We start from the raw sequence: 97,842 nt of genomic DNA, 5'->3' as shown, positions 1-97,842 counted from the left end.
ATCACTAAGAACATCAATTGCAATGTTCTTAGATTACATCTTATGCTGACTTTTTGCTTAAGTTGACACCAATGAGCATTGCTGTGCCCCTACGAAAGATATGGTTTTTAACCTTATTCGTATTTGGTATTTCTTGTCAATGCGTAAGTCCTATAATACAGCGCATTTCAAGGAAAGTGAGGTACACAACCAAAGTCTCAAACCCTTGTGTAAAAGCTGTTTTACTTCTGAATTCTGACCCCTGAATTCTGAATTCTGCTGTATTTCTTTAGCGATCGCTTCTGTAGTCGCACGTAAACATTTTGGATTTTGGAGAAAGCGATTTTGGATTAACCTCGCCCACAAGGGGACAAGGCTTGAAGATTTTGGATTTTGAATTTATTCCGCTTGACTTCGGGCGGGGCATGAACCGAAACAATCTAAAATCTAAAATCTAAAATCTAAAATCGCTAGGTCAAGGTTTCGGACTAGCCGCTTCATCAGGTGCAGGAGTGATGGGAGCGCCATTGGTGAGGCTGAGAATACCGGAAACAACAATTTTGTCCCCAGCTTTTAGTCCTTCGATAACTTGATAATTATTGCCCTCAATCACTCCCAATTTCACCGGCTTTTGTTGAGCTACTAAAGATGGCGCTCCAGTTTTAGGGTTTTGTGCGGGTGCTTCAGCTTTAGGCTTTTCCTGCGGTGCTTCAGATTTAGGCTTTTCCTGCGGCGCTTCAGCTACAAACACAAAAGTCTCCCCACCCAAGCGAGTTATTGCTGTAACTGGAATTAAGATTCCTGGACGTTCATTCCAGATTACTTTGGTTTGCACTGACTGAAGATTACGCAGTCGATTTCTCAAATTGCCAAAGTTGGCTTTCACCAAAACTGTCTGCGAATCTGAACTGGCATTTGGGGAGATAAAACTCACCTTACCCGTTGCTGTGGGTTGGCCTTGGGCATCCAACATTTGCACAGGTAATCCCACGCGCAACTGTCTGGCTTGATTTAGTGGAATGGATATATTCAGCTCTAAAGAGTCGTTTTTGGTCAATGTGGTCAACTGATCCCCTTGTCCGACATACTGTCCGACTCTGACTGGGATATCACCAACAATACCTGTGAAAGGAGCTAGGACTTTTGTGTATTGTAGTTGGACTTGAGCCGACTGGACTTGAGCGGCGGCTTGGCTGACTTGCGATCGCCCTTGGGCAATATCTTCGGGGCGGTTGCCGTTCACCTGCTGCCTATAGAATTGTTTCTGTTGTTCTAAGGCAGCACCTAGCTGCTGGATATTAGCAGTTCTGCTTTTGCGGAGTTGCTCTAAATTTTTCTGGGCTGCAACCAGCGCCGCTTCAGCACTACTTTTGTTTTTGACGTATTCATCTAGGGTATCTTTGGAAGTTGCCCCTTCTTTTGTTAATTGTTGGTATCGCGTTGCTCGTGCTTGTGCTAACACTAGATCGGATTGGGCGGAATTAACTTGAGCTTCAGCCTGTTGAATTTGCTGTGGTAGCGATCCAGATACGGCGTCTTGATATTTTGCTTGGGCTTGATCTAGCTGGGCTTTGGCTTGGAAAACTATTTCTCTTCGAGTCCCGGCTTTGAGTTCGGCAAGATTTGCCTGTGCTTGTTCTAGTGCTGCTTGTTTTTCTCGTAGCAGGGCTTGGGCATCATCAATTTGTAGGCTAAGAATGACTTGCCCTTGTTGAACACGGGTGCCCTCTTTGATGTAAATCTGGGTAATTCGCCCTCCAACCTGCGGCTTGATTGGTACAGAAAGTGGTGCTTCTAAGGAGCCAATAAACACCGAACTATCCTGCACAGTTTCAGTTTTCACAGTTGCTAGCTTGACCGAAACTGCGCGTTGAGGAGCCGCAGCTCCAGCAGCCGATTGTGCATTGTTAGCATGACTAGTTTGCCACCAGCGCCAACCTAAACCAACACCTGCAATTAACAGAAAGATTCCTAACACCAAAGGCCAACGCCGCTTTCGAGGTGACTTAGGCGATCGCTGTGGCAATGGTTGCAACTCTTGACTAGAATCAGTAACACTAGGCTGTTCTATTTCAACGGGAACGCGAGAGTCAGGGAACTCAGAATGGGTCATCGTTTTTTCGTTTTGTGGATTTAAACTTGGGCAATCTACTTTTTCGCTAAAAAAGCATTGTTTGAATAGTTTTTTAGCCTTTTTTCTCTATGTTGGTGACAAATATGTTTGGGTATTTGGGTATTTGGGCGATCGCTCACAATGTCTAGCACCTAAAACGCACAAATATCTTTTACCACCTGATGGTTAACTTGTACATTACTTAACTCCAATCAATTTTTTTATTGTAATTTATAAAACATTTTTAGTCAGTATAAACCCAGTGCCTTAGCTCCGAGAGAAAGCACGGTTCATCTTGTTGTTACAAAGGAATCAACTGAACCTGCTGCATCCTGCGTTGCAAACACCTTAGTTGCTGACTTTATCAAGCGGGGACAAGTTTGTGCCGTCCTTGATCCTAAGTTTTCCATGAGCGTTTGCAAGCGCTTGCTTGCAGATGTAAGTGCTTGCTTGCATTATAACCACATAGAACAAAATATTCATATAACACATGAGTTTATCGTTCTTAAGTGGTAGTGAATAGTGATCTTAGGGAAGAAAAGTCTCTGGAGGAATGGCACGCTTGTAAAGCCCAAAGGCTTATGTCGCCTCGTTCGCCTCGTTAAGAGTCTCCGACTGGGAATGCATTCCGAGAGGGCTGCTGCCTCAAAACTTGCGGTAGCAGCCCAATGAGGTGCATTTCCAGCTTCTTGCTGGAAATGAGGTTTTAAAAGGGTTTTGGCTTAAGTTGACACCAATGAGCATTGCTGTACCTCTACCATGTGTTGCATCCATAGACACCTACGCGCTACTCTACGAGTTGTCCAACAGAGTACCCGCAGAGTACGAGAACTGCTTTATTAATCAAGGTTGCGAGTTTCATCAAGTTATCCTCACAAAAAACTACGTGCAATCATCAATCAGTGTTTTCTAGAATCCTATTTTTGAGCAGTCTCAACTTCCTACACTTAGTTCACCCAATCGGTTGATTTTTAAATCACCCATTTGGGTGATTTAATTTATCCTAATTAGGGTTTTGTTATCGTAAATTAAAGGGTTTAAGAACCTGCAATCTACAGAAAGCACCCATTTCAGTCGGGGTTTGTCTTGAGAAATCGCTCCACTTGGGGCTTTGCCCAAGACCGCGTTTCTCGCTAAATCCCCCGAAGTTGCCACAAACTCCTCCACCCCCGCAAGGCACTTCTCTTCTCTACGAGACGCTACGCGAACGTCTGAAATATCTAAAATGTTTGAATTTTGAATTTTGAATTTTGAATTGTTATATGCCCCATGCCCTTCAACCATCGACAACTGATTTTTTAGAATCCAATTTTGCTAAAATACCCACAGTTGATTTTCGGTTAGCAACAATATTAGAAAACAGCCACTCATACCGATCAAGTGCTTGCTCTAAGGAATAGTTTTCTTCGGCAAACTGTCTTCCTGTCTTACCTAGCTTCGCTCCTAGAGCCGGATTAGCATATAAATCATACACCGCAGAGGCCATTGCATCGGGTGATTCTGGCTCAACAATTATCCCACCACCACTGAGTTCGATTGCTTTAGCAGCAGTACCAGTGGCGGGAACTGAACCCACAATCGGGCGACCACTCGCCAACAGCAGTGGTATTTTTGAAGGCATATTGAACGAAATCACATTGCGCTTTTGCACAATTAGCCCGACATCAGATGCTGCTAGCATTTCGGGTATGTTTTCTCGCGGCTGCAACGGTAGCAGCAAAACATTATCGGCTCCATTTAATAGACAATATTCCTGCAACCTCTGCAATGCTATTGATTCGCCAACAATCACAAAAACAATCTCCCTAATCTGACGTAAGCAAACTGCTGCGTCTATTACTGTCTCTAAACCTTGGGTTAGAGCAATGTTACCCGAATAAAGTACTACAAATTTCCCATCCAGTTGATGGCTAGATATCCAGGAGTTGCCCTCTTTCGGTAAAGGGCGGATGAAATTTACATTCACCCAATTGGGAATACAAACGATTTTATTAACAGGTACTCCCTTATTCACTAAATTCTCACGAAACCCATCGGTGATCACACTAATAGTGTGTGCAGTCCGATATGCAAATTTCTCTAGGGCTGCAAGAGTTCGGATCATCCACTTATTTTTCAATAGCCCAATATTCACGGCAGCTTCTGGGAGAATATCTTGCACATTCAGAACTACTGGGCAGTTGTATAACCAACCAAATATTGTTGCTGGTAATGTAGCTAGTAGAGGTGGAATTGTTAAGATAATCACATCGGGACGTCTGCCTTTGAAGGCTTGAGGTAAGCTCGTGAAAACAAAGCTCAACTCCAATAAAAGCCGATCCACGAGGTTGGGTTTAGACTGAATCCGCAGGTAACTTCGTTGAATGGTTACGCCATTTTTTTGTTCAGTAACGTACCATTTACCCCGATATCCATCGTAAATCTCACGCTGAGGATAGTTGGGCATTCCGGTAATCACCCGTACTTGATGACCTCGCTTTACTAGTCCTTCTGCCAATTCAGTCATTAAGGGAGCAATTCCAATCGGCTCTGGATGATAGTTGTAGGAATAGATCAGAATGTGCATGAGCTATTTATAATTATAAATTTTGTGAATACAGCCTGAAATGAGCGGATTTACTGCTAATTTCAGTAGGCGCTCTACTTTTATTGTTTAATTTAGGTTGTGAGCAGGTGATGATTTTTTAAATCACAATTGCAAGCAAGACTGTTTAAGACTTTTATCGGTGGATTTTAATAGTTATTAGTTATTAATTATTAGTTATCAATTACCAATTATCAGTGAATACTGATAATTGGTAATTGATTTAAGTTTCTTATCATACGCCTGATAAGTTTTCACTAATTTAAAAGGGAATGTAATGCTTAAATTTACACTTAGGAGATTGTAGCATTATATTTCATCTCGTGTATCAAACCTACATTCCAGCTTGTAAAGTGGCACATGAAGTATTTTTAACCGAGTCATTAGTATTGTATTGAATATTATTACTGAAACAACCTATTTTGGGAAAAAATGCATACATGATTAATTTGTACAGTGCGTAAGTCCGATGATTGCGATCGCTCGAATACTTTTTGTCAATAAGTATTCGAGCGATCGCAAACTGATATGGTTGAACGATCAGCTCACCAGTTCAGTGAACTATTGGGGCTAGAATAGAGATTCATTAAACTAAATTTGGCAACCTCTGACTAGGAAGCCCTACTTTCTAGCAAGAGGCTTGCTTTTTTTTCAAAGTTGAACCTAAACCCAACATCCCAAATGCCAGTAAACCCAAGATAGAAGCAGGTTCAGGGACTTTGGATACCTGAATAGAGCCAGAATTCTGATCTAGTGTTATTGACGTTCCCTTTTGATTGAGATCCTGACGTAATGCCAAAGAGTCGCCAATCTTTCCTTGGAGGAAATATTCTCCAATTACACCTGTTCCTCCTGCTATATCAAAGGGGCCAAACAATTTCTGACTGGAAGTATCAAAGTTGAAATTGAAGTACTGAGATTGTGACACCCCACCAGCAACGGTGTTATAGGTTCCCAGAAGATTTTTAGATGGGTCTAAGAAGGAGACATTCAAGGATTGTAAAAATTTGGTTGCTCCACTACCACTTTCTGAAATAATTGTCGGTGCTGTAGCCTCGTCGTAGCTGAATGAACCTACTGCTGAATAACCAGCATTACCTAGCCAGTTAAAGTTTAAATCAACAGCTTGGGCTGGGTTGTTAGCACCCGCAGCGATCGCTACACTAACAACTGTACTAGTTGCTGCGATCGTCGCAATTTTGGCGAAAATATTTGTCATTGTGATCACTCCAAAGTTGATTGATGCCATGCAGATATCAATCTATAAACAAGACTAACTTTATGATAGAAATATGTATAAGTAAATACTGCATTAAACTACGGAAGTAACTGTAAAAAATCAATGAAGAGAAACACTTTTTTGTGAAGTTTTAGATAAAATGTCAAATCTATCTAACAAACCTCAGCTCGACTTTATTCATAAAGATGTATCTGGCAAGGCTGACTAAAAATCACGAGCGATCGCTAGATAATAACTGATAAAGTTGAGCTACGCAAAGTTGAAAACAGTATCCTATGCCTGGGTTTTTATTAGAAGTTGGTACAGAAGAATTACCTGCAAGTTTTCTCAGTGATGCTTTAGTGCAATGGCAAAAGCGCATTCCCCAAAGCCTGGAAGCAAACAGTCTCAAAGGCGAAAGTGTCCAAGTGTACGGTACTCCCCGGCGGCTGGCGGTAGTAATTAAAGGTCTACCATCTCAGCAACCAGACCGAGAAGAAGAAATTAAAGGCCCACCCGCCCAAGCCGCCTTTAAAGATGGTCAGCCGACAGCCGCCGCCGCAGGCTTTGCCAAAAAGCAAGGCGTGGAAATAGATGCGCTGTTTCTTCGCCCCACTGACAAAGGGGAATTTGTATTTGTGCAAAAAAGAATTCCCGGTCGTCCTGTGGCGGAAATTTTGACAGAACTTGTTCCCCAGTGGATTTGGGGTTTGGAAGGTAAGCGGTTGATGCGTTGGGGAAATGGGGATGCGAGGTTTTCCCGACCAATTCGTTGGCTGGTAGCTTTGTTAGATCAGACGGTGCTACCTCTAGAATTAGTGAATGGTTCTAAAACGATTAACAGCGATCGCATTTCTCAAGGTCATCGTGTTTTGCATCCTAAACCTGTGACAATTGCCCAAGCTACTGATTATGTTACCGCCCTCAAGTCTGCTTATGTCACCGTTGACCCAGAAGAACGGGCAAATCTGATCAAAAAGCAAGTAAATGCAGTAGCAGGTAATTTAGGCGGGTATACAGTAATTTATCCCGATTTGTTAGCGGAAGTAACCAACCTTGTAGAATATCCTTCCACAGTTGTCGGCAAATTTGAACCAGAATTTTTGGAATTACCAACTGAGGTAATTACTGAAGTTATGGTTACTCATCAACGTTATTTCCCTGTATTTAAAACAGGTAGTTTTGAGCAAGAATTATTGCCCAATTTCATCACCATTTCTAACGCTGATCCGAAGAAATCAGATATTGTTGCTGTCGGTAATGAAAGGGTAATTCGTGCCAGATTAGCTGATGGGAGATTTTTCTATGAAGCTGATTTAACTAAGCCAATAGATAGCTTTTTACCCCAGTTAGAAAAAGTCACTTTCCAAGAAGAATTAGGTTCGGTGCGTGCCAAGGTCGATAGAATAGTTAAGATTGCCGAACAAATTAGCCGCCAATTAGAATTAGAGGAAAATCAAAGCCAAAGAATCCAACGTGCTGCTTTATTATGTAAAGCAGATTTGGTAACTCAAATGGTGTACGAATTCCCCGAATTACAAGGCATTATGGGAGAAAAATATGCCTTAGCCAGTGGTGAAGATCCCGAAGTAGCAAAAGCTATTTTTCAACATTATTTGCCAACGGGAGCCGGTGACAATTTACCCGAAACACTCACGGGTCAAATTGTCGGTTTGGCAGATAGATTAGATACTTTGGTGAGTATCTTTGGTTTAGGTTTAATTCCCTCTGGCTCCTCCGATCCTTTTGCCTTGCGACGTGCTGCTAATGCTGTAGTTAAAATTGTTTGGTTTGATAATTTGCCGATAAATTTAGATGATTTATTGACGCAAATAGCAACAGATTTTGCAACAAAATATCACAAAGATCAGGCAGCATTAACCGCAGCATTACAAGAGTTTTTCTTGCAACGTATCCGCACCTTACTGCAAGAAGAAAAGCAGATTGATTACGATTTGGTAAATGCAGTTTTGGGAGAAAATGACCCAGAATACACAGAACGGACGTTAAAGGATTTATTGGATGTACGCGATCGCGCCTTATACTTACAACAAATTCGCAACGACGGTACCTTAGATAACATCTACGAAACTGTTAACCGTTCCACACGATTAGCCGCCCAAGGTGATTTGGATACAAAACAGCTAGAACCAACAACCGTAGTACGTCAAGAACTATTCCAAAAGTCCTCTGAAGTCGCTTTGTATAATGCCCTAATCGAATCAGTACCCCAAACTCAAGCAGCACAGCAGACACGAAATTATCAACTATTAGTAGCAGCACTAACAAAAATTGCTCCGACAGTTAGTAACTTCTTTGATGGACCAGATAGCGTTTTAGTTATGGACTCCGATCCAGAAATCAAGCGTAATCGATTACACTTACTGGGACTAGTTCGCAATCATGCCCGTGTTTTAGCTGATTTTGGGGCGATCGTCAAAAATCTGTAGCGTAGGTTAACAAAAACCTGTGTAATTTTTGCCAATAAACGCTAATATAGGGACTGCTTAACCAGGGACACTCTGCTGCAATCTATGCCTAGAGCTTCTGTGATTGGATTGGGAAAGTCCGGTGTTGCTGCGGCGAGATTGTTGAAACGGGAAGGTTGGGAGGTAGAGCTGAACGACCGCAACACCTCCGAAACCCTCCTGCAACAACAACAAGAACTCGCTGCCGAGCAAATAACCGTTAAACTAGGCCAATCCCTAGAATTGAATGGTGCTAATTTACCGCAATTAATAGTAGTTAGTCCGGGCGTACCTTGGGATATTCCCGTATTAGTTGAGGCACGCCAATTAGGTATTGAAACCATTGGGGAAATGGAACTCGCTTGGCGAAATTTGCGCTCGCTACCTTGGGTAGGAATTACTGGCACTAACGGCAAAACAACTACCACAGCTTTAATTGCTGCCATTTTCCAAGCAGCAGAATTAAATGCACCCGCCTGCGGTAATATTGGCTACGCCGCTTGTGATGTTGCCCTATCTCAGGTGGGGAGGGGAGATGAGGGAGATAAGGGAGATAAGGGAGATAAGGGAGATGAGGGAGATAAGGGAGATGAGGGAGATGGGGGAGACAAGGGCGAAAATTTTACTTCATTATCCTCCTCATCCTCCTCATCCCCCTCATCCTCTTTACTCGATTGGGTAATTGCCGAAGTTAGCAGTTATCAAATAGAATCTTCAAGCTCTCTTGCTCCCCGTATTGGTGTTTGGACGACTTTCACACCAGATCACCTTAGTCGCCATCAGACTTTAGAGAACTATTACAACATTAAAGCTAAGTTATTACGTCAGTCCGAATTGCAAGTGTTCAATGGCGATGATGCTTTCTTGAGGCAGCAAGGTTTAAGTAATTGGCCTGATGCTTATTGGACAAGTGTGAAAGGAAAAGATTTTCTGATTAGTGAAAAAGGCTTTTACATCGAAGACGACTGGGTTGTGGAAAAATTGACTGCAACCTGTACACCAGAACCGATTGTGAAAGTATCTACTTTGCGGATGGTGGGAGAACATAACCAACAAAATCTCTTGATGGCAGTAGCAACAGCACGATTAGCGGGAATTAATCGTGATGCGATCGCGCGTGCTATTCTTGAATTCCCCGGCGTTGCCCATCGTTTGGAACATATCTGCACTTGGGAAGGTATTGATTTCATTAACGACAGCAAAGCTACCAATTATGATGCTGCCGAAGTTGGTTTAGCATCTGTGAAAAGTCCAGCGATTTTAATTGCTGGTGGAGAAGCCAAAGCAGGCGATGATACTGGCTGGCTAGCAAAAATTCACTCCCAAGCTGCTGCTGTGTTATTGATTGGCTCTGCTGCACCCGCATTTGCTAAACGTCTCCAAGAGGTAGGGTATTATTCTTACGAAATTGTGGAAACTATGGAAAGGGCAGTCCCTAGAGCAGCAGAATTAGCCAAGCAGTATCAAGCGGCTGTGGTGTTGCTATCTCCGGCTTGTGCGAGTTTCGACCAGTACCCGAATTTTGAGGTGCGGGGCGATCGCTTCCGTCAGTTGTGCCTTGCTTGGCAGAAAGACTGGAAATTTGAAGAAGAATTCAGAAGTCAGAATTCAGGAGTCAGAATCAATCAGTCGGGGATTGGGACTCGCACAACGACCGCGCTCAGTGACCACGACTGAATTGTTGCACCACCAAAAATTCTAGTTTTGTGGGGGTGCAAAAACTCCGATTATTCATCCGCTTTTTCGTACAGAATACCCAACTGAATTTTGACGACTGGCGCCAATATTGCTGTTCGATAACACAAGAGCAATGTTTACCAATACCGCACGGGAATGCCGAGTGTCTGTGAAATCGCGTCGGCGATCTCGTTGTAGTTCATCTCGACTAGACCGTAGAGCGGGTAGATCTGGCGATCGTGCGGCTCCAGGTTTTCCAGGATGGCAGCGATGACATAGGACTGGTCTTTTCCAGCGATCGGTGCGTGGTTTGAGAAGTCGAGTGGGAGTCGGTATGGATTAGCGCTGGCCTCCGGTAGCGAGCAGTTGTTCGCCGGTGAGCCAGCCAGCATCGTCTGATGCCAGGAAAACGGCAATGGAGGCAATGTCTCCGGGTCGTCCCGTGCGACCAAGCGGTGTCTGAGCAATGAATGCCTTCTCGAAGTCAGAGCCGATGTAGCCAGCACTTACTGATCCCTCGGTTTCGACGATGCCGGGGTTAAGAGAGTTAACGCGGATCTGCCTCGGTCCGAGTTCCCTTGCGAGTACACCCGTGATGGCATCAACAGCGCCCTTGGTGCCGCTATAAACCGCGCTGTTTGGAGGTGTAATACGGCTGACACCAGAGCCGATGTTGATGATGCTGGCACCTTCGCCGAGGTGCTTGACGGCTGCCTGCGTTATCAGCAGAAGACCGAGTACGTTGATGTTGAATATCTTATGGAACTGGTCTTCGGTGATGTCCTCGATCGGAGCGAACTCGTAGACGCCAGAGTTGTTGACGAGGATATCGAGATGTCCGTAGTGCTTGATGGCGGCGTCAATGATGCCCTGTGCCTCAGCAGCCTTGGAGACATCACCACCCACGGCGACAGCCTTGCCACCGGCTGAGGTGATCTCACTGACCGTTTTATCTGCACCAGATTTGCTGGAAGCGTAGTTGACGACGACGGCCGCGCCTTCGGCGGCGAGTGATTTGGCGATCGCAGCACCGATGCCCTTAGATGCACCTGTAACGACTGCTACCTTACCTGTAAGCTTGCTCATAGTCTTAATATCCTCAAATTAGTGAACTACTCCGCCGTAACACGACGCAGCTTCCCAATTGATCGGGAATAGCCTCCAGAACTCCGTAGTACCAGAAAGTCTGACATTCCCTCCTCTTGTCAGGAGTCCTGGTTCCCAAGACCCAAATCTTTCTCTTGCAACATATACCTCCACCGCTTGGTTTTCGCTTCTGGCATTGATGGTCAAGACTTTAAGTATCTTACCAGAAAATACTGGCGATTCGTCATACATCTGGAATCGATTTTTTACAACGTAAAAAATCAATATTACAGCCGTTTTCATGTATTTGAACCATATCTGTCGTAAGGGCACAGCATTGCTGTGCCCTTACCGCGTGGTCTATTTACCTGAAAATAGCTAGCTGTAAGTAATGCATAGGGGATTTAGCTTAGACATCAAAACTTGCTGCCTGTCTTGCTGGGAATTAAACAAAACACATACTTTGTTAATATCCTCACTCTTTTTTTGGCGAAGGAAGGTATTGAAGAGAAATTCTAGATGCGGAAAATTCTACTTCGGCAGGTAGTAGCGGTTCAAGACTCAGGAGTGAGGACTATAGAAAGAGCTAGTTGATAGAGTTGACGACGGGGAAGGAAAGTAAATTTTGCTAACTGACGACTAGCTTGCGATCGCGATATTCCCTGACTAATTAACTGTTTCAATTCGGCTTTCAATTCCTCTTCTGTCAGTTGGGGCTGACTGGCTGGAATTCCCGCTACTACTAGTGTGTATTCACCTTGGGGTTCTCGTTGGCTGTAGTGAGCGATCGCTTCGGCAATTGTCCCCCGCCAAAATTCCTCATACAATTTAGTTAACTCCCGTCCTAGCACAATTTGGCGATCGCTTCCCCAAACAAGAGCTAAGTCTTGCAAAGTATCTCGCAAGCGGTGGGGCGATTCATAGAAAATCAATGTGCGAGATTCTGTTTGCAGAGATTCTAAATGTTGTTGTCTCTGTTGAGTTTTAGATGGGAGAAAGCCTTCAAAAACAAACCGATCCGTTGGTAGTCCAGCTGCACTCAATGCAGTAATTGCGGCACTAGCGCCAGGAATGGGAACTACGGGAATTCCCGCCTCAATACAGGCTTTCACCAGTTCATATCCCGGATCGGAAATTCCTGGCATTCCAGCATCACTCACAAGAGCGATCGCTTTATCGTTAACTAAATGCTCTAATAATTCTGGAATGCGGCTGGTACGATTATGTTCGTGGTAACTCACCTGGGGTGTCTTAACTTGAAAATGCTGTAGCAGTTTCCCTGTGTGACGCGTGTCTTCCGCAGCAATGATATCAACAGTCTGCAAAATTCGCACCGCTCGAAAAGTCATATCTTCCAGGTTGCCAATTGGTGTGCCGACAACGTAAAGTGTTCCTGGTTTTGGATCGGTTTGCATGAGTCACACAATTTTGGGATTTAACTATTCCACCGTAAGTCCCCCATCTGAATTCTGTACCCAGAATCAGTGGCGGGATATAAGGTGGGCAATGAGGAATTGACCAACAATCGACGATAACCTTTAAGTTAATTCAGAAACGTTGGTCGATGACGAATTGCCAATCATGGTATTTGGTAACGAGTCGATATATTCTTCTATCAGTTGAGTCAATGTCTTGTCCTGATTCGCTGCATAGTTTCGGAATTTATTCATCCTTCGTGTCGATACTCGCAAACTTATTCTGCATTCTTTCATTTTGTCCACCCAGTAGCCACACATTCATGTTATCCTAATATTAGGAGGGGAAACAAATGAGAACTTCGTACCAGTACAAATTACGTCCAACAAAACAGCAAGCAGCACAATTTGATAAATGGCTGGATATGCTTCGTTGCCAATATAATTATTTGTTGGCCGACAGATTTCGCTGGTACGAAGAGAACCGATGCTCAATCAATTCTTGTTCTTTAGTTGTTTGTCATCTACCAGAGTTGCGAAACAACCCTAGTTACAATAGTCAGCAAGATTCATTACCTCAACTGAAAAAAGACCGCCCCTGGTACAAAGAATTGCATTCTCAAGTATTGCAAAATGCAGCCAAGCGTGTAGAGTTAGCCTTTGACAGATTTCTAAAAGGAGATTGCAACGGAAAACGAAGCGGAAAACCAAGGTTCAAGGGAGCTAATCAGTACAAAACTTTCACTTATCCCACTGTTAAAAGCGATTGTATTGACAAGGGTTTGATAACCCTTCCGAAGTTTGGGAAAGTCAAGCTGATACAACACCGCACAATCCCCGACTCTTTCAAGATAAAGACTTGCTCTGTCACCAAAAAAGCTGACGGGTATTATGTGACTCTTAGCTTGGAAGATAAAACTGTTCCAACCATTAAGCCTGACTTTGATTCTGATTCTATAGCTGGTATTGATGTTGGCTTAAAAGAATTCTTGACTACTTCCGATAACGAAGTAGTCACAATTGGGCAGTATTATCGCAAGGCTCAGAAACGTTTGCGAGTTATTCAAAAACAGGTATCTCGTAGAAAGAATGGGAGTATTGGTAGACAAAAAGCGATTAAAAAGCTAGCTACGCAACACAAGAAAGTTGCTAACAAAAGAAAAGACTTTCATTTCAAAACTGCTAACAATCTATTGAAAAAATATGATGTTATAGCAGTAGAAGATTTGAACGTAAAAGGACTTGCACGAACCCGATTAGCTAAATCTATACTCGATGCTGGATGGTCAAGCTTTCTGTCGATACTGACAAACAAAGCCGAAAATGCTGGTTTGTTAGTTATCCAAGTTATTGCGTCCGGTACAAGTCAAGATTGTTCTAGTTGTGGTGTAAAAGTACCTAAGAAGCTGCATGAAAGATGGCACAGATGCTCTAATTGTGGGTGTAGTCTTGATCGTGATCACAATGCAGCGATAAATATAAAAAATAGAGCGGTAGGGCATTCCGTTCTTAAAGCCAAGAGTCTCCTAAGCGATAGCCGGATTGTCTTGGAAGCCTACACCGAACCGCTTCGGTCGGTGTAAAAGATGTCACGACGAACGAACACTGTTAGAAGCAAGTCTGATTAATTCTTCAACATTATTTGAGATTGTATTGCAAATCGCATTTAAAGGTAAGTCATTGGGATCAAACCCGAAAGGTTCTTCGATTTCTGAGCCAATTTGTTCAATACTTAATAATGTAAAACTTACAAAAGCCATTACTATACCAGTCCACCAATTCAAAAAGCTCACAATTTCCAAAGGTAATATCAGACAAAAAATTAATAACAGTTGTCTGAGTTTAATAGTATATATCAAAGGCAGTGGCGTTTTTAAAATGCGTTCACAACCACCTAAAATATCAACTAAATCATCTACGCAGTTATGTAGAGTCGTCAGTTGATAGACATTTAGAGAATTCTGGTCATGCTGATCCTGTAAATAATCTCCTATCCAGTAAGCAATTTGTAGCGCGGGATGATTAGTATTTTGGAGTTGTAAATATTGTTCTTCAGACATTAAGGATGCTAACTGAGTGTCTAAAGGTGCCGATCTTAGATGTAACTTCATTGCAACTGCAAAAGCAGTTACTAACCGAACTATTGCTTCTTTTTGTAGTCTATCTTGCGGTGTCTTCTCTTTAACTATTATCCAAATTCCCCTAGTTAAGTTCCGAGATGTATTAACTAAAGATCCCCATAGTTGACGACCTTCCCAAAATCTATCATGGGCTGTATTCGTCCGAAAAACTAATAGTAATGTAAAACCAATATTAAAACTTAAAACAGCATTAGTAACAATACTGTTAGGATTTGAAAATGCTATTGGTACTCCTAAATGATATAAAACCGATATTAAAACTCCATAGGCAGTACAAAAAAGTACCCAAGGAAAAATCAGAGAAAGAATTGACCTTTCAAGCCGAAGAGTTACTTGAAGCCAGTTCAATTTTTCGCCTTTGTAAAGGTGATACTTTTCTATTAAAGAGTTTTTGGAATTATTTTGAAAATAGTTAGGTCGTTTCATATTGGTAAGATTTGACGATTACATCAATTAGGAAACTAGCTTTTTTAGCTAAAGTTATCTTGCTGAAACCAGATATATACAAGATGTAGGTTTCCAGATAGCGACTTTCGTGCAACTATAATCAACATAAATTGTAACGTTAACATTAAAATTTCTTTATGTGAATCCTCTTTAGGTAGGAAAATTCATGACTATCTTCCCATTCTTTACCATTAACTTGATTTTCTGCTTATATTGGTTAAACTTCGTGGTATTTCCCGATTTATAAGATAATTAGCCAAAATTTAGATTTATTTACCGTAAATACTCAGTTTTTCTTACCGACAGAGCGATGTCTAGCACGGGCTACACCTACGCATTTGGGTTAATAATTAATACAGTGTAATTAGATAACGCTTATCTCTCAAGCTATAAAAAGGAAATCAACTCTATGAAATTTGGGATTGATATTGGACACAATGGGAGCATCTCAGTGAAAGCAAATTACCAAATGAGAAAGAAGATTCTTGCTCAATACTGCTCGGTTTTTGGTGCATAGTCATTTGAGATCCCCCTTAGTCCCCCGATAAATTGGGGGAAAAATAAGGCATTTTTAGCCCCCCTTTTTAAGGGGGGTTGGGGGGATCGACTCAAAACCTACGCAGTATTGGATTCTTGCTCCCTCTCCTTACCAAGGAGAGGGTTGGGGTGAGGTTTTACAAGGCTTTTTACACTCATTGAGATGCTCCCGGACACAATTGCCCTCCAGATACAGGAGCAACAGGTTAACTCTATCTAAATCATTTGTCAACAACAAGATTCCCAGCTTCTGAGATAAGTCGGGAATCTCAGCAGATTTTAAAATTCCTATTCCAAGACTTTTTCAGAGGACAAAGTGATGTCATTACTAGATGATTTGGTTAATAATTATCTTCATCAAGATTTAGCAGTAATCTTTATCAAAGTTGGCATTGAAGCTGAGAAAATTTCTGAGATAAATCGGCAGATTTTAAAAGAAGTTAATCTCGCTCAGTGGTTGCTAGAATCTGCTAGAGGCGAAAGTTATCTGGCTGTGAATGCTAATAATTTTGCTGGATTGAAATGGCGAGAGCCTGAGATGAAGGGGTTTGCCGAGCCTTTGAAAATGAAAGTTCCTTCCGAGCCAGAAGAAGTTGAGTTCTGTAAATTCGCAGATGTTAATGCTTTTATTATTGGTTATTGGAAGTTTTTAACTCGTTCTCCTTATAAAGGCTTAGAAGAACATACAAATACGCCAGAAAACTTCCTTGGCTTTCTGAAAGGTAAAGGCTATTCAACTGATCCTAACTATGTCAGTAAAGTTGTAAACTTGCTTCCAGAAGCTCAGAAATTGCTGGCTAATGCAGAGAGAGTTGTCATTCCCACATTAGTGGAAAAACTTCAGCTAATTCGTGCAACTCAAGAAGTGGAAGTAGGGCAAAGTGTCAGAATTGAAGGTATAGCACGTTTAGCCGATAGTGGTAAAGTTTTGTCGGTAATGATTGATGATAAATTTCCAGCCCCCAATGTACCAATCAGAGAAGATGGCAAGTGGAAATTTGATTTCGTCTTTAAACAAGAAGGCGATCGCCGGATGATAATTGCGATCGCTGATCAAACTCTCAAGCTCCAGATTAAAGTGATTGTTCCTTACGATCATCAGGATGATGAGAAGACTCAACAACCTACAGCATCCAGTTTATCAGGAGCGAAAGTAATTAAACTCAGTGGTAGTGTGGGAATTGGCGCAGTAAATAAAGCTGATGACGTGAAGGCAATTAAAGCGCGATTGCATGAACTAGGCTACACATGGGTAGGCGATCCTAAAAGTGCAGACAGGGACAGAGGACTATTTGACGCAATTAAACTATTTCAGTCAATCATTGCAGGTCGCAGTACTGTTAATGGTGATGGTCGAGTTGATGTTAGTGAAATGACTCATCGATGGTTGCAAGCAGCTAACGCCCCACGCTGGGTATTAATGCCAAACAGCGACCCTGACAATGGTTTGATTAACGGTGAACTAGCAGAAATCCAAGATAACCACGATTATGGGACACACTGGTTAGCTGATGTGATCAAAGAAATTGCCCAAGACTATCAAAATAGTTATCGCAAGACTCATCCGAAAGCTGCCTTATTTGCAATTAATGATGTTAGCCTTCCTCATGGAGGCGATACTCCCGACCATCATGGACATGAAACTGGGATGATGTGCGATGTTTTTTTGCCCAAAAATAATGGCGATTTTGGCGGCATTTTTTGGTCGAGTTCTGAATATGATCAAGAGACTACGCGAGCTATTCTCAACTCTATTCGCAAACAAAAGCTGGTACAGACGGGGGCGGTTTTCTTCAACGATAAAAAGCTAATTAAAGAGGGGCTTTGTACCCCGATGATTGGTCACGATCATCATATTCACTTTGAAATTAACCCACCAATAAAAAGCTAGACGAAGCCCGATTTTAGCAGAATGACTCGCCAAGAGAGTCCCTAGTAGATCACCTCAATTCATCCCTCTAAGCTAAAACACATCTAAGAAAGCATATTGCAATTTTCTAAATATCTTGTGGGGTGGGCAACATGAGCGCCCTAACTATGCAGCTTCAATGCCGATTAGCTTATTATGCAAGACCAGTTTTTTCATTGCCTAAGAATCTTAGCTGTAACTTGCGGTGTTCTGATAGCCTTCTTAGTTAACTTCTGGCTCCTGACTCTTGCCCAAACCGTGAGCGGCTGTCCAACTTGCTTATACAGCAAGCTTTCTAAAATCACACCATTATTATTGGCCGTGAGAGTTTTATTCGGTTGATGCAAAGACTCATAAAAGCCATTGTACCAGCCATCTTTTGACTTGAGATTAGCTTGGACAAAATCAAATAACTGGCGAGTATAAGCAGTGTTATAAAGCACATGCCAGCCGATCGCAGCTTTGGTACTCAAAAATCGCAAATCGTTGTGCTGTTGTCGGGTATCTGTAATGGTTGCCCAAGGTTTTCCGTTGACAAACAAGCTGCTGTAAACAAAGTATGGAGGGCGATCTAAGTTGTCTTCGGTGACGGCAGTTAATTGCTTTGTGGCTTGATAACGCGCTACTTGAGCAGCTAAAATCCGATCAGCATAAGTTTTAGGCAAAGCTTGAAACCCAGTTTCGATGCCATCTAAAATATAGGGTTCGCTAAGAACGTAGTTATTAGCTCCAGAGTTTTTATAGTCGCGGCGATCGTAAGGAATTCCCTGTCCGTAAAGATTAACAAAGGCAGCATGGGACTGATAATCTAAGGCTTGCTTAACATCCAAGCCCCAAAGCTTCAGACCATAGGCAGCATAATTCTCATAGCCCAAGCGACCTTCTTGGTTATACTGTTCTTTGCCTTTGATCACGGCAGTACCGTACATTTGGCCATTTTTAGTCAGACGCTTGACTTGCCAATGTTTCCAAACTGCTGTCGTTGGCGATCGCATTTGTGGATACTTTGCCCCGACAATCTTCAGCCAGATTGCCATCCTTCCCAAATCGATGGCTGACCAACCAATTTCTTCGCGTTTTTCTAGTTGACCATAATTAACGGGTACAAGGGTTTTTGCATTGTAGACCTTGTTAGGTAGTTCGCCTTTGTATAAGGGCATAGATGCCAGTGTTTTCAACATTTTGCTCATTTTGGCTTCAAATTCAGCCGCAGGCACGATATTGAGTTCTCTAGCACTGACCAAAGCTGCGATCGCAGCTGTCTGATCCCACATACTTACAGAGGTAAAGCCATCAACGGAATTCACCAAGCCAGTTTTATCGTTCCAGTTGCGCTGGAAATATGACCAAGCCAGACGAGCAGTTGTTGTTTCCTCAGGGGTCAGTTTTCCAACTCCAGGAGCAAGATAGGGAATTATCGCTACTGTTAGTTGCTTCTTAGGAATGGGTTTACCTGGGAAAACTACAGATTTCGCATCCAGGCTGGCAATTATTTCAGCTTTTTTAGCACCAGAGACAGGGCGTTGGGGTTTCTTTGGTTGTAGCAACTGCCGTGAAGCAGTTTGGGATGCTGATATTTCCGGTTTTTTTATAGAAGTCTGGGAAAGTTGCTTAGACCAAACATTTAAAATTGCGATTGCGATCGCAGCCGTAACTACTCCTCCTACAGAAGCTAGTATAGACAAGCTCTTAGGCGGCGGTTGAAAATCAGAACTCATGCTTTCTTAAAGCCTCATCTGTAAATCACTGTTGCTTGCGTAATTTCACCAAATACATTCTTCCCAACTTTCATATCTAACTAACACCCAGAAGTTCACCTGAATTCTGACTCCTGAATTCTGACTCCTGAATTCTGTTTTGTTAAAATTTACATTCCGCCCACGACGATAATTATTTACCGGAATTAATGGGTTTAAAGCCGCGTCCTAAAGGAGCGGCTTTTCTTCCTGTAGTCTATCAATCCAGTCTTCAATCAACTGAGTCATCGTCTTGCGTTTCTGTTTGGCAACTCTTCTTAATTTTTCAAGCCTTTCAGGGTCAAACCGTATACTCAGCCTGTCTTTCATATTGCTATCCAATGGCTACCCATTCATGGTATCATGGGTAATATGAAAACACTGAAGTTTAAGCTCTATCAACACAAACGGAATAGATACCTCAAGCGAATTATCAATGCATCTGGGGTGATTTATAACCATTGTATTGCTCTCCATAAACGCTACTACCGAATATGGGGGAAGCATTTAAGTTGTGCAAAACTTGGCTATCGCCACGCTACGCGAACAGTCTCATATTGCTAAATTGAGGAAGCGTAAAGATTTTTGGCAATCCGTAGGTTCTCAGGCGGTACAGGATATCTGTCAACGCATAGAGAAAGCCTACCAATTGTTTTTTAAGCACAATAAGAAAGGAGCTAGACCACCAGGATTTAAGAAAGTAAAAAAATACAAATCATTCACCCTCAAGCAAGCGGGTTATAAGTTTTTGGGTGGCAACAGAATAAAAATTGGTAGTCGTGTTTATCAGTTTTGGAAGTCTAGAGAGATAGAAGGAACAGTCAAAACACTAACCATTAAGCGCACACCGTTGGGTGAGTTGTTTATGGTTGTGGTTGTTGACAATTGCGCTGAACCAGAATTTGAAGTTAAGACAAGTAAAATTGCTGGCTTTGACTTTGGTCTGAAAGCATTTCTCACTTGCTCAGATGGGACAACAATTGAGTCTCCCCAATTTTTCAAACAGTCGCTAACCCTGATAAAAAAAGCCAGTAGACATCACTCCAAAAAGTTAAAAGGTTCGGCTAATCGTGAAAGAGCTAGAAAGAATCTGGTACGTAGATACGAAGATATTTCTAACAAAAGACGCGATGGCGCGTGGAAATTAGCCCATGAGTTAACTGACAGGTTTGATGTGCTGTGTTTTGAAACCCTAAGCCTCAAAGGGATGCAACGTCTTTGGGGAAGAAAGATATCAGATTTGGCTTTTGGTGAATTTCTACAAATACTGGAATGGATTGCCAAAAAGAAAAACAAACTTGTTGTATTTATTAATAGGTGGTATCCCAGCAGTAAAACTTGTTCTAACTGTGGACACGTTTTAGACAGAATAGAATTGTCGGTCAGAGAGTGGCGTTGTCCGTCTTGTCAATCAGTTAATGGACGTGATGAAAACGCCGCTAAAAACATTCAAGCAGTTGGGGCATCGACTGTTGAGTTAGGTGGTGTAAGTCGGTATGAAACTGCAATTGCTGTTTGACCTCAGAATCCCTGCCCTTACAGGGCGGGGAGTATGTCAAAATAAAATAGTCACGCACCCGATCTCTGGAGTTCTAGCAGTGGGCTTATTTGATGATTTGAGTCGGTTTTTAGAAAATCGTTTAGAAGAATTCTTGCGTAACAATCCCCATTTGGAGTTAGAGGCGCTGCTAGAACAGCTGCGTGAGCAAGAAGAAGACACATTAAAGCTGATCGCAGATTTACAAGTACAAGAGAAGCGATCGCAAGAAGAAATTCTCTCCACCGCTCAAGAAATTCAGCGTTGGCATATCCGGGTTCAAAAAGCCGAAAACGCTGGCAGAGAGGATTTAGCGACTGCTGCGGGTGAGCGAGAAGCAGCCCTATTGCGGGAAGGAAATCAGCGCTGGGGACAGATGCAAGGGTTGAAAGAACGCATTAACCAATCTCAGGAACTACTGCGAAAAATTCAGCAGCGCCGACAAGAGGTGCAAGCCAAAGCAGCCGAAGCACAGACAGCCCGTGCTAAAGCCCAAACTCAGCAGCGTTTGGAAACAAATGGCTGGTCGAATCAAACTAGCACTTATTCTGGTGGGTTTGATGACTTAGAAGAAAAGTTTCAGCGCTGGGAAACCCAAGATGAGTTAGAACAAATGAAGCGGAATCTGGGGAAATGAAGAAGAATTCAGAAGTCAGAATTCAGAAGTCAGAAGTCAGAATCAAGAACTGCCGCGATGCCGATGTGGGGTAAACCATACTAGCGAACTTGTGGTTTAAAACCCCCACTGAACGAGAGTTCAGTGGCTCTAAATCAGGAGAGGCCGAATCCCTTGGAGTCAGGGCTATTTCATTTTCATCTAGTCCGCCTCAGAATTCATTCTGAGTCTAATAGCACTCATTCGTCTTTAGACGAGTGAGAAAAGATTATAGTCCGTTTTAGAGGTTGTTTGAAAAGTTTTTCGCTGTGACTTTAGGCACTTTTAGATCCCCCCTAACCCCCCTTAAAAAAGGGGGAACCGGAATCAAAGTCTCCCAATTTATCGGGAGATTTAGAGGGATCTAAAACTTTTGATACCGACAACAGGACTTTTCAAACATCCTCTTAACAGACTTTAGCTATAAGAGAGGAACTTCATTTCTGGGCGGTTTCTGTATAGAACGCAATAGCCCTGCCTTGGAGTTTCCTCCTCCTACCTCCTGTCTTCTTAAATTATTATAGGACTCGTATTTGATTTTTGAAAAAAATCAGTACACCCCGAAAAGGCTTCTTCCCCACTCCCTAGTAGAGACGCGATTAATCGCGTCTCTACTCCCTGTCTACGCAAATAATTATGGCTATGCCACGCTGCGCGAACACAAATCAACGCAGACTGCTATATCTGTATTGCTAATCACAATTTAGGCGATTTATTTAGTATTAAAAGTTTGAGATATTTATACTTAAATACAATCATCAATCAACTAAATTCTGGAAATTGTATTTAATTTGCTAATCAGGATTTATTTTTCTGATAAAGTTTAGTAAAGCCAAGTTTTACCTCTTCTTTGTACTACTGCTAACACATCGTAATAATACCTAAGTTTTTTTGATTAACCGTTAACGAGGAGAAGATATAAAAAATATTGTAGTAATCAAAGAGTAAGTAGAATTAAATTCACTTTTTTGGTGTTATTGCCGCAGTATTTCCCAGATGTTTTCCATGAGAACTGAGGCAGAGAGAATAATATGTTTTTAGACATTTTAGCTAGCCTACAACGGTTATTTGTGGGTTACATTCCAGCCGTTGTATTGGGTAGTTTTATCGGATATTTAATCGGCATGAATAACATGATTTATCAGCTATTTAGGCTGATATTTCAGATACCACATAGTATCCCTCCTATAGCTTTGCTACCTATTGCCCTAATAGCGTTTCAAGAGAGTGATTCGGCTGCTATTATAGTAGTTTTCCTGGGAACTCTCTGGACAATGATTATCAATATGGCAATAGGTATGCGACATTTTCAGAGACAGAATAATAACTTTCGAGTAGCTATATTTCATATATTTCATGCCTTGAAAGTTAGCATTTGGGTAGCCTGGTTTATAGTTATTGCTACAGAAATGTTAACAGGGCCAAAAGGACTTGGCTTTACCCTCTGGGATGCCTATAAAGCTGGCAATACCGATTACGTAATCCAGGTGATCCTCTACATCGGCATCATTGGCTTTTTGCTGGATCAGTTACTAGATTTCGCAGCCTATATTCTCTCGCAAATGGTTTCAGATGGTAAAAAATCTTCCTAAATTTTATAAGAAGAATTCAGAACTCAGGAGTCAGAATTCAGTATTAATTCTGTACGAGTGGGTGATGAATAAGCTGTTGCGTATTTAATTTATATATTGGACGCGCTCATGTTGCCCGCACTACAATATTTTTGGGTTTTCGTGTTATACAATTTAGCTGCACATCAACTTATTGGTCAAAACCTCGCCCCTGGCGATGCCCTGAGCGTGGCCGAAGAGTGGGCGAAAAAAATTAAAATATTCTCGCCTTAAAACTCTATCCCTTTATGGGTAGAGTATTCTGAATTCTGAATTCTGAATTCTGAATTCTGAATTCTGACTCCTGTTTTATTTGCTATTCATCCCCACCCTATGAGTACATTGAGGTGGGGACTTTCGCGGCGTGTTAAACAACCACAAAATTGTTTGCGGTTAGTGACAATCCAGCAGATAGTTGTGCAAATTTTACCTGAGTAAATGCACCTGCACTGCCATCTTGGTCAAAATACAGTCCACCTGTAATATTGTCATAAATAAATCGTTGAGCGATCGCTGTTGCAGATGTTCCGATGGTAAACTGACTTGTCTTAAGTGAAGGTGTTGATAATCCGCCACCAAAACCAGCAGCCGATACCTGAATCAGTTCATTAGTCGCGTTGAAGTCATAAAGACGATCAACACCTTCCTTGTAACTATTGAAAGCAAAGGTATCAGTACCATTTCCTCCATAAAGCGTATCATTACCTTTGCCACCTGTGAGGATGTCATTGCCATTGCCACCATAAAGGGTGTTATTGCCTAATGCGCCATAGGCAGAGAGAGTATCATTGCCATCACCCCCAGAGAGTAGGTTCTTCCCTGTTGAATAATCAACAATCAACTTATCGTCACCAGCACCACCATTGAGGGTGTTATTGCCTGACTCCCTGCGATAAACTCCTTGGCCGTCATCAGCGTACACGTCGTACTTGTAGCCAGAGGCGGAGAGAGTATCATTGCCATTGTCTCCAGAGAGCAGATTATCGCCTGATGAATAGTCAACATTCAAGTTATCATCACCAGCGCCACCGTTAAGGGTATTATTGCCACTGGTATTATAAAAAGATCCTCCAAAGCCGTAGCCGTAGCTAGAGGCAGAGAGAGAATCATTGCCATCGCCACCAGAGAGCAGATTAGCGCCTCGTGAATAGTCAACATTCAAGTAATCGGCACCAGCACCACCGTTGAGGGTGTTATTGCCTGAGCAGTTATCAAACCTGTAGCCCTCGAAGTCAGAGGCAAATAGAGAATCATTGCCATCGCCTCCAGAGAGCAGATTATTGCCTGTTGAAATGTTAGCACTCAAGTAATCGTCACCAGTGCCACCATTGAGAGTGTTACTGCCAAGGGCAAAATCGACGGAAAGATGATCGTTGCCATCGCCACCAGAGAGTAAGTTATTGCCTCTTGAAAGTGAAGTAGTCAAGTAATCGTCACCAGCACCACCGTTGAGGGTGTTATTACCAGAGGGCACAGGGTTGTAGTAGTCATTAGAGACGGAGAGAGAATCATTGCCATTGCCCCCAGAGAGTAGGTTATCGCCTATTGAAATGTCAGCATTCAAGCTATCGTTACCAGCGCCACCGTTGAGGGTGTTATTACCAGACACCACATTGCCGGAGTCGTCAGTTAAAGCCGAGAGTGAATCATTGCCATCGCCACCATTCAGGAGATTATTGCCTGCTGAAGAGTCAACATTCAACTTATCGTTACCAGTGCCACCGTTGAGGGTATTGTTCCCCGCATCACCCCGCAGCCAGTCGTTACCAATACCACCGTTGAGGGAATCATTGCCCGTATCACCAATGAGGGTGTCATTCCCCACACCACCAATGAGAGTATCATTACCAGCTTTACCGTTAATCGTGTCCGCCCTGTAACCGCCCACGAGAGTATCATTACCCTTGGTTCCAATGATATTTACCATAACTTTTACCTTCTAAATTGATTTTTTCAGTAACTTTAAGTTCTCAACTTTGAGTTAGTGCTGTTTTAGAGCATAAGAACTCGCCAAGAGCTAACGCTTTCGGCATACTTTATATGTAATCCTTGAGGGACAGTAATTTCTCTCGAAAATCCACTCTGTTGACAACTTGCAACCAGCTTGCAAGTAGCAGCTATTTAAATATCAGGTTCTTCAGTACCTTTTATGCAAAATTATTAGTTGAATATCAAAACTAGGCTTAAAAATAAAGGTCAAAAACCCAAATCAGTGCCAAACCCCTAAAATGTTAGTAAATGATGTTCATTTCCCTTGCATATTCAGGCTTTTGTCGCTTTTGTAAAGGTAATTTAGCATAATAATATGTAATGAAGATCCAAATATCAAAGTGTCACACGCTGTACAAATTCATGACCCTGTAGATTCACTCAAATAGGTCGCTTCAGGTTTTTATATAACCATTCTTATATAGAATGGCGTAGGTTTAGCCCAACCCAGATATCGCGGAAAAAGCGTCGCTAAATCAAGCTTAAATTCCTGAAACTCCCACCTCATACTTTAATTTTTTTTGTCAATGCGTAAGTCCTAGTATCTTGAAAATAGGGAACAGTTAACTCTTGATCGGCAAAGGGGTTTTCATCCCCTCGTTGTGGGCTATTGCCCGTTAGTGTCTAGCTTAAAAATAGCGAACATCTGAATAACCTGATAATAACTAAATACTGAATATCTACTTAGATGTCTATACTTAAACAACTATCTTTGCATACTCTTTACATTATATGCCGAGAAATGTACGTGCTAAGTAATTCTCTTAGTGTGTTCTTCACATTTTTAGAGTTTATAGCTAAGAATTTACCGTTTATTGTGTCAGGTAAGTTGCTGCCTACTAGGTTATCATTTCCGTTGGTTTCAATCATATTTGCCATAAATTTTATTTCCCTAAATCGATTTTTTCAGTAACTTTAACGTGAGTTCGATGAACCTCTCCCGGACAGCCTCCCTTTCCGAAACGGAAAGGGAGGAGCAACGAAAAATTAAGCTTTTTACTCCCCTCTGGGCTTGCCTAACGGCAGGCTGACGCCAAGGTCGAGGGGCTGCTCTTGAGAGGTCAAACAAGATTTGTCGAACTCACGTTAACCTTAAGTTGTCCTGGGTTCGACTACACTTATAAGCTGTTGCGTATTTAATTTGTATATTGGACGCGCTCATGTTGCCCGCACTACAATATTTTTGGGTTTTCGTGTTATACAATTTAGCTGCACATCAACTTACTAGTATGATCGAGATCAAGCGATGCCCTTCGGCGCAGGCTCAGGGTAAGACCTGGGTTGGGTTATGCCTACGCCTGCCAATATCTTGTATTTAAGCCAGAATCCTTATAGATTGCTAGAATTATAAACGCAGACATGATCCGACTGAGGCAAGAACACTTGCAAACCATCCGCACCCATGCCGAAAGCACTTACCCAGACGAGTGCTGTGGTATAATTTTAGGCTATCTGGCGAATGAGGGCAAAACTGTGGTAGAAGTCATGCCAACAGAAAATGTCTGGAATACTGAAGCGGCGGCTGAGTTTCCAGGCGATCGCACAACAGAAAGTAAAAGACGGCAATATACGATCGCACCCGAAATTATGTTAAAAACACAAAAGGAAGCACGCGATCGCTCACTGAACATTATCGGTATTTTTCACTCCCACCCAGATCATCCTGCTATCCCTTCAGAATGCGATCGCCTATACGCTTGGCAGGGATACTCGTATATAATAGTTTCTGTCCAAAACGGCAAAGCTGGAGAACTCCAAAGCTGGAGCCTTGATGATCATCATCAGTTTCAAGCTGAGGTAATTGAAAGCATAACTTAACAGCTTAATTTCAGGCGTTGCTGAATTGAAGTATGAAATTTCAAAAGAGAGAATGGGTAGACATTACCCACCTGACAAGCGATCGCTCGTCTATCGGGAATAAATGTAGGGGTTTAGCAATGCGCTTTACCCCTACGCCGGAACCCCTAGTAGGTGAGGATATTACGTATTACAATGTTATAAAATAAGGATGTGTCCCTCACATAAAATTCATTTGTTTCAAGATAATTCCTCAATCTAAAAATGTCTTATAATCCCCAAATTCACCATCGCCGTTCTATTCGATTAAAAGATTACGATTACACTCAAGAGGGTGGATATTTTATCACCATTTGTACCAAAAATAGACAATGTATCTTTGGTGATATCAAACAAAGGGAAATAAAATTAAATTTGCTAGGGATGATTGCTTGTGATTGCTGGCAATAAATTCCTCAGCATTTCCCAGATATACAATTAGATATATTTGTGATTATGCCCAATCATCTTCATGGAATATTATGGATTAATAACACAATTCCCAAGGAAAATGAGCTAAGAAAATATGGGAAAATGGTAGCTGGTTCAATCCCTTGTGTAATTAGAGGATGTTTGAAAAGTCCTCATCTTGGTAGCAAATACTTTGAGATCCCCCTAAATTTCCCGATAAATTGGGGGACTTTAAGAAGTTTTCCCCCCTTTTTAAGGGGGGCTAGGGGGGATCTAGAAGTGCCTAAAATCACAGCCAACCACTTTTCAAACAACCTCTTAGGTCTTATAAAAGTGCCGTTACCAAAAAGATTAATCAAATTTACAACCTAAAAGGTATATCTTCAATATGGCAAAGAAATTTTATGAACATATTAATAGTAATGAAGAATCTTTAGAATCAATTAGAAAATACATTATTAATAATCCTTTAGGATGGGAAAACGACCATGAAAATCCTGGTGATATTTCTCAACAGCACGGATTGTTATTAAATGTACCTTTTTGATTTTAGGCGTGTACGTGTTTATGTATGTAGGGGTTTAGCATTGCGCTTTACCCCTACCCCTACGTTTTGGGGATATAATATCGCAATAGTTACAAAGGCGATCGCTGTTGTAAATAATGGAGTGCGATCGCTTTTTCATTGTCATGCATGATCAAGTGCGATCGCTAATACCAAAACCGAAGAGGAACACAAGCGATAAGCCTGCGGCATGGCTTCGCTTACCGCTACCAGCGCAATTAGTGGTCAGTCTGGTAATAGCAATGAGTAGGTACACAAGCAGCTTTTCCCAAAGTAAGATTGTATTACTAGTAAAAAACAGCTAAAACACTAAATTACTATTTTAATACTAGAATTACTAGATTAAACCTTGAAACTATTGGTACATGGTATGTCGCTAAATCCCAATCTGGACGAAATCCAGTTGACCAAAGACGATTACGAACGCTACTCCCGTCATCTGATTTTGCCGGAAGTAGGACTAGAAGGACAGAAGCGCCTGAAAGCAGCCAGTGTACTGTGTATCGGTACAGGTGGACTAGGTTCACCACTACTTTTATATTTGGCAGCGGTGGGTATTGGACGCATCGGGATTGTCGATTTTGATGTTGTCGATACTTCTAATCTGCAACGCCAAGTAATCCACGGTACATCCTGGGTGGGTAAACCTAAGATTGAATCGGCAAAAAACCGCATTCACGAGATTAACCCCTATTGTCAGGTTGATTTATACGAAACTCGCCTGAGTTCTGAAAACGCCCTGGAAATCCTCCAACCTTACGATATCGTGGTGGATGGCACCGATAACTTTCCCACCAGATATCTAGTTAATGACGCCTGCGTATTGCTGAATAAGCCCAACGTCTACGGTTCAATTTTACGCTTTGAAGGGCAAGCTACTGTATTTAACTACGAAGGTGGGCCGAATTATCGTGACCTTTTCCCAGAACCACCACCACCAGGAATGGTTCCCTCTTGTGCAGAAGGTGGCGTATTGGGAATTTTGCCAGGAATTATTGGTTTAATCCAAGCAACCGAAACTGTCAAAATCGTTCTGGGACAAGGTAATACTCTAAGTGGACGATTGCTGCTATACAACGCCTTAGATATGAAATTCCGGGAGTTAAAGCTGCGTCCTAACCCGATTCGCCCAGTGATTGAAAAGCTGATAGACTATGAAGAATTCTGCGGAATTCCACAAGCTAAGGCAGAGGAGGCAAAACAGCAGATGGAAAGTCAAGAAATGACCGTCAAGGATTTGAAGGAATTGCTGGATAGCGGTGCCAAGGATTTCGTACTGCTGGATGTCCGCAACCCCCATGAGTACGACATTGCCAAGATTCCGGGTTCAGTGTTGGTGCCTTTACCAGATATCGAAAATGGGAATGGCGTTGCTAAGGTGAAGGAAATATTGAACGGTCATCGTTTAATTGCTCATTGTAAGCTGGGCGGGCGATCGGCAAAAGCCCTCGCCATTCTCAAAGAAGCCGGAATTGTCGGGACAAATGTTAAAGGCGGAATTACCGCTTGGAGTCGAGAAATTGATCCTTCTGTTCCAGAGTATTAAAAACGCGGCGCTTAAAGAGTAGATGAGGGGGATGAGGGGGATGAGGGGGATGAGGGGGATGAGGGGGATGAGGGGGATGAGGGGGATGAGGGGGATGAGGGGGATGAGGGGGATGAGGAAGAAAAATAATCTTTTACCTGCTTCCATCGGCTTTTCATCTCCCCGTTCCCCATTTCCACATATCTGCGTTTATCACAATTTTTGTTGACGTATAATTGCTCGGGGTGCGATCGCTCGATTTTCTCAATCTTAAAGTTATCGGTTGAGAACCGAATGGCACTAAGTTAAGATACAGCCCTTGCCCTGACTGGAACAAGCCTCCAGGCTGGGAAACCACTCTGCGAGGCTCCGCCTCCTGTTTCTTGATGCCTCGGCGGAGCCTCTGGGAATTCGTTCCCAGCCTGGAGGCTGGGAACGAGGCGACATAAGTCTTTGAGCTTTTCTTAGTGCCATTCGCTACAGGTGCATTGTACTTTGACAAAGATGGTAGTGCAACTGGGTTTAGTCAGGTACAATTTGCACAATTATCTACTGGATTATCACTAACCAACAACAATTTTGTGGTTGGTGGTTAGTGATAATCGGGGTTAGCGTTGCTGATTGCGGTATAAAAATAAATGGCTTTTTTTGAAACGCAAAGGGACGCAAAGTTATGCTCTGCGTCCCTTTGTGTATAAATTACGAATTACGAACTTCTACCCAACCCTTGGGGACGCTGCGCGGTAAGCGTAGCTATGCCGCAAGCTTTACGACTGCGCTCAGTTTACCCTGAGCGACTTGTGCCGAGCGGAGTCGAGGTAAGTCGTTGGCGCAGCCTCTCGCAGAGAAGTATTACGAATTAACTACGGGTTTAACTTGACTCAACAAATTGTGCAGTTTTTCCCCTTCAATGACCTCTGTTTCTAAGAGTTGAGTAGCGATCGCTTCTAGCAAGTCTCGATTCTGTCTGAGAATCTCTAGGGCTTGCTCGTGGGCTGTTTCTACGATTTCCTTGACTTCGCTATCAATGGCTTTCGACGTTTCTTCACTTACTGCCCGTCGGGGATTAGCACCACCATTACCCAGGAATGCTGCTTGTTGTCCTTGTTGATAAGCTAACGGCCCTAAAACTTTACTCATACCATAAGCTGTTACCATCCGTTCTGCCAAATCAGTTGCTCGTTGCAAATCGTTAGAAGCACCTGTTGTAATACTGTTAAACACAATCTCTTCGGCGGAACGTCCACCTAACAGAGTCGCAATCTGACCCCGCAATTCTGTTTCATTCAGCAAAAAGCGGTCTTCAGTTGGTAATTGCAGAGTGTAGCCCAAAGCTGCCATCCCACGGGGAATAATCGAAATCTTTTCTACGCGACCGTTTCCGGTTGTGAGCGCCCCGACCATTGCGTGACCAACTTCATGGTATGCAACAATCTTTTTCTCAGTCTCGTTCATCACCCGACTCTTCTTCTCTAAACCAGCGACTACCCGCTCAATTGCTTCAGCAAAGTCTTCTTGAGCAACACTTTGACGAAGATTCCGAGCTGCCAATAATGCCGCTTCATTCACCAAGTTTGCCAAATCTGCGCCAGCAAAACCAGGGGTACGAGTAGCGATCGCTTTTAAATTTACATCATCTCCTAATTTTACCTTTTGAGCGTGAATCTTCAGAATTGCTTCCCGATCAGATAAATCGGGACGGTCTACCAACACTTGGCGGTCAAAGCGGCCAGGACGCAGCAAGGCGGGGTCTAGTACTTCGGGGCGGTTGGTAGCTGCTAACACAATTACCGTTGCATCCCCAGCTGCAAACCCATCCATCTCTGTTAATAACTGGTTGAGGGTTTGTTCTCGCTCATCATTACCACCGTAGAAGCCGTTACTGCTACGAGACTTACCGATCGCATCCAATTCATCAATGAATACAATACAGGGAGCTTGTTTTTTAGCTTGCTCAAATAAATCTCGGACTCTGGAAGAACCCACACCGACAAACAATTCTACAAACTCCGAACCAGAGATGCTGAAAAATGGAACTCCGGCTTCTCCGGCTACGGCTTTCGCTAAAAGTGTCTTACCAGTACCAGGAGGGCCTACTAACAGCACACCTTTGGGAATCCTGGCGCCAATTTGCGTAAAGCGTCCCGGAGTCTTGAGGAAATCCACAATTTCTACTAACTCAGTTTTCGCTTCTTCTACGCCAGCCACATCTGCAAAGGTGATTTTAGCTGATTCACCTTCAACGTAAACCTTAGCTTTGCTCTTACCAATGGAGAGAACACCTTGGGGGCCACCACCACCGGCACCACGGGCGACAAAGAATTGCCAAATGCCAATAAAAATCAGTGGTGGAATCACCCAACTCAAGAGGGTTGTAATCCAAGTATTCTTAGGTGGTGGTGTAGCAGCGAATTCAACTCCCTTTTGTTCTAGCAGTTTGGGTAACTCTAAATCAAAGATTGGTGTAGTTGCAAAGACCTGTCCCGGTTCGGCATTTTCTGTTTTTAGTTGGTAGAGAATCTGGTTTTGACCAACAGAAACGCGGCTGACTTCCCCTTCTTGTACTTGATGAATAAATAGGCTATAGGGGACACCAGCAGGACCAGAAGCAAATAAACCTGGCAAAAATAAATTTAAGAGCAGAAATAGCCCTGATACTGCCAGCAATATATTAGCAATGATCCGAAACCGAGGTGACTTAGGCTGTTCTTTAATTGCCATAGATGTTACCAATCCTTAGAATGAAAAATGTTGAAAATGTGACTTTCACAGAAAGTCCGCTATTAAGCATCCAAATAGTTGAAGCAGCAACTTATACTGTTTCTAGCCAATCAAAAATTTGGGCTAACTGATCCAGTGTTACCAGCCCATACTGCCATAGGGTCATGGCTAGAAAGTTGGGGGTCTGCTCACAATGTCGTAAGGCCAGAGAAATTGCTCCGCCAGAAATACCTAACTCTTCCTCTAAAAAATGCACCAATTGATCTGTAGCTTTCATGGCAATGTTAAACAATGTTAATTTAGTCTTATTTTTGACTTAGCTGAATAAACTTGCTTAAAGACTGGTGATAAATTCATCACCGATAGCGTTCGCAAAGCCTCTCGTAGAGAAGCCTTAGCAACGTAGCAGCGTCTGACTCGCTAACGCTAAGTTGTTCAATTTGTTTTGATCGTCAACGATACTACCGCTTTTCATAATTTATCCCATGTCGCAATGTTTGCAGCATTTATTATTTATGTAACTAAACTTAACAATTAAATTAATCTTTGGGAACTAACGAGCAAATACGGTTTACCGTACTCAAAGAATTAACACCACTCGAAATCAGAGAACGCTGTCAAAAGACATAGGCGTGAAAAAGTAGAGACGTAGCAGTGCTACGCCTGTACAAGGGTTCTGGGTAACGCATATTTAATTTCACGCCTATGTCTAAAGAAAATGCAGAGATTGGGAGACGCAAAGAAAAATCCCCGTGTTTTCTTTCATATCTCCGTATTATGTTCATTTCTCACCAATGATTTATATCTTTAGATAGATATATACACGATCTAAAGAGAGCAAACCCAAAGCCTACCTGGTTGCGGAAGTAGCGGCCAATTGGTAGTTCTTAATAGTGCGCCCAGTCTCACCGCATCAGAATGGGGGAGAGGAATGATATCACACCAAACGTAGAAGAACCGGATTGGACTACAGATGGAATTCAAAATCTTTTGAACGCATTATTAGGCGAAAAGCGCGAAGATTTAAAGAATGCAGATGATTGGCGAAATCCAAAAAATTGGAGAGTTAGTATTAACCAACTCGAATTTTTGCTGAACAACCAGGCAGGGCAAAGTTTAACATACGATTTTCTCTCAAATGTTCCACTAGAAAATCGTGATGCTCTCAAAAATGATCGAAATTTTCCATTCCCACCTCCTCTAACTTCTGCTTCTCTAATGGCAGAGAGTAAATTTACAAATTTATCAGAAGTCTCAGAAGTTAATATTTCCGGGCTTGCTTCTGGATTGCATCAACCATACCGGACCGATAATAAATTCTCCATCAAACCAAGTAGTATTACAAACGAAGACATCGCCTTCAGTGTCGAGAGGATAGATATTGGAATGCTGGAAGTTGCAACCAATGGCACCGGAAGGTTCAATACCACCACCTCCCTTAGCCCATCGCAAATCACAACAGCAGAAGTGGGGATGATTCCCGTAGTCGGGGCTGACACAAATCAACCAACTATTCCTCATATCACAACAGATGAATTTAGCCGACAACTCACCTTCCAAAATGGTATCTTGCAAGTTGACGTGGCTAAAATAAGCACCGCACAAATTAACCGCTCGCAGGTTAACCCCACTCAAGTCAACTCGATGCAAGATAATATCTCGGAAATCTCTTTCCCCATCAGCATAACGCTTGAGCAGTTCCTGGGCATTAACAACTTTGGGGGAGTTGGTTTCAATTCTTCCATCTGGCATAATAGTGTCGCAGAAAATAGTCCCTTCCGTGGTTCTAATACCAGTCAAATTAGCATTCCTCAAGTTACAACCAATCAATTTAGTTTCCCTCAAATCAGCACCACTGAGGTGAGCACTGGTCAAATCAACACCAATCAATCTAGTACTTTTCAAACTAGATCCTCGGAGATTGGCGTTACTCAAGTTACAATTAATCAGAGAAGCACTGAAACTAGTCCATTCCAAACTGGCATAAGTAAAGTTGGCATTAACCAGATAGGCGACTTGGAGCAAACAGTCCTGCAAATTGACTCTGCTGAAATCAACGTCCATAAAACAGGTGTCGGAAATAACAGTACGCTTCAACTCGATGCCAGTAAAGTTTCGCTCCCCAGTTTCATAACGTTTAATAATTTCCTCAGCCAAAGCACGTCCCCTGATAAATTCTTCAAATTCATCCACAACATACCTGCTACATCAAAAATCAACGTATTTCTATTCTCTAGCAATGACAATATCGTTAGACTTAATGATTGCATAAGCTTCTTTCCCCTCAGATAGTTCCAACTCTTCTGCGGAAGCTCTGGTGATAATCGAGGTTAATTCTACTTTATGAATAATCTCCAGAGTTACCTCACTATTAACTGCTCCATAAACAACTCGTTTAACGACACCTTTAAGAATATTCCGAGAGCTAACTTTTAGTGATTTCTTTTGAATACTACTTTCTATCTCCGGCTTTTTAGCATAGCTATCTTCCTGTTTTTGATGCTGAGTTGGTGGTGAGGAGTGCTGATTGAGACTACGCACGAGTTCCCGGAGAATCTCAGTCTTGGTGCGTTGAGATTGTTCGCAGAATTTCTCCAGAATCTTTTGCTCGTCCTCTGAGGTTTGAAATGTGACCCATCCTTGTTCTTTTCTTGGCATAATATTATCAATTTTGGTTATCTTGGTAAAATTCTACCAAGTATCAATTCGATATGTCGTTTTAGTAATAACATTTTTTTGTGACGATTTTCGGCATTTTTATCGCAAATTAATCAACATATATATTTTTTTATAGATGCGAAATATTTTGTTACTTGAAAATATCTAAATTATCACTAAAGCATTACCAATTAAGATGGTATAACATTGGTCTATGGTATTTGTTGGGATAGCGATGCATAGGCAGGGGTAATCTGACAGAAAATTCCGCTAGCGATCGCATGAGTGCCATAGGATTATTTAATGTGAGTTCACAGCAGGGGGATGAAACACCTAAAATCGCGTTCTCAAGACCTGCGGAGTTTATTTGAGAACAATATCACCATTGAATACGTGGCAGAACCTCTCAAAGCTATGCCAGCTGATGCGGAGGTGACAGAAGTGCTGCATTGGATGCAGGCACAAAATTTTGATGTTATCGGCATTGAGACGGGAGATATTATTAGCGGTTATCTAGAACGCTCTAGTTTGATTCAAGGCAAAGAAGGCAAGTGTAGCGAATATCAACGAGTGTTTCATCCAAAAGAACTAATAGCCATTTCTACCCCACTGATGAAGTTGCTACCCATTTTGCAAGAAACTCCGCGATTGTTTGTCTTAGATTGCAATCAGGTAAGTGGTATTGTTACCTGTGGCGACTTGCAGAAAGCACCCGTGCGAATGCTACTGTTTGGCTTGGTAACGCTGCTAGAAATGAATTTGCTGCGGCTGGTGCGGATTTACTATCCCCAAGATTCTTGGCAAAAAGTCCTCAGAACTGAGCGCTTAGAAGTTGCTCAACGGCTATGGCGAGAGAGCCAGGAAAGAAACGAAGCTACCGATTTGTTAGATTATTTGCAATTCTGTGATAAGCGAGAGTTAATTTTAAATCAACCAGAACTTCTTCAGCAATTGGGACTAAAGTCTAAGCGGTTTGGTGAACGCTTCCTCAAGTCTGCTGAACAGTTGCGGAACCGATTAGCTCACGCCCAAAATTTAGTTAGTGGCTCCTCTTGGACAGAGTTGATTTCTTTAGCAGAGGCGATGGAAACACTCTTAATTCGCTGTGAGGAAGTTGAGTGAAATGGTCAGCTTTCGCCTTACTAGGACTTACGCACTATACAAATTCATCGTGATCTGAATTAACGATGCATAGGTTGTTTCAGGCTTTGATTAATTATCCTTTGATAGTAAATAGACCATGCTGTAGGGGCACAGCAATGCTCATGCGTGTCAACTTAAGCCAAAACTCTTTTAAAATCTCGTTTCTAGCCTCTGGCTGGAAATGCAGATCCTGGTGGCTCTACCGCAAGTTACGGAGGCGGAGCCTCAATGAGGGGCATTCCCAGTCGGAGACTGGGAACGAGATAAGGAGATAATCTGCTAAAAGCTGGTTCTAGGCTGGTTTTCACCTGAAATTGACACCAATGAGCTTTTTCTGTGCCCCTACGAAAGATGTGGTTTTTTGAATCTTCAATGCAAAATCCAAAATTTAAAATCTAAAATTCGGTAAGTCCTACTTACTTAAAGCGGCAGGATTGGTCTACAGTCGGAGTCTCTTCAAGTTGTACGATTATCAGAACAGCTGGCGCATCGCCTACTGTTCCAGATAAGTGACCTTTATGACCTTGCGCGTCTGCTTTTGTACCTTGATCTTCTCCAAATGAAATTTCGCCTTCCCCCATCTCGACTCGCTGGCCGTCCATAGTCTCCACAAACCAGCGTCCCGACAAAGGTATTATCCACTGGGGCTTGGGGTTCTCATGCCAGTTGCCAACCCATCCCACGGGTAGCACAGTAAAGGTGATTGTCGCACCAGACTGCTTCAATTTAGAAAGCCACTGCGGTGAGGTATCCGGGGCTATGCCTTTTTCGATGAAGTCCTCAATTTGACAACGGGATTGGTGACTTATCCCGTCGTGGTCAGTCCAGACGTGCCAGTAGTCAATTGTTGGCTTGGGTGATGAATTATTTTGCATGAAAATGGCTCTTTTTGATTGTGGGGTTATCTAACTTTGGTTTCGTTTATTCGCTGATAGAGCTAGTAAAGCGATCGCTATTAGGACTTACAGAGGAGTTACGGAATAACGAACCGCAGAGGCGCAGAGGACACGGAGAAATCAGAGTTTGAGAGATATTTTGCGTAAGTCCTAGCTATTATTGGATAATGTCTGGTTGTACTGGTCTAACTTGATTACGAATTATGAAACCGCAACCGTGTAATTGCGTTGTTCCCATTTACTGCTTTCAATCCAGAAAAAGGTAAAGCTAATTGGCTGTTGCTGGCGATCGGAAACAGAAATATCTACAAAATTCACTCCTAACTTGGTGGAAGTAGCAGGCGTATCTTTTACGGTTTGCCAATTATCATCTGACCAGTGCAACTGAAAAGATGCTAAAGCATGAATTCGCAATGTATAACCTTTTTTAACTTTGTCTATTTGACGGTTAAACTTCCAAATTTCTAATGATTTACACTCTTGTCTTTCGCCTAAATAACGATTTGCCACCTCTGGAATAAAATCAAATACCTGACCATCATGATTTGACCGTAACAGCTTGATATATTCCGAGTGTGCCCACATTAGGGGCATCGCAGAACCTGTTGGTTTTCCTAAATACATGTGGTTTTCAGGTGTATCTGCTTCATCCCAAACCTGTTCTGGGAGCAAACAAGTGTCTGAAGCAAATCCTTCCATCGCCTTAATATATGTTTTGACATCACCACGCGCAGCTAATTCATAATGTCCTCGTTCTCCTGTTAAGAGAGGCCAAGCACGTCCCTGACCGCAACTTAGATATGGACTGCCATCTTGTTGTTGTCCGTAGCCGTCGTGGTTGTAACGATGCCAACAAGGGCCAGCAGATGTATCTACTTTCAAGACTGCATCAATTACTTTGACAGAATCAACGATAATCGGATCATCATGTTTGCGAATTCCATAACGCACTAATTGCAGAAACCCACCATCAACAATTTCCTTCGCCGGAAATTCTGCGGGTTCACCAGGAGGTTGACTGCTGATAAAAAGAGTTCCTTGGTTAGGATTTTCGTTGGGTTGAGGATTATTAATATCTGTAGGAGTAATCCGAATATAATGCCGTTTGATGCCAGCAACTAAAGTCCCTTCAGTAGTTACTGTCCAATCTTCGATGTGAGATTCTAAAAAATCAGCGTATTCTTCGATAAACTTTGCTGTTGCTTCATCCCCACGTTCACGAACAAATTCAGCAGCACAGATTAAGGCGGCGATATTAGATGCTAGTGTTGATGGTGAATAACCGCTATTTTCTTCCCAGCGTTCTTGTTGGGTAGCTGGGCCATGACGAATTAAATAACCCGCCGCCCGCAAAATCATCGGATAAATATCAAAGTTTAAGCAAGTCTTCTGTTGCTGCAATCGCCATGCTAACAGAATGGGAAATGCTACCTCATCAAGCTGGATACCTGTCCAGTAAGGTTTACCATCAACCCAGAAATTTTGGGGAAAACCGCCATCTTCCTGCTGACTAGTGGCAAGATAAATCAGCGATCGCACTGCTGTAGCTGTTTGACCCGCAGCCACTAAACCTGATACACTACTAACCATATCCCGCGTCCAAACAAGGTGATATCCTCCTTGATCTTGGTCGTTTTTGGCTTCGCCCCAAGGGATAGCCAGGGATGCAATCAACGCACCAGGATAAGTTTTGTCTTCATGTGCTAACAACAAACTAATGCTGTTGTGATACAACTTCCCATCATCATAAGCAACATTTTCTAATGAATGGGTGCCATCGCGCGATCGCTTCCACTGTTCGTTGTATTGCTGTTTCTGCTTTTCAAATGGAATATTCAGCGACTGAAACAGTGTAGAAATCGCATTGTGCAGATTTGTACCAAATGCCAGTCCTAAAGTAAACTCTTTAGTGCTATCTAAATTTAATTCTCCAGTCAGAGCAATGTTGCCATCCACAGCACTGTCAAACTCCCAATCCATCTGAAAATTATCAGCTAAATCTGTCCAGCCATCACTTTCACCGACGTAACCACAGGAAAGACGGGTAAAAGGAACTGTTGCACCCAGCGCTAGCCATGTTCCTCCTTTCTCGGCTGTGAGAATCCGATGTCCAGCAACTTGTACAGCGTAACCATTATTACCTCTGCCGCTAACTTCCAGATGTGGCGCACATAAAGCGTATAACTGGAGTTGGGAAATAAAATCGCGATCGCCTGTTAACTTTGTATGTTGTAAAATACAGGAGAAATGCGGGTCAGCAATCACTTCTTTGATTACAGCATAACGCCCTTTGGGATCGGAATTAGTGATGCGGTATCCTAAACCATGAGTCCACATCGGTTCAACTTTTGATTCGAGATGGCGTTTCTCTTCGTGAAAAAAGCTTTTTCCATCAGAAATTAGATACTGTAAATCCCGAACTTGGGGTTTATCTACTGTGGGATGGTAGATTTCAGTGACAACACCGTTCCAGATCGTAAACCAAATGTTACTGGAGGTAGAGTAAGCTGTGCCGACTCCATCTTTATTGGCATGAGTCCATCGAGGCTCGATACCCGGTGCGCCAAAAGCCTGTCCTTGACCAAGAATTTTTACCATAATTTATTGTGCCCATCAATAACTACTATTTACAAATGCTGTGTTTGATATTTATTCAGAAGGTTCAGAATATCTGCGAGCCGCACTTAAGTATTTGGCTTCAATAAAAATTTGTTTTATTTCAGGATGCTTTTGGCGAATTTTTATTTCTAAACTTTCTACAGTTAATGCTATTTCTTCACCTGTCAGATTTTGAGAAAATTGAATTTCTAAGTTGAGTAATACTTCCTGTGGAGCAAGCTGCATTGTTAGTATACGGATAACTTCTTTCACTCCTGGTTCTGTTTTTGACAAAGAGCGGATATTAGCTATAGTTTTAGGATCGGCACTTTCACCAAGTAATAATCCTTTACTTTCTCTGGCTAGTACCACCGCTACTATAGCCAAGATAATGCCAATGATAATCGAGGCGATGCCATCCAAATAAACATTATTAAATAAATGTCCTAAGAAGATTCCGATGAAGGCAACGATTAAACCTAAAATTGCCGCAGTATCCTCACATAATATTGTCAATACTGTGGGATCTTTACTATTTTTGATTGCTTGCCAAAAATTTTGTTTACCCTTGGTTGGCAAAAACTCTCTTAAAGCTACAATCCAAGAAAAACCCTCCAATAATATTGCTATAGCTAACACAATATAATTCCATTTTGGGTCTTCTAAAGGACTGGGATTAATTAAATGAATGATTCCTTGGTAAATTGACATACCGCCGCCAATGGCAAAGACGAGGAGAGCAACGATGAAAGTCCAGAAGTAAAGTTCTTGACCATAACCAAAGGGATGGCTAGCATCTGCTGGCTTTTGGCTCCTGCGAATTCCCAGCAAAAGTACCAGTTGATCAACAGTATCTACCACTGAATGAATCCCTTCAGACATCATGGCGGAACTGCCAGTAATGGAGGCGGCGATAAATTTGGTAATAGCGATCGCTAAATTAGCCCCCATCGCCGCAAATATAGCTTTATTAGATGAATCAGATGCCATAAGAGTAAATAATAACTATGCAGAAACTTCTAATTCACCATCTAGATGGGTAACTTCCCATTGGGTTTGTTCGCCATCGCGCCAAAAGCGCAATCCCACCGTAGCATCTCCCACGGACAAATTTGTGAGTTCTAAATCGGGTAAGTAATCTGGGAGTGAGGGCTGTACTTTTAACTGTTGTTTTGAGGCATCAGCTTTAAGTCCTAAAATGGTACGAATCAGTAAGAAAATTGAACCAGCAGCCCAAGCCTGGGGTATATTAGCGTCTGGGTAGGGGACTGGAAAGTTATCATCTTGGCGATCAATTCCCGCAAACAATTCTGGCATTCGTCCAGCTTGAAAATAACTAGCAGCAGCAAAAATACCCTCAGCAATACGGTTAGCTTCTTTGTGATAGCCATACTTTTTTAATCCCGCCGCGATGATCGAGTTATCATGAGGCCAAACACTACCGCGTTGATAACTAATCGGGTTATATGCCAGATTTTCAGATGAAAGAGTCCGCACACCCCAACCACACCACATATCTGGTTGAAAAAGTCGGTTAACAAGTTTTTTTGCTCGTTCCTGTGGGACGATACCAGACCAGAGTAAATGCCCCGGATTTGAGGTAATTGATTGAATTTGCTGCTTTTTATCGTCTAATCCTAAACAGTAAAAGCCAACTGAATCCATCCAAAAGCGATCGTTAAATCGTTGATAAAGTTCTTCGGCTTTTTGACGCAGCTTTTTCGCCTGTTCTTTTTCGCCCCACACTTCATAAATTAAAGCTGCCCTTAGCCACGCATCATAAACGTAGCCTTGAACTTCACATAAAGCGATTGGCGGCTCAACTAACTCACCGTTTGGGTAAACTATTGCCTCACCCGAATCTTTCCAACCTTGATTGCGTAATCCTTTTGACGAATGAGTTAAATACTCAACAAAGCCATCCCCGTCAAAATCGCCGTATTTGTCAATCCAATTTAGCGCCTTTTCCAGTGGTTCTCGACACTCATCAAGCATACTGAGGTCGGCGTTCCAGTTATAGGCTTCAGATAAAGTAACAATCCAAAGGATGGTAGTATCTACTGTTCCGTAGTAGGGATGATATGGAAGTAGGTTGAGTGTGGTTAACTCATCGCGCCGCATTTCGTGCAGCATTTTGCCCGGTTGGGCATCGTGCCAATCATCCAACTCAGTCGCCTGGAGTTGAGCCAGTTTCAGCAACGTGCCACGGGCAAATTCATGATAAACTGCGATCGCTTGCAAGCTAGCAATTATTGAGTCGCGGCCAAAAACGGCGACAAACCAAGGAATACCAGCAGCAGGCATCCAAAATTGATGCCCATTATCATACACCTCAATTCGTAGCGCTCCCATATCCGCGATCGCTTGCTGATAATATTCGGCAATTTCAGCATTAGACGATCGCAACTTTGTGGCATTAATCAGAAACTCATCTCTAACCTTTCCGGCTTTTGTATTGTGAGGTACAACACAGGTATCTTGAGGTTTGAAGACTTTTCCATCAGCTAAGGCTGTAAAGTTGATACAAGTGTGCCATGTCTTGCCAGGAGGTATTGTCAGATCAAACATTAAACGACCATTGGCATAGCGTGGCTCAGAAGTACCACAAACTGGTTCAATCACAATACCTCGGAAGAAAGAACCGTTATGATATTCAGTCGTGAGTACACTATTTTCCCATCTGGTTTCTGTTTCACCCCGCGTCAAGAGTTGCTGTGATTTGACATCAAAAATGTCCGCAAAATCTGAGCGCACAGCTAGCATTAATTGAAACTTAACAACTTCATTGTGATAGTTAGTTATATCAATATCTTCATGCATACCTTCCACAATGTCGCGCCGAACAGTTACAAGCAAACTACCAGCAGGTAAAGTCCCGTTGATAGTAGGAAGTTGCGGGTTGGTGAATTGGTAAAGCGCATTATGATGGGTGATATTGCTAGAGGCTAGCAGCGAAAGGGGGTAGCGATTCAGAGAAATTTCGTAGTAAGAAATTAGGCGTGTGTCCCAAACAAAAAAACCTTGAGCTAAATTTTCGTCGATGGAACCATCACTAGCTGTTACTAGAAAAGAGGAACCATCGTTGATGGTTATCAAACCAGGATTGACAGTAACTTTTGTCGGCATTCTCAATTAGCCAATTATGTGGTTTTAATTCCCCCGCTTCTAAGAGGATGTTTGAAAAGTTCTATTGTCGGTATCAAATAGTTTTAGATCCCCCTAAATCCCCCTTAAAAAGGGGGACTTTGATTCCGGTTCCCCCCTTTTTAAGGGGGGTTAGGGGGGATCTAAAAGTGCCTAAAGTGATAGCGAAACACTTTTCAAACAACCTCTAACAAGCAGCAAGTTTTGTGGCTCTTTCTAAATCCCAGTTACAAAACTTAATTACGAATTACGTTCGCGTAGCGTGCCAGAGGCTCTATTACGAATTACGAATTACTTTAGCCATTCTCTGTAAAACCGGGGTACAAGGTCATACCACCGTCTACAAACAGTGTTATACCATTAACATAATCAGAATCATCAGAAGCCAACCAAACTGCTGCTTTGGCGATATCTTCTACATCTCCCACGCGTTTGGCTGGAATCAGTTTTAGTAACTTCTCCTCTGCTTCTGGAGTATCCCAAGCTGATTTATTAATTGGAGTTTTGATTGCACCAGGGGCGATACTATTGACGCGAATTTTCTGGGGTGCAAGTTCTTGAGCAATACTTTGCATCATCATATTTATACCGCCCTTACTCGAAGCATAATTAACATGCCCCGCCCAAGGAATTATCTGATGCACTGAACTTATACAAATAATCTTACCTGCGGCAGAGGAAATCTGGGGCTGTACACCTCGGCGCAAGAATTCTTTTGCAGCTTCCCTAGCACATAAGAATTGTCCTGTCAGGTTTACCTCAATAACTCTATTCCATTGCTCAAGAGTCATATCGACAAACGCTGAATCTTTTTGAAGACCTGCGTTGTTTATCAAAATGTCAATAGTGCCGAATTGATCGAGCGTCTGGCTGAACATCGCCTTTATTTCGTCTTCTTTGCTGACATCAGCTTGAATAGCAAAAGCTTCACCATTAGCCGCTTTGATCTCATCGACAAGTTTTTGGGCTGACTCAGCTTCCGAATGATAGTTGACAGCTACTGCTGCACCTGATAAAGCTAAATAGCGAGCGATCGCTTCACCAATCCCAGAACTAGCACCCGTCACAAGTGCTTTTTGACCTTTAAGCAAGTAAGGAGAATAGCTCATAATGTTTTCGATACTTTTAAAACTTGTGTACATTGTAAGTCGCTGAAGACTTGCATGATATTTTTGCTGGGCGTAGTATTACCTTGGCGATTTAGCTGGTCAAATCGGTAAATTATAGATTAAAAAAGCAAAACTTTTCCTTACTTTAAGAAATCTCTAGTATTTTTCCAATCTATCCAGAGAAAGATAAACAGTATCTTGTTTGACTGAGCAAGATTTCAATTAGTTGTCATTCCTGTGACAACAGTGTGTCTTGATTTGTAAGATTGTCAATTCTAAAGATCATATCAATCTGAAGAAAGATTTATGGTATATTCAAAGCAATGTCGGTTATGAATTCAGGTAAAATCTTTAGTTAATCAATCTAAATGAAAGAACCATGTAATATATTCAGTAGGGGCAATTCATGAATTGCCCCTACTGAATAATCAGGGTTTAGGCTATTGTTTTTGTAAATCCTGAGTGTCTGATTAGATTAGCTATTGTCAAATAACCAATCTAACTAAAAATAACCATTGTCTAGTTTTTATACAGCAGATTTAAAGGAAAGTGAAGTACGCAACGATTCGTCTCAAAGCTAAGTATAAACCCTGTTTTACTTCTGAATTCTGGATTCTGAATTCTGAATTCTGCTGTAAATGCCAGTTGGGATATGATTTAAAGTAAAATCTTGGTTAATTTAATTACTTTTTGGATTTGAAAAAATAAGTAGTAAAAAACACTAAATATGGAAAAAGTTTTTTATGCTCTGTCTTTGAATAATCAAAATTTACCATACCCTGACCCTCTACACCCGATCATCGTCCACTTCGTAATTGCGATGGTGCTTTTTTCTTTCGTATGCGATGTGCTGGGCTATTTCACCCGCAACGTGCGTTTGTTTGAGGTGAGTTTCTGGAATATGTTTGTTGCCTCAGTAACCATCTTTTTAGCGGTGATTTTTGGTCAGTTTGAAGCAGGTCTGGCGAACATTTACCCAGCAGTCCAACCAACACTGAATTTTCATACGGTGATGGGTTGGTCGCTGGCGGCTATTGTCGTCGCCATTACAGCTTGGCGTTACGTGATTCGCGATCGCACCCCACGGAAAGTACCGCCTGCTTATCTGGGTGCTGCAACGTTTTTAGTCTGCCTAGTGTGCTTGCAAGTCTATCTAGGAAGCAAGCTAGTTTGGGTGTATGGGTTACACATCGAGCCAGTTGTGCAAGCGATGAAGCAGGGAGTTTCGCCATGAACTGGCAACTTATTGAACAGTTGAGATTGAGGCTGAATGCTAACGGATTGCCTTATGAAATTCCGATACATCCGCAACTAGTGCATTTAACATTGGGTTTGTTGATTATTGCGATCGTTTTTGATATTGCAGGAACGCTTTTTGCTTTAGAAAAACCAATCTTCAAATTTTTAGGTCTGCCTGCCCTGCGTTCTGGTTTCTTTGATGTCGGCTGGTATAACCTGATTGGAGCAGCTTTTATCAGCTTTTTCACGGTTGCAGCTGGTTTTTTCGAGTTACTGCTAGCAAATCCACCAGTTGATCAAAAGAGCGCTTGGGGGTTAACTACTGGTTGGACAATGCTTTTGCATGGTTTGGGTGGCGTTTTGCTGTTGGGAGCGATCGCAGCCATGACAGTATGGAGAGGTTTGCAACGCTATCGCTGGCGCAAGGATGCTTCTAGGCAGGTGCAGTGGAGTTACTTGTTAGCAGGCATAGCGATAATGGCAATATTATTCGTTCACGGAACTTTGGGAGCGCAATTGGGAGAGAACTTTGGAATTCACGTTACTGCTGCGAAGTTACTCCAAGAAGGTAAAAACCCAAATTTGATACTCAAATAATCAAGCATCTTGCCCACCCCACAAGATTCAATAATTTATTTGTTGCAAATCCCTTAATTGTAAGTAGAGAGTCCATCGAAAATGCCTAGTCAAACCTATGTACAGGTACAAAGAATTCGAGCTATTGGATTAACGGTGACAAACTGCGATCGCTCTTTAAATTTCTATAAAGAAGCGCTTGGTTTTGAACTAGTTTCAGACATGACTGTTGAAGGACAGAATTACAGCGATCTGGAAGATTTGAGTGGAGCAAAAATTCGCATTGTTACCTTACGATTAGGTGATGAACTTATCGAGTTGATGGAGTATCTCAACATTCAGGGTAAACCCATTCCTAGCGATTCACAAAGTAATGACCTGTGGTTTCAACATTTTGCAATTGTAGTGAGTGATATGGATCGCGCCTATGCTCACTTGCGTTCATTTCCCATTGAACCAATTTCAGTTTCCCCCCAGACAATGCCACCTAGTAATGAAGCATCTGCTGGTGTCCGTGCCTTTAAGTTTAAAGACCCTGATGGTCATGATTTAGAGTTAATTTGGTTTCCGCCTGATAAAGGAAAAGATAAATGGCATCAAAAGAGCGACCGCTTATTTTTGGGAATTGATCATAGTGCGATCGCAGTTTCTAACACCGAGCAAAGTCTACACTTTTACTGCGATCTCCTGGGAATGCAAATTGATAGCCGCAGTCTTAACTGGCAGTCAACCCAAACTCGCTTGGATAATTTACCAGGAGCCAAAGTCAGAATTACAGGACTACGACCTGTTCAAGATAGTGTGGGAATTGAACTGTTAGACTATATTTTGCCTGGAAAAGGCCGTCCTATACCGAGTGACTGGAAAAGTTGTGATATTGCACATATGCAAATTGAACTTGTTGTCAATGACATTGAGCAGGCGGTAGATATATTGCGGCAGAATGGGGTTCAGTTTGTGTCATCGGGGATTGTGCAGTTTACGGATAGTGCAAGTCCTTACCGCAAGGGGTGTTTAGTTAAAGACCCTGATGGACATACAGTATTGCTTGTTACAAAAAAATAATGTAAGTCAAAATACAAGGATTAAAATATTGCAATAAATACACGTTAAAACTGCATCAATTAAGCTTTTGTGAATTCAGGTAAGCAACTTGATAATAATATTAACTTCACCTAAAACTGAGATAGCAACTTGTTATAATCTGCGTGTGAACCAATCCAAAACCACACAATGAAGTCTCCATCACGTTGACCGACTACCCGATAATTCTTGCTGAGACGAGCAGAATAAATAGGTAACTCCTGATGCACCTCTTTAAAACGAAGACTCGAATGCCAAGGATCTTGCTTGAACTGACGATAAGCCTCGCGTGCCTGTTCTTGAACTTCCTCAGGTAAATTGGCAAAAGCTTTGCGAAACTTAACTGTTGTACGTGAGTTCACAAAGTTTCTGGGTCTAGTGGTTGTGTTTTGCCTGCTTGATATTCAGCTATTGCCTCGGCTGCAAGTGTAGCGAGTGCATCCTGAGATTGCTCAAAAGTTTTATCCCAAAGGGTTTCGTCTTCAATTTCTTCAAGAATCAGTGCCGCGATCGCATTCTGTTTGCTAGCAGGCAAAGTTTTGAGCTTGGCGATCGCTTTTTCAAGTAACTCGGTCATCACTATCCTACTCCCGTAGAAGAGATACTTTCAATTATCTATCACAAAATTGCCTGTCTGGTGCAGTATTAACGATGATTCATCTTCCAAAAATCGAAGCATCTAGCGAATATGCACCGGGGCCTAAAACTGCGATCGCAATCAGCATAACGCAATACATAAACGCTTTTTCCCAACTTGGCGCTTCACCTTTTCCTAAAGGCCCCTGATACTGTCCTTCAGGAATTAAGTAGGGATCTTGGGCTACAAAGGGCTTACTTCCAGAAATGTCTAAATATATCGCATAAATCATTGAGCCGAGAATGGGCAAAGTTGCTAAGAGGGTGAGGAATCCAATTATTAGAAAAATTCCGCCACCTAACATAGATGCAGCTGATAAAAAGCAAAGAAAGATAGGCATTTTTAGAGACTCAGCCCACTGTCGAAGATGCGTTATCTTTGGATAGCCGTGTAGTAGAAACAACCCGCCAAGGCTAACTCTTAGTAGTAAAAGTGCCAATCCTGGGAGTCCGTCAGGATACACAGGAGAAAGTGAACTGAACAACTTTAACCCTAGCTGTGGGAAATTAAATGCAGCTAGGAAAAAGGTGATCGCTACACCCAGCCCAAATTGATAAATCATAGTTGTACACCACGGGTATTAAGGTCAATAGCATATAAGGAATGACCGGCTGTGATAAATAGGCGATCGCGTTCTTTACCACCGAAAGTTAGGTTAGCGGATGTCTCCGGTATGAGAATTTTTCCTAACTGAGTCCCATCGGGCGCGTATACTTGTACGCTATCTTCAGAACTAGTAAAAATGTTGCCATGTTCGTCAACCCGAAATCCATCCGGTTGTCCGGGATCGATCACACAGAACACGCGGCCATTCTGCACATGGCTATCGCCTACAACCTCATAGACGCGAATATGATGAGGTCCGCCAGGAATATTAAACGCAGCTGTATCTGAGACATACAAAAGGCTTTCATCTGGACTGAAAGCCAGCCCATTCGGGCGCACCATGTCTGTTACTACCGGATAAATTTCACCAGTAGCCGGATCGAAGCGATACACATAACTTCCAGGTTGTTCCTGTTCGCCGCCGTAACCTTGGTTCGGCTCGGTGATACCATAGGGCGGATCGGTGAACCAAATTGTGTTGTCACTTTTGACTACCAAATCATTTGGACTGTTCAGGCGTTTGCCCTGGTAGCGATCGACTAAAATCTTCCATTCCCCATCGTGTTCACGTCGGATGATGGCACGCAGACCGGAGGAGCAAGCAACTAGACGACCTTCTAAATCGCGGTAATTACCGCTTTGATAATCAGATGGCGATCGCAGGACGTTCACACCATCAGTAGGACTCCAGTGCAACAGGCGGTTGCCGTGAGCGTCACTCCACACAACGCTATCGTCTTCGTGGAAGTAAACAGGCCCCTCACTATGAACGGCACCGTTGGCTAGCTCCTGGAGTGAAGCATCGGGGCGTACAATAGCACGCAGGCGATCGTCATAAATCTCAATGGCTTCAGCCATAGGAATCTCCTGTTATTTAACTTGGTTACTGGCGATAAATGGCAGGTTCAAGTTAATACAAACTTAATTTTTATAATTATCAAATATGCCTGATTTACATAATATATAAACATAAATGAAATTAAAAGGAAATATTAGCCTTCCTTTAGGCATAAATGACACCTGGCTTGGATTCTTTAGCTCGTTATCAGGTACGGATTGAAGGTGAAAACGTCAGTAACGGTTATCTCGCCGAATTCTATACCTTTTAAGAAAACCCTTGGCGAGTAAATCGGCAAAATCTTTCAGCAAGTTCATGAGGAAAACGGCGTTTCCTTTAAGTTTGGTAGAAAAGCGGTGCAATTTGAAGGTAGTGACAAGGTAGAAGCCGTCATTTTAGATAATGGCGATCGCTTGCAAGCAGATATCGTAATTATCGGAGTTGGCATACAGCCTGCAACAGACTTTCTTAAAGGTGTCGAATTGCACTTTCTTTCTTTCTTTCTTTCTTTCTTTCTTTCTTTCTTTGTGTCCTTTGCGACGGCAGTCGCTACAACGGGGGGAACCCCCGCAACGCGCTGCCTCTCCTTTGCGGTTCGTTTTTCTTTCTTGTACTTAAATAGGGTTTAGCGCATCTTCATACAGAATTGGTATGACTAAGAACCAGTTAGACTAATAATGTTCGAGATAAAAATAATTTGCAACCTCCTGCATATATGACGAACATCACTGAGCGCTACGACATCATCATTATCGGTACGGGAGCCGGTGGAGGTACACTGGCTCACCGCCTCGCACCTACAGGTAAAAAAATTCTCGTGCTGGAACGAGGCGACTTTTTGCCCAGAGAGAAAGCTAACTGGAATCCAGAGGAGGTTTATCAAAAACATCGTTACCATACAGATGAGCAATGGTATAACAAGGAAGGCAAGGCATTTCAGCCCCAAACAGGTTACTGGGTTGGTGGCAATACTAAACTCTACGGAGCAGCCTTAATTCGATTGCGGGAGCGAGATTTTCAAAGGGTAATTCACAAGGGAGGAATTTCTCCAGAATGGCCTTTGAAATATCAAGACTTTGAGCCATACTACACGCAAGCAGAAAAGCTGTATGACGTGCATGGCAAAGAAGGAGAAGACCCCACCGAACCACCTCGCAGCGAACCATATCCCTATCCGCCAGTCAGTCATGAGCCAGATATGCAGTCCCTTGCTGATGGCATCCGTGAACTAGGTTACTATCCATTTCACCTCCCACTAGGATTAAAGCTGAATGAAAGCGATCGCACCAAGAGTCCCTGCATTCGCTGCGATACTTTTGATGGATACCCCTGTCTTGTAGGTGCCAAAGCCGATGCCGATGTTAACGCCATTCGTCCTACCCGCGAGATATATGCCAATTTCACCCTTTTAACTAATGCTAAAGTCTTGCGGCTGCATACCAATGAGTCGGGGCGAGAGGTTACAAGCGTAGAAACTGAAATTGCCGGGGAAAAACATTGGTTTACAGGCGATATTGTGGTTGTTGCCTGTGGTTCTGTCAACTCAGCTGCTTTGCTGTTACGGTCTGCTAATGACAAACATCCTAACGGATTAGCAAACAGTTCCGATCAGGTGGGGCGGAATTTCATGAGGCAACTGGAAACAGCTATAGTTTCCATACATCTAGAAGTGAATCACGCCAACTTTCAAAAAACGATCGCTGTCAACGATTTTTATTGGGGAGAGCCGGATTTTCCTTATCCGATGGGCATGGTACAAAATACAGGTAATGTGCTAGCCGATATGATTCCCGGAGAAGCACCACCACTAATGGCTCCATTTGTCAAGCTGATTCCTAATTATGAGCGCCATTTGCTGGCCGAGCGATCGGTGGGTTGGTGGTTGCAAACAGAAGATTTACCAGACCCGAATAATCGGGTTCGCGTGGTGGGTGAGAAGATTCACGTTGACTATACACTGAATAATACCGAAGCAAGCGATCGCTTGATCCATCGCTGGACATCTGTGCTGAAGTCAATCCCTCATTGTGCTAAAAGCGTCCTACCATTTAGCCTTTATCCTCGCACACAACTACCTGAACAAGCAGTTGGCCATCAATGTGGTAGTTGTCGATTTGGCACAGATGCCAAAACTTCAGTCCTTGATGTCAATTGTCGTACCCATGATGTCGATAATCTCTATGTGGTAGATAGTAGTTTCTTTCCGTCAAATTCTGGTGCTAACCCGACATTAACGATTATGGCCAATGCTTTACGTGTTGGCGACCTGCTTGCAGCAGCGCTTTGCTAACGCATAGCTCAACGATTAAAATAGTGATTAAGTTGATGTGCAGCTAAATTGTATAACACGAAAACCCAAAAATATTGTAGTGCGGGCCGAAAAGCCCGCGTCCAATATACAAATTAAATACGCAACAGCTTAGACCTCTCCATAAATTAGGTATCAGCCCAAACTGCACAAGGGTTTTAGATTCTATTTTCGCATTAGTCTATTAGTTGTTTGTAAGGACAAAAAGGACGAAACATGATGACAAATGATCAAGGGCAAATTACACCACAACAGCAACCACAGATTGAATCTCAACCGGAGGATTTAGAAGCGACAGATTTGCCTCATCCCCTGGCTACAAATCTAGGTGCTGTGGGAGGTGGCGTTGCCGGAGCCGCACTAGGTCGCTCCATTGGTGGTAAAATGGGTGCTGCAATTGGTGTGGTTGCAGGGGCAATTACTGGTAGCGTTGCAGCCAAGAAGTTGGTAGAGTACGCTGGAGAATTCATTGAAGAACTCCAGCCGACAATTGGATTGGGATTAGGAGCCAATCACAAACCAATTGAACTACCCCGTCACTATTCTTGGGAAGAATTACAAGCATTATCAAAACCACAAGGTGGAGAAATTCAAGTCCCCTAAACCAAAAATTGAAGTGCGATCGCATTGACAAAAAAAACAAAATACATATACTCGGAAAACCCATATCGTTTTGTAGGGGCAATTCATGAATTGCCCCTACTACGTGCTAGATTTAATGGTTAATCTGCGATCGTCCCCAACAATTCCCCTATGTTAAATTCAAGCTATAACTCCTGCGGATGAGGAATCACGTCATGACGGCTTCTGTGGAACATGGCTTAAATAATAGCGCTTTTATTCCTCCCTTAGAAAGTGGCGATCGCTTAACCCGCCACGAATTCGAGCGTCGTTATACAGCAATGCCTTATAAAAAAGCAGAATTAATCGAAGGAGTCGTCTACGTGGCCTCACCACTGCGTTTTAGAAGTCATGGACAACCTCATGGACAGTTAATCACTTGGTTGGGAGTTTATCAAGTTTCCACTCCAGGCGTAGCGCTAGGTGACAATGCTACCGTGCGCTTGGATTTAGATAATGAACCACAACCTGATGTTTTGCTGTTAATAGATAAACCAACCAGAGGACAGGCACAAATCAGCGAAGATGATTACGTAGAAGGCGCACCAGAATTAGTAGCAGAAGTAGCAGCCAGTAGTGCATCTATTGATTTATACGACAAAAAACGCGCCTATCGTCGCAACGGAGTGCAGGAATATATCGTCTGGCAGACTTTGGAAAATAAACTCGATTGGTTCTGTTTGCAAAATGGTGAATATTTGCCACTCGTGGCAGATGCAGATGGCGTGATTAAAAGTAGGGTATTTCCAGGTTTGTGGTTAGCTGTCACCTCACTAATTACTGGAGACATGACGAAAGTTTTAGCAGTGCTGCAACAAGGGTTAAATTCAAAAGAACACGCTGACTTTGTTGAGCGTTTAGCTTAATAAAACAGGAGTCAGAATTCAGAATTCAGAATTCAGAATTCAGAATTCAGAATTCTGAATTCAAAACACTCTACCCATAAAGGGATAGAGTTTTAAGGCGAGAATATTTTAATTTTTTTCGCCCACCATTCCACTCGCTTTTGACCAATATTCATCACCCACTCGTACAGAATTCATACGCTCATTCTGATGCCTCGCTTTCGCCCTGCTCCGGCTCCGCTCCTGAGTTCTGAATTCTTCTTATAAAACTTAATACAACTTCCCTCTGGATCTGGCGGCTGGTGAGGCAGTACCTGTGGCAACGATGTCTACGACGGGCGTAGCTGCGGCGCCGGCAATCCACGCTTAATTGTCAGATAAAATTCACCGCGCTCTCTGTCTGGAGGGTGCTTTTTTTATGAAGCTATAGTTATACAAATATTTACATAGATAAAATATTAAAAAAATATCTGGTGTATTTGGGTACAATTACTAAATTGTTACTCATTTATATTAGTAAATGCATTGGTATAAATAAAAATACTTATCAAAAATCTCAGCAGTGAGTAAACTAACTACTGACGGTTATCTCAAGAGTTTACATTCATTGGGTTTTCACTGACTAACAAATCTCAGATTTTAGTTTTTGTCTCAATTCAATATAAAATCTAAAACTTAAAATCCAAAATCAACATGGCAGACCTAACTCCTAATTCTAGTTTTAGTTTGACGCTGCGCTTGCAGATTCCCAATCGCATCGGGATGTTAGCGTCAATAACCCACGCGATCGCAGCCACTGGCGGTAATCTCGGTCAAATTGATTTAATCGAGCAAACCCGCAAAGAGTCTATCCGCGATCTGACTGTGGATGCTGCTAGTACTGAACACGCTGAAACTATTGTGCAAGCAGTGAAAGCATTGCCAGACATCAAGTTACTCAGTGTCTATGATCGCACCTTTAATTTGCATCGCGGTGGCAAAATCAGCATTGTCAGCAGAATTCCCCTGAAGAGTGTTTCCGATCTAGCAATGGCTTACACGCCTGGAGTCGGTCGAATTTGTACAGCGATCGCTCAAGACCCAGAGGAAGTTTACAAGTTAACCATCAAACAAAACACTGTTGCCATTGTTACCGATGGTAGTGCCGTTTTGGGTTTAGGAAATCTCGGCCCAGCCGCCGCCCTACCAGTTATGGAAGGCAAAGCAATGCTGTTTAAGGAATTTGCGGGGCTGGATGCTTTTCCCATTTGTCTGGCTACCCAAGATACAGAAGAGATTATCCAGACAGTTAAGAATATCGCTCCGGTGTTTGGAGGCGTGAATTTAGAGGATATCGCTGCCCCTCGCTGCTTTGAAATTGAAAAGAGATTACGCCAGGAGTTAGATATCCCCGTTTTTCACGATGACCAGCACGGTACAGCAATTGTCACCTTAGCCGCCTTGTTTAATTCCCTAAAGCTGGTACAAAAGTCAATAGGGGAAATCAAGATCGTGATTAACGGTGCTGGGGCGGCGGGAGTAGCGATCGCTCGGTTACTCCGTAAAGCTGGGGCAGAAAAAATCTGGATGTGTGACTCTAAAGGGATTATCTCTACTAGTCGCACCGACTTGACAGAAGAAAAACTCGAATTTGCCGTGAAAGCTCAGGGTACATTAGCGGGTGCAATGCAAGGGGCAGATGTGTTTATTGGTGTTAGTGTACCGGGAGTTTTGACACCAGAAATGGTGCATTCAATGGCGAAAGACCCAATTGTGTTTGCAATGGCAAATCCGATTCCAGAGATTCAGCCAGAATTAATCAGTGAAGATGTTGCTGTGATCGCTACAGGTCGCAGCGACTACCCCAATCAAATCAATAACGTCCTCGCTTTTCCTGGGGTATTCCGTGGTGCTTTAGATTGTCGGGCACAGACAATTACTATCAAAATGTACCTGGAAGCCGCAAGTGCGATCGCCTCCTTAGTCAATCCTTCAGACTTGGATCGGGATCATATTATTCCTTCCGTCTTTGATAAGCGCGTCGTCACTGCTGTTGCTGCTGCTGTGCAACGTGCAGCGCGTGAAGAAGGTATCGCTCGAAATTAAACAAGTCGGAAGTCGGAAGTCGGAAGTCGGAAGTACAGTTTTGTAATGGGGATTTAGACCTCGCCTAATACCATTTCTTTGTAAGGCTGCGCCAAACTTTCTTTCTTTCTTTCTTTCTTTCTTTCTTTCTTTCTTTCTTTCTTTCTTTCTTTGTGTCCTTTGCGCCCTTTGCGGTTCGTTCCTCATATAGTTTGGCGCACCTTCATGCAGAATTGGTATAACATACAGCAGATTTCAAGGAAAGTGAAGTACACCAGTTAAGTCTGAAAGCCAGGTATAAAACCTGTTTTACTCCTCAATTCACCAATTCTGCTGTAATTACAAATAAAAAGCGCCCTCCAGAAATGGAGGGCGCTTTTTATTTAGTTAATACTGAAATATTAACCGTTGATAGCAGGAGCAGTCATTGCTACAGGAGCAACTTCACCAAAACACCTAAAAAAATCCGTTTCGGCATATACATTAATAGGATTTTTCGCCACAAACTACTGTATTCTATTGATAATAAATCCTAAATAAAGATTCCTGGAATCTGGGATACTACGGTATGTGGTGAGGAATGAGTAAGCGAATATTCAAAATCTTCAGTTGTAGAGTGGAGTGGCTGTTGATAGTTTTAACGGTTTTGGTGGTTAAGCCTGCGAAAGCGCAAAATATTCCCAAATCTGATTCATTGGTTAATTGGCTTCGCCCTGCGAAACTAGTGCAAGAAGCTAAACCAGATCAAGTAACTCGCATTCCTAAGCAACTAACTGAGGTAGAATCCGCTATTACCAGCGCCCAAATGTTACTGGTACAGTCGGCAGCACCAAACACGCCACCAACTTCAGTTGTGCAAGTTACAGCAGTAAAAGCAAATCCCACTGCCAAAGGTCTGGAGATTATTTTACAGACTACCAAAGGGGAACAGTTGCAACTAGTCAATCGCAGTGCTGGTAGCAATTTCATCACTGATATTCCTAATGCTCAACTGCGCCTACCATCGGGTGAAACATTCACATTTCGCTCTGAAAAACCAATTGCGGGTCTTCGTGAGATAACAGTTACTAACTTTGATGCCAATACTATCCGAGTCACAGTGATTGGTGAGGGGAGTCTACCAACAGTCGAATTGTTTGATAGTCCAAATGAGGGTCTTATCTTCTCTGTGGCTAGTGCAGCATCGTCCGCGCAACAACAACCGCAAACTCAACCAACTCCTGAACAACAAAAGCCAGGTAATCAAGCACAGCCAACTCAACCATCAACTTCGGGTGATGAACCAATTGAGTTGGTAGTAACGGGTGAGCAAGATGGATATCGTGTACCTGATGCGTCAACCGCGACTAAAACCGACACGCCTCTGCGCGACATTCCTCAGTCGATTCAGGTGATTCCTCAACAAGTGATCAAAGATCAGGGAATCACACGGATTTCAGATGCCGTTCGTAACGTGTCTGGTGCAACAATCCAATCGGGCTATGGCAACCTCGTTGGCGATGTCAACCTGCGCGGTTTTGTAAGTAATTCTGTCTTAAGGGATGGATTTGTAACTGCACCTTTCTTTACTGATGGTGCCAATATTGAGCGAGTGGAAGTACTCAAAGGGCCAGCATCAGTGTTGTACGGACAGTCCTCACCAGGAGGTATAGTGAATTACATCACAAAGCAACCCTTGAACGAACCCTATTATTCAGCTGAGTTTACCGTCGGCAGCTACGATTTTTACAAGCCCTCACTCGACTTCTCAGGACCACTCACCGATGACAAACGATTGTTGTATCGGTTGAATATTTCCAATGAGAATTCTAGCAGCTATCGGGATTTCATTAACAATAAAATTTTCTTTATATCTCCGGCTTTCACCTACAAGATTAGTGATGCAACAACCCTAAACTTCGCCTATGAATATCTTGACGGGAATTTTGGGTTCGACCGAGGCTTTCCACCTTTCTCTGCCTTTTCTAACTTGCCAAGAAATCGCAATTTGGGCGAACCTGTTGATTATCAAATTGTTCAAGTCCATCGTTTCAATGTAACATTAGACCAACAGTTTAGCGATAATTTACGACTCAGGAGTGGATTTACTGGGCGATTTGAATACCTGAATGGTGAATATTCTAATCAGTATGCTGATGTAGAAGCAGATGGTCGAACTTTGGACCGCCAGTTATCTGGGGGTGTAAGTTACAACGATAGTTTAACGCTGCAAACAGATTTAATTGGTAAATTCAACACGGGTTCCATCGCTCATCAACTGCTGTTTGGGTTTGAATTGATTCGGAATACTAGTCGGAACGCAGGCTTCATTTTTAATGGTGATTTTCCTAAAATAGACATTTTTAATCCGACTTATGGCTTGATAACTTATCCAAAGACTTTAGAGAGTTTTGGGTCAGCTTCGATCAGCAATACCCAGGGAATTTATCTACAAGACCAAGTGACATTACTGCCAAATCTGAAATTGCTTTTAGGTGGCAGATACGACTTTATCAACAACGGTACCCAAGAGATTGATTCCATTTTTTACGATGAAGCTTTTTCTCCGCGTGTGGGGATTGTTTATCAACCGATAGAACCGATATCGCTGTATGCCAGTTACAGTCGATCGTTTGAACCAAACGATGCCCAGACAGTAAACAAACAGTTCATAGAGCCTTCTCGTAGTACACAGTATGAGGTGGGCGTTAAAGCTGAACTTTTTGATAAACGACTTTCCGCAACACTAGCTGCCTATGACATTACCAAAACTAACATTGCTACCGTAGATCCTAAAAATCCAGATTATTCAATTCCCGTTGGAGAGGTGAAAAGTCGAGGTATTGAACTGGATATTGCCGGACAGATTTTACCGGGTTGGAAGGTGATCGCTTCTGGTTATTTAAATGATGCCTCTGTCAGCGAAGATAGCGACTCCACAATCATAGGTAAGCGGTTTCAAAATGCACCCTATCATGGTGCTAGTCTGTGGACAACCTACGAAATTCAACGTGGTGATTTGCAAGGGTTACAGTTTGGTGCTGGGTTGTTTTTTGTCGGCGATCGCATTGCTAACCAGTCAGACCCCTATACCCTTCCTTCCTATGTCACAACTAATGCCGCAATTTCATACAAACGGGATCATTGGGGAGCTTCACTCAATTTCAAGAACATCTTTAATATCAATTATTCCGAAACCAACGGCTACCTAATCTTCCCCCAAGCACCGTTTACGGTTCAAGGCACAATTTCAGTGACTTTTTAACCCCAACCTAGCCCTCCGGGAGCAAAAGAGCTTTTCTCCCCTTTTTTTAAGGGGAAGACAAACCAATTAGTCCCATAGGACATTTTTTCACTTGGAAGTCCCTAAATGCGATCGCATTAACTTGATGTGCAGCTAAATTGCATAACACGAAAACCAAAAAATATTGTAGTGCGGGCAACATGAGCGCGTCCAATATACAAATTAAATACGCAACAGCTTGCTACCACCCAAGCAACCAATCATACATAAACCCATCCACAGATTTTGCAAATGTCGAGCGGGTTGAAGTACTCAAGGGTCCAGCATCGGTACTGTTCGGAGAAACTGAACCAGGTGGGATTGTCAATATTGTGACGAAGAAACCTCTAAGCGACCCCTACTACAATGTTGATCTGAGTGTTGGGAGTTTTTCATCTTATAGCTCCGCATTGGATTTATCAGGGCCTCTGAATGTAGATAAAACCCTGCTCTATCGTCTCAACATTGCCTACGATAATGCTGGTAGTTTCAGAGATTTTATTAGTTCCCAGAGTCTATTTGTTGCACCAGTCATAGCTTGGAAAGTGAGCGAAAATACGGATTTAAAGTTCTTCTTTGAATACACAGACAGAGATTTTAAACCCGATCGCGGAGTGATTGCAATTGGCGATCGCCCTGGGTCAGTTCCCATCAGTCGATTTTTTGGTGAACCCTCCATTAACGAAAGCACTATCACTAACTACAAGTTTGGGTACAATCTCGAACACCGCTTCAGTCGGGATTGGCAATTGCGTCAAGCCTTCTCCACCAACATATTCAAGAATGATGAAATCCGCGTTCAGATAGACGATCTAGAAGCAGATGGACGCACAGCAACTAGGGATATTGCTAATTTTGGTGGAACTGTCCAAGAAGACTACAGACTCCAGACAGATGTTATTGGTAACTTCAAAACAGGAACAATTACCCACAAGCTGCTGTTTGGCGTAGACCTGAACCGTTACACCAATGTTTCCAATGGCTTTTCTAACGGGCCTTTTGCATCTATCGATATTTTCAATCCCGTTTACTTTGTTCCGATTACCCGTCCCACTACCCCTTACGTAGTTCAAAATTTCACAGATACATTAGGCTTTTATCTGCAAGACCAGGTAACTATAGCTGAAAACCTCAAGCTACTCCTGGGCGGTCGTTTTGATACAGTCAATATTTTACAGAAGGATTTAGTAGCCCAAAGTGCAACGAATGACAATAATTCCGCCTTCACACCGCGTGTTGGTATTGTCTATCAACCCATCCCTCCAATTTCTCTGTATGCAAGCTATGCAGAATCCTTTGTACCACAGTATGGACGGTCTAGGGACAACTCACCTTTTGTTCCCGAACGCAGCAAACAGTACGAAGTAGGCATAAAAGGAGAGATGTTTGACGGCAAACTCTCCGCAACATTGGCAGCTTACCACCTCACAAAAGCCAACGTTTTAACTAGTGATCCCACTGATTCTAATTACTCCATTCAGGTGGGGGAACAAACGAGCAAGGGCATTGAACTTGATATCGTCGGACAACTAACACCAGGTTGGAATGTGATTGCTTCCTATGGTTATACAGATGCCAGAGTCACCCGTGATAATGACTTACCTGTAGGCAATCGCCTGCAAAACGTGGCAGAAAATACTGCCAGTTTCTGGACAACTTACGAACTTCAGCAAGGCAATTTTAAAGGGTTGGGCTTTGGTTTAGGTCTGTATTATGTGGGCGATCGCCCCGGAGAAATTGACAAATCTCTTACCCTGCCCAGTTATTTTCGCACAGATGCAGCGCTGTTTTACAAGCAAGATAACTGGAGGGTTGGTCTAAATTTCAAAAATCTTTTTGACGTTAACTACTATGTAGAAACTCAGGGACGCAACGTTGTTTACCCAGGTGATCCGTTTACGGTGATTGGCTCTGTTTCTTTCACTTTCTAAGCTCAATTTTACAGGTAGCCTTTTAGTGTTCGAGCAAGATTCCGACCACTTTTTGATTACTCAACCCTAACCCTCGTCGATGCATTGGGGAGGGGGTCTAATTCTTCCCCCCAATGCATCGGGAGTATTGAGAGGGGTAAAAAATCCAACTTACTTTCGTGGCGATTATGAACCGGAAAAAAGTACGTGATATCGTTTTTTACCTGCACCGCTCTATCGGTTTTTGTGTTGGACTGTTGTTAATTGTCGTTGGCTTGACAGGTAGCCTGTTAGTGTTCGAGCAAGATTTTGACCACTTTATGATTAGTCAACAGTATGGACACATTACTCCCCAACAGGTGCAGTTATCTCCAGAGTCTGTAGTGAATACAATTGAGGCGAAGTATCCCGCGCGAGGTGATTTCCATCTTTTTCGGATTTATTTGCCAGATACTCCTTCTTCTCCCTACGTGGGGCAGTTGTCATCAACTGATGTGCAAAGGAAAGAGGTTTTTGTCAACCCTCATACAGGCAAAATTATCGGTGAGCGATAACGGATAAAACCCCAATTGGTCTAATACTTAATTTGCACTACAGCTTGATGGCAGGTCAAACCGGAACTGTAATTGTTGGCATTGCTGCCTTTTTAATGTGTATACTTACCATCACAGGTTTAGTTCTCTGGCCTGGTTGGCGCAAATTGATTGCAGGCTTCAAAATTAAGTTTGATGCTCATCCCAAGCGGGTGAATTTTGACATTCACAAAGTGGCTGGCATTATCACTGTGGTCTTTTTATTCTTTACTGGCTTTACGGGCTTTTGCTGGAACTTCTACGATTTGACTGAGCCGATTATTTACGCTATCACATTCACCCAAAAACCATCCGAGCCAGTATCCAAGCCAATTCCTAGTAAATCAACATTAGGATTGACAGAACAACTGAAAATTGCTGATGCTACCTTACCTGGTGCTGTTACCAAGAGCATTTATTTTCCCAGTAAACCAGAAGAGGCTCTACAAATTCGCATGAAGCTACCGCAGGAAAATGAAGAGTATGGGAATAGTAATGTTTATCTTGACCAATATACGGGTAAGGTTTTGCGAGTTGATAATGCTTTAAAGATGCCGTTGGGCGATCGCGTCCTCAATTCTTTTGTACCCCTGCACTACGGCACTTTTTGGGGACTTCCATCTCGGATTTTCTACGTTTTTGTCGGACTTGCACCGTTAATTTTATTCGTTACTGGCTTCGTGATGTGGCGCGATCGCTATCGAACAAAATCTCCTACACGATCTATTACAGCTATTTTCAGGTAAATAGACCACGCGGTAGGGGCACAGCAGTGCTGTGCCCCTACGACAGATGTGGTTCAAATACATGATTTCTGCTGTAAACGCTTCATTTTAAAATAATTACAACTAAAAAACGCCCCCCATTTCTGGAAGGCGCTTTTTATTTAGCTAATACTGAAATATTAACCGTTGATAGCAGGAGCAGTCATTGCTACAGGATAAACTTCACCAGCAGCTAAGTCTAGGGGGAAGTTGTGAGCGTTACGCTCGTGCATTACTTCCATACCCAAGTTAGCGCGGTTGATTACGTCTGCCCAAGTGCTGATGACGCGACCTTGAGAGTCAATAATTGATTGGTTGAAGTTGAAACCGTTCAGGTTGAATGCCATCGTGCTGATACCCAAAGCGGTGAACCAGATGCCGACGACAGGCCAAGCTGCTAGGAAGAAGTGCAGTGAACGGCTGTTGTTGAAAGAAGCGTATTGGAAGATCAAACGACCGAAGTAGCCGTGGGCTGCAACGATGTTGTAGGTTTCTTCTTCTTGACCGAACTTGTAACCGTAGTTTAATGATTCGGTTTCGGTGGTTTCACGCACCAAGGAAGAAGTTACTAGAGAACCGTGCATTGCAGAGAACAAGGAACCGCCGAATACACCAGCCACACCTAACATGTGGAAGGGGTGCATCAAGATGTTATGTTCTGCTTGGAACACAATCATGAAGTTGAAGGTTCCAGAGATTCCCAAAGGCATACCATCGGAAAAAGAACCTTGACCGATGGGGTAGATCAAGAATACTGCGGTAGCGGAAGCCAAAGGTGCGCTGTAAGCTACGCAGATCCAAGGACGCATACCTAAGCGGTAAGAAAGTTCCCACTGACGACCCAGGTAGGCAGCGCAACCGAGCAAGAAGTGGAAAACTACCAACTGGTAAGGACCACCGTTATACAACCACTCATCTAAGGAAGCAGCTTCCCAGATTGGGTACAAGTGCAAGCCGATGGCGTTTGAAGAAGGAACAACTGCACCAGAGATGATGTTATTTCCGTAGATCAAAGAACCTGCAACTGGTTCGCGGATACCATCGATGTCCACAGGAGGAGCAGCGATGAAAGCAATCACGAAGCAGGTGGTCGCAGCTAGCAGAGTAGGAATCATCAAAACGCCAAACCAACCAATATATATACGGTTGTCGGTGCTGGTGATCCACTCGCAGAAGCGATCCCATACGCTAGCGCTAGAGCGCCGTTGTAAGGTTGTGGTCATGGTTTTATAAGTGCGATGGGTTGTTAAATATGGAACAAGCGGATTTTTCGCCTGTTGAATTACAGTTTATATGAATTTACTTTGACACCAGATGTTACTTAATATTCTGTAATATTGTTATTTAACAAACTCATCAAACTGGAAAGTTTTCCTACTATGAAATAATAATGAATTGAGGCTTGATTAAGGTATTTCAACACCAAAGGAAATTTAACTTTCAATGACGCGATCGCCTAGCTATTTTCCTTTACACTTCTTTACAATTAGCCTGTGGTCAAAATTTTAAGTGTTGCTGACTTGTAACGAGACAATATAGAACTTATTCTCTGATGTTTGAGTTAAAAATCAAAGTAGATGTATGGCAAACTGCCTTCAGGAGCTAATAACCAAACAGCGTAGAAACATAGAGGCACGAAGACAAGCTTAAGAGGCCAGTTCAACTCTAACTTCAGAATTCGGTTGAAGGCATAGACTACAGCCATAAGTGCAGCGATCGCTAGAAGTACCCAAGTGAGTTGGTATTGGCTCATATTTAAGGCTTCCACGTAGACCTTTTCAGCAAACTGGGCGTCAGCTGGATAACCCCAAAGATGCCGAAATACCAAAGAAGAGTCTTGGAGATTAGGTAGGCGGAACCAAATCCAAGAGGTAAAAACCATCAGTTGAGTCAAGAACCAAGCGACAAAGATCCCCAGAGGATTTTGCCAGAATTCTTCTAAACTTTCAAAGCGATCGCTCATCGCATCTGTAAGTCGATGAACCACCAAAGCTAACCCGTGGAATATGCCCCAAACGACATAACCCAAAGCAGCACCATGCCAAATACCAGCAATTAGCATTATGATAAGTAAATTCCAGCAGGTACGGACTAAACCCCGACGGGAACCACCCAAAGGAAAGTAGATATAGTTACGTAGCCAATCTCCGAGAGTAATATGCCAGCGCCGCCAAAATTGGGCAATATTGGTGCTGAAATAGGGAAAGTCGAAATTCTCAGGTAGAACCAAGCCGAAAAGCAAAGCACTACCACGGGCGATATCTACGTAACCGTTGAAATCTAGATATAACTGCAAGCCGTAGGCGAATGTAGCTAACCAGAGATCGGTACTACCCGCCCGTTGCAAATTACCAAAACATAAATCGACAAAAATTCCCAAGTGGTCTGCAAAAATACCTTTTTTGACTGCGCCCCTAGCAATCAACCACAGCGCCTGGGCGACTCTATCGCTACTGGGGAAGTTTAGTGTATTGAATTGATTTCCTAAGTTGTGGTAGCGCGTAATCGGGCCGGAAATCAGTTTGGCGAAGAATAATTTGTACGTAGCAAATTTGAGAAACTGATCGGTAGCAGGGGCACCGCGATAGACATCTATTAAATAGGCAATGCATTCAAAGGTGAAAAATGAAATTCCCAAGGGTGCAATCAATTTAAAAGAGCTATCTGGTGAGTTTGTTTGGAGATGAAAAACAAACTTGAATAAAGGGGTAAAATACTTAAAACCTAATAATAGTAAAACATTTAGAGTTATACCCAGCCCCAAAAGTTTTAGACGGCGAAGATTCCAGTCAGTTTGGGCAAATTGCCACTCTTCGTTAGAAATTTGCCAGTCACGAGAATGTTTACCTGGTGATGTGTTGTTTCCAATCTCCAGCCCCACACGAAAATTAATAAACGTCAATGCTAATAGTAATGGTATGTACTGGATCTGCAAAGATGCGTAGAAAACCAAACTAGCAATTAGCAGCGTCCACAATCGCAATTTCTGTTGTGCTAAAGACCAGTAAATTCCTAACACACTCAACAAGAACAGCCCATAGAAAATTGATATAAAGTTCATTTATTTGTCATTTGTCATTTGTCATTTGTCATTTGTCATTTGTCATTTGTCATTTGTCATTGATTATTCTCCTCATCTCCCTCATCTCCCTCATCTCCCCCATCTCCCCCATCTCCCCCATCTCCCTCATCCCCCACTCCCCACTCCCCACTCCCCACTCCCCTATTTCACTGGCCAAGGAATCATCGGATCATTCGCCAACTTTTTCGAGACTTCGTATGCGCCAAAACGGTTCAGGTGGCTGGGGTCAGAAAAGTAGTCATTTGCTTTTATCCACTTTTGGCTCAAATCACGATAAATAAAGTTGGGATTAGTAGCCAAATGCAACATATATTGCTGAAATTCTTGCTCATATTGTCTACGCACTGGATCTAAATAATCTCCCGTCAGAGGCATGTTGACAAACACTAAGGAAATTTTATGAGACTGGGCAAACTGAAGCACTTCTTGACAGGCAGCATCTTGCTGTCCTTCGATTTGGAAAGATTTATAGTCGTTGTCGTAATTTCCGGGGACTCTAGAATGTATTTGATAGTATCTGGCGGGATTGAAGCGAATAGACAAAGGTAGAAAGCCATCAAAGTCAACTGCTTGTTGAGAAGGACTTTCATCTGAAGTACCATCTGTTAGCTGTTTTTCTGATGCAACTGTCTGATTCTGAGCAGGTATGAGCAGTTGCTTTTGCAGTAAACTTTTAATTTGATCGCGGTTTTTATAGCTAGCAGAAACAGATGCTAGAGCCTGATTTAACGACTGATTGACGGCTTCATAGATACTAATCTCTGGTTTTTCTTCCTTTGTCTTTTCTTCTGGCGGATTTACTGTATTTTGTGGCAAATCATTACTATTTGCAATTGTTGGTGTTTTTTGGAATGCTTGTTTATAACCAGCTGATGCAGCGATCGATTTAAAGGTAATATCCTCGCGTCCACCGTTGAAAGCACGCGCACCATCTGCCCAGATAATTATTTTAGGCAGTTCTGATGGTTCCAGTACGTGGCGAATCAAAAAGTCTACAACTTGTGCAGTAGCACCGTTGATCCCAAAGTTAAACACGTCAAGATTTGGATAGCCCTGAGCCGTTAAAGCTTTAGAAAGCGCTGCGGGATCTACTCCTCTGAGGGCGCGGGAGGAGCCAATAACCAACACATCTGGCGGAGTCCCAGTTCTAGCCAAACGCTGTTTATACAGTGCTAGTTGCTCGTCTAACTGCCTGACATTGAAACTTGGCATCTGCGATCGCGCTGCTAAAAGAATAGCGGTAGCGGTTGCTTTTTCCTTCAGTGGTGCGGCTGCCAAATTCTTGATCGGGATATTATCACTTTGGGTAAATTCCGAAGCATTAAATACAGAACTCTGATTTGGAGGGTATTTTCTCTTAGCAGTGTTGGTAGAAATTTTCGTTTGATCGCTCTGATTTTTCCCCGATGTCAAAGATGCCTTTTGCTCAGAGGATGATGGGGGTAAGATATTAGTGGGCGTACTGTGGGCGATAATTTGACCCAATACCCAATCAGTTTGGAGGGTGAGTAATAATCCCAGTGTTCCCCAAACCAGAACCACTTTAAGTCCTTGAGCATCAGGGTTTGTCTCGGCTGACTTGTGGCTTTCGGTAAATAGCTGACTTGTCAACAGGAATTTTTTCGCTGTTGCACTGGCTGTTACTATCCAATCTCGCGCGACTTCTGTCACAAAAGTTTGAACGTCTTCTGTTGTTAAATCTGGGCGCAAAATTGGTTCGTTAGTTTCAGAGGTTACTAGATCGTTAACGTATTCAGAAGTAGCAGCAAATTCTGGGGTTGCTTCGGGGACTAAACGCTGGCGATGCTCAAGATCAAGGCCATAGTGCCAAAAAGGTTCTTTATTCCCAGCCCGGCGACCGTAGACACGTATCCCCATAATACCAGGAATCTTTAACTGGCGGATAAACTGGCTAATTTTATTTGCTACTTGTTCCCGCCCTGGACAAACAGGTGCATCACACATGATGTGCAATAAATCATTTTTGACCAGCAGGAGTACGCGCATTCCTCCTGTCAATAGTCGCCAATCCAAGTCAGGATTGAGTAAACGCTCCAGTAAAAATACGATCGCTGGTTGGTCGCCAGTATTCGCTAAATCTAGCGGTGATGTGGCCAAGGCGGGATGCTTTGTCGCGGGTAAAGCTAGCCAATCAATCCAAGTGGGTTCCTTGTCACCGGCTTTTTGTCCGTATACGGTGGCGGCGAGAATGCCTTGAGGTGCGATCGCTTCTAACTGCGGTAAAATCGCCTCTAAGCATACTACCTTGTCTGGGATTGGGGCAGTTCCCAAGGGATCATAAGCTGGAATACAAAAAATATGTAAAGTTGATTCTTTCAGAGAAACTTGGACAGCAACTTTTAACTCTGACAATACCTCAGTTAATAATCGAGCGATCGCTTGGATATCCCCCCAACGCGCCCACTCTTTCAGCATTACCTCTGGTGGCGTCAAATCCACCCGCAGCAGCCAATCCGGGGCAGTTTCGCCGCTCACCTGGGAAACAATTACTGCATCTTGGTAGCCGGAAAGCTTGAGATTACGCAACTTTTGTGCTATTGGTTCAGCAAGCAATGATGCATCAGGGCTATAGCTGGACAGGCAAAATATCCACAGGCGATTTTCTTCCGGCTGAGAGTTCTTTGGCTTATATAGCTTAATCTTTACTTGTACCGATACACCTAATACACTCAGAGTTTCACTGAGATAGCGAGCGATCGCTTCTGGGTTGCCTTGGCGTGCCAAACTTTCGTTAGAGACAATCAGCGCCCCACCCGATTGTTTTGATTTTTCCGAGTCTGCTAACAGCGCTTGCTGCACCTGCTCAAGATGCTTTTCTATTTGATTCAAGTGAACTCGATGGCACCATTTGGGGCGCTGTTCCCCTTTTCTGCGGCCATAGACAAATACTTGATATATTGAGGGTTCTTCGTTGCTTGTGAGGATATCCAAGTCAGTTTGCTGTAATGCTTGCAGCAAGTCAGACAAAGTGTGCCAACGCTGCGGACATTCTGTACCTTCACAAAGAATATGAAGGTCATTTCCCCGCAACCGGACTTTCACTCCGAAAGTGTTGATCCCTGTTGCTTGGCTTACCCATTGCAATAAGGATTGCTGGCGATCTGGTAATACTATTTTCATCGGAGGTTAACTTTACAGAAAGCGATCGTTGGGGGATAGTGCCTGCACTTGTAAACTAGAACCATAGGTCTATCACACTCTGACGGTTTTTTTTTAACAATTTTGTTACCTTCGTAGCTCACAAAATCGGACAAGATAGTGTTGTACAGGTTGCAAGTCTGACTAATGTTGAGTTTTGCGTTTATTTTACTAATAGGGAGTCAGAAATCAGAAGTTAGGAGTTAGCAGCTAGGAGTCAGAATAATTCTATATGACTAGCTGATCACTTGTCCTTTAAAGCCGGACTTGCTTCCCACTGCGTTAACGCCCCTGATGAGCGAAACAAACAACAAGCTTATCCCATTTAAACTCCATCCCTTGATCGTTGGAGTCATCCTAACTCCTGTACAGACGCGATTAATCGCGTCTCTCCAAATAGACGCGATTAATCGCGTCTCTACTCAATAATTCCCATAACCAAAAATTAGCAATGCCTCCCACCAAACAACAATCTTCACCTAACCCCGCATCCAATCTGGATTTATTTACCATTCCCCAATCTTTCCTTTTACAAATAGGTACAGCGTCTATATTACTATTGCTCCTTACCGGAAAAACTACAGTCAGAGCATTAGAAGCCATAGGGGAAGCCAGTGAAGAATTATTTCGCGGCGATCGCCTACCCAATCTCGACTTCCCAGATGAACACGAAACTAATCCCGATGAGAATATATACACCAAATAATTATTTGCTCAGGAACAACCCGGTGAGCATTAAGTGCAAAGCCTAGAACCGTAAACAGTAATTAGCTTTACAAGAATAGAGAATATGGGTTCCCTTTTATACTCTTCGTCTCAAACTGCGGATATATACCCGGTGTCGGAATTATTTTTGCGTCATCGTCTCCAGGTAGTGGAAGAATTGTGGGAGTCAGTTCTCCGGCAAGAATGCGGTCAAAATATGGTAGACCTGTTGGGGCAGTTGCGCGATTTATGTTCACCAGAAGGACAAGCAACAAATGATCAAGCAGCCTCAGCCGTCAAATTGATTGAACAACTAAATATCAACGAAGCAATCCGCGCGGCTCGTGCTTTCGCTCTCTATTTTCAGTTGATTAACATCATAGAGCAGGAATACGAACAACGGCAGCAATTGAGTCGCTATGAGGCAGAAATAGAGTCAACAGAGCCGCAAACACCAGCCAATGTCAATTATTCGTCCAATCAAAGAGAAGATGACGCGCCTGTTAGTCGGGGGCTAGCAGCAGAGTTGCTGAGAAAGAATTATCTAGAAAAAGAATTAGTCAAACCAAAAGGTACTTTTGCTGCGTTGTTTCCCTATTTATTCAAACTGAATGTACCACCCCAGCAAATTCAACGTCTAATTGCCCATCTGGATGTACGCTTAGTTTTCACCGCGCACCCGACGGAAATTGTGCGTCATACCATCCGAGATAAGCAGCGACAGGTGGTGCAACTCTTGCAAAAACTGGATGCCTTGGAAAACCACTCTGGTAGCACACCAGGAGCATATCCTTGGGAAGCAGCAGATGTCCGCGAACAATTGCTCGAAGAAATTCGCCTGTGGTGGCGCACAGACGAACTTCACCAGTTCAAACCGACGGTGCTAGATGAAGTAGATTATGCCCTGCACTACTTCCAAGAAGTTTTATTTGATGGCATTCCCCAACTTTATAAACGTTTCAAACACACTTTATCCAATACCTTTCCTTGGCTAGAACCACCGAGTAAAAACTTTTGCTCCTTCGGTTCCTGGGTAGGCTCAGACAGGGATGGAAACCCATCAGTTACACCAGAAATTACCTGGCAAACAGCTTGCTATCAGCGCAAAATGGTGCTAGGGAGATATATTCAGTCAGTGAAAAATCTGATTGAATTGTTGAGTGTGTCGATGCACTGGAGTGATGTTTTACCAGACTTACTGGAATCTCTAGAGTTGGATCAGTCGCAGTTGAGTGAGGTATACGACGCACTGGCGTTGCGTTATCGACAAGAACCCTATCGGCTGAAACTGGCTTATGTGCTGAAACGGCTGGAAAATACTCGCGATCGCAATTTAGCTTTATATAATCGGGAAGCGCCAAAAAATCAAGATCGCCCCCTATATCTTTCGGGAGCCGATTTTTTAGCAGAACTGCGGATGATTGAGCGCAACTTGACAGAAACAGGTTTAAGCTGTCGAGAATTAGAAAATCTGATCTGTCAAGTAGAAATTTTTGGTTTCAATTTGACACAGTTAGATATTCGCCAAGAATCATCCCGCCACGCCGATGCGCTGAATGAGATTCTGGAATACCTGCAAATATTATCTCAACCTTACAACGAACTCTCTGAGGAGGAAAGAGTCGCTTGGCTCACCGGAGAACTGCAAACCCGTCGGCCATTAATTCCGGCAGAATTGCCATTTTCGGAAAAAACCAACGATGTAATTGAGACTTTTCGCGTCGTGCGATCGCTGCAACAAGAATTTGGTCTTAACATCTGTCAAACTTACATTATCAGCATGTGCCGCGACGTTAGCGACGTGCTGGAAGTACTACTGTTAGCCAAAGAAGCCAGACTTTTTGATCCCGCCATTGCTGTGGGAACTATTCAAGTTGTCCCCCTATTTGAGACAGTAGAAGATTTACAACGCTCCAGAAGCGTCATGCGGAAACTCTTTGAACTCCCGTTATATCGCGCTTTGTTAGCCGGAGGCTACGAACAGACAAAAGCAGAGGATACCAATGAAAATTCATCTTCCCCTGCTTCCTCTTCCTCGCCTCTCACCCCCAACTTGCAAGAAGTCATGCTGGGGTATTCTGACAGCAACAAAGACTCTGGTTTTTTAAGTAGCAACTGGGAAATTCATAAAGCCCAAAAATCACTGCAACAAATAGCAGAAAACTATGATATAAGCTTGCGGATTTTCCACGGACGCGGCGGTTCTGTGGGACGGGGTGGGGGACCTGCTTACGAGGCGATTTTGGCTCAACCGGGTCATAGTATCAATGGGCGAATCAAGATTACTGAACAAGGAGAAGTTTTAGCTTCCAAATATTCCTTGTTGGACTTGGCATTATACCACATGGAAACCATCACCACGGCTGTGATTCAAGCTAGCTTGTTGCGAACAGGGTTTGATGATATTGAACCCTGGAATGAGATTATGGAAGAATTAGCAGCGCGATCGCGTCAACATTATCGTGCTTTAATCTACGAACAGCCTGATTTTGTTGACTTCTTCCACGAAGTAACTCCCATTGAAGAAATTAGCCAGCTACAAATCAGTTCCCGTCCAGCCCGCCGCCCATCTGGTAAGAAAGATTTAAGTAGTTTACGAGCTATTCCTTGGGTATTTAGCTGGACACAAACTCGCTTTTTGCTGCCTTCCTGGTACGGCGTTGGCACAGCTGTACAAGAATTCTTGAACGAAGAACCAGAAGAACACTTGAAATTGCTACGTTACTTTTACGTGAAGTGGCCTTTCTTCAAGATGGTGATTTCTAAGGCCGAGATGACCTTGGCAAAAGTAGATATGCAAATGGCACATCACTACGTCCAGGAATTATCAAAACCAGAAGATAAACTTCGTTTTGCCAAGGTTTTTGATCAAATTGCCAGCGAGTTCTATCTGACAAGAGATTTGGTGTTAAAAATCACCGATCACAATCGACTGTTAGATGGTGATCCTGTCTTGCAACGATCTGTACAGTTACGCAATGGCACAATTGTACCCTTGGGATTTATCCAAGTTTCACTACTCAAGCGCCTACGACAGTCCCAAAATACTAGTGCTACTTCTGGAGTCATCCACTCTCGTTACAGCAAAGGCGAGTTACTGCGAGGGGCATTGTTAACTATTAATGGTATTGCTGCTGGGATGAGAAATACTGGTTGATGGGGAGTGGGGAGTGGGGAGTGGGGAGTGGGGGAGATGAGGGGGATGAGGGGGATGAGGGGGATGAGGGGGATGAGGGGGATGAGGGGGATGAGGGGGATGAGGGGGATGAGGGGGATGAGGGGGATGAGGGAGATGAGGAAGCAGGGAGAGAGAAGGGGGAGAAGAATTTTAATTTGCACTTTTTTGGCGCTGTCATCAGGTTTTTTTGGTGCTTATACTAGTGGGCAAATTACCATAATGCTGCATAGCCAAAAGTGCCAAAACCAACCTTGGGGTTTTAAGGAGATGTGCAACGCTTGGATGACACCAGGGGCAATATGGCAAGGTAGCACAACAGGACTTTGGACAGGCACTATCTTAGGGGCGTTTGTTGGGGGTTTAGTGACGCGACAAATTCGTAATTAGCCTTGGCGGAAGGTCATTCACCAGTTTTGAACCGCCCTTTTAACGTTAGGTTGACAGAAATGCCCATCTGTGCATCCATAGCAAAAAAGCCAGTAGGCAGCTTTGGTGTCAGCAAGACTGGTAAAATCTACCCGTAGCGAAGAAGAGTAAATCACCATGCCTACCGAAACTAACTCAGGGAATCAAACTACCACGGGTGCTGATGCTATTGATGAGGCGATCGCACAGGGAATCGATTTTGATGGTTCTCCGATTCCGCCCGCCAAGCTCGAACTTTATGGTAAAGTCATGGCGCTAGAAGGCAATAGACAGCGCAGTGGCGTCTCTAATACGATGCGATCGCGCATTGTGCGAATTGGTGCAAAACACATTCCCCAAGCAGAACTCGACCAATTACTTGTAGATGCTGGTTTCGCACCGTTAAAAGAAAAAGAAATTGCCTTTTTTTATACTGGCAAATAGTTGATGTTTTACAGCAGCTTTCATTTATTTGAAGCACATAATGTTGTAGGGGCACAGCAATGCTCATTGGTGTCAACTTAAGCAAAAAGTCACGTCGCTTCGCTCCAAATTCAAAATTCAAAATTCAAAATTAATGATCCCCCTAAATTTATTTATGGGGGTCTTTCGTGGTTTATACCATTTTTCTCAAGCCGTTGCGTATTTAATTTGTATATTGGACGCGGGCTTTTCGGCCCGCACTACAATATTTTTGGGTTTTCGTGTTATACAATTTAGCTGCACATCAACTTATTAGGCATCGCGGCACAATTGTTTCTATGTTGTCCATAAATCAATTTAGTTGCTCTGTATCCTTTCCTCCTTCGGTCAAAGATGTATTTTTTGCCACGGAAATGAGCTAATTTGACGTTAACACTATATAGTTGCTACAACGGTGAACTAATTAGTTACTGATGGAAATTGCCTAAAAATATTTTGATTACTTTCTTACTATTATGTTGAGAGGAATACCCAGTCAATTTATGCCATTTGGGATGCAGCGCCGAAGTTCTGAGGGTCGGCTTTCAACCTACCCAGCTTTCAGCCGCTTCTGCGGCTACAGACTTCTCGCCTTGTTAGTGGGAGGATGGTTAGTGCTGATTCCCGACTCTACCCCAGCACATGCACAAATCCCCAACAGCAAAGTCTTATTGGCTCAAGAAGCAGGTGAAATTTTACCGCCACCGCCAATAATTCCCTTTAGCCAACAGCCATCACCGCAGTTACAACCAGTACAGGACAATCAATTAGAGCAAAATTTTCAGCCCTCCCAACCAATCCAAAACAATCAATTAGAGCAGAATTTTCAGCCCTCCCAACCTGCACAGTTTAGTCAATATAACCAGAACTTTGAGCGCTACTTAGTTTATGTTGATGGTAGTGATTTGCAGACGCTACAACAAATACGTCGGATTGAACCCAGTGCTTATATACGCCAGTATCAAGGACGGAATGTAATTCAGTCAGGAGTTTTTAACAAAGTATCTAACGCCCAACAACGAGTCAGTGAGCTACAGTCACGAGGTATATATAGCGCCCGGATTATCAGCTTCGCTAATGGACAGGAAATAGGTGTAGGCGATCGCAATAATCGCAATAATATAACTGCTATTAGTCCAGTCTCTAGATATTATGTCGCCATTCCGACCACTTCAGAACAGTTACCTGCGATCGCAGCCCAAATTAGGCAAAATCTAGCCCGATTTAGCCAAGATTTAGGACGATCTGGCGCAGTCCTCGAAAGGACGCAACCACGAGGCCCACACGTAGCAGTCGGGCCTTTCTCTGATCGATTCCAAGCTGAGGAATGGAATAAATATCTGCGAAATATAGGATACGCTAATGCCAGGGTTTACTACGGTAAGTGAATGAGTTAGGAGAGACGCGATTAATCCCGTCTGTACAGGAGTTAGGAGGATTTTGGATTGAAAAAAAAATCTAAAATCCAAAATCCAAAATTGAATGACTCGCCACTCCCTCAATTCTTAACCGAGTACCGTGGGTTTAAGTCCCCCGGTTCAATAACCGGTAAGTTTTGGGTCGGGGTCTAAGTAAGTTGGCGCGAAAAAAACCAAGTATGTTACGAAACGTAAATAAGCTTAAAGCCCTTACTAATGACCAATGACAAAGGACAAATGACAGCCTTCACAAGTTAGCTTTAATTGCGCCGACCTACTTAAGAGGATGTTTGAAAAGTCCTCTTGTCGGTATCAAAAGTTTTAGATCCCTCTAAATCTCCCGATAAAAAGGGAGACTTTGATTCCGGTTCCCCCCAATTTATCGGGGGGTTAGGGGGGATCTAAAAGTGCCTAAAGTCACAGCGAAAAACTTTTCAAACAACCTCTAAATAAGAGTCACACAACTTAATTACGAATTACGAATTACGAATTACGAATTACGAATTATTTAACCATCTTCTCGAATCACCTGGCTAAACTCATTGACTGCATCATATTGATCCGCCATGCGCGAATACTGCGCCAGCAACTCTATATCTAAGTCTGGGAAAAAAGAACTTTGGGACACTTTTTCATATTCCTCATCTCGCAAACAATATACCGAAAGTAGTCCATCTTCCCAAAACCAGACTTCTGGAACTTTCAGACGTTTGTATATCTGCAACTTATTAATTCCGCCACTGGTGACAATAATTTCAATAATTAAATCTGGAATCGGTTTTTTAGTCCCAAAGTTATAAGACTCATCTGGTTCTCGTCGCGTACCATCTTCGCGTTTGCCGAGTGTAGCACTTCCTCTAACGTAGAAGCGAATTTTCTTTGCTCTCAGGTATGCCTCCAACAAAAGCCTTGTAGTACTTTTAGCATCTTCATGATCATCGGAAGGTGGAGACAGAATTTCTAAAATTCCATCTAAATAAGTTAGTCGCGCACTTGTACCTTCTAGGTTTATATCTAGCTTTTCTAGTTGCTCCCAACTGACGTTATACAGCAGAACATAGGAAGTCTTTGGAGTGACAGGTTTGGCGATGACTGGGAAATTCATGGGGCGATCGCTCCTGGAGAGGTCTATAAGTATTACGATATAGTAATTCTAGGCAAAATAAAGCGATCGCTCCTACAGAGGTTTTATGTCCCTGACGCTTGAAGACTTGGAAAAAATGCAACGACAGTATCCTGACTTTCGTATGGAACTAGTCAAGGGTAATATTATTGTCATGAGTCCATCAGGATACGAATCAGGTGAGGTCGCTGCTGCAATCATTGCCGAGTTACATAACTGGGTTAAACCGCGCAAACTAGGACGAACAGCAGCTTCTAGCGCTGGTTTCATATTGTCAAATTTAGATTTACGCGTACCGGATGCTTCATTTGTTTTAGCCGAACGCTTGCGTCGCAGTCCCAAGTCTTTTGCTCAATTGGCTCCCGATTTGACTGTAGAGGTGAAGTCCCCTAGTGATAATTTAGAGGATCTGAGAGCCAAGATTAAAGAATTTCTGAGTTTGGGAACTAAGGTAGGAATTTTGCTCAATCCAGATGAGCGGATTGTTGAAGTTTACAACTTTGGACAAGAGGCAATAATACTTCGTGATGGCGATATTTTAACAGTTCCCGAACTGCTCCCAGGATGGGAAGTACCAATTGCAGATTTGTGGCCTCTAGAGTTTGACTAGGATAATTACGAATTACGAATTATTTTAACTTTCTGGAGTTTAAAAACGACCGAATAGGGACGTGTTTTGGAATTGAAAAGCTTTTGGTCGTTTTCTGCAAGATGATATCGCTCTGGGGTCATTCTTGGCTCTTCAAATTCGTCCACAGAAAAACCTGCTGCCTTAAAAGCTTTCCAGTAATCGGAAAGAGGACGATGAAACCAGATAAATGGTGTTGTAAAATGCTTCCAAGGTTGGTCGTTGCGTTGCGTCCTTTCAAAATAAGAAGAAGCCCAACTATAACAAACCGTCCCATCCTCATTTACAGTCGTCGAGTTGCCTTGGGGAAAACAAGGATGTGAGAACACCAAGATTGCAATACCACTAGGCTTGAGAACTCGATTGAATGCCCTGATTGCTCCTTCGAGATCAAGCAAATCCATGAGAACGTAATTCGAGATGATCAGATCAAATTGCTCATTTGGAAGCGATTTGAGTTCAGTGCATGAATCCAAATGAAAATCTATATCTAGATTCTTTTGGCTAGCTCTGAATTGGGCAATTTCGATCATTTGAGGTGAAAAATCTACAGCAGTTACACTGGCTCCTTTAAGGCAAAGCTGACGTGCCAGATATCCTGTGCCACAACCAGCATCGAGGACAGACAATCCCGCAACATTACCAGCGAAACTCCATAGCACAGGATCTGAGTTGAGAATTCGATTGCTGTCGCCATCCTCGCCAACTTGAATATCCCAGTCTCTAGCTCTATTATCCCAGAGTTCAAGTATTTCTTTCTCGTCAAACTTTGCCATTATTTCTTCAGTCATATCTTCCTCCCGAAAAGAATAACTTAATTATTTTTACATAAATATCTGCTAAAAATTATGGTATATGGTAGTGCTGTGCTGCATTTAATACCTAGCTGAATTGCGAGAGTAAATTCCCAGAGCAAAATTTTACAAGATCAAGATTAAGTGGTTACGCAAAATTATTTAAGCTATAAACGCTAACTCAAAAGCTATAAATGCCAACCCAAAAGCTATAAACGCTAACTCAAAAGCTATAAATGCCAACTCAAAAGCTATAAACGCTAACCCAAAAGCTATAAACGCTAACTCAAAAGCTATAAACGCTAACTCAAAAGCTATAAACGCTAACCCAAAAGCTATAAACGCTAACTCAAAAGCTATAAATGCTAACCCAAAAGCTATAAATGCCAACCCAAAAGCTATAAATGCCAACCCAAAAGCTATAAACGATTCGCTACGAACTTATGCAAAGCTGTACTTAGCGATCGCAAATCCGAAAAAAGAATAAAACTATCAAGATTTGGCAACTACTATACTGATTTAGTCCTTCATCAACTGAGGGACGGTAGAATATACCTAATTTTCGTAGCTTCAAAAACCAAACCATGACAATGCATTCCACACTCCAACGTGCATTTACTAACCGCCGCGTCCTAAAAGTGATTAGCGGCTTGAATAACTTCGATACCGCTAGCGTCGCTGCTATTGTTAAAGCTGCTGAATTTGGCGGTGCTACTTTTGTCGATATTGCCGCCGATGCAGCCTTAGTCCAGCTAGCTAAAAGTTTGACAAAATTACCAATTTGTGTATCAGCAGTAGAGCCAGATAAATTTGTGCAAGCTGTGGCAGCTGGTGCTGATTTAATTGAAATCGGGAATTTCGATTCCTTCTATGCTCAAGGACGTCGCTTTGAGGCTCCAGAAGTGCTAGCGCTGACTAAGCAAACCCGCGCTCTCTTCCCGGAAATTACTTTATCTGTCACCGTTCCTCACATCCTCGAACTAGATCAACAGGTACAGTTAGCAGAGGAATTGGTGAAAGCTGGAGCGGACATTATCCAAACCGAAGGCGGTACTAGCAGTAACCCAGTTCACCCTGGAACTCTAGGACTAATTGAAAAAGCTGCCCCCACCTTGGCAGCAGCTTTTGAGATTTCCCGTGTGGTGTCAGTGCCAGTATTGTGTGCTTCCGGCATTTCTAACGTTACTGCACCATTAGCGATCGCGGCTGGTGCTGCTGGTGTTGGCGTTGGTTCTGCCATCAACCAACTCAATAGCGAAGTTGCCATGATTGCCGCCGTGCGTGGCTTAGTGGAAGCGTTAGCGACTGCAAATAGAGTGATGAGTAAGAACTAGGGAGTGGGGAGTGGGGAGTGGGGAGTGGTGAATATTAAAATTCCCTATTCCCTATTCCCTACTCCCTACTCCCCTTAGCCCAAACAATCCTTCAAAGCATAAATCACCTGATCTTGCTGCTGTTGTGTCAATTCTGGGAACATGGGCAAAGATATGACTTCATGGCAAGCTTGCTCTGCTATTGGTAAGTCCCCAATTTGATAGCCCAGACTTTGATAAACTGGTTGCAAATGTAAAGGGTGGGGGTAGTAAATCATTGAACTCACGCCCTGTTCTTGCAATTGACTACGCACCGAATCTCGATATTTGGCGCTAGAACCATTTCGCCCTTCGCCTGAGATGCGAATAGTGTATTGATTCCATACCCCAATACCCCCAGGTAATTCTTGAGGCGGGACGATCGCGGGAACTTTACTAAGAAACTGGTAATAATAATTGGCGATATCTCGTCGGCGATCATTCCAAATATCTAAATAACGCAGCTTAATCTGCAAAATAGCCGCTTGGAGAGCATCCAAGCGGCTATTTACACCGATTTCTTCGTGTAAATATCTAATTCTACTACCATGATCCCGTAGTATTCGTGCTTTAGTAGCGATCGCTGGATCATTAGTCGTTATTGCTCCGCCATCGCCGCAACCACCAAGATTTTTGGTAGGGTAGAAACTAAAGCAACCAATATGTCCAATGCTTCCGACTCTTTGATCAGCCCAAATTGCTCCTGTAGACTGAGCGCAATCTTCAATTATTGACAAATTGTGAGAATGTGCGATCGCCATCAATGATGTCATATCCACGGGTTGTCCAAATAGGTGAACCGGGATAATCGCTTTTGTTTTGGGTGTAATCGCCGCCGCGACTTGCTCCACATCCAAATTAAACGTCGTCGCGTCAATATCAACGAAAACAGGCTTTGCACCCACGGCGCTAATTACTTCAGATGTCGCAATAAAGGTAAAAGGCGTTGTAATCACTTCATCGCCTGCACCAATTTCCAAGACTCGTAACGCTAAGTAGAGCGCATCAGTACCAGAATTACAAGCCACAGATTCACTAACAGTATTATAAGCGGCAAACTGTTGCTCAAAGCCTTGGACTAAGGGACCACCGATATAGCGCCCAGAAGCCAGAACCTCTAAGACGGCTGCACTTATTTCTGCTTCGATGGCGGTGTATTGCTGCTTAATATCAAAAACAGGGATGGGATTTACACTTTGGATCATGAGTTCTGATTTTATCGGGAGATACAAAGGATGCACTTCGACAGTCAATTTTTGCTTAATCAAATAGGAGCTACTAAAAGACTATCGCCCAAGATACGCATCTATTAGGGTTTTTACTTAAATTGTGGGGCGGTTAACTACCGCACATTTAATTTACAGATAGTAGGCATACTAGGTGTTTGCCATGTTAAGGTCGTACCATTTTGAATTGATGAAAGTGATATATATCATTCAAGATCCAACACATCGGATCAAAGTTCCTCTTGTGTCGGGTGCTTTGAAAAAAAAATACCAGGAGATAGAGAACCCATGCAGGATCTGATCAAGCTGGATTTCGGGGATTTAGCTATTGCTGTGGGATTGATGGCGATCGCCATTGGTCTATCTGCCTGGGAAAAATTAGGATTAGAGTTGAACTTAGCCCTTGCTACTGGGAGAACCATCTTACAACTTCTTGTATTGGGATACATTTTAGATTTCATCTTGGCTTTGGACAATGCTTGGGCAGTTTTGACGCTATTAGCAATAATGCTGACAATTACGGCGATTGTCGCACGAAATCGCATCAGCCAAAAAATTCCTCATGTCTTGCCTTTGGTATGGGGTGCAATTTTAATTAGTACCGCCCTGACAGTGCTTTACACCAACTTCTTGATCATTCAACCAGAAAGATGGTATGAACCACACTATATAATTCCCCTGGCAGGGATAGTCTTAGGTAATGCTACTAATGCAGCTGCGATCGCAGGCGATCGTCTTGTCAGCACTATTAATTCCAGCCATCTCGAAATCGAAACCCATTTGAGTTTAGGTGCAACTCCAGATCAAGCAGTTAGCCAGTATCGCAAAGACGCCATCAGAGCGGCATTGATTCCCACTCTCAATCAAATGATCCTCATCGGGATGGTGGCAATACCAGGAATTACCACCGGACAGTTATTAGCTGGTGTGAAACCTCTGGATGCTGTATCCTACGAAATTTTAATTATGTTTATGGTGGCTTTCGCTAACTTGCTGACAACAGTTTTAGTTACGAAGGGATTGTGTCGTCAATTTTTTAATTCTGCCGCCCAGTTGGTGATGTGAGGGGTTAATCTATAGGAATCATATTTGATTTCTGAAAAAATCTCGGTAGTCTTGTAGTGGACTGTCTAGCCTAAAATGTTGCAAAAAAATTGCTTTGTTGGGGAGCCACTGCGTTGCGCGGGTTCCCCGCGTTGTAGCAAGTGGCGTTGGAGGCTTTGCGTAACCCAACATCCTGATATATATATGTTGGGTTGCGCTCCGCTCCACCCAACCTACGTCTACGTCTAAGTCCACTATTTTAGCCTAGAGGGTCCACTACGTGCAACGCAGAAGAGATCCCCCAACCCCCTTAAAAAGGGGGCTTTCAAGTTCCCCCCTTTTTAAGGGGGGTTAGGGGGGATCGAGGTTTCAAGCTTTGATTGCGTAAGTCCTGAAATTAAAATATTCTCGCCTTAAAACTCTATCCCTTTATGGGTGCAGTATTCACAATTGGTGAATGCTGGCGACTGACGCCTTTATTCTGATTTGTTAATCTGGCGGTGTAGGATAGAGATCCAGCATCAATTCGTGATTTTTTATGTCTGCTACGCCTCTTGTATCTCAGGTTGACTTACACAACCCAGAAAAATCAGAATTAATCCCTCCCCTTCTAGGTGCGACTCTTGCGGAGTTAAGCACTTGGGTGCAGCAGCAGGGACAACCTGCTTACAGAGGAAAACAACTGCATGAATGGATCTATGACAAGGGGGTGCGATCGCTATCTGATATTTCTGTTTTCCCTAAGCAATGGCGGAAAGAACTAGCAGAAATTCCGATTGGACGCTCAATTTTACATTACCGCTCTGTGGCACCCGATGGCACAGTCAAATATCTTTTACGATTAACAGACGGGCAAATTATTGAAACTGTTGGTATCCCTACCTTCGCAGAAGGGGGAGAAGGCCCAAAAGCCCGTTTGACAGTTTGTGTTTCTACTCAAGTGGGTTGCCCAATGGCGTGTGATTTCTGCGCTACTGGTAAAGGCGGCTACAAACGCAACTTAGCACGCCATGAAATTGTCGATCAGGTGTTAACTGTACAAGAAGATTTTCAGCAACGGGTTAGCAATGTGGTGTTTATGGGACTGGGTGAACCGTTGTTGAATACTGAGAATGTCCTAGCAGCCCTGAAAACCCTGAATCAAGATGTCGGTATAGGACAGCGATCGCTTACAGTTTCTACAGTTGGGATTCGCGATCGCATCCGTGAATTCGCGCAAAATCATTTGCAAATCACTCTGGCGGTTAGTCTGCACGCACCCAACCAAGCACTACGGGAAAAACTCATCCCCAGCGCCCGCGCCTATCCTTTAGAAGATTTACTGGCTGAATGTCGGGAATATGTGGAAATCACTGGCCGCCGCCTTACCTTTGAATATGTTCTCCTTGCTGGTGTTAATGATTTACCAGAACACGCATTGGAACTTTCAAAATGCCTGCGCGGATTCCAAAGTCATGTAAATTTGATTCCTTATAATCCCATCCAAGAAGTAGACTATAAACGCCCCAACCGCGATCGTATTCAAGCCTTTGTCAACGTCCTCAAGCAGCAAAATACTGCTGTTAGTGTCCGTTATTCCCGTGGTTTAGAAGCCGATGCTGCTTGTGGGCAGCTAAGAGCAAGTAAAAATTAAACCTCTTACACTAAATAAATTTACAGCCCATTTCAAGGAAAGTGAGGTACACAACCAAAGTCTCAAACCCTGGTGTAAAAGCTGTTTTACTTCTGAATTCTGATCCCTGAATTCTGAATTCTGCTGTAATTACTTTAATCTCACAGATACCTAGCAATACTCCTCGGTTAAAATATTTAAGGTTTGCTCATGTAGCCAACTGAACCAGGATATTAATAGAGGTGATAGCTATGGCAACTTCTTCATATTCAGTTCTCAGACCTTATATTGCTGCTGATTTTAGAGCCGATTTAGATAAACAAGATATCCTAAATTTCCCTATTTCTAGTTCTAGTCCAGCCATCAAAGCGAATAGTTATTACTTTGGGCATCCAGAATGGGCAAAAAACTATTTTGAAAACTGTCATCGTGATCAAATATTCAAGTCCTGCTGGGAAGCCGCCACGGGGACTTGGGATCATAAAATTGTTGTAGACATTGGTTGTGGCCCGGGCAATTTGTATGCAACGCTTGGGGGAAAACCACAATTGTTAATTGGTGTAGATATTAGCTATGGGGCATTGTCTATGGCTCAACGTCTTGGCTATATACCAGTGCTTGCAGATGCCCACGAACTTCCTTTCATTTCTAATTTTGCTGATATGGTAGTACTTAATGCTACACTGCATCACTGTGATTACATGGACATCGTGTTGGAGGAAGCAGCGCGTTTAGTCCGTCCAGGCGGCATCCTAATCACAGACCATGACCCTCAGTTGACTGCCTGGAACTTCCAAGGATTAGGTTTGTGGTTATGGAACTTACGCTTAGGGCTATATCGGCTAATCAAACGAGGAGGTCATACCTCTGCAAGCGAGCAAACTTGGGGATTAGCAACTGAGGTTCATCACCGTCCTGGGGATGGAGTAACGCCGAAGCTCTACTACAAAATTCTGGAGCCACTTGGCTTTAGTGTCAAGGTTTATCCTCACAACCATACAGTTGGTGCAGAAGTATTCCAAGGCAATTACGGTGAATCTGACAAGAAGTATCGCTTGGCTCAATTATGGTCTGGTATCAATCCTAATTCACCAGAAGCAGCATTATCGCTGATGTGTGTTGCCACACGCCATGTTTGAGACAAAGCAAGCATAGTTGTTGTGGGCTTCGCAACAAAAACCCTCAGTGACCGAATTTTAGATTTTACAGCAGAAATCATGTATTTGAACCACATCTGTTGTAGGGGCACAGCAATGCTCATTGGTATCAACTTAAGACAAAACCCTTTTCAAACCTCGTTTCCAGCCTCTGGCTGGAAATGCTGCTCATTGCGGCTCTGCCGCAAGTCTTGAGGCGGAGCCTCTCGGAATGCATTCCCAGTCTCCGACTGGGAACGAGACAACGAGACAATCTTAAAAGCTGCTTATAGACTGCCTTTCACCTTAAGTTGACACGCATGAGCAATGCTGTGCCCCTACCGCGTGGTCTATTTACCTGAAAATAGCTGTAAATTTTGGATTTTAGATTGAAGATTCAAATCCGTCTTGGAAAGTTTGCTCAAGTCAAGCCACTCCGTTGCGGTGAGGCAGTCCGGTCTTGGGGGTTTCCCCCATGAGGAACTGCTGAACCCGAAGGGGGGTTCCCACGCCACTTGATGCCAGTCTGCTCAAGTCGGGAGACCCGAAAGAGCGGCTGGCTCCTTTATGCAGGCGTTCCCGTCCACCGCAGTGGCTCCCCGTTGTAGGAAGTGGCGCGGCAGAGCCACCCACGCAACTTTCCGCAAAATCTCAAATTAAATGACAGAGCAAGTGACTTGATTGCTGGGGTCAATATCTCCAGTGATAGAAGCAGATGAAGTATTTAGGGCTATAGAATTATAACGATTGACAAAATAACTGTATGTTGAATCGATTATTGATGCTTAAACTATGGCTACTAGTGATTGTTATTGCAAAAACTTTGCCGATGAATTCTCCTGCCTATGGACAAGTAATTCAGACGAATCCTCAGCAACCTGAGTCCTTTCAAGAAAGAATTAGACAACAACAAGAGGATCAAACTCAGCAAACACAAGAGCAACTTAAGGAAACATGGCTACGGCTACACTTTAAACAACCACAACAACAACAACAACAACTGAGAATACAACAGCAAGAATTTTCACGACAACGGGAGCAACTCAGACGCCAGCAACAGCTGAGACTACAACAGCAAGAAACGAGACTACAACAGCAAGAATTTACACGACAGCAACAACTGAGAATCCAACAGCAACAACTCAGACAAGATCAAGAACTTAGACAACAGCAACAATTGAGATTAGAACAACAGAGACAACAGCAAGAACTCAGACAACAACAGAGACAACAGCAAGAACTCAGACAACAAAACGAGAATCTGTGAAGTGTTCAAAATTTTTGAGAAATAACTTTATTGTTGAAGAAGAATACAGAATTCATAATTCAGAATTCAGAATCAATTAGTATAGGATTCAAACTCGCACTTCGACTTTTTGGCAAAGCTCAGGGCAGGGAAAAGCTCAATGACCAGCACTAATTTTAGACCATACTTCGGCGCTGCTCTGTTACCACCAAATTTTCTTGTTTTGTGGGGGACTTAAACCCGTTTATTCACATTTGCCCTTCTCCTATGGGAGACGCTACGCGAACGGTTAGCCAGTCGCTTCAAGTCGGTAAACCCGCCCAACGTGCTGGCTCACTAGTGACACAGAATTCAATTCTGACTCCTGAATTCTGACTCCTGAATTCTGTTTTATTTATTATCTAGCGCTGTGCGTAAATGCCAGGGGCATAAGCCTCAATGACTTTGCCTGTGCGGGTGCAACTAATCATCAAGTAGTCACAACTTGGGCATTGTGTCCGAGTTAATTGACTATCAAAAATATAATAACGCTCGGCGTGACTACCACAATTTGGGCAGTAAATCTTTTGTACTGTCTGCATTTTAAAACCCCTGGTTTTAATTATTTTTTACTTAGTAAAGCTACAAGTTAAACCAGGAAAAGTTCTGGTTCGACCCAACTTAACAAACTGCCGTAATATTTGGTTGATTATTTTAAACAAAATTTCCGGTTTGAAAACTTTTCGATATCTTTATCTATTATCTTAAAACTTAGGTGATTTTACCCTCCTACTTTAGACACATAAATTATTTTTTAATTGAATACTGCTTAGAGATTTACTGATCCCTATGATTAATTCCTTGAGAGAGCCTTGTTTATAGTTATTTCAGACGGCTACAAAAAAAGTCGTTCTTGTATTGAAAAATTAAAACCAGGAAATTACTGTATCTTTAGTAACAAAATCTCCATCTTAATATTTAGTTAATATTTGATATCAAGATTTATGAGATTAATGATCATCTGTCGCGCCTACAAGTTGCACTTTTTGGAGACTGTAACCCTTGATATAGGACTCGTATTTGATTTCTGAAAAAAATCAGTACACCCGGAAAAGGCTTCTTCCCCACTCCCCACTCCCCACTGACTTTAAGCAGGATGAAAATAATCGTAAATTTCTTGAGCCAAACGCGGCCCAATTCCTGCTACTTCAGCTAGTTGTGTGGTTGTTGCTTGCCGAATATAATCAACTGAGCGAAAATGTCCTAGTAGCTGCTTTTGTCGATGATGTCCTAAGCCGGGAATTTCATCTAAACGCGATCGCTTCAATTTATCACTACGCTGCTGACGATGGAAACTCACTGCAAACCGATGCGCTTCATCCCGCAGCCGTCGCAATAACTGTACCCCCGGTTGTTCTGCATCAGTTATCAAAGGTTTAGATTCTCCCGGTAAAAAAATCTCTTCTCGCTGCTTTGCTAAACTCACAACTCGCAAGTCTTCTAATAAATTCATCTCTTGCAAGATAGCGATAACCGATGATAACTGACCTTTACCACCATCGATCATGATTAAATCAGGCCAGTCAGGATTACCCAAACGTGCTAATTGCTGATCTTCCCCATACTTACGAAACCGACGCTGGATAACTTCAGCAAGACTGGCAAAATCATCTGAATGTCCTGCTGTCACTGTGGGATTTTTGATTTTGTAGTGGCGATAGTGTTGTTTGGCGGGTAATCCGTCGATAAACACGACTTGCGAAGCTACTGCATTTGACCCTTGAATATGGGAAATGTCATAACCTTCGACGCGGTGGGGTACATCTGGTAAATCGAGAATGGTGGCTAAATCTTGCATTGCTTGGTGATTGCGATCGCCAAATTTCTGCATTCTTTGCAATTCATACTGAGCATTTCGCTCTACCATCTCAATTAATTCTGCCTTAGTTTGCCGCAAAGGAGTTAAAATTGTAACTTTTTTACCTTTACGTTGAGTTAAGACATCCGCCAATATCTCGCTATCTGGTAAATCATGCTGTACCAAAATCTCTATGGGTATTTCCACTGAGTCAGCAGTTTGGTAATGTTCCTCCAAAGCGCGTTGTAAAATAGCTCCCGGTTCCGCTTGAGTATCCGCCACAAACGCCAAACGTCCCACCAATTGCCCCGCGCGAATCTGGAATAGTTGAATGCAAGCGTGCTGTTCGTCGGCTGCCAGGGCGATCGCATCCCGTGAAACTGTATCATCTGGTAAGGAAACTTTTTGGTCGGCTGTCAGCGACTTTAACCCAGAAATTTGATCACGAATTCGCGCTGCTGACTCAAAATTCAAGTCCTGAGATGCTGCATTCATCTGTTGGGTCAAAATATCAATCAGTTCCTGAGTTCGACCTTGGAAGACCATCGCGATCTTTTGTACAATTTTGCGATATTCTTCTGGTGAAACCATCTGTTGACACACACCCGGACACCGCCCCAAATCATAATTTAAGCAGGGACGGTCTTTAAAAAGCGGTTGAGGTCGTTGTCGCTGTGGGAAGATCCGCTTGCAAATGCGGACAATTTCTCGTAATAAACCAGCATCAGTATAAGGTCCATAAAATTTATCCTTTTCTTTGCCAAATTGACGTTTACGGGTAATAAAAATTCGGGGATAATCTTCTGACCAAGTGATGCAGAGATAGGGATATTTTTTATCATCTTTGAGCAGCACGTTAAAGTATGGCTGGTGCTGCTTGATCAAATTGGCTTCTAGCGCTAAGGCTTCGGCTTCAGTATCAGTGACAATGAATTCAATTTCAGTCACCAACTTTACCATCCTGGCGATGCGTTCACTCTTGTTGTAGCCATCGCGGAAATAGGAACGGACACGCGATCGCAACTTACGTGATTTACCTATATATATAATGCGATCGCTCTTGTCTCGCATGAAATAAACCCCCGGTTCCGGTGGTATTTCAGCTAGACGGTTTTCCAATCGTTCTGGTTCTTTAATCAGTGGTAATATTTCAGTAGATATTGTCACAACCCAAATTAGGTAATCTTTTTCTATTTTAAGAAAAATTATTTTTTTGTGCCGATTTCACAGACTATTTACAGCAGAATTCAGAATTCAGAATTCAGAAGTAAAACAGGGTTTATACCTCGCTTTGGGACGAATCGTTGTGTACTTCACTTCCCTTCAATTGTAATTTTTAACTAATTCGGTGGGTTTACAGCACTTTTAGATCAAACCCGCTATAAAAATGAATCCTAAAACAAAGCTTAGTATTGGTTTTAGTACTTTTATCTGTGCCACGTTTGATTGCAATTCGCTGTAAGTCCCCGGCAACAAGTAAGCCGCATGCTAGCCACAGTCAATACACCCCACCCCCAGCCCCTCCCCGCAAGCGGGGAGGGGAGACAAAGCATAGCTTTGGCGGGGGTGGGGTTCTTCGGGTTTAATAAGCAATCAAGCGGACATGATATGAATCCCCTATGCATCAATACGCTTGGGTTAAGGCTAAAACTCTTTATCAAAGTCAATTTTTTAAACGAACCACAGAGGCGCAGAGGAAACAGAGAGAAGAAAAAATGCTTAACCCAAGCGTATTACCCTATGCATTACTTAATTACGACTTCCGACTTCCGACTTCCGACTTCTTTAACCTGGTATTTTTCGACCAACTCTTTAACTTGAGCGGCCACCAAAGGATGTGGATCTTTTTGTAACTGGGGTAGGATTTGCCGGAGAACGCGCTGTGAAACCATATTCAAGTATGCGATCGCAGCTTCTCTAACAAAGCCAGTTGGATGACGCAAACTCACTAAAATCTCAGAACTTGTCAGCCGGATGTGAGTTACTTGAGCATAATGAAAACAGCAAGCTAGACACCAGTCAGAAAGGAAGTTACTCAATGTCAGTAATCTGTGGAGGCGATCGCTAACTACCATATTCTCATATTCTCCGATCTTGGCTTCCACGAGATGTTGCAATTTTTCTGACTGCGGTCGGTTATCTAAAATATTCAGCAATAAGGACTTTGAAGACAAAGTTATGGTATGCTCTAAGATTTCTAACCCCCGCGCTAAGTTTACCACTGAGAGCGATCGCAGATTGAATGTTGCTGCCTGCATCTTTTCTGGCGAGTAAAGCAGTTTTAGTAGCAGTAGCAGCCGCTCTTTGACATCCAATTCTAATTCTAAAAGGGCGCGTTGCAATAACTCAGAGACAATCAAAATCCTCTGACTCGATTGATGATTTTCTTCTTGGTCTAATGTTTGAAAGTCTATGTATGCGGCATAAATCTCACCTAAAAACTTTAATTCCTGCTTGATTAAATTTTCCACCCGACTTTCATAAAACCGATCCACTAAATCTTTAAGTCCTGGTTGTTTATGTATTTTTAGTAAGCTACGAAGAATATGATCTCTGGTAGTACCCCAAGATGTTTCCAAGTTTTCCCATAAAGCCTCCAATGCTTCCTGAGTGCCAATTTGAGCAATGGTTCGCCAAGCGTACATTCGCACTACTTCCGGTTTGTAAATATTCGTAGCCAACCGCAATAGCATTTCTAAAGCTTCATTTTCTAATCCCACTAGGGCTGATATTGCTGTAGTGCGGGTTGATTTGTAATAAAGTGCTGCAATCAGTGCCGAATAGTACTCTTCTAAATGGGTTGCTGCAATCATTTCTAATACAGCACAGCGCACCCGTAAGGACTCATCTTGTAATAAATTCGGGATGTGAATCCGCAACGCCTGCAAATAAACTGCTTCTCTGAGCGCTCTGACTCCATTCACTCGTTCTCGTTCTAGCTTATGAGTCAACATCCGGCGCATGGTTTGGGTAGCTACTACCTTTTGCATGGGCGTTCCCTGGCGTAAGACTAAAGCGGCGGCGGTGGCGCGGATGAGTGAGTTTTGCCGGGGGCTCAGGTATTCTTCTAGGAGGCTTAAATTCGGATTTGGTTCAGCCAGCCAAACATAGCGCAGTGCGAGGGCAAAAACTTCGGGGTTAGTTTCTTGGGATTGTTCTAACAAAGGACGGATGGCGGTTAGATAAACAGGATTTACACCTCCGGTCAGCATCACTTCCAAACTTTGGCGCTGCAAGTCTGGGGTTAACTTGATTAGTAGAGGTGCTAAAACTTCCGCAGCTCCAAGGGAATCCATTTGGGCTAAAAGTTCAATGCAAGAGCGTTTATCAGCCTCGCTGCCCTTTTCTGCTAAAGCTTTGATTACCCCCTGTTTGAAAAATCGTAAGCCCACATTGGTTGCACTCAATTGACCCCGCGCCACACTTAAGACTAACAGTTCAACATAGCGCGATCGCAATTCCCAAACTACTGTTAAACAGGTGCCAGCGATCAGCATTGTTTCTGATACCAACACCCATTTTTGCATTGATACTGGTACAAACCGCCCACAAAACAATAGAGTGACAAAAATTAGCGCACCTGTCAAACCTGTTGCGATCGCTTCGGCAGTTCCGCCAGATAAAGTCTGCATCCGGCTGCGAATTCCCTCTGGAATCGGTTGGTACAGCATGGGACCGCTACTCATGACAAAGGTGTAGCGCAGAAGTTCATCACAAAATTTGACAATTATCAAACCCCAGAAGAAGCTTTGCGATTGCATAGCTGGAATTAAATTCAGCAATACCAGCACTCCTGGTAGGGCAAAGCCGACGGTGATTGGTAAAAGCGTGGCTGTGAAAAATACCCCCATTCGTTCGATGAGTCGGCTAGAAACAAACCACTGCAACGACAACTCACACAGTCCCAACATTCCCCCAAAAAGACCCAAAAAGCTAGCGAGTTCTCGGTCGCTCAAATTGGCTTGGAGTTCGCGCAGATACTGAAAATCTATTAACAACCCAATGACTTGTAACAAACCCACAAAGGCAAACAACGAAAAGACATAGCTTTTCAGTGGACTTTTGATGAAACGCTGCCGTGAGGCTTGTTCTTCAGGAATTAGTCTTTGTGGGGTTTGAGGAAAAGCGGCTCGATAGTGATGAGTTAAATAGAATAGAATCCCCGATCCTAATAAAATCATTACACAGGCGATGAGGATGATCTTATTCAGCGAGGTGTATTGCAGTAGCCAAGGCAAACTAAAGCCACTGATTACATCTGCTACCAAAAGACCACTACTCACCAGTGGGTAAGTGCGCTTAATCTCCCGAATGTTAAATAGTTGGTTGGCGACGATAGAGGTGTTGAGGTCATTGACTACATAAAGTGCATCTACCCACAGCCGCAGCAGAAATACCGAAATCACTGCCAGGTAGGAGAAATGCGATCCCCAACGGACTAAAATTAATAGAACTAATGGCATTAACATGCAAGGTGCGATCGCTACAATCACCTGGCGTAAGGGAAAAATCTTTTGCAGCCAAGAGTATAAAAAAACCAGTCCGGCACTCATCGCAGCACTGGCAATATACATCCACGGCAGTAGGTTAGTCCCATATTCATCCAAAAACAGCGCCACCGTACTGTCCTCTGCCCACCGCAATCCTACAGATACAGTTGTGTAAAAGAGAAACATCAACTGAGTCCGTTCGCTCTCCTCTGGTCGGAGATTCACCCACTGTAGTAGTCGTGGTAAAGCAACTTTATTTGCAGCCAACCAGTGATTTTTCAGTTCCATGCAGTTTTATTTTCTGGTAGTATCACCGTGTAAGGGGAGCAGGGGGAGATGAGGGAGCAGGGGAGATGAGGGAGATGAGGGAGCAGGGGGAGATGAGGGAGCAGGGGGAGCAGGGGAAGAAAATACTTCCTTATCCTCCTCATCCTCCTCATCCTCCTCATCCTCCTCATCCTCCTCATCCCCCTCATCCCCTCATCCCCTCATCCCCTGGAAATAGCAAAAGTCCTGAGCAACTGAATACTATGTTTCCCATTCAGGCTTCAGGACTATCGATTTTAGATAAATTTAAATGACCTTAGAAGTAGGGGCGCACAGATGTGCATACGTGTCAACTTAACGTAAAACTTATGTCCCACAAAAAACTGAAGTTCCTTGCTAATAGCTCAAGTCATCTAAAAGATGACTATAGGACTTACGCAAAACCACACGTTGTAGGGGCAATTCATGAATTGCCCCTACTAGAAAATCAAGGTTTCGGCTATTGTTTGCGTAAGTCCTGGACTAAATAATCTGAAAAATCTTTAGTCTACTTCAGTAGACTTGGGCTAAAAGCCAAAGAAATTTATTTCTGGGCGGGCGTGGAAGTCAACAAGCGATTTCTAGCTGAAGTTGATACCAATGATATCATGTCCGCTTGATTACTTACTAAACCCCAAGAACCCCACCCCGCCAAAGCTACGCTTTGTCTCCCCTCCCCGCCGGCTCTTAGGGGCTGGGGGTGGGGTGCAATGACTATGGTAATCACAACTAATTACCCGGACATGATATGACAGATGTGCATCCAAACGAAAAATGAAAAAATCCTCTAGCTAGAAGTTAGGGGATTTTTAAACTCGGTCTATTAATACAGTTAGAGGATTATTTTTTAGGCGAGATGAGCATCATCATGTTTCGCCCTTCTTTTTTTGGCGCTTGTTGAAGCTCACCATAAGGCTCCAAATCCGTTGCCATTCGCTTAAGCAAATCTTCTGCTAGGTCGCTGTGTTGAATTTCTCGACCCCGGAACATGACAGTAGCTTTGACTTTATCGCCATCTTTCAAAAAGCGCTCTGCTTGCTTAACACGCACGTTATAGTCGTGTTCTTCTATTTTGTAGCGCATCTTAACTTCTTTGACATCAGCCGTGTGCTGCTTCTTCCGGGCTTCCCGCGCCTTTTTTTCCTGCTCAAACTTGTATTTCCCGTAGTTCATAATCCGACAAACCGGCGGGTCAGCTTTGTCACTGATTAGCACCAAATCTAGCTCTTTTTCTTCTGCTAGTTGTAGTGCTTCTTGTGGGGGCATAATTCCCAGCTGGCCGCCGTCAATGTCGATGACCCGAATTTTTGGGAAGCGAATTCGTTCGTTAATTTGGGGCAGATCGCGAGTTCTTTTCTTCTCAATCACAGCCATTATGATTTATGGGAGCTCTTAATGAAGGATTTGGTGTTGTCTAAATTGGTATGCCTCAGATGGCAAAATACTGAAATAAATCAGGAGATGGACTGAAATAAGTCAGGAGATGGAAAAATAGTCTACACTTCTAGGGTAGCTAATCCATAAAATAGTTGCGTCGTTGTTTTTGTTATTTTACTCACTCTGAAAGAATTTTTCTGCAAGAGTTAATCTAAATTACAGAGCCTAGACTCATGTTAAATATTATTACAGTTATTGAAACAGAATTCAGGAGTCAGAATTCAGGAGTCAGAATTCAGGAGTCAGAATTCAGGAGTCAGAATTCAGGACTTATAGCAATACGCTCCTAAGTTGCTAACGCAATGCTTACGAGCGTCGGGAACCTCCGCAACGCACTGGCTCCCCTACGTGGATTTCAAAAATCAAATACTAGTCTTATAGGTAGCAATGATTGGCCATTGCGTTGGCGCGTCAGTGTTTGTGTAGGGTACAAAACGCAGTGTAGTTAACGCGAGTGTATCTCCTTGGGAAGGAATATGCTCCGATCGCAATGACGAAAATAGCTTACTTTACCTAAGTGCTGCAATTGAGACAGCCAAACCGAAAATTCTCAGAAATATTCACCTGAAATGCTGTAATTAACTTTATCCTTGTGATCGAGGATATCTAAATTTATACAAAATAAATATATTAGCAGTCTCATGGCCATAGATTTACGAGCATTTTTTCAGGCAACTGACCCCAGCCGAACTCTGTTTGTCAACAATCAGTCAGATGTGAAATACTACATAGACTTTTCTTCGGTGCGAGGCGGGGATATTATCGGCAAACTCAAGCAGAAAATTACTTTTTTCAAGCCGAATGAACCTACCTGCACCCTATTTACTGGGCATATTGGTTGTGGGAAATCGACGGAACTATTGAGGTTACAGGCGGAACTGGAAAGGTTAGGTTTCCATGTAGTCTATTTTGAGTCTAGCGAAGACCTGGAAATGACTGATGTCGATATTGCTGATGTGTTGCTAGCGATCGCTCGGCGTGTGAGTCAAAGTCTGGATAAAATTACACTGGCGGAACCCAACAAGTTTAATGAGTTGCTCCAAGGTGCTTGGAAGGTCTTAAACTCCGAGGTGACGGGGGTAAAAGTTAAGGTTCCAAATGTCGGCGATTTTGGTGTCACCTCTGAAAAAGAAAAGCTTTCTCTGTCTGTGGGCATTGGTGAAATCACGGCGAAGATGAAAAATGATCCAACGCTGCGAGAAAAACTCAATCAGTATTTGGCACCCCAAAAAACGAAGCTGCTGGAAGCGATTAATCAAGAATTATTGGAGCCTGCCGTGGTTAAACTCAAACAGCAGGGTAAAAATGGTCTAGTGGTAATCGTCGATAATCTTGACCGCATAGATAATCGTGCCAAACCTTGGGGGCGTCCGCAACAGGAATATTTATTTGTCGATCAGGGTGAGTTTTTGACGAAACTTAATTGTCATCTAATCTACACCATGCCCTTAGCTTTGAAGTTTTCTAATGATTACGGAATGCTTACCCAGCGTTTCCCAGAAGATCCCAAGGTGTTACCAATGGTACCTGTAGAATGGCGTGATGGCAGTGTTCATACACAGGGAATGGCACTGATGCAGCAGATGGTACTAGCGAGAGCTTTTCCCGACTTGACACCAGAGGAGCGTTTAAATAAAATTACCGAGATTTTTGATAGTGCTGCTAGTTTAGAGCGGTTATGTAAAATGAGCGGTGGTCATGTGCGGGACGTGCTGAGGCTGCTGAATACCTGGATTATGGAAGAAATGAGTCTTCCCCTAACTCGTAAAACCTTAGAGCAAGTTATTCGTTCTCGGCGGAATGAAATAATGTTACCGATTTCTGATGAAGAGTGGCAATTGTTACGTCATGTCAAGGAAAGGAAAAAGGTGAGTGATGACCACGGATATCAAAAACTGATCCGCAGTCGGTTTGTCTTTGAATATCGGGATGGTGGCGAGTCTTGGTTTGATGTTAATCCCGTTTTGGCTGAGGCGAGGGAGTTGCAGTGAGGAGGCAGAGGGCTAGTAGACAAGTTGAATTACCCCCCTTAATCCCCCCTTATAAAGGGGGGAAATGAGATTTCCGGTTCCCTCCCCTTTACAAGGGGAGGGTTAGGGTGGGGTAAAACCCAGATTCGTAATTTCAGAACAAGAGGAAATATGAAAACAATCCAAGAGTTAAAGACTCGTATTCAAGAACTCAGTAAACAAGCTGTTGAATTTAGTAGAAAAGCATCTGAAGTGTGTTTAAGTGACCGTCAGCAAGCCAAGTATTTTAGACAACAAGCAAGAGAAGCTAGCAAACGTACTCAAGTATTGATACAGGAGTTAAAACGCCAGGAAGTTTAATTTTGTAGTCAACTTAGAACCAGGGCGAATAGAATTCGCGGCTATACAAACGAAGTCCACCTCCGTGGACTAAGAGAAAATTAAGGGTTTGAACCCACGGAGGTGGGTTTTGCCTCGTGTAGACGCGGTTTCTAACCGCCCTTTTAACTTATGACAGACTCGCAACCACCAGAAGATGACTATGTAAACAGCGATGTCTACGATGGGCTTCACCTACGCTCTCTGCAACAATTAGCATGGGCGATCGAGTCTTCTGTGGGACAGTTTAAGCTGATTTTGGCACGGTGTAATTATGCCAGTTTGCGCGATCGCCTCATCTCCAGATTACGTCAAATCTCTCAAGTCGAAATTCATATCTTGGCGGTGCAGCAATCTCGCAGGACTCTCTATACTGCGATTCAGTCAGAATTCGGCGAAGAAATACCAGCCTGTGTGATGGTTGTGGGTTTGGAATCAGTGCAGAATTTGTCTGTGATGTTAACTTCTGCAAATCAGGTGCGGGAAGAGTTTCGCAAGAATTTTGCTTTTCCCTTAGTGGTGTGGATTGACGATGAAATCTACAAGCAACTAATACAGCTTGCGCCAGATTTGGAAAGTTGGGCAACTACGAGAAATTTTGCCATATCAATACAGGAATTAGTCGATTTTATAAGCGAAACAGCTAATCAATGGTTTAGTAATAACTTAAATTTTAGCGCCGACGTATATCTTAAACTGGAAAATGAGTTAGAAGCAGCGCAAAGAGATTTACTCAATCAACCAGATGTTTATAATTTAGAAATTCAAGCTAATTTAGAATCTTTATTAGGTTTTATCAAACAGATAAATAATCAAAAAGATTCGGCGTTAGAGCATTATCACAAAGCTTATAAGCTCTGGCAGCAAAGTAGTAATTTAGAACGGCAGGCAAAAATCCTCGGTGAGATTGGCTTTTGCTGTTATCTCAAAGCTTTTAAACATCAAGATATCAATCATCCCGATTGGCATAGAACTTGGCATTACGTTCAAGAGTATATAAATTTTATTAACTACTTTTACAGTCCAGATTTAATTGCCAATTCAGTAGTTAAATTTGGTGATATCTTGCGAGATTTACAAAAGTGGGAAACGTTGCAGAGTCTTTCGGAAGAAGCTTTAGTAGTACATCAAATTAACAACCAGCTAAGGGAATTAGCCAAGGATTACGGTTTTTTAGCTGAGGTGGCTTTGGCTCAAAACAACTGGGTTGAAGCAAATCAGCTTGTTCAGCAAGCCTTGGAAGTTTTTGCTGCGATTCCCAATCTGGAATCAGCGAATGTGTCAGGGGTTTTATCTCAATTTAGTGATGTTCTGCCCCGGAAGATCCCCCCAACCCCCCTTAAAAAGGGGGGCTTAATTCCCTCTTTAAAAAGGAGCGTTAGGGAGGAGCAAGCCTTAAGGCAAGGGTATGAGGATTTAGCTGATATTACTGAAAGGGTTTTAGAATCAAAAGACTTGAGCTTATATCAGTTTATTCTAGGTCGTTCTCAATACCATTTAGGTGAAATTAAACAGGCAACTCTCAGCGTAGAAACTGCTAGAGATGTGGGTAATCCCCTAGAAGATGTCAGGCTTTATTTGGATCTTCTCAGGTTTTTGCAGCAGCTTTATTTTGAGCAGAAAGAATATCTCAAAGCATATAACATCAAACAGCAACGGCGTTCTATTGAACAGCAATTTGGTTTGCGGGCTTTTATTGGTGCGGGGAGGCTAGAAGCGACAAAACAGGCATTTGTAGAGACATTGCGCTCAAACTCTCCTCAAGGAAATATTGCCCCAGAAATTGCTGCATCTGGTCGCCTATTGGATGTAGAACGTTTGATAGAACGCATGGGTCGCCCTGATTATAAGTTGATAGTAATTCATGGGCAATCGGGTGTGGGCAAAAGTTCCCTGGTGAATGCAGGACTGGTGCCAGCTTTAAAGAATAAAGCGATCGGTATTCAAGATTATTTGCCGGTGGTAATGCGGGTTTATACTAACTGGGTGGAAGAGTTGGGGAGGCTTTTGGGGAGAGATGAGGGAGATGAGGGAGATGAGGGGGATGAGGGAGGGGTAGAACTTCAAGCTTCAGCCTCTGAACTCGGAACTTCAGCCTCAGAACTCGGAACTTCGACCTTTGAACTCGGAACTTCGACCTCTGAACTCGGAACTTCGACCTTTGAACTCGGAACTTCGACCTTTGAACTCGGAACTTCGACCTCGGAACTCGGAACTTCGACCTCGGAACTCGGAACTTCGACCTCGGAACTCGGAACTTCGACCTCAGAACTCGGAACTCCGACCTCAAATACTCAAAATCCCCCCTCCTCACTCCTAACTCCTAACTCCTCACTCAGGAGAGACGCGATGAATCGCGTCTCTACAAACTCCTCACTCCTAACTCCTCACTCCCTAATTTCCCAACTCCGCAAAAACGAACAGCGTAACCTCCGCACGGTGTTAATCTTTGATCAATTTGAGGAATTTTTCTTTGTTTACACCCAACCTGCACAAAGAAAGCAATTCTTTGAGTTTCTGGGAGAGTGTCTGAATGTTCTATCGGTGAAAGTTATCTTATCGCTGCGGGTGGATTACATCCATTACTTGCTGGAGTGCAATGATTTGTCCAGTCTTAAGATTATTGGCAATGACATTCTCAGTAATAATGTGCTTTACAAGTTGGGGAATTTCTCACCCGATGATACCAAGTCAATTATTCAGCGTTTAACTGCAAATACTAGCTTTCGCTTAGAAGATGCTTTAGTCGATCAAATGGTGCTGGATTTAGCCGGAGAATTGGGTGAAGTTCGTCCCATTGAGTTGCAGGTTGTGGGGGCGCAACTGCAAACGGAGAATATTACAACTCTGGCAGAATATCAGCAACGTGGTACTAAGGACGAATTGGTTAAGCGTTATTTGAATGAAGTTGTTCATGATTGCGGTGAAGAAAATCAGCAAGCAGCAGAATTATTACTATATTTGCTGACCGATGACAAAGGAACTCGCCCACTTAAGACTCGCGCTGAGTTGGAACGCGATTTGATGCCGTACTTATCGGAGATCCCCCCAACCCCCCTTAAAAAGGGGGGCTTAATTTCTTTAACCCCCTTTTTAAGGGGGTCGCCGCAGGCGGGGGGATCAGAAACTAGGGGGGAACAAGCTTCTGAAATCAGCAAATTAGATTTAGTGTTAGAGATTTTTGTCCAATCCGGCTTGGTGGTTTTGTTACCAGAGAATCCTTTTAACCGTTATCAACTGGTACATGACTACATCGCCGCTTTTATTCGCCAGCAACAAGAACCGAAGTTAAAGCAGGTGATGGCGGAACTGAAAAAGGAACGAGAACAAAGAGAACTGAGTGACGCGAAACTGAATAACTTTCTCAAACGCGCCCTTTTTGGTTCAGTCGCCGCAGGATTAGTATTAGCTGGGTTAGCTGGGTTATCATGGCGATCGGCAATAGAGGCAAATGAGCAAAAAAAGCAAGCCGATATTAATGAAATTGACGCTATTAATAACTCTTCAGAAGCGTTTTTTGCCTCTGGACAACATCCAGATGCTTTAATAGCAGGTTTAAAAGCAGGTGAAAAACTCAAACTCACAGCTTCGGCACAAGAAAGAAACGATACCCGAATGCAAACTGTGGCAACTTTACGGCAAGCGGTTTACTTACAGCCCAACGAAAAGAAAGAAAACCGCGCCATAGAGATTAACACTTTAGAAGGGCATAGCAGTTTGGTCAGAAGCGTCGGATTCAGCCCCGATGGCAAGACACTGGCTTCTGGCAGTGATGATCAGACGATCAAACTCTGGGATGTCAGCACAGGCAAAGCGATCAA

The 97,842-nt window shown here is 43.0% G+C and carries 78 protein-coding genes and 1 pseudogene; 42 read left to right on the top strand and 37 right to left on the bottom strand.

Annotated features, from left to right (window positions below; translation table 11 throughout):
- Nucleotides 1–454 precede the first annotated feature (454 nt).
- Nucleotides 455–2,092, bottom strand: a complete 1,638-nt coding sequence (locus V7K27_RS21985; protein WP_334950195.1) for an efflux RND transporter periplasmic adaptor subunit — start codon at nucleotides 2,090–2,092, stop codon at nucleotides 455–457.
- A 61-nt stretch (nucleotides 2,093–2,153) separates the two neighbouring features.
- On the opposite strand from V7K27_RS21985, the gene V7K27_RS21980 reads away from it, so the two are divergent.
- Nucleotides 2,154–2,282, top strand: a complete 129-nt coding sequence (locus tag V7K27_RS21980) for a hypothetical protein (protein WP_334950194.1) — start codon at nucleotides 2,154–2,156, stop codon at nucleotides 2,280–2,282.
- 1,086 nt (nucleotides 2,283–3,368) lie between these two features.
- Here the strand turns inward: V7K27_RS21980 and V7K27_RS21975 are convergent.
- Both V7K27_RS21975 and V7K27_RS21970 read right to left on the bottom strand, forming a co-directional pair.
- Nucleotides 3,369–4,658, bottom strand: coding sequence for a glycosyltransferase family 4 protein (locus V7K27_RS21975; protein ID WP_334950193.1), 1,290 nt, complete (start codon nucleotides 4,656–4,658; stop codon nucleotides 3,369–3,371).
- A 646-nt stretch (nucleotides 4,659–5,304) separates the two neighbouring features.
- Nucleotides 5,305–5,895 carry a PEP-CTERM sorting domain-containing protein gene (locus tag V7K27_RS21970; protein WP_334950192.1) on the bottom strand — a complete coding sequence of 197 codons (591 nt, stop codon included), beginning with the start codon at nucleotides 5,893–5,895 and terminating at the stop codon, nucleotides 5,305–5,307.
- A 296-nt stretch (nucleotides 5,896–6,191) separates the two neighbouring features.
- On the opposite strand from V7K27_RS21970, the gene glyS reads away from it, so the two are divergent.
- The 3 genes from glyS to V7K27_RS21955 all read left to right on the top strand — a co-directional run bounded on the left by glyS (nucleotide 6,192) and on the right by V7K27_RS21955 (nucleotide 10,314).
- Complete coding sequence (gene glyS, locus V7K27_RS21965; protein ID WP_334950191.1) at nucleotides 6,192–8,345, top strand: glycine--tRNA ligase subunit beta; 2,154 nt, start codon at nucleotides 6,192–6,194, stop codon at nucleotides 8,343–8,345.
- A gap of 84 nt (nucleotides 8,346–8,429) precedes the next feature.
- Nucleotides 8,430–10,040 carry a UDP-N-acetylmuramoyl-L-alanine--D-glutamate ligase gene (gene murD, locus V7K27_RS21960; protein WP_442947638.1) on the top strand — a complete coding sequence of 537 codons (1,611 nt, stop codon included), beginning with the start codon at nucleotides 8,430–8,432 and terminating at the stop codon, nucleotides 10,038–10,040.
- Nucleotides 10,041–10,173: 133 nt separating this feature from the next.
- Nucleotides 10,174–10,314 carry a hypothetical protein gene (locus V7K27_RS21955; protein WP_334950190.1) on the top strand — a complete coding sequence of 47 codons (141 nt, stop codon included), beginning with the start codon at nucleotides 10,174–10,176 and terminating at the stop codon, nucleotides 10,312–10,314.
- Nucleotides 10,315–10,379: 65 nt separating this feature from the next.
- Here V7K27_RS21955 and V7K27_RS21950 read toward each other — a convergent pair whose 3' ends face one another.
- From V7K27_RS21950 to rsmI, 3 genes are all read right to left on the bottom strand, one after another.
- Nucleotides 10,380–11,126 (bottom strand): glucose 1-dehydrogenase, encoded by a 747-nt coding sequence (locus tag V7K27_RS21950; protein WP_334950189.1) that lies wholly within the window; start codon nucleotides 11,124–11,126, stop codon nucleotides 10,380–10,382.
- Between the two features lie 18 nt (nucleotides 11,127–11,144).
- Nucleotides 11,145–11,429: a hypothetical protein gene (locus V7K27_RS21945; RefSeq protein ID WP_334950188.1), complete on the bottom strand. Its 285-nt coding sequence runs from the start codon at nucleotides 11,427–11,429 to the stop codon at nucleotides 11,145–11,147.
- A gap of 251 nt (nucleotides 11,430–11,680) precedes the next feature.
- Entirely contained in the window at nucleotides 11,681–12,541 is an 861-nt protein-coding gene (gene rsmI, locus V7K27_RS21940) for a 16S rRNA (cytidine(1402)-2'-O)-methyltransferase (protein ID WP_334950187.1), read from the bottom strand.
- Between the two features lie 353 nt (nucleotides 12,542–12,894).
- On the opposite strand from rsmI, the gene V7K27_RS21935 reads away from it, so the two are divergent.
- Nucleotides 12,895–14,124 (top strand): RNA-guided endonuclease InsQ/TnpB family protein, encoded by a 1,230-nt coding sequence (locus V7K27_RS21935; protein ID WP_334950186.1) that lies wholly within the window; start codon nucleotides 12,895–12,897, stop codon nucleotides 14,122–14,124.
- A 6-nt stretch (nucleotides 14,125–14,130) separates the two neighbouring features.
- On the opposite strand, the gene V7K27_RS21930 is transcribed toward V7K27_RS21935, so the two are convergent.
- A complete protein-coding gene (locus V7K27_RS21930; protein WP_334950185.1) occupies nucleotides 14,131–15,108 on the bottom strand; it encodes a bestrophin family protein in 978 nt (325 codons plus the stop codon).
- A gap of 877 nt (nucleotides 15,109–15,985) precedes the next feature.
- Between V7K27_RS21930 and V7K27_RS21925 the strand changes: the two genes are divergently transcribed.
- Nucleotides 15,986–17,557: a glucosaminidase domain-containing protein gene (locus V7K27_RS21925; protein WP_334950184.1), complete on the top strand. Its 1,572-nt coding sequence runs from the start codon at nucleotides 15,986–15,988 to the stop codon at nucleotides 17,555–17,557.
- Nucleotides 17,558–17,748: 191 nt separating this feature from the next.
- On the opposite strand, the gene V7K27_RS21920 is transcribed toward V7K27_RS21925, so the two are convergent.
- On the bottom strand, nucleotides 17,749–19,293 hold the full coding sequence (locus V7K27_RS21920; RefSeq protein ID WP_334950183.1) for a DUF3131 domain-containing protein: 1,545 nt from the start codon (nucleotides 19,291–19,293) through the stop codon (nucleotides 17,749–17,751).
- Nucleotides 19,294–19,683: 390 nt separating this feature from the next.
- Here V7K27_RS21920 and V7K27_RS21915 point away from each other — a divergent pair.
- From V7K27_RS21915 to V7K27_RS21905, 3 genes and pseudogenes are all read left to right on the top strand, one after another.
- Nucleotides 19,684–20,830, top strand: a pseudogene (locus tag V7K27_RS21915) (RNA-guided endonuclease InsQ/TnpB family protein).
- 79 nt (nucleotides 20,831–20,909) lie between these two features.
- The gene (locus V7K27_RS21910; RefSeq protein WP_334950199.1) at nucleotides 20,910–21,485 is read left to right on the top strand and encodes a TIGR04376 family protein; all 576 of its coding nucleotides are present in this window, start codon (nucleotides 20,910–20,912) and stop codon (nucleotides 21,483–21,485) included.
- Nucleotides 21,486–22,534: 1,049 nt separating this feature from the next.
- A complete protein-coding gene (locus V7K27_RS21905; RefSeq protein ID WP_334950182.1) occupies nucleotides 22,535–23,095 on the top strand; it encodes an ABC transporter permease in 561 nt (186 codons plus the stop codon).
- Nucleotides 23,096–23,480: 385 nt separating this feature from the next.
- Here V7K27_RS21905 and V7K27_RS21900 read toward each other — a convergent pair whose 3' ends face one another.
- The gene (locus V7K27_RS21900; RefSeq protein WP_334950181.1) at nucleotides 23,481–25,040 is read right to left on the bottom strand and encodes a calcium-binding protein; all 1,560 of its coding nucleotides are present in this window, start codon (nucleotides 25,038–25,040) and stop codon (nucleotides 23,481–23,483) included.
- A 1,421-nt stretch (nucleotides 25,041–26,461) separates the two neighbouring features.
- On the opposite strand from V7K27_RS21900, the gene V7K27_RS21895 reads away from it, so the two are divergent.
- From V7K27_RS21895 to V7K27_RS21885, 3 genes are all read left to right on the top strand, one after another.
- Nucleotides 26,462–26,920 (top strand): M67 family metallopeptidase, encoded by a 459-nt coding sequence (locus V7K27_RS21895; protein ID WP_334950180.1) that lies wholly within the window; start codon nucleotides 26,462–26,464, stop codon nucleotides 26,918–26,920.
- A gap of 32 nt (nucleotides 26,921–26,952) precedes the next feature.
- Nucleotides 26,953–27,108: a hypothetical protein gene (locus V7K27_RS21890; RefSeq protein ID WP_334950179.1), complete on the top strand. Its 156-nt coding sequence runs from the start codon at nucleotides 26,953–26,955 to the stop codon at nucleotides 27,106–27,108.
- Nucleotides 27,109–27,737: 629 nt separating this feature from the next.
- Entirely contained in the window at nucleotides 27,738–27,896 is a 159-nt protein-coding gene (locus tag V7K27_RS21885; protein ID WP_334950178.1) for a hypothetical protein, read from the top strand.
- Nucleotides 27,897–28,047: 151 nt separating this feature from the next.
- Here the strand turns inward: V7K27_RS21885 and V7K27_RS21880 are convergent, their stop codons facing one another.
- The gene (locus V7K27_RS21880; RefSeq protein WP_334950177.1) at nucleotides 28,048–28,170 is read right to left on the bottom strand and encodes a hypothetical protein; all 123 of its coding nucleotides are present in this window, start codon (nucleotides 28,168–28,170) and stop codon (nucleotides 28,048–28,050) included.
- A 114-nt stretch (nucleotides 28,171–28,284) separates the two neighbouring features.
- Here V7K27_RS21880 and moeB point away from each other — a divergent pair, with 114 nt between their 5' ends.
- A complete protein-coding gene (gene moeB / locus V7K27_RS21875; protein ID WP_334950198.1) occupies nucleotides 28,285–29,460 on the top strand; it encodes a molybdopterin-synthase adenylyltransferase MoeB in 1,176 nt (391 codons plus the stop codon).
- 11 nt (nucleotides 29,461–29,471) lie between these two features.
- On the opposite strand, the gene V7K27_RS21870 is transcribed toward moeB, so the two are convergent.
- Nucleotides 29,472–29,618, bottom strand: a complete 147-nt coding sequence (locus tag V7K27_RS21870; RefSeq protein WP_334950176.1) for a hypothetical protein — start codon at nucleotides 29,616–29,618, stop codon at nucleotides 29,472–29,474.
- 288 nt (nucleotides 29,619–29,906) lie between these two features.
- Here V7K27_RS21870 and V7K27_RS21865 point away from each other — a divergent pair, with 288 nt between their 5' ends.
- Nucleotides 29,907–30,035, top strand: a complete 129-nt coding sequence (locus tag V7K27_RS21865; RefSeq protein ID WP_334950175.1) for a hypothetical protein — start codon at nucleotides 29,907–29,909, stop codon at nucleotides 30,033–30,035.
- A gap of 256 nt (nucleotides 30,036–30,291) precedes the next feature.
- On the opposite strand, the gene ftsH4 is transcribed toward V7K27_RS21865, so the two are convergent.
- The 4 genes from ftsH4 to V7K27_RS21845 form a co-directional block, all read right to left on the bottom strand.
- Complete coding sequence (gene ftsH4 / locus V7K27_RS21860) at nucleotides 30,292–32,160, bottom strand: ATP-dependent zinc metalloprotease FtsH4 (RefSeq protein ID WP_334950174.1); 1,869 nt, start codon at nucleotides 32,158–32,160, stop codon at nucleotides 30,292–30,294.
- 91 nt (nucleotides 32,161–32,251) lie between these two features.
- A complete protein-coding gene (locus V7K27_RS21855) occupies nucleotides 32,252–32,437 on the bottom strand; it encodes a DUF2949 domain-containing protein (protein ID WP_114080862.1) in 186 nt (61 codons plus the stop codon).
- A gap of 977 nt (nucleotides 32,438–33,414) precedes the next feature.
- Nucleotides 33,415–34,353: a pentapeptide repeat-containing protein gene (locus tag V7K27_RS21850; RefSeq protein WP_334950173.1), complete on the bottom strand. Its 939-nt coding sequence runs from the start codon at nucleotides 34,351–34,353 to the stop codon at nucleotides 33,415–33,417.
- A gap of 33 nt (nucleotides 34,354–34,386) precedes the next feature.
- Nucleotides 34,387–34,818 carry a TOBE domain-containing protein gene (locus tag V7K27_RS21845; RefSeq protein ID WP_334950172.1) on the bottom strand — a complete coding sequence of 144 codons (432 nt, stop codon included), beginning with the start codon at nucleotides 34,816–34,818 and terminating at the stop codon, nucleotides 34,387–34,389.
- A 324-nt stretch (nucleotides 34,819–35,142) separates the two neighbouring features.
- On the opposite strand from V7K27_RS21845, the gene V7K27_RS21840 reads away from it, so the two are divergent.
- On the top strand, nucleotides 35,143–35,940 hold the full coding sequence (locus V7K27_RS21840; RefSeq protein WP_334950171.1) for a hypothetical protein: 798 nt from the start codon (nucleotides 35,143–35,145) through the stop codon (nucleotides 35,938–35,940).
- Nucleotides 35,941–36,377: 437 nt separating this feature from the next.
- Here V7K27_RS21840 and V7K27_RS21835 read toward each other — a convergent pair whose 3' ends face one another.
- From V7K27_RS21835 to V7K27_RS21815, 5 genes are all read right to left on the bottom strand, one after another.
- Nucleotides 36,378–36,836 carry a cupin domain-containing protein gene (locus V7K27_RS21835; protein WP_334950170.1) on the bottom strand — a complete coding sequence of 153 codons (459 nt, stop codon included), beginning with the start codon at nucleotides 36,834–36,836 and terminating at the stop codon, nucleotides 36,378–36,380.
- 222 nt (nucleotides 36,837–37,058) lie between these two features.
- The gene (locus tag V7K27_RS21830; RefSeq protein ID WP_334950169.1) at nucleotides 37,059–39,455 is read right to left on the bottom strand and encodes a glycoside hydrolase family 15 protein; all 2,397 of its coding nucleotides are present in this window, start codon (nucleotides 39,453–39,455) and stop codon (nucleotides 37,059–37,061) included.
- Between the two features lie 51 nt (nucleotides 39,456–39,506).
- Complete coding sequence (locus V7K27_RS21825) at nucleotides 39,507–40,445, bottom strand: cation diffusion facilitator family transporter (RefSeq protein WP_334950168.1); 939 nt, start codon at nucleotides 40,443–40,445, stop codon at nucleotides 39,507–39,509.
- A gap of 15 nt (nucleotides 40,446–40,460) precedes the next feature.
- Nucleotides 40,461–42,581 carry an amylo-alpha-1,6-glucosidase gene (locus V7K27_RS21820; protein ID WP_334950167.1) on the bottom strand — a complete coding sequence of 707 codons (2,121 nt, stop codon included), beginning with the start codon at nucleotides 42,579–42,581 and terminating at the stop codon, nucleotides 40,461–40,463.
- A 314-nt stretch (nucleotides 42,582–42,895) separates the two neighbouring features.
- Nucleotides 42,896–43,708, bottom strand: coding sequence for an SDR family oxidoreductase (locus tag V7K27_RS21815; protein ID WP_334950166.1), 813 nt, complete (start codon nucleotides 43,706–43,708; stop codon nucleotides 42,896–42,898).
- Nucleotides 43,709–44,435: 727 nt separating this feature from the next.
- Here V7K27_RS21815 and V7K27_RS21810 point away from each other — a divergent pair.
- The 3 genes from V7K27_RS21810 to V7K27_RS21800 all read left to right on the top strand — a co-directional run bounded on the left by V7K27_RS21810 (nucleotide 44,436) and on the right by V7K27_RS21800 (nucleotide 46,588).
- Nucleotides 44,436–44,942 carry a DUF2231 domain-containing protein gene (locus V7K27_RS21810; protein ID WP_334950165.1) on the top strand — a complete coding sequence of 169 codons (507 nt, stop codon included), beginning with the start codon at nucleotides 44,436–44,438 and terminating at the stop codon, nucleotides 44,940–44,942.
- On the top strand, nucleotides 44,939–45,544 hold the full coding sequence (locus tag V7K27_RS21805; RefSeq protein WP_334950164.1) for a DUF2231 domain-containing protein: 606 nt from the start codon (nucleotides 44,939–44,941) through the stop codon (nucleotides 45,542–45,544). Before V7K27_RS21810 ends, V7K27_RS21805 begins: the two co-directional genes overlap by 4 nt.
- Nucleotides 45,545–45,625: 81 nt before the next feature.
- Nucleotides 45,626–46,588 carry a VOC family protein gene (locus V7K27_RS21800; RefSeq protein ID WP_334950163.1) on the top strand — a complete coding sequence of 321 codons (963 nt, stop codon included), beginning with the start codon at nucleotides 45,626–45,628 and terminating at the stop codon, nucleotides 46,586–46,588.
- Between the two features lie 110 nt (nucleotides 46,589–46,698).
- Here V7K27_RS21800 and V7K27_RS21795 read toward each other — a convergent pair whose 3' ends face one another.
- The 4 genes from V7K27_RS21795 to V7K27_RS21780 form a co-directional block, all read right to left on the bottom strand.
- A complete protein-coding gene (locus tag V7K27_RS21795; protein WP_334950162.1) occupies nucleotides 46,699–46,968 on the bottom strand; it encodes a type II toxin-antitoxin system RelE family toxin in 270 nt (89 codons plus the stop codon).
- Nucleotides 46,965–47,183: a hypothetical protein gene (locus V7K27_RS21790; RefSeq protein ID WP_334950161.1), complete on the bottom strand. Its 219-nt coding sequence runs from the start codon at nucleotides 47,181–47,183 to the stop codon at nucleotides 46,965–46,967. The genes V7K27_RS21795 and V7K27_RS21790 overlap by 4 nt, the downstream gene beginning before the upstream one ends.
- Nucleotides 47,184–47,262: 79 nt before the next feature.
- Entirely contained in the window at nucleotides 47,263–47,805 is a 543-nt protein-coding gene (locus tag V7K27_RS21785) for a DoxX family protein (RefSeq protein ID WP_334950160.1), read from the bottom strand.
- A complete protein-coding gene (locus V7K27_RS21780) occupies nucleotides 47,802–48,707 on the bottom strand; it encodes an SMP-30/gluconolactonase/LRE family protein (protein ID WP_334950159.1) in 906 nt (301 codons plus the stop codon). The genes V7K27_RS21785 and V7K27_RS21780 overlap by 4 nt, the downstream gene beginning before the upstream one ends.
- A 270-nt stretch (nucleotides 48,708–48,977) precedes the next feature.
- Between V7K27_RS21780 and V7K27_RS21775 the strand changes: the two genes are divergently transcribed.
- The 9 genes from V7K27_RS21775 (at nucleotide 48,978) to V7K27_RS21735 (ending at nucleotide 61,015) form a co-directional block, all read left to right on the top strand.
- Nucleotides 48,978–49,316 carry an FAD-dependent oxidoreductase gene (locus tag V7K27_RS21775; RefSeq protein ID WP_334950197.1) on the top strand — a complete coding sequence of 113 codons (339 nt, stop codon included), beginning with the start codon at nucleotides 48,978–48,980 and terminating at the stop codon, nucleotides 49,314–49,316.
- An 86-nt stretch (nucleotides 49,317–49,402) separates the two neighbouring features.
- Nucleotides 49,403–50,977 carry a GMC family oxidoreductase gene (locus V7K27_RS21770; RefSeq protein WP_334950158.1) on the top strand — a complete coding sequence of 525 codons (1,575 nt, stop codon included), beginning with the start codon at nucleotides 49,403–49,405 and terminating at the stop codon, nucleotides 50,975–50,977.
- Between the two features lie 234 nt (nucleotides 50,978–51,211).
- Nucleotides 51,212–51,598, top strand: a complete 387-nt coding sequence (locus tag V7K27_RS21765) for a hypothetical protein (RefSeq protein WP_334950157.1) — start codon at nucleotides 51,212–51,214, stop codon at nucleotides 51,596–51,598.
- Between the two features lie 194 nt (nucleotides 51,599–51,792).
- Entirely contained in the window at nucleotides 51,793–52,482 is a 690-nt protein-coding gene (locus V7K27_RS21760; RefSeq protein ID WP_334950156.1) for a Uma2 family endonuclease, read from the top strand.
- A gap of 672 nt (nucleotides 52,483–53,154) precedes the next feature.
- Nucleotides 53,155–54,546 (top strand): malic enzyme-like NAD(P)-binding protein, encoded by a 1,392-nt coding sequence (locus V7K27_RS21755; protein ID WP_334950155.1) that lies wholly within the window; start codon nucleotides 53,155–53,157, stop codon nucleotides 54,544–54,546.
- Nucleotides 54,547–55,105: 559 nt separating this feature from the next.
- Entirely contained in the window at nucleotides 55,106–57,769 is a 2,664-nt protein-coding gene (locus V7K27_RS21750; protein ID WP_334950154.1) for a TonB-dependent siderophore receptor, read from the top strand.
- Nucleotides 57,770–57,948: 179 nt separating this feature from the next.
- Nucleotides 57,949–59,718, top strand: coding sequence for a TonB-dependent siderophore receptor (locus tag V7K27_RS21745; RefSeq protein WP_334950153.1), 1,770 nt, complete (start codon nucleotides 57,949–57,951; stop codon nucleotides 59,716–59,718).
- 167 nt (nucleotides 59,719–59,885) lie between these two features.
- Nucleotides 59,886–60,251 carry a PepSY-associated TM helix domain-containing protein gene (locus V7K27_RS21740; protein ID WP_334950152.1) on the top strand — a complete coding sequence of 122 codons (366 nt, stop codon included), beginning with the start codon at nucleotides 59,886–59,888 and terminating at the stop codon, nucleotides 60,249–60,251.
- Between the two features lie 47 nt (nucleotides 60,252–60,298).
- On the top strand, nucleotides 60,299–61,015 hold the full coding sequence (locus tag V7K27_RS21735) for a PepSY-associated TM helix domain-containing protein (RefSeq protein ID WP_334950151.1): 717 nt from the start codon (nucleotides 60,299–60,301) through the stop codon (nucleotides 61,013–61,015).
- Nucleotides 61,016–61,173: 158 nt separating this feature from the next.
- On the opposite strand, the gene psbA is transcribed toward V7K27_RS21735, so the two are convergent.
- The 3 genes from psbA to V7K27_RS21720 all read right to left on the bottom strand — a co-directional run bounded on the left by psbA (nucleotide 61,174) and on the right by V7K27_RS21720 (nucleotide 67,256).
- Nucleotides 61,174–62,256: a photosystem II q(b) protein gene (gene psbA, locus V7K27_RS21730; protein WP_334950150.1), complete on the bottom strand. Its 1,083-nt coding sequence runs from the start codon at nucleotides 62,254–62,256 to the stop codon at nucleotides 61,174–61,176.
- Between the two features lie 338 nt (nucleotides 62,257–62,594).
- Nucleotides 62,595–64,094: an MBOAT family O-acyltransferase gene (locus V7K27_RS21725; protein WP_334950149.1), complete on the bottom strand. Its 1,500-nt coding sequence runs from the start codon at nucleotides 64,092–64,094 to the stop codon at nucleotides 62,595–62,597.
- A gap of 162 nt (nucleotides 64,095–64,256) precedes the next feature.
- A complete protein-coding gene (locus tag V7K27_RS21720; protein ID WP_334950148.1) occupies nucleotides 64,257–67,256 on the bottom strand; it encodes a DUF1574 domain-containing protein in 3,000 nt (999 codons plus the stop codon).
- A 469-nt stretch (nucleotides 67,257–67,725) separates the two neighbouring features.
- On the opposite strand from V7K27_RS21720, the gene V7K27_RS21715 reads away from it, so the two are divergent.
- The gene (locus V7K27_RS21715; protein WP_334950147.1) at nucleotides 67,726–67,980 is read left to right on the top strand and encodes a hypothetical protein; all 255 of its coding nucleotides are present in this window, start codon (nucleotides 67,726–67,728) and stop codon (nucleotides 67,978–67,980) included.
- Nucleotides 67,981–68,064: 84 nt separating this feature from the next.
- On the top strand, nucleotides 68,065–71,136 hold the full coding sequence (gene ppc / locus V7K27_RS21710) for a phosphoenolpyruvate carboxylase (RefSeq protein ID WP_334950146.1): 3,072 nt from the start codon (nucleotides 68,065–68,067) through the stop codon (nucleotides 71,134–71,136).
- On the opposite strand, the gene V7K27_RS21705 is transcribed toward ppc, so the two are convergent.
- Nucleotides 71,099–71,335: a hypothetical protein gene (locus tag V7K27_RS21705; protein ID WP_334950145.1), complete on the bottom strand. Its 237-nt coding sequence runs from the start codon at nucleotides 71,333–71,335 to the stop codon at nucleotides 71,099–71,101. The two genes, ppc and V7K27_RS21705, sit on opposite strands and share 38 nt — an antisense overlap.
- On the opposite strand from V7K27_RS21705, the gene V7K27_RS21700 reads away from it, so the two are divergent.
- The 3 genes from V7K27_RS21700 to V7K27_RS21690 all read left to right on the top strand — a co-directional run bounded on the left by V7K27_RS21700 (nucleotide 71,272) and on the right by V7K27_RS21690 (nucleotide 73,412).
- The gene (locus V7K27_RS21700; RefSeq protein WP_334950144.1) at nucleotides 71,272–71,544 is read left to right on the top strand and encodes a hypothetical protein; all 273 of its coding nucleotides are present in this window, start codon (nucleotides 71,272–71,274) and stop codon (nucleotides 71,542–71,544) included. The two genes, V7K27_RS21705 and V7K27_RS21700, sit on opposite strands and share 64 nt — an antisense overlap.
- A gap of 156 nt (nucleotides 71,545–71,700) precedes the next feature.
- Nucleotides 71,701–72,006 (top strand): small RNA NsiR4-regulated ssr1528 family protein, encoded by a 306-nt coding sequence (locus tag V7K27_RS21695; protein WP_292765656.1) that lies wholly within the window; start codon nucleotides 71,701–71,703, stop codon nucleotides 72,004–72,006.
- Nucleotides 72,007–72,527: 521 nt separating this feature from the next.
- Nucleotides 72,528–73,412: a hypothetical protein gene (locus tag V7K27_RS21690; RefSeq protein WP_334950143.1), complete on the top strand. Its 885-nt coding sequence runs from the start codon at nucleotides 72,528–72,530 to the stop codon at nucleotides 73,410–73,412.
- Between the two features lie 538 nt (nucleotides 73,413–73,950).
- Here the strand turns inward: V7K27_RS21690 and V7K27_RS21685 are convergent.
- Nucleotides 73,951–74,547: a Uma2 family endonuclease gene (locus V7K27_RS21685; protein WP_334950142.1), complete on the bottom strand. Its 597-nt coding sequence runs from the start codon at nucleotides 74,545–74,547 to the stop codon at nucleotides 73,951–73,953.
- Between the two features lie 85 nt (nucleotides 74,548–74,632).
- Between V7K27_RS21685 and V7K27_RS21680 the strand changes: the two genes are divergently transcribed.
- Entirely contained in the window at nucleotides 74,633–75,175 is a 543-nt protein-coding gene (locus tag V7K27_RS21680; RefSeq protein WP_334950141.1) for a Uma2 family endonuclease, read from the top strand.
- Between the two features lie 5 nt (nucleotides 75,176–75,180).
- Here V7K27_RS21680 and V7K27_RS21675 read toward each other — a convergent pair whose 3' ends face one another.
- From V7K27_RS21675 to V7K27_RS21665, 3 genes are all read right to left on the bottom strand, one after another.
- Entirely contained in the window at nucleotides 75,181–75,984 is an 804-nt protein-coding gene (locus V7K27_RS21675) for a class I SAM-dependent methyltransferase (protein ID WP_334950140.1), read from the bottom strand.
- A gap of 165 nt (nucleotides 75,985–76,149) precedes the next feature.
- Nucleotides 76,150–76,398, bottom strand: a complete 249-nt coding sequence (locus V7K27_RS21670) for a hypothetical protein (RefSeq protein ID WP_334950139.1) — start codon at nucleotides 76,396–76,398, stop codon at nucleotides 76,150–76,152.
- A gap of 46 nt (nucleotides 76,399–76,444) precedes the next feature.
- Nucleotides 76,445–76,573 (bottom strand): hypothetical protein, encoded by a 129-nt coding sequence (locus tag V7K27_RS21665; RefSeq protein ID WP_334950138.1) that lies wholly within the window; start codon nucleotides 76,571–76,573, stop codon nucleotides 76,445–76,447.
- On the opposite strand from V7K27_RS21665, the gene V7K27_RS21660 reads away from it, so the two are divergent.
- Nucleotides 76,572–77,321, top strand: coding sequence for a DUF561 domain-containing protein (locus V7K27_RS21660; RefSeq protein ID WP_334950137.1), 750 nt, complete (start codon nucleotides 76,572–76,574; stop codon nucleotides 77,319–77,321). The genes V7K27_RS21665 and V7K27_RS21660 overlap by 2 nt on opposite strands.
- A 74-nt stretch (nucleotides 77,322–77,395) precedes the next feature.
- On the opposite strand, the gene V7K27_RS21655 is transcribed toward V7K27_RS21660, so the two are convergent.
- On the bottom strand, nucleotides 77,396–78,544 hold the full coding sequence (locus V7K27_RS21655; protein WP_334950196.1) for a DegT/DnrJ/EryC1/StrS family aminotransferase: 1,149 nt from the start codon (nucleotides 78,542–78,544) through the stop codon (nucleotides 77,396–77,398).
- A 309-nt stretch (nucleotides 78,545–78,853) separates the two neighbouring features.
- Between V7K27_RS21655 and V7K27_RS21650 the strand changes: the two genes are divergently transcribed.
- The 4 genes from V7K27_RS21650 (at nucleotide 78,854) to V7K27_RS21635 (ending at nucleotide 83,624) form a co-directional block, all read left to right on the top strand.
- Complete coding sequence (locus V7K27_RS21650) at nucleotides 78,854–79,630, top strand: ABC transporter permease (RefSeq protein WP_334950136.1); 777 nt, start codon at nucleotides 78,854–78,856, stop codon at nucleotides 79,628–79,630.
- 517 nt (nucleotides 79,631–80,147) lie between these two features.
- A complete protein-coding gene (gene rlmN / locus V7K27_RS21645; RefSeq protein ID WP_334950135.1) occupies nucleotides 80,148–81,242 on the top strand; it encodes a 23S rRNA (adenine(2503)-C(2))-methyltransferase RlmN in 1,095 nt (364 codons plus the stop codon).
- 230 nt (nucleotides 81,243–81,472) lie between these two features.
- Nucleotides 81,473–82,360 carry a class I SAM-dependent methyltransferase gene (locus V7K27_RS21640; protein ID WP_334950134.1) on the top strand — a complete coding sequence of 296 codons (888 nt, stop codon included), beginning with the start codon at nucleotides 81,473–81,475 and terminating at the stop codon, nucleotides 82,358–82,360.
- 760 nt (nucleotides 82,361–83,120) lie between these two features.
- Nucleotides 83,121–83,624 (top strand): hypothetical protein, encoded by a 504-nt coding sequence (locus V7K27_RS21635; RefSeq protein ID WP_334950133.1) that lies wholly within the window; start codon nucleotides 83,121–83,123, stop codon nucleotides 83,622–83,624.
- Between the two features lie 380 nt (nucleotides 83,625–84,004).
- On the opposite strand, the gene V7K27_RS21630 is transcribed toward V7K27_RS21635, so the two are convergent.
- From V7K27_RS21630 to V7K27_RS21620, 3 genes are all read right to left on the bottom strand, one after another.
- Nucleotides 84,005–84,184, bottom strand: coding sequence for a replication restart DNA helicase PriA (locus V7K27_RS21630; protein ID WP_334950132.1), 180 nt, complete (start codon nucleotides 84,182–84,184; stop codon nucleotides 84,005–84,007).
- Nucleotides 84,185–84,729: 545 nt separating this feature from the next.
- On the bottom strand, nucleotides 84,730–86,607 hold the full coding sequence (uvrC, locus tag V7K27_RS21625; protein ID WP_334950131.1) for an excinuclease ABC subunit UvrC: 1,878 nt from the start codon (nucleotides 86,605–86,607) through the stop codon (nucleotides 84,730–84,732).
- A gap of 578 nt (nucleotides 86,608–87,185) precedes the next feature.
- The gene (locus tag V7K27_RS21620; RefSeq protein WP_334950130.1) at nucleotides 87,186–90,218 is read right to left on the bottom strand and encodes an MFS transporter; all 3,033 of its coding nucleotides are present in this window, start codon (nucleotides 90,216–90,218) and stop codon (nucleotides 87,186–87,188) included.
- A 65-nt stretch (nucleotides 90,219–90,283) separates the two neighbouring features.
- Here V7K27_RS21620 and V7K27_RS21615 point away from each other — a divergent pair, with 65 nt between their 5' ends.
- Nucleotides 90,284–90,511 carry a hypothetical protein gene (locus V7K27_RS21615; RefSeq protein WP_334950129.1) on the top strand — a complete coding sequence of 76 codons (228 nt, stop codon included), beginning with the start codon at nucleotides 90,284–90,286 and terminating at the stop codon, nucleotides 90,509–90,511.
- Between the two features lie 565 nt (nucleotides 90,512–91,076).
- Here V7K27_RS21615 and infC read toward each other — a convergent pair.
- On the bottom strand, nucleotides 91,077–91,610 hold the full coding sequence (gene infC / locus V7K27_RS21610) for a translation initiation factor IF-3 (protein ID WP_334950128.1): 534 nt from the start codon (nucleotides 91,608–91,610) through the stop codon (nucleotides 91,077–91,079).
- 704 nt (nucleotides 91,611–92,314) lie between these two features.
- Here infC and V7K27_RS21605 point away from each other — a divergent pair.
- The 3 genes from V7K27_RS21605 to V7K27_RS21595 all read left to right on the top strand — a co-directional run.
- Complete coding sequence (locus V7K27_RS21605; protein WP_334950127.1) at nucleotides 92,315–93,664, top strand: ATP-binding protein; 1,350 nt, start codon at nucleotides 92,315–92,317, stop codon at nucleotides 93,662–93,664.
- A gap of 150 nt (nucleotides 93,665–93,814) precedes the next feature.
- Nucleotides 93,815–94,003 carry a hypothetical protein gene (locus V7K27_RS21600; RefSeq protein ID WP_094348692.1) on the top strand — a complete coding sequence of 63 codons (189 nt, stop codon included), beginning with the start codon at nucleotides 93,815–93,817 and terminating at the stop codon, nucleotides 94,001–94,003.
- 150 nt (nucleotides 94,004–94,153) lie between these two features.
- The coding region (locus V7K27_RS21595) for an nSTAND1 domain-containing NTPase (protein ID WP_442947637.1) at nucleotides 94,154–97,842 on the top strand (3,689 nt) is incomplete at its 3' end.

Origin of the sequence: Nostoc sp., assembly GCF_036919575.1 — a bacterium.
In the GTDB taxonomy this organism is placed as follows: domain Bacteria; phylum Cyanobacteriota; class Cyanobacteriia; order Cyanobacteriales; family Nostocaceae; genus Nostoc.
The sequence above is the reverse complement of the archived record's forward strand: the minus strand, read 5'-3'. Positions and strand labels throughout refer to the sequence as shown.

What these genes read in the sequence shown, in the direction of transcription:
- V7K27_RS21640 (WP_334950134.1), top strand. Translation starts at nt 81,473, where the DNA reads ATGGCAACTTCTTCATATTCAGTTCTCAGACCTTATATTGCTGCTGAT.
- V7K27_RS21885 (WP_334950178.1), top strand. Translation starts at nt 27,738, where the DNA reads ATGGCAAAGAAATTTTATGAACATATTAATAGTAATGAAGAATCTTTA.
- V7K27_RS21780 (WP_334950159.1), bottom strand. Translation starts at nt 48,707, where the DNA reads ATGGCTGAAGCCATTGAGATTTATGACGATCGCCTGCGTGCTATTGTA.
- V7K27_RS21705 (WP_334950145.1), bottom strand. Translation starts at nt 71,335, where the DNA reads ATGACAGCGCCAAAAAAGTGCAAATTAAAATTCTTCTCCCCCTTCTCT.
- V7K27_RS21605 (WP_334950127.1), top strand. Translation starts at nt 92,315, where the DNA reads ATGGCCATAGATTTACGAGCATTTTTTCAGGCAACTGACCCCAGCCGA.
- V7K27_RS21745 (WP_334950153.1), top strand. Translation starts at nt 57,949, where the DNA reads ATGAGCGCGTCCAATATACAAATTAAATACGCAACAGCTTGCTACCAC.
- V7K27_RS21790 (WP_334950161.1), bottom strand. Translation starts at nt 47,183, where the DNA reads ATGACCGAGTTACTTGAAAAAGCGATCGCCAAGCTCAAAACTTTGCCT.
- V7K27_RS21855 (WP_114080862.1), bottom strand. Translation starts at nt 32,437, where the DNA reads ATGAAAGCTACAGATCAATTGGTGCATTTTTTAGAGGAAGAGTTAGGT.
- V7K27_RS21830 (WP_334950169.1), bottom strand. Translation starts at nt 39,455, where the DNA reads ATGGTAAAAATTCTTGGTCAAGGACAGGCTTTTGGCGCACCGGGTATC.
- V7K27_RS21760 (WP_334950156.1), top strand. Translation starts at nt 51,793, where the DNA reads ATGACGGCTTCTGTGGAACATGGCTTAAATAATAGCGCTTTTATTCCT.
- V7K27_RS21825 (WP_334950168.1), bottom strand. Translation starts at nt 40,445, where the DNA reads ATGGCATCTGATTCATCTAATAAAGCTATATTTGCGGCGATGGGGGCT.
- V7K27_RS21975 (WP_334950193.1), bottom strand. Translation starts at nt 4,658, where the DNA reads ATGCACATTCTGATCTATTCCTACAACTATCATCCAGAGCCGATTGGA.
- infC (WP_334950128.1), bottom strand. Translation starts at nt 91,610, where the DNA reads ATGGCTGTGATTGAGAAGAAAAGAACTCGCGATCTGCCCCAAATTAAC.
- glyS (WP_334950191.1), top strand. Translation starts at nt 6,192, where the DNA reads ATGCCTGGGTTTTTATTAGAAGTTGGTACAGAAGAATTACCTGCAAGT.
- V7K27_RS21985 (WP_334950195.1), bottom strand. Translation starts at nt 2,092, where the DNA reads ATGACCCATTCTGAGTTCCCTGACTCTCGCGTTCCCGTTGAAATAGAA.
- V7K27_RS21660 (WP_334950137.1), top strand. Translation starts at nt 76,572, where the DNA reads ATGACAATGCATTCCACACTCCAACGTGCATTTACTAACCGCCGCGTC.
- V7K27_RS21920 (WP_334950183.1), bottom strand. Translation starts at nt 19,293, where the DNA reads ATGAGTTCTGATTTTCAACCGCCGCCTAAGAGCTTGTCTATACTAGCT.
- V7K27_RS21720 (WP_334950148.1), bottom strand. Translation starts at nt 67,256, where the DNA reads ATGAAAATAGTATTACCAGATCGCCAGCAATCCTTATTGCAATGGGTA.
- V7K27_RS21735 (WP_334950151.1), top strand. Translation starts at nt 60,299, where the DNA reads ATGGCAGGTCAAACCGGAACTGTAATTGTTGGCATTGCTGCCTTTTTA.
- V7K27_RS21835 (WP_334950170.1), bottom strand. Translation starts at nt 36,836, where the DNA reads ATGCAAAATAATTCATCACCCAAGCCAACAATTGACTACTGGCACGTC.
- murD (WP_442947638.1), top strand. Translation starts at nt 8,430, where the DNA reads ATGCCTAGAGCTTCTGTGATTGGATTGGGAAAGTCCGGTGTTGCTGCG.
- V7K27_RS21950 (WP_334950189.1), bottom strand. Translation starts at nt 11,126, where the DNA reads ATGAGCAAGCTTACAGGTAAGGTAGCAGTCGTTACAGGTGCATCTAAG.
- V7K27_RS21810 (WP_334950165.1), top strand. Translation starts at nt 44,436, where the DNA reads ATGGAAAAAGTTTTTTATGCTCTGTCTTTGAATAATCAAAATTTACCA.
- V7K27_RS21755 (WP_334950155.1), top strand. Translation starts at nt 53,155, where the DNA reads ATGGCAGACCTAACTCCTAATTCTAGTTTTAGTTTGACGCTGCGCTTG.
- V7K27_RS21620 (WP_334950130.1), bottom strand. Translation starts at nt 90,218, where the DNA reads ATGGAACTGAAAAATCACTGGTTGGCTGCAAATAAAGTTGCTTTACCA.
- V7K27_RS21740 (WP_334950152.1), top strand. Translation starts at nt 59,886, where the DNA reads ATGAACCGGAAAAAAGTACGTGATATCGTTTTTTACCTGCACCGCTCT.
- V7K27_RS21955 (WP_334950190.1), top strand. Translation starts at nt 10,174, where the DNA reads ATGTTTACCAATACCGCACGGGAATGCCGAGTGTCTGTGAAATCGCGT.
- V7K27_RS21635 (WP_334950133.1), top strand. Translation starts at nt 83,121, where the DNA reads ATGTTGAATCGATTATTGATGCTTAAACTATGGCTACTAGTGATTGTT.
- V7K27_RS21905 (WP_334950182.1), top strand. Translation starts at nt 22,535, where the DNA reads ATGTTTTTAGACATTTTAGCTAGCCTACAACGGTTATTTGTGGGTTAC.
- ppc (WP_334950146.1), top strand. Translation starts at nt 68,065, where the DNA reads ATGGGTTCCCTTTTATACTCTTCGTCTCAAACTGCGGATATATACCCG.
- V7K27_RS21675 (WP_334950140.1), bottom strand. Translation starts at nt 75,984, where the DNA reads ATGACTGAAGAAATAATGGCAAAGTTTGACGAGAAAGAAATACTTGAA.
- V7K27_RS21845 (WP_334950172.1), bottom strand. Translation starts at nt 34,818, where the DNA reads ATGCCAAGAAAAGAACAAGGATGGGTCACATTTCAAACCTCAGAGGAC.
- V7K27_RS21615 (WP_334950129.1), top strand. Translation starts at nt 90,284, where the DNA reads ATGAGGGAGATGAGGGAGCAGGGGGAGATGAGGGAGCAGGGGGAGCAG.
- V7K27_RS21650 (WP_334950136.1), top strand. Translation starts at nt 78,854, where the DNA reads ATGCAGGATCTGATCAAGCTGGATTTCGGGGATTTAGCTATTGCTGTG.
- V7K27_RS21930 (WP_334950185.1), bottom strand. Translation starts at nt 15,108, where the DNA reads ATGAAACGACCTAACTATTTTCAAAATAATTCCAAAAACTCTTTAATA.
- V7K27_RS21800 (WP_334950163.1), top strand. Translation starts at nt 45,626, where the DNA reads ATGCCTAGTCAAACCTATGTACAGGTACAAAGAATTCGAGCTATTGGA.
- V7K27_RS21715 (WP_334950147.1), top strand. Translation starts at nt 67,726, where the DNA reads ATGCCTCCCACCAAACAACAATCTTCACCTAACCCCGCATCCAATCTG.
- V7K27_RS21685 (WP_334950142.1), bottom strand. Translation starts at nt 74,547, where the DNA reads ATGAATTTCCCAGTCATCGCCAAACCTGTCACTCCAAAGACTTCCTAT.
- V7K27_RS21665 (WP_334950138.1), bottom strand. Translation starts at nt 76,573, where the DNA reads ATGGTTTGGTTTTTGAAGCTACGAAAATTAGGTATATTCTACCGTCCC.
- V7K27_RS21805 (WP_334950164.1), top strand. Translation starts at nt 44,939, where the DNA reads ATGAACTGGCAACTTATTGAACAGTTGAGATTGAGGCTGAATGCTAAC.
- V7K27_RS21725 (WP_334950149.1), bottom strand. Translation starts at nt 64,094, where the DNA reads ATGAACTTTATATCAATTTTCTATGGGCTGTTCTTGTTGAGTGTGTTA.
- psbA (WP_334950150.1), bottom strand. Translation starts at nt 62,256, where the DNA reads ATGACCACAACCTTACAACGGCGCTCTAGCGCTAGCGTATGGGATCGC.
- V7K27_RS21750 (WP_334950154.1), top strand. Translation starts at nt 55,106, where the DNA reads ATGAGTAAGCGAATATTCAAAATCTTCAGTTGTAGAGTGGAGTGGCTG.
- V7K27_RS21935 (WP_334950186.1), top strand. Translation starts at nt 12,895, where the DNA reads ATGAGAACTTCGTACCAGTACAAATTACGTCCAACAAAACAGCAAGCA.
- V7K27_RS21690 (WP_334950143.1), top strand. Translation starts at nt 72,528, where the DNA reads ATGCCATTTGGGATGCAGCGCCGAAGTTCTGAGGGTCGGCTTTCAACC.
- rlmN (WP_334950135.1), top strand. Translation starts at nt 80,148, where the DNA reads ATGTCTGCTACGCCTCTTGTATCTCAGGTTGACTTACACAACCCAGAA.
- V7K27_RS21785 (WP_334950160.1), bottom strand. Translation starts at nt 47,805, where the DNA reads ATGATTTATCAATTTGGGCTGGGTGTAGCGATCACCTTTTTCCTAGCT.
- rsmI (WP_334950187.1), bottom strand. Translation starts at nt 12,541, where the DNA reads ATGCAAACCGATCCAAAACCAGGAACACTTTACGTTGTCGGCACACCA.
- V7K27_RS21970 (WP_334950192.1), bottom strand. Translation starts at nt 5,895, where the DNA reads ATGACAAATATTTTCGCCAAAATTGCGACGATCGCAGCAACTAGTACA.
- V7K27_RS21890 (WP_334950179.1), top strand. Translation starts at nt 26,953, where the DNA reads ATGAAATTTCAAAAGAGAGAATGGGTAGACATTACCCACCTGACAAGC.
- V7K27_RS21900 (WP_334950181.1), bottom strand. Translation starts at nt 25,040, where the DNA reads ATGGTAAATATCATTGGAACCAAGGGTAATGATACTCTCGTGGGCGGT.
- V7K27_RS21770 (WP_334950158.1), top strand. Translation starts at nt 49,403, where the DNA reads ATGACGAACATCACTGAGCGCTACGACATCATCATTATCGGTACGGGA.
- V7K27_RS21600 (WP_094348692.1), top strand. Translation starts at nt 93,815, where the DNA reads ATGAAAACAATCCAAGAGTTAAAGACTCGTATTCAAGAACTCAGTAAA.
- V7K27_RS21680 (WP_334950141.1), top strand. Translation starts at nt 74,633, where the DNA reads ATGTCCCTGACGCTTGAAGACTTGGAAAAAATGCAACGACAGTATCCT.
- V7K27_RS21945 (WP_334950188.1), bottom strand. Translation starts at nt 11,429, where the DNA reads ATGAAAACGGCTGTAATATTGATTTTTTACGTTGTAAAAAATCGATTC.
- V7K27_RS21820 (WP_334950167.1), bottom strand. Translation starts at nt 42,581, where the DNA reads ATGCCGACAAAAGTTACTGTCAATCCTGGTTTGATAACCATCAACGAT.
- ftsH4 (WP_334950174.1), bottom strand. Translation starts at nt 32,160, where the DNA reads ATGGCAATTAAAGAACAGCCTAAGTCACCTCGGTTTCGGATCATTGCT.
- V7K27_RS21630 (WP_334950132.1), bottom strand. Translation starts at nt 84,184, where the DNA reads ATGCAGACAGTACAAAAGATTTACTGCCCAAATTGTGGTAGTCACGCC.
- V7K27_RS21815 (WP_334950166.1), bottom strand. Translation starts at nt 43,708, where the DNA reads ATGAGCTATTCTCCTTACTTGCTTAAAGGTCAAAAAGCACTTGTGACG.
- V7K27_RS21840 (WP_334950171.1), top strand. Translation starts at nt 35,143, where the DNA reads ATGAAACACCTAAAATCGCGTTCTCAAGACCTGCGGAGTTTATTTGAG.
- V7K27_RS21695 (WP_292765656.1), top strand. Translation starts at nt 71,701, where the DNA reads ATGCCTACCGAAACTAACTCAGGGAATCAAACTACCACGGGTGCTGAT.
- V7K27_RS21765 (WP_334950157.1), top strand. Translation starts at nt 51,212, where the DNA reads ATGATGACAAATGATCAAGGGCAAATTACACCACAACAGCAACCACAG.
- V7K27_RS21655 (WP_334950196.1), bottom strand. Translation starts at nt 78,544, where the DNA reads ATGATCCAAAGTGTAAATCCCATCCCTGTTTTTGATATTAAGCAGCAA.
- V7K27_RS21925 (WP_334950184.1), top strand. Translation starts at nt 15,986, where the DNA reads ATGTCATTACTAGATGATTTGGTTAATAATTATCTTCATCAAGATTTA.
- V7K27_RS21700 (WP_334950144.1), top strand. Translation starts at nt 71,272, where the DNA reads ATGAGGAAGCAGGGAGAGAGAAGGGGGAGAAGAATTTTAATTTGCACT.
- moeB (WP_334950198.1), top strand. Translation starts at nt 28,285, where the DNA reads ATGTCGCTAAATCCCAATCTGGACGAAATCCAGTTGACCAAAGACGAT.
- V7K27_RS21895 (WP_334950180.1), top strand. Translation starts at nt 26,462, where the DNA reads ATGATCCGACTGAGGCAAGAACACTTGCAAACCATCCGCACCCATGCC.
- V7K27_RS21870 (WP_334950176.1), bottom strand. Translation starts at nt 29,618, where the DNA reads ATGAAAAGCCGATGGAAGCAGGTAAAAGATTATTTTTCTTCCTCATCC.